At 73.3% G+C, this 114,952-nt stretch carries 100 protein-coding genes, 1 tRNA gene and 3 rRNA genes (2 of these 104 only partly in view); 73 read left to right on the top strand and 31 right to left on the bottom strand.

Going from position 1 to position 114,952, the window contains the following annotated elements; translation table 11 throughout:
• Together EDD28_RS01205 and EDD28_RS01200 are read right to left on the bottom strand one after the other, a co-directional pair.
• On the bottom strand, positions 1-904 hold the 5' portion of the coding sequence (locus tag EDD28_RS01205) for a HAMP domain-containing sensor histidine kinase (protein ID WP_123737971.1). The gene continues 200 nt to the left of window position 1, outside the view; the window shows 904 of its 1,104 coding nt (coding positions 1-904); its start codon is at positions 902-904; its stop codon lies off the left edge, out of view.
• A gap of 16 nt (positions 905-920) precedes the next feature.
• A complete protein-coding gene (locus EDD28_RS01200) occupies positions 921-1,688 on the bottom strand; it encodes a response regulator transcription factor (RefSeq protein WP_123737970.1) in 768 nt (255 codons plus the stop codon).
• 158 nt (positions 1,689-1,846) lie between these two features.
• On the opposite strand from EDD28_RS01200, the gene EDD28_RS01195 reads away from it, so the two are divergent.
• A complete protein-coding gene (locus EDD28_RS01195) occupies positions 1,847-3,523 on the top strand; it encodes a M23 family metallopeptidase (RefSeq protein ID WP_123737969.1) in 1,677 nt (558 codons plus the stop codon).
• Between the two features lie 92 nt (positions 3,524-3,615).
• Here the strand turns inward: EDD28_RS01195 and EDD28_RS01190 are convergent, their stop codons facing one another.
• From EDD28_RS01190 to EDD28_RS01155, 8 genes are all read right to left on the bottom strand, one after another.
• On the bottom strand, positions 3,616-3,855 hold the full coding sequence (locus EDD28_RS01190; RefSeq protein ID WP_123737968.1) for a hypothetical protein: 240 nt from the start codon (positions 3,853-3,855) through the stop codon (positions 3,616-3,618).
• Between the two features lie 3 nt (positions 3,856-3,858).
• A complete protein-coding gene (locus EDD28_RS01185) occupies positions 3,859-4,260 on the bottom strand; it encodes a hypothetical protein (protein ID WP_123737967.1) in 402 nt (133 codons plus the stop codon).
• 249 nt (positions 4,261-4,509) lie between these two features.
• The gene (locus EDD28_RS01180) at positions 4,510-5,313 is read right to left on the bottom strand and encodes a hypothetical protein (protein WP_123737966.1); all 804 of its coding nucleotides are present in this window, start codon (positions 5,311-5,313) and stop codon (positions 4,510-4,512) included.
• Entirely contained in the window at positions 5,304-6,137 is an 834-nt protein-coding gene (locus EDD28_RS01175) for a DUF2690 domain-containing protein (RefSeq protein WP_123737965.1), read from the bottom strand. Before EDD28_RS01175 ends, EDD28_RS01180 begins: the two co-directional genes overlap by 10 nt.
• Positions 6,138-6,205: 68 nt before the next feature.
• Complete coding sequence (locus tag EDD28_RS01170; protein WP_123737964.1) at positions 6,206-7,120, bottom strand: aldose 1-epimerase family protein; 915 nt, start codon at positions 7,118-7,120, stop codon at positions 6,206-6,208.
• A 63-nt stretch (positions 7,121-7,183) separates the two neighbouring features.
• Positions 7,184-7,516 carry a hypothetical protein gene (locus tag EDD28_RS01165; RefSeq protein WP_123737963.1) on the bottom strand — a complete coding sequence of 111 codons (333 nt, stop codon included), beginning with the start codon at positions 7,514-7,516 and terminating at the stop codon, positions 7,184-7,186.
• Positions 7,513-8,877, bottom strand: coding sequence for a peptidoglycan-binding domain-containing protein (locus tag EDD28_RS01160; RefSeq protein WP_123737962.1), 1,365 nt, complete (start codon positions 8,875-8,877; stop codon positions 7,513-7,515). Before EDD28_RS01160 ends, EDD28_RS01165 begins: the two co-directional genes overlap by 4 nt.
• Before the next feature lie 170 nt (positions 8,878-9,047).
• Positions 9,048-9,123 (bottom strand) — tRNA-Arg (locus EDD28_RS01155).
• A gap of 211 nt (positions 9,124-9,334) precedes the next feature.
• Between EDD28_RS01155 and EDD28_RS01150 the strand changes: the two genes are divergently transcribed.
• The 9 genes from EDD28_RS01150 (at position 9,335) to prmC (ending at position 20,376) form a co-directional block, all read left to right on the top strand.
• Positions 9,335-10,576: a hypothetical protein gene (locus EDD28_RS01150; RefSeq protein WP_123737961.1), complete on the top strand. Its 1,242-nt coding sequence runs from the start codon at positions 9,335-9,337 to the stop codon at positions 10,574-10,576.
• A gap of 5 nt (positions 10,577-10,581) precedes the next feature.
• Entirely contained in the window at positions 10,582-12,027 is a 1,446-nt protein-coding gene (gene lysA / locus EDD28_RS01145; protein WP_123737960.1) for a diaminopimelate decarboxylase, read from the top strand.
• A 73-nt stretch (positions 12,028-12,100) separates the two neighbouring features.
• Positions 12,101-13,435 carry a homoserine dehydrogenase gene (locus tag EDD28_RS01140; RefSeq protein ID WP_123737959.1) on the top strand — a complete coding sequence of 445 codons (1,335 nt, stop codon included), beginning with the start codon at positions 12,101-12,103 and terminating at the stop codon, positions 13,433-13,435.
• Positions 13,436-13,520: 85 nt separating this feature from the next.
• Complete coding sequence (thrC, locus tag EDD28_RS01135; protein WP_123737958.1) at positions 13,521-14,582, top strand: threonine synthase; 1,062 nt, start codon at positions 13,521-13,523, stop codon at positions 14,580-14,582.
• A 25-nt stretch (positions 14,583-14,607) separates the two neighbouring features.
• Entirely contained in the window at positions 14,608-15,543 is a 936-nt protein-coding gene (thrB, locus tag EDD28_RS01130; RefSeq protein ID WP_123737957.1) for a homoserine kinase, read from the top strand.
• A gap of 342 nt (positions 15,544-15,885) precedes the next feature.
• Complete coding sequence (gene rho, locus EDD28_RS01125) at positions 15,886-17,865, top strand: transcription termination factor Rho (protein ID WP_245967857.1); 1,980 nt, start codon at positions 15,886-15,888, stop codon at positions 17,863-17,865.
• 118 nt (positions 17,866-17,983) lie between these two features.
• On the top strand, positions 17,984-18,199 hold the full coding sequence (rpmE, locus tag EDD28_RS01120; protein ID WP_123737955.1) for a 50S ribosomal protein L31: 216 nt from the start codon (positions 17,984-17,986) through the stop codon (positions 18,197-18,199).
• A gap of 115 nt (positions 18,200-18,314) precedes the next feature.
• Positions 18,315-19,409 carry a peptide chain release factor 1 gene (gene prfA / locus EDD28_RS01115; protein ID WP_123737954.1) on the top strand — a complete coding sequence of 365 codons (1,095 nt, stop codon included), beginning with the start codon at positions 18,315-18,317 and terminating at the stop codon, positions 19,407-19,409.
• A gap of 121 nt (positions 19,410-19,530) precedes the next feature.
• Entirely contained in the window at positions 19,531-20,376 is an 846-nt protein-coding gene (gene prmC / locus EDD28_RS01110; protein ID WP_170169308.1) for a peptide chain release factor N(5)-glutamine methyltransferase, read from the top strand.
• On the opposite strand, the gene EDD28_RS01105 is transcribed toward prmC, so the two are convergent.
• On the bottom strand, positions 20,333-20,734 hold the full coding sequence (locus tag EDD28_RS01105; RefSeq protein WP_123737953.1) for a VanZ family protein: 402 nt from the start codon (positions 20,732-20,734) through the stop codon (positions 20,333-20,335). The genes prmC and EDD28_RS01105 overlap by 44 nt on opposite strands.
• Positions 20,735-20,790: 56 nt before the next feature.
• Here EDD28_RS01105 and EDD28_RS01100 point away from each other — a divergent pair, with 56 nt between their 5' ends.
• The 12 genes from EDD28_RS01100 to EDD28_RS01045 all read left to right on the top strand — a co-directional run bounded on the left by EDD28_RS01100 (position 20,791) and on the right by EDD28_RS01045 (position 30,791).
• Complete coding sequence (locus tag EDD28_RS01100) at positions 20,791-21,483, top strand: L-threonylcarbamoyladenylate synthase (protein WP_170169465.1); 693 nt, start codon at positions 20,791-20,793, stop codon at positions 21,481-21,483.
• Positions 21,480-22,589 (top strand): MraY family glycosyltransferase, encoded by a 1,110-nt coding sequence (locus tag EDD28_RS01095; protein WP_123737951.1) that lies wholly within the window; start codon positions 21,480-21,482, stop codon positions 22,587-22,589. Before EDD28_RS01100 ends, EDD28_RS01095 begins: the two co-directional genes overlap by 4 nt.
• Before the next feature lie 70 nt (positions 22,590-22,659).
• On the top strand, positions 22,660-23,142 hold the full coding sequence (locus EDD28_RS01090) for a Cg1360 family ATP-synthase-associated protein (RefSeq protein ID WP_123737950.1): 483 nt from the start codon (positions 22,660-22,662) through the stop codon (positions 23,140-23,142).
• 223 nt (positions 23,143-23,365) lie between these two features.
• Positions 23,366-24,172, top strand: coding sequence for a F0F1 ATP synthase subunit A (gene atpB / locus EDD28_RS01085; protein ID WP_123737949.1), 807 nt, complete (start codon positions 23,366-23,368; stop codon positions 24,170-24,172).
• 119 nt (positions 24,173-24,291) lie between these two features.
• On the top strand, positions 24,292-24,513 hold the full coding sequence (gene atpE / locus EDD28_RS01080) for an ATP synthase F0 subunit C (protein ID WP_123737948.1): 222 nt from the start codon (positions 24,292-24,294) through the stop codon (positions 24,511-24,513).
• Positions 24,513-25,097, top strand: coding sequence for a F0F1 ATP synthase subunit B (locus tag EDD28_RS01075; RefSeq protein ID WP_123737947.1), 585 nt, complete (start codon positions 24,513-24,515; stop codon positions 25,095-25,097). Before atpE ends, EDD28_RS01075 begins: the two co-directional genes overlap by 1 nt.
• Positions 25,097-25,909, top strand: a complete 813-nt coding sequence (locus EDD28_RS01070) for a F0F1 ATP synthase subunit delta (RefSeq protein ID WP_123737946.1) — start codon at positions 25,097-25,099, stop codon at positions 25,907-25,909. The genes EDD28_RS01075 and EDD28_RS01070 overlap by 1 nt, the downstream gene beginning before the upstream one ends.
• Before the next feature lie 71 nt (positions 25,910-25,980).
• On the top strand, positions 25,981-27,609 hold the full coding sequence (atpA, locus tag EDD28_RS01065) for a F0F1 ATP synthase subunit alpha (RefSeq protein WP_123737945.1): 1,629 nt from the start codon (positions 25,981-25,983) through the stop codon (positions 27,607-27,609).
• A 2-nt stretch (positions 27,610-27,611) separates the two neighbouring features.
• A complete protein-coding gene (locus EDD28_RS01060) occupies positions 27,612-28,502 on the top strand; it encodes a F0F1 ATP synthase subunit gamma (protein ID WP_123737944.1) in 891 nt (296 codons plus the stop codon).
• Between the two features lie 44 nt (positions 28,503-28,546).
• Positions 28,547-30,019: a F0F1 ATP synthase subunit beta gene (gene atpD, locus EDD28_RS01055; protein WP_123737943.1), complete on the top strand. Its 1,473-nt coding sequence runs from the start codon at positions 28,547-28,549 to the stop codon at positions 30,017-30,019.
• Complete coding sequence (locus EDD28_RS01050; protein ID WP_123737942.1) at positions 30,019-30,270, top strand: F0F1 ATP synthase subunit epsilon; 252 nt, start codon at positions 30,019-30,021, stop codon at positions 30,268-30,270. The genes atpD and EDD28_RS01050 overlap by 1 nt, the downstream gene beginning before the upstream one ends.
• A gap of 74 nt (positions 30,271-30,344) precedes the next feature.
• Positions 30,345-30,791 carry a DUF2550 family protein gene (locus EDD28_RS01045; protein WP_123737941.1) on the top strand — a complete coding sequence of 149 codons (447 nt, stop codon included), beginning with the start codon at positions 30,345-30,347 and terminating at the stop codon, positions 30,789-30,791.
• 37 nt (positions 30,792-30,828) lie between these two features.
• Here the strand turns inward: EDD28_RS01045 and EDD28_RS01040 are convergent, their stop codons facing one another.
• Entirely contained in the window at positions 30,829-31,374 is a 546-nt protein-coding gene (locus tag EDD28_RS01040) for a GNAT family N-acetyltransferase (protein WP_123737940.1), read from the bottom strand.
• A 126-nt stretch (positions 31,375-31,500) separates the two neighbouring features.
• Here EDD28_RS01040 and nucS point away from each other — a divergent pair, with 126 nt between their 5' ends.
• The 4 genes from nucS (at position 31,501) to EDD28_RS01020 (ending at position 35,140) form a co-directional block, all read left to right on the top strand.
• A complete protein-coding gene (gene nucS / locus EDD28_RS01035) occupies positions 31,501-32,265 on the top strand; it encodes an endonuclease NucS (protein ID WP_123737939.1) in 765 nt (254 codons plus the stop codon).
• Positions 32,266-32,315: 50 nt separating this feature from the next.
• Entirely contained in the window at positions 32,316-32,624 is a 309-nt protein-coding gene (locus tag EDD28_RS01030; protein ID WP_123737938.1) for a hypothetical protein, read from the top strand.
• Positions 32,625-32,707: 83 nt separating this feature from the next.
• Entirely contained in the window at positions 32,708-34,384 is a 1,677-nt protein-coding gene (locus EDD28_RS01025; RefSeq protein ID WP_123737937.1) for an ABC-F family ATP-binding cassette domain-containing protein, read from the top strand.
• A gap of 54 nt (positions 34,385-34,438) precedes the next feature.
• Positions 34,439-35,140 (top strand): VOC family protein, encoded by a 702-nt coding sequence (locus tag EDD28_RS01020; protein WP_123737936.1) that lies wholly within the window; start codon positions 34,439-34,441, stop codon positions 35,138-35,140.
• Between the two features lie 4 nt (positions 35,141-35,144).
• On the opposite strand, the gene EDD28_RS01015 is transcribed toward EDD28_RS01020, so the two are convergent.
• Positions 35,145-36,401: an FAD-binding protein gene (locus EDD28_RS01015; protein ID WP_123737935.1), complete on the bottom strand. Its 1,257-nt coding sequence runs from the start codon at positions 36,399-36,401 to the stop codon at positions 35,145-35,147.
• A 46-nt stretch (positions 36,402-36,447) separates the two neighbouring features.
• Here EDD28_RS01015 and EDD28_RS01010 point away from each other — a divergent pair, with 46 nt between their 5' ends.
• The 3 genes from EDD28_RS01010 to EDD28_RS01000 are packed head-to-tail and all read left to right on the top strand — an operon-like array spanning position 36,448 to position 39,127.
• Positions 36,448-37,224, top strand: a complete 777-nt coding sequence (locus EDD28_RS01010) for an alpha/beta hydrolase (protein WP_123737934.1) — start codon at positions 36,448-36,450, stop codon at positions 37,222-37,224.
• A 14-nt stretch (positions 37,225-37,238) separates the two neighbouring features.
• A complete protein-coding gene (locus tag EDD28_RS01005; RefSeq protein ID WP_123737933.1) occupies positions 37,239-38,048 on the top strand; it encodes an alpha/beta fold hydrolase in 810 nt (269 codons plus the stop codon).
• Positions 38,045-39,127, top strand: coding sequence for a hypothetical protein (locus tag EDD28_RS01000; protein ID WP_148059505.1), 1,083 nt, complete (start codon positions 38,045-38,047; stop codon positions 39,125-39,127). The genes EDD28_RS01005 and EDD28_RS01000 overlap by 4 nt, the downstream gene beginning before the upstream one ends.
• Positions 39,128-39,153: 26 nt before the next feature.
• On the opposite strand, the gene EDD28_RS00995 is transcribed toward EDD28_RS01000, so the two are convergent.
• On the bottom strand, positions 39,154-40,218 hold the full coding sequence (locus tag EDD28_RS00995) for a hypothetical protein (RefSeq protein WP_148059504.1): 1,065 nt from the start codon (positions 40,216-40,218) through the stop codon (positions 39,154-39,156).
• 204 nt (positions 40,219-40,422) lie between these two features.
• On the opposite strand from EDD28_RS00995, the gene EDD28_RS00990 reads away from it, so the two are divergent.
• Together EDD28_RS00990 and EDD28_RS00985 are read left to right on the top strand one after the other, a co-directional pair.
• Positions 40,423-41,706: a sensor histidine kinase gene (locus EDD28_RS00990; protein WP_123737930.1), complete on the top strand. Its 1,284-nt coding sequence runs from the start codon at positions 40,423-40,425 to the stop codon at positions 41,704-41,706.
• Positions 41,703-42,419: a response regulator gene (locus EDD28_RS00985; RefSeq protein WP_123737929.1), complete on the top strand. Its 717-nt coding sequence runs from the start codon at positions 41,703-41,705 to the stop codon at positions 42,417-42,419. Before EDD28_RS00990 ends, EDD28_RS00985 begins: the two co-directional genes overlap by 4 nt.
• A gap of 34 nt (positions 42,420-42,453) precedes the next feature.
• Here EDD28_RS00985 and EDD28_RS00980 read toward each other — a convergent pair whose 3' ends face one another.
• Both EDD28_RS00980 and EDD28_RS00975 read right to left on the bottom strand, forming a co-directional pair.
• Positions 42,454-42,879: a hypothetical protein gene (locus tag EDD28_RS00980; RefSeq protein ID WP_123737928.1), complete on the bottom strand. Its 426-nt coding sequence runs from the start codon at positions 42,877-42,879 to the stop codon at positions 42,454-42,456.
• Positions 42,880-42,889: 10 nt separating this feature from the next.
• The gene (locus EDD28_RS00975) at positions 42,890-44,380 is read right to left on the bottom strand and encodes a DivIVA domain-containing protein (protein WP_123737927.1); all 1,491 of its coding nucleotides are present in this window, start codon (positions 44,378-44,380) and stop codon (positions 42,890-42,892) included.
• A 164-nt stretch (positions 44,381-44,544) separates the two neighbouring features.
• Here EDD28_RS00975 and EDD28_RS00970 point away from each other — a divergent pair, with 164 nt between their 5' ends.
• Genes EDD28_RS00970 through EDD28_RS00960 form a run of 3 tightly spaced genes read left to right on the top strand, consistent with a single transcriptional unit; the run spans position 44,545 to position 47,948 of the window.
• Positions 44,545-45,942: a hypothetical protein gene (locus EDD28_RS00970; RefSeq protein WP_123737926.1), complete on the top strand. Its 1,398-nt coding sequence runs from the start codon at positions 44,545-44,547 to the stop codon at positions 45,940-45,942.
• Positions 45,939-46,931, top strand: coding sequence for a DUF8094 domain-containing protein (locus tag EDD28_RS00965; RefSeq protein ID WP_148059503.1), 993 nt, complete (start codon positions 45,939-45,941; stop codon positions 46,929-46,931). Before EDD28_RS00970 ends, EDD28_RS00965 begins: the two co-directional genes overlap by 4 nt.
• A 51-nt stretch (positions 46,932-46,982) precedes the next feature.
• The gene (locus EDD28_RS00960; protein WP_123737924.1) at positions 46,983-47,948 is read left to right on the top strand and encodes a tetratricopeptide repeat protein; all 966 of its coding nucleotides are present in this window, start codon (positions 46,983-46,985) and stop codon (positions 47,946-47,948) included.
• 24 nt (positions 47,949-47,972) lie between these two features.
• Here EDD28_RS00960 and EDD28_RS00955 read toward each other — a convergent pair whose 3' ends face one another.
• From EDD28_RS00955 to EDD28_RS00935, 5 genes are all read right to left on the bottom strand, one after another.
• Positions 47,973-48,323 (bottom strand): type II toxin-antitoxin system PemK/MazF family toxin, encoded by a 351-nt coding sequence (locus EDD28_RS00955; protein WP_123737923.1) that lies wholly within the window; start codon positions 48,321-48,323, stop codon positions 47,973-47,975.
• Complete coding sequence (locus tag EDD28_RS00950; protein WP_211339083.1) at positions 48,299-48,520, bottom strand: hypothetical protein; 222 nt, start codon at positions 48,518-48,520, stop codon at positions 48,299-48,301. The genes EDD28_RS00955 and EDD28_RS00950 overlap by 25 nt, the downstream gene beginning before the upstream one ends.
• Before the next feature lie 101 nt (positions 48,521-48,621).
• On the bottom strand, positions 48,622-50,838 hold the full coding sequence (gene glgB, locus EDD28_RS00945; protein WP_211339082.1) for a 1,4-alpha-glucan branching protein GlgB: 2,217 nt from the start codon (positions 50,836-50,838) through the stop codon (positions 48,622-48,624).
• A 1-nt stretch (position 50,839) separates the two neighbouring features.
• Complete coding sequence (locus EDD28_RS00940; RefSeq protein ID WP_170169307.1) at positions 50,840-52,465, bottom strand: maltokinase N-terminal cap-like domain-containing protein; 1,626 nt, start codon at positions 52,463-52,465, stop codon at positions 50,840-50,842.
• 36 nt (positions 52,466-52,501) lie between these two features.
• On the bottom strand, positions 52,502-54,712 hold the full coding sequence (locus EDD28_RS00935) for a maltotransferase domain-containing protein (RefSeq protein WP_425469958.1): 2,211 nt from the start codon (positions 54,710-54,712) through the stop codon (positions 52,502-52,504).
• Positions 54,713-54,772: 60 nt separating this feature from the next.
• Here EDD28_RS00935 and EDD28_RS00930 point away from each other — a divergent pair, with 60 nt between their 5' ends.
• Positions 54,773-55,516 carry a hypothetical protein gene (locus EDD28_RS00930; RefSeq protein ID WP_123737921.1) on the top strand — a complete coding sequence of 248 codons (744 nt, stop codon included), beginning with the start codon at positions 54,773-54,775 and terminating at the stop codon, positions 55,514-55,516.
• Between the two features lie 5 nt (positions 55,517-55,521).
• On the opposite strand, the gene trpS is transcribed toward EDD28_RS00930, so the two are convergent.
• The 3 genes from trpS to glgX all read right to left on the bottom strand — a co-directional run bounded on the left by trpS (position 55,522) and on the right by glgX (position 60,372).
• Complete coding sequence (gene trpS, locus EDD28_RS00925) at positions 55,522-56,652, bottom strand: tryptophan--tRNA ligase (RefSeq protein ID WP_123737920.1); 1,131 nt, start codon at positions 56,650-56,652, stop codon at positions 55,522-55,524.
• A 173-nt stretch (positions 56,653-56,825) separates the two neighbouring features.
• Positions 56,826-57,998 carry a hypothetical protein gene (locus tag EDD28_RS00920; RefSeq protein ID WP_123737919.1) on the bottom strand — a complete coding sequence of 391 codons (1,173 nt, stop codon included), beginning with the start codon at positions 57,996-57,998 and terminating at the stop codon, positions 56,826-56,828.
• 19 nt (positions 57,999-58,017) lie between these two features.
• Positions 58,018-60,372, bottom strand: a complete 2,355-nt coding sequence (gene glgX / locus EDD28_RS00915; RefSeq protein WP_123737918.1) for a glycogen debranching protein GlgX — start codon at positions 60,370-60,372, stop codon at positions 58,018-58,020.
• 65 nt (positions 60,373-60,437) lie between these two features.
• On the opposite strand from glgX, the gene EDD28_RS00910 reads away from it, so the two are divergent.
• The 5 genes from EDD28_RS00910 (at position 60,438) to EDD28_RS00890 (ending at position 64,766) form a co-directional block, all read left to right on the top strand.
• Positions 60,438-61,265 carry an electron transfer flavoprotein subunit beta/FixA family protein gene (locus tag EDD28_RS00910; RefSeq protein WP_123737917.1) on the top strand — a complete coding sequence of 276 codons (828 nt, stop codon included), beginning with the start codon at positions 60,438-60,440 and terminating at the stop codon, positions 61,263-61,265.
• Positions 61,262-62,161: an electron transfer flavoprotein subunit alpha/FixB family protein gene (locus EDD28_RS00905; RefSeq protein WP_123737916.1), complete on the top strand. Its 900-nt coding sequence runs from the start codon at positions 61,262-61,264 to the stop codon at positions 62,159-62,161. The genes EDD28_RS00910 and EDD28_RS00905 overlap by 4 nt, the downstream gene beginning before the upstream one ends.
• Before the next feature lie 117 nt (positions 62,162-62,278).
• Complete coding sequence (locus tag EDD28_RS00900; protein WP_123737915.1) at positions 62,279-62,833, top strand: cysteine hydrolase family protein; 555 nt, start codon at positions 62,279-62,281, stop codon at positions 62,831-62,833.
• A complete protein-coding gene (locus EDD28_RS00895; RefSeq protein ID WP_123737914.1) occupies positions 62,834-64,009 on the top strand; it encodes a cysteine desulfurase family protein in 1,176 nt (391 codons plus the stop codon).
• 58 nt (positions 64,010-64,067) lie between these two features.
• Positions 64,068-64,766 carry an alpha/beta fold hydrolase gene (locus EDD28_RS00890; protein ID WP_123737913.1) on the top strand — a complete coding sequence of 233 codons (699 nt, stop codon included), beginning with the start codon at positions 64,068-64,070 and terminating at the stop codon, positions 64,764-64,766.
• Here EDD28_RS00890 and EDD28_RS00885 read toward each other — a convergent pair.
• Positions 64,763-65,773 carry an NAD-dependent epimerase/dehydratase family protein gene (locus tag EDD28_RS00885; protein WP_123737912.1) on the bottom strand — a complete coding sequence of 337 codons (1,011 nt, stop codon included), beginning with the start codon at positions 65,771-65,773 and terminating at the stop codon, positions 64,763-64,765. The two genes, EDD28_RS00890 and EDD28_RS00885, sit on opposite strands and share 4 nt — an antisense overlap.
• A gap of 90 nt (positions 65,774-65,863) precedes the next feature.
• Complete coding sequence (locus tag EDD28_RS00880) at positions 65,864-67,195, bottom strand: DUF4921 family protein (protein WP_123737911.1); 1,332 nt, start codon at positions 67,193-67,195, stop codon at positions 65,864-65,866.
• A gap of 136 nt (positions 67,196-67,331) precedes the next feature.
• Between EDD28_RS00880 and EDD28_RS00875 the strand changes: the two genes are divergently transcribed.
• From EDD28_RS00875 to EDD28_RS00845, 7 genes are all read left to right on the top strand, one after another.
• Positions 67,332-68,705, top strand: a complete 1,374-nt coding sequence (locus EDD28_RS00875) for a family 20 glycosylhydrolase (RefSeq protein ID WP_170169306.1) — start codon at positions 67,332-67,334, stop codon at positions 68,703-68,705.
• Positions 68,706-68,714: 9 nt separating this feature from the next.
• Positions 68,715-69,920 (top strand): N-acetylglucosamine-6-phosphate deacetylase, encoded by a 1,206-nt coding sequence (locus EDD28_RS00870; protein ID WP_123737909.1) that lies wholly within the window; start codon positions 68,715-68,717, stop codon positions 69,918-69,920.
• Between the two features lie 90 nt (positions 69,921-70,010).
• On the top strand, positions 70,011-70,802 hold the full coding sequence (locus EDD28_RS00865) for a glucosamine-6-phosphate deaminase (protein ID WP_123737908.1): 792 nt from the start codon (positions 70,011-70,013) through the stop codon (positions 70,800-70,802).
• A 56-nt stretch (positions 70,803-70,858) separates the two neighbouring features.
• A complete protein-coding gene (locus EDD28_RS00860) occupies positions 70,859-71,794 on the top strand; it encodes an ABC transporter ATP-binding protein (protein ID WP_123737907.1) in 936 nt (311 codons plus the stop codon).
• A complete protein-coding gene (locus EDD28_RS00855; protein WP_342769914.1) occupies positions 71,787-72,716 on the top strand; it encodes an ABC transporter permease in 930 nt (309 codons plus the stop codon). The genes EDD28_RS00860 and EDD28_RS00855 overlap by 8 nt, the downstream gene beginning before the upstream one ends.
• A gap of 77 nt (positions 72,717-72,793) precedes the next feature.
• Entirely contained in the window at positions 72,794-73,594 is an 801-nt protein-coding gene (locus EDD28_RS00850; RefSeq protein WP_245968015.1) for an ABC transporter permease, read from the top strand.
• Positions 73,595-73,889: 295 nt separating this feature from the next.
• Positions 73,890-76,925, top strand: a complete 3,036-nt coding sequence (locus tag EDD28_RS00845) for a DUF5979 domain-containing protein (RefSeq protein WP_123737905.1) — start codon at positions 73,890-73,892, stop codon at positions 76,923-76,925.
• A gap of 86 nt (positions 76,926-77,011) precedes the next feature.
• Here the strand turns inward: EDD28_RS00845 and EDD28_RS00840 are convergent, their stop codons facing one another.
• Both EDD28_RS00840 and EDD28_RS00835 read right to left on the bottom strand, forming a co-directional pair.
• Entirely contained in the window at positions 77,012-79,468 is a 2,457-nt protein-coding gene (locus EDD28_RS00840) for a glycoside hydrolase family 94 protein (protein ID WP_123737904.1), read from the bottom strand.
• Between the two features lie 60 nt (positions 79,469-79,528).
• On the bottom strand, positions 79,529-81,712 hold the full coding sequence (locus EDD28_RS00835) for an NTP transferase domain-containing protein (protein ID WP_123737903.1): 2,184 nt from the start codon (positions 81,710-81,712) through the stop codon (positions 79,529-79,531).
• A 198-nt stretch (positions 81,713-81,910) separates the two neighbouring features.
• Here EDD28_RS00835 and mnmA point away from each other — a divergent pair, with 198 nt between their 5' ends.
• The 4 genes from mnmA (at position 81,911) to EDD28_RS00815 (ending at position 85,218) form a co-directional block, all read left to right on the top strand.
• Positions 81,911-83,290 carry a tRNA 2-thiouridine(34) synthase MnmA gene (gene mnmA, locus EDD28_RS00830; protein WP_425469957.1) on the top strand — a complete coding sequence of 460 codons (1,380 nt, stop codon included), beginning with the start codon at positions 81,911-81,913 and terminating at the stop codon, positions 83,288-83,290.
• Positions 83,287-84,363 carry a uroporphyrinogen decarboxylase/cobalamine-independent methonine synthase family protein gene (locus EDD28_RS00825; protein WP_123737902.1) on the top strand — a complete coding sequence of 359 codons (1,077 nt, stop codon included), beginning with the start codon at positions 83,287-83,289 and terminating at the stop codon, positions 84,361-84,363. The genes mnmA and EDD28_RS00825 overlap by 4 nt, the downstream gene beginning before the upstream one ends.
• Positions 84,364-84,604: 241 nt before the next feature.
• Positions 84,605-84,907 (top strand): hypothetical protein, encoded by a 303-nt coding sequence (locus tag EDD28_RS00820; RefSeq protein WP_148059502.1) that lies wholly within the window; start codon positions 84,605-84,607, stop codon positions 84,905-84,907.
• A gap of 101 nt (positions 84,908-85,008) precedes the next feature.
• Entirely contained in the window at positions 85,009-85,218 is a 210-nt protein-coding gene (locus EDD28_RS00815; protein ID WP_123737900.1) for a helix-turn-helix domain-containing protein, read from the top strand.
• Here the strand turns inward: EDD28_RS00815 and EDD28_RS00810 are convergent.
• Complete coding sequence (locus EDD28_RS00810; protein WP_123737899.1) at positions 85,182-85,664, bottom strand: methyltransferase family protein; 483 nt, start codon at positions 85,662-85,664, stop codon at positions 85,182-85,184. The two genes, EDD28_RS00815 and EDD28_RS00810, sit on opposite strands and share 37 nt — an antisense overlap.
• A gap of 194 nt (positions 85,665-85,858) precedes the next feature.
• Here EDD28_RS00810 and ligA point away from each other — a divergent pair, with 194 nt between their 5' ends.
• From ligA to rrf, 16 genes are all read left to right on the top strand, one after another.
• Positions 85,859-88,267 (top strand): NAD-dependent DNA ligase LigA, encoded by a 2,409-nt coding sequence (gene ligA, locus EDD28_RS00805; RefSeq protein WP_123737898.1) that lies wholly within the window; start codon positions 85,859-85,861, stop codon positions 88,265-88,267.
• Between the two features lie 56 nt (positions 88,268-88,323).
• Positions 88,324-89,007, top strand: a complete 684-nt coding sequence (locus EDD28_RS17770; RefSeq protein WP_123737897.1) for a TetR/AcrR family transcriptional regulator — start codon at positions 88,324-88,326, stop codon at positions 89,005-89,007.
• Complete coding sequence (locus tag EDD28_RS00795; protein WP_245967856.1) at positions 89,004-90,731, top strand: MDR family MFS transporter; 1,728 nt, start codon at positions 89,004-89,006, stop codon at positions 90,729-90,731. The genes EDD28_RS17770 and EDD28_RS00795 overlap by 4 nt, the downstream gene beginning before the upstream one ends.
• A gap of 41 nt (positions 90,732-90,772) precedes the next feature.
• A complete protein-coding gene (locus tag EDD28_RS00790; protein ID WP_123737896.1) occupies positions 90,773-91,186 on the top strand; it encodes a pilus assembly protein CpaE in 414 nt (137 codons plus the stop codon).
• Positions 91,183-91,899, top strand: a complete 717-nt coding sequence (locus EDD28_RS00785) for a 5-oxoprolinase subunit PxpA (RefSeq protein WP_123737895.1) — start codon at positions 91,183-91,185, stop codon at positions 91,897-91,899. The genes EDD28_RS00790 and EDD28_RS00785 overlap by 4 nt, the downstream gene beginning before the upstream one ends.
• Complete coding sequence (locus EDD28_RS00780; RefSeq protein ID WP_123737894.1) at positions 91,896-92,615, top strand: 5-oxoprolinase subunit B family protein; 720 nt, start codon at positions 91,896-91,898, stop codon at positions 92,613-92,615. Before EDD28_RS00785 ends, EDD28_RS00780 begins: the two co-directional genes overlap by 4 nt.
• A gap of 4 nt (positions 92,616-92,619) precedes the next feature.
• Positions 92,620-93,504, top strand: coding sequence for a 5-oxoprolinase subunit C family protein (locus EDD28_RS00775; RefSeq protein ID WP_123737893.1), 885 nt, complete (start codon positions 92,620-92,622; stop codon positions 93,502-93,504).
• Between the two features lie 4 nt (positions 93,505-93,508).
• The gene (locus EDD28_RS00770) at positions 93,509-93,772 is read left to right on the top strand and encodes a LapA family protein (protein ID WP_123737892.1); all 264 of its coding nucleotides are present in this window, start codon (positions 93,509-93,511) and stop codon (positions 93,770-93,772) included.
• A gap of 59 nt (positions 93,773-93,831) precedes the next feature.
• A complete protein-coding gene (gene gatC / locus EDD28_RS00765) occupies positions 93,832-94,128 on the top strand; it encodes an Asp-tRNA(Asn)/Glu-tRNA(Gln) amidotransferase subunit GatC (RefSeq protein WP_123737891.1) in 297 nt (98 codons plus the stop codon).
• A gap of 2 nt (positions 94,129-94,130) precedes the next feature.
• Positions 94,131-95,687, top strand: coding sequence for an Asp-tRNA(Asn)/Glu-tRNA(Gln) amidotransferase subunit GatA (gene gatA / locus EDD28_RS00760; RefSeq protein WP_123737890.1), 1,557 nt, complete (start codon positions 94,131-94,133; stop codon positions 95,685-95,687).
• Positions 95,684-97,195, top strand: a complete 1,512-nt coding sequence (gatB, locus tag EDD28_RS00755; RefSeq protein ID WP_123737889.1) for an Asp-tRNA(Asn)/Glu-tRNA(Gln) amidotransferase subunit GatB — start codon at positions 95,684-95,686, stop codon at positions 97,193-97,195. The genes gatA and gatB overlap by 4 nt, the downstream gene beginning before the upstream one ends.
• Positions 97,196-97,236: 41 nt before the next feature.
• Positions 97,237-98,001, top strand: a complete 765-nt coding sequence (locus EDD28_RS18025) for a metal-dependent transcriptional regulator (RefSeq protein ID WP_281272540.1) — start codon at positions 97,237-97,239, stop codon at positions 97,999-98,001.
• A gap of 70 nt (positions 98,002-98,071) precedes the next feature.
• Positions 98,072-99,934 (top strand): dihydroxy-acid dehydratase, encoded by a 1,863-nt coding sequence (gene ilvD / locus EDD28_RS00745; protein ID WP_123737887.1) that lies wholly within the window; start codon positions 98,072-98,074, stop codon positions 99,932-99,934.
• A gap of 1,080 nt (positions 99,935-101,014) precedes the next feature.
• Positions 101,015-102,539 (top strand): 16S ribosomal RNA (locus tag EDD28_RS00740).
• Between the two features lie 283 nt (positions 102,540-102,822).
• A 23S ribosomal RNA gene (locus tag EDD28_RS00735) occupies positions 102,823-105,942 on the top strand.
• 102 nt (positions 105,943-106,044) lie between these two features.
• Positions 106,045-106,162: ribosomal RNA gene (gene rrf / locus EDD28_RS00730) — 5S ribosomal RNA — on the top strand.
• The 16S, 23S and 5S rRNA genes sit together here, the layout of an rRNA operon.
• 394 nt (positions 106,163-106,556) lie before the next feature.
• On the opposite strand, the gene sigJ is transcribed toward rrf, so the two are convergent.
• Positions 106,557-107,414, bottom strand: a complete 858-nt coding sequence (gene sigJ, locus EDD28_RS00725; protein WP_170169305.1) for an RNA polymerase sigma factor SigJ — start codon at positions 107,412-107,414, stop codon at positions 106,557-106,559.
• 10 nt (positions 107,415-107,424) lie between these two features.
• Positions 107,425-108,819: an FAD-dependent oxidoreductase gene (locus EDD28_RS00720; RefSeq protein ID WP_123737885.1), complete on the bottom strand. Its 1,395-nt coding sequence runs from the start codon at positions 108,817-108,819 to the stop codon at positions 107,425-107,427.
• A gap of 358 nt (positions 108,820-109,177) precedes the next feature.
• On the opposite strand from EDD28_RS00720, the gene EDD28_RS00715 reads away from it, so the two are divergent.
• From EDD28_RS00715 to EDD28_RS00690, 6 genes are all read left to right on the top strand, one after another.
• Positions 109,178-111,046, top strand: a complete 1,869-nt coding sequence (locus tag EDD28_RS00715; protein WP_170169304.1) for an acetolactate synthase large subunit — start codon at positions 109,178-109,180, stop codon at positions 111,044-111,046.
• A 2-nt stretch (positions 111,047-111,048) separates the two neighbouring features.
• Positions 111,049-111,573, top strand: coding sequence for an acetolactate synthase small subunit (gene ilvN, locus EDD28_RS00710; protein ID WP_123737883.1), 525 nt, complete (start codon positions 111,049-111,051; stop codon positions 111,571-111,573).
• A gap of 39 nt (positions 111,574-111,612) precedes the next feature.
• The gene (gene ilvC / locus EDD28_RS00705; protein ID WP_123737882.1) at positions 111,613-112,638 is read left to right on the top strand and encodes a ketol-acid reductoisomerase; all 1,026 of its coding nucleotides are present in this window, start codon (positions 111,613-111,615) and stop codon (positions 112,636-112,638) included.
• Positions 112,639-112,736: 98 nt separating this feature from the next.
• Positions 112,737-113,321, top strand: coding sequence for an ASCH domain-containing protein (locus tag EDD28_RS00700; protein WP_123737881.1), 585 nt, complete (start codon positions 112,737-112,739; stop codon positions 113,319-113,321).
• Positions 113,318-113,941, top strand: coding sequence for a hypothetical protein (locus EDD28_RS00695; protein WP_123737880.1), 624 nt, complete (start codon positions 113,318-113,320; stop codon positions 113,939-113,941). The genes EDD28_RS00700 and EDD28_RS00695 overlap by 4 nt, the downstream gene beginning before the upstream one ends.
• Positions 113,942-114,028: 87 nt before the next feature.
• Positions 114,029-114,952, top strand: partial view of a 3-isopropylmalate dehydrogenase gene (locus EDD28_RS00690; RefSeq protein WP_123737879.1) — the 5' portion only. The gene runs 126 nt beyond the window's last position; 924 of the gene's 1,050 nt are visible here — the first part of the coding sequence; the start codon lies at positions 114,029-114,031; the stop codon falls past the right edge of the window.

Genomic DNA, 114,952 nt, shown 5'->3' with positions numbered 1-114,952 from the left:
CGCGCTCGTGCTGCGGGATGCCCGGCCCGTCGTCGACCACGTCGAGCACCACGCCGCCGTGCTGGCCCCCGCGGCCGACGACGCGGACCGTCCCGCCCTCGGGTGAGTGGCGCGAGGCGTTGGAGAGCAGGTTGAGCAGCACCTGGTGGATGCGCTCGGTGTCGAGCGTCGCGTCGAGGTCCTCCGGCACGTCCACCACCCACTCGACCGTCCGTCCGCTCGCCCGCGCCGCGTGCGCGGCCGCCGCGACGACCTCCTCGACGACGTCGCGCAGCCGCACCCGCTGCAGGTGCAGGCCGGCTGCGCCGGCCTCGAGCCGGGACAGGTCCAGGAGGTAGGTGACGAGGCGGGTGAGCCGCTCGGTCTGCGCGAGGGCGGCCTCCAGCGCCTCCTCGTCGGGCTCGGTGACGCCGTCGACCATGTTCTCGAGCTGGGCCCGCAGCGCGGCGATCGGGGTGCGCAGCTCGTGCGACACGTTCGCGACGATGGCCCGCTGCGCCTCGGCGAGCTGCGCGAGGTCGGCGGCCATGGCGTTGAACGCGTGCCCGAGCTGACCGACCTCGTCGCGGCTCGTCGTGCGGACGCGGATCGAGTAGTCGCCGGCCGACATCGCGCGGGCCGCGGCCGTCATCTCGCGCAGCGGCGACGTCATGCCGCGGGCCAGGACCTGGGTCACGAGGAGCGAGAGGAGGATGGCGACCGGGAACGTCATGTACCAGCGGCCGTTGTAGCTGCGCCCGGCCCAGACGAGGATCGAGGAGACCGTCACGGACGCGAGGACGAGGACGCCGAGCTTCGTCCGGATCGTCGTGAGGCGATCGAGCGGGCGGACGTCGACGGCGTAGCGCAGCGTCGCCGACGGCGTCACGCGGGCGTGGCGGGCGGGTTCGCCCCTGCGGCTCATGAGCGCACCTGCCGGCTCACTCCTCGGGCGGCTCGAGCGAGTACCCGACCCCGTGGACCGTGCGGATGAGGTCCGACCCGAGCTTGCGCCGCAGCGCCTTGATGTGGGAGTCGACCGTCCGGGTGCCGCTCGCGTCGATCCAGTCCCAGACCTCCTCGAGCAGGCGCTCGCGGGTGAGCACGGTGCGCGGGGAGCGGGCGAGGCAGACGAGCAGGTCGAACTCGGTCGGCGTCAGGTGCGCCTCGGTGCCGCCGCGGCTCACGCGGCGCTGCGCGCGGTCGATGACGAGGTCGCCCAGCTCGATCGGGGGAGGGCCGGCCGGCGTCGCGACGTCGGCGACCGCCACGCGGGAGGTCCGCTCGTGCCGGCGCAGCAGCGCCTTGACCCGGGCGACGAGCTCGCGCATGGAGAACGGCTTCGTCATGTAGTCGTCCGCGCCGACCCCGAGGCCGACGAGCAGGTCGGTCTCGTCGTCGCGCGCGGTCAGCATGAGGATCGGGATCGCGCGCGGGTCGTCGGCCTGGATCCGTCGGCACACCTCGAGGCCGTCGAACCCGGGCAGCATGACGTCGAGCACGATGACGTGGGGCGCGAAGCTGCGCGCCGCGGCGACACCGCCGGGCCCGTCGGTCGCGACCTCGACCTCCCAGCCCTCGGCCGCGAACCGCCGCGAGACCTGGGTGGCGATCTCGGGGGAGTCCTCGACGACGAGCACACGGGTGACCTGCTCGTCGCCGGTCGCGGGGGCGGGCGACGACGCGGGACGCACGGGGTTTCCTACCATGGCCCAAGGGTGGCACACGAGGTCGGCGAGGCGTGTGAGGTGAACCGCATTCCCGCGACGCGGCGCGGCGGCGGTGTTATGGTTCTGTGATCTAGCGGAGGCCCCCGACCCTGACGGTGGACCCCTGCTGCCCCTGTAGTCGACTCCCCGGAGGACGCGTGAGCGTGCTGTCCACGGACGTCGCTGTGCCCGAACCGGGCACGCGGCGGGCCCGGAGACTCGCCGCGCAGGCGACCCCGGCGGTTACTCACGACGCACCCGCGGCTCCGGTTCCCCCCGTCGAGCCCGTCGCCTCCGACACCGTCCGCGCCGCCCTCACCCGCCGCGAGCTGCGGCTTGCCCGCGAGGCCGAGCTGGCCGCCGCCAGCGCGCGGCCGACCTACGACGTCGTGACGGCCGCCCAGGTCGTCGCCGCCGCCTCGGCGCCGGCCCGCGAGGTCGTCGAGGCCGCCCCGGTCCGCCAGCTCACGCGTCGCGAGCTGCGCGAGGCCCGCCTGGCCGCGACCGCCGAGCAGGCTGTCGTGGCGGAGCCGAGCGTCGTCGAGCAGGCCGGGACCGGTTTCTGCTCCGACGCTCCCGAGCCCGAGGATCTGGCGCACCCCGTCGCGGAGCGCCGGGAGGCGGCCGAGGACCTCGAGCTCGCCTCCGTCGCCCTCACGATCAGCCGGCTGGCCGTCGCCGCCACGGCGTTCTCCGCCGGCGTCGAGCCCGCGCGACCCGTGACGCCGGCGGTCCCCGTCCTTCCCGTGCTCACGATCGAGGAGTACCCGGCCGCCGCCGACATCGTCGAGCAGCGCCGCGCCGCCGCGGTCGCGTCGACGGGTGATGCCGGCTCCGTGCCGTCGGCGCGGGTGCGTCGCCGGGACCTGCGCCCCGCCACGGCGTCGACCGACGACGCGGCCACCGCCGGGATGCCCCCGATCCCCCCGGGCGACGGGGTCGGCGAGACGTTCCCCCAGCCCGAGCCCGCCGCCTCGTCGGCCGGCGCCTCCGCGCGGCACTGGGTCCCGCGCCTCGCGGTGCTCACCGCGCTCGGCGCGGCCACCGTCGTGACCCCCGTGGTCGCGTCGTCCTCCGCCGCCTCGACCGAGGCCGAGGCCGCCGACCCGGTCGCCCTGGCGTCGGAGAGCGCGCTCGAGACGCTCGTCGCGACGACGACGACGGTCGCCGAGGCCTCCGCCCAGGCCGCCGACGGGGCCCAGGCCGCCGAGGGCGGCGTGGGTGACACCGCCTCGCTCCTCGCCTCGGACCAGCTCGCGCAGGTGCGGGACACCGTCGTCGCCAGCCGCTCGACCGAGCGCTCCGAGCTCCCGCAGTGCGGCGCCCCCGACGCCGCCGTGCCGAACGGCGCGCTCGCCGCGCTCGACTCGGCCGAGTACGTCAGCCTCTCGATGCCGATCGAGGAGGGCGTCTACCGTCTCACCTCACAGTTCGGTCCGCGCTGGGGCAGCATCCACGCCGGGACCGACTTCGCGGCTCCCGCGGGGACCCCGATCCACGCGATCGCCGACGGCAAGGTCATCTACGCCGGCACCGGCAAGGCGGGCCGCTCCGGGATGCTCGTCATCATCGAGCACACGATCGACGGCAAGAAGGTCGAGTCCTGGTACATCCACATGTACCCGGACGGCGTGTTCGTCGAGGCCGGGGACACCGTCAAGGTCGGCGACGTCATCGGCGAGGTCGGCTCGTACGGCAACTCGACCGGGCCGCACCTGCACCTCGAGATCCACACGGGCAACCTCGAGGACACGATGGCCTCGGCCATCGACCCGCTGCCGTGGCTGCGCACCAACGGCGCGACGCCGATCACGTCCTCCCAGGTCTGCGCCTGACGATCTGCACCTGACCGACACGAACGCCCGACCGGAGAGTCTCCGGCCGGGCGTCCTGCTGTCCGGGTCGCCCCGGCCGCGTCGCGTCGGTCTCAGGGGGTGTCGTCGCCCCGCTCGCGCTCGGCCCGCAGCCGCGCGGCCAGCTCGTCGGTCGACCGGTTCGCCTCGTTGCGGCGGATGAGCCACGGGATGCCGGCGCCCGCGATCCCGACCAGCATGACGATGATCGGCGGGACGATGACGTCACCGGGGGTGGCGTACCAGAAGACGATGCCGATGATGAACACGACGGCGCCGACGATCTCCACGACGCGCAGCTTTCCCTTGTCCACGGCTCAGCCGTCCTCTCGCTCGATGACGGTGCAGCGCGCCGACGGGTCGGCGGCCTCGACGACCTGCTTGAGCGCGCTCACGTAGCGGCGGTACTCCCCGTAGCCCTCGATCAGCTTGGGGCCGACCGGGATGAAGAACACCGTCGACTGGCTCGTCTGGTAGCTGAGCAGCTCGGTCGTCCCGTGCGTGCGCCCGGAGGCCTCCCGCGCGTGCACGGCGAAGGTCAGCAGCTTCACCCCGAACACGTTCTTGAAGACGAACACGACCGACTCCGCGTCCGCGCCGAGGACCGTCACGCTGCGCTGGGACTCGCCCGTCTGGCGCGCGAGGTCGAGGAGGCGGGCGACGGGGAGTGCGGTGTCGATCTCGATCCGGGAGCGGTGGTACTTGTGTTCCTTGGCCACGAGGCGGCAGCCCTTCTGTCGTGTGGTCGGGGGTGGGCGTCGGCGCACGGTGCGCGCGTCGGGCGGCCAGGCGGCGATCGGTCGTCGCCGGTCGGCCCGTGCCGAGCCGTTGGCAGTCTCGCAGCGCCGCGGGTGCCGGCCCGGCCCGTTCGGCACGGACCAGGAATCTCCGGAAAACCCGGAGGGCGGCCGTCGGTGCCACCGCCGCGGCGGGCGCCACGCCGGGGCGCGGGCGCCACGTCGTCGCCGCTAGCGCGCGGCGTCGGCGGGAACGGGGTGGCAGACGTCGTCGTCGTACGTGCGGGTGGTGAGCGTCCGCCCGCTCGCCACCGCGAACTCCTCGACGCTCTCGACGCAGGCGTCCCGCGCGGCGGCGACGTAGCGGGTGGCCTCCTGCTCGCCGTAGGCGACGTAGCCACCGTCCTTCCACCACACCTGCGTGCCGCGCGCGACGTCGACGCCGATCGTGCGGGTCGTGGCCGGCTCGCCGGGCTGGAGCTCGCCCTCGACGAGGACGGCGACCACGCCGAGGTCCGACACGGCGGCGAGCTCGCTCGTGTGGGCTGGGCCCGCGAACAGCGTCGTCCGGGTGAGCACGCGCGGGCTCGGCTCGGCGCCGATGCCGAGCGCGACGGTGACGAGCGTGGCGTCGCCCTCGGCGTCGTCCGGTCCGATGACCTGGACGATCCCGGCGAGCATCGGCACCTGCTCGTTCAGGGTGACGGCGTACACCTCGGAGACGACCGTCTCGCCCGGGAGGAGGGTCGCAGCGTCCAGCCGCGCCGTCCCCGCGCCGGGGATGCGGACGGTGGCCGGACCGGGCAGGCCGGGCTCGTCGCGCAGCTCGGCCGGCTTCTCGAACGGGCCGAAGGCGACCCACTCCCCGGACCGGCCGGACGGCGTCGATCCGGGGCCGGCGCAGGAGGCGAGGGCGGCGGAGGCCAGGACCGCGACGAGCGCGGCGACGACCCTCCCGTCGCGGCGCGCGGGTCGGGCGCGCCGCCCCGAGGTGCACCGCGGCGAGGTCGTCGGAGACGCGGGCCTCAGCCGCACAGCGCGGGTCCGAGGTCGACGATCTCGCCGTCGATCGTCAGGGTCGCGACCCCGCAGATCCGGGCGTCGACGTCGGGCTCGACGATCATCGGCGTGTAGATCGACTGGAGGTCGCCGGCGCTGCGCTCCTGGCTCCGGGCGCCGTCGGGATCGTCGGCCGGGTAGACCCGCATGGTGAGCGTGTTGCCGGAGCTCGCGCCGTCGTACCGCGTGACCCGCCCCCACATCGCCATGCAGTCGTTGGAGTAGAGGAGCTGCACCTGGACCTGCCGGTCGAACCGCGGCTCGCTCGCGGCGATGATCGCGTCCTCCTTGCACGCCGTGCGCATGGGGTCGACGCCGTTGGCGGCCGCGAGGTAGGGGCCGCTCGCGTTCTCGCCCGGCGGCAGGGACGCCTGCGCGTGCGAGCCGCCGAGGAAGAACGCGCTCGTCCCGACGGCCGCGAGGGCCGCCGATGCCGCCGCGATCGCCAGCGTCTGCCAGAGCGCGAGGCGACGCGAGCGCCACCCGGGACGCGCGCCGTCGTCCGCCGCGTCGGCGGTCTCCTGCGTCGCCGACGACGCGACCGCGCGGGAGCCGAGCGAGCCCCGGCGCGCGATCCACGGGCCGGGGTCGGCCGTGAACGCCTCGACGAGCTTCACGACGGTGCGCTCGGTCGGCAGGCGCCGCCCGGTCAGCGCCTCGGACAGCACGCTCTTCGAGATGCCCGTCCGGGCGCTGAGCGCCGCGAGCGTCGGGTCGCCGGCCGCCCGACGCAGGGCGCGCAGGTCGGCCGCGAACGCCTCGGGGGAGTCGACGGCAGGTGACGGGGCCGCGGTCGTCATGGGGCCATGGATAGCACGAGGTCGACCGGCCGTGGAAGCACCGACCGAGTCCCGGGCGCCCTCACGGCTCAGAGCAGGCTGATCCCCCAGCGCACGCTGGCGGTCTCGCCCGGCGCGAGGGAGACGAGCCGGTCGCCGGAGTTGAACGCGTCGGCGACGCAGCTCATCGGCTCGGCGGCCAGCCCCGCGCGTCGGTAGTCGACCGCGCCGATGTGGTCGCCCGAGCAGACCTGGAACGTGTCCATGGAGTCGTCCATCCAGACGGCGGCCGTGCGGCCGTCGGTGCCCGTGAGGCGGATCCAGGCGAGGCCGTCCTCGTCGCGGACGACGTCGACGAACGCGTCGTCCAGGTCCGTGTCGCCGAGCACGCGCTCGACGCGGAAGTCGAACTTCTCGGGGATCGGCACGACTCCGGTCGGCAGGAGGCGGTCGTCGGTCGTCACCCAGCCGGCGGCGTCGAGCCGGAGGGTGGCGTCGTCGAGCGAGCCGGGGCCGGGGGAGAGCCAGGGGTGGAAGCCGACGCCGTAGGGCGCCGTCGTGTCGGAGACGTTGGTCGCGTCGACCTCGATCGTCAGCGTCGTGCCCTCGAGCGCGTAGGCGGCGACCAGCTCGAGCTGCCACGGGTAGCCGCCGACCGGGATGGTGTCCAGCCCGAGCACGACCTGGTTCGTCGTGGAGTCCAGGAGCGACCAGCGCTGCCACATCGCGAGGCCGTGCAGCGCGGTCCCGCGCGCGACCTCGGTCACCGGGAGCTGGTAGTCCTGGCCCTCGAAGGTGTAGTGGCCGTCGCGGAGACGGTTGGGCCAGGGCGCGAGGATGGCGCCGTGGCCGGCGGGTGCGATCGCATCCTCGGGGAAGGGGACGACGACGTCGCGGCCCGCCACCTCGAAGACGCGGAGCATCGCGCCGACCTCGGTGACGACGGCGGTGGCGTTCGAGGAGCTGTCGTGCAGGACGTACTGGGAACCGGAGGGTGCGGGCATGCGTCCAGCCTAGTGAGCGCGCGGGTGATCACGTGGCGGCGCGGTCGGGGCGCGCCGATGTCGTCAGGGCCAGGGCGAGCCCGGCGGCGACGCCGCGTCCGGCGGGTCCGGGTCGGCCGGGTCCGCGTCGGGTGCGGGCGGCGCGTCCCGCTCGACGCGGTAGCCGGCCTCGATCGCCGCGTCGAGGAAGGACCCGAGGTCGGGAGCCCCCCGCAGCATGGCGCCGAGGGCGCCCTCGGTGGCGGCGGTGCGGAAGGTCGCCGTCGCGAAGGGGTGGGTGACGGGGCCCTGGCCCGGGCGGGGCGGCGGGGCGGACGTGCTCACGAGGATGCCGGGTTCGTCGCGCAGGTCGAGGACGGGCTCGTCGCCGAGGTAGAGGTGGTAGGTCGTCGTCATGGCGTGCCTCCCGATCGGGCGTAGATCTCCTGGAGGAAGTTGTACATCGGCGCGTCGTTGGCGGACAGCCAGTCGGGCGTGTAGATCTCCCGGTCGTGCTCCGAGGTGGAGTACGGGTGAGCGTGGTAGGCCGCGACGGAGTTGGCGAAGTACTCCTCCTTGTTCGCGGCCGAGTACCAGGCGGGACTGAGCCAGCCGGCCGTCGCGGGGCCCTCCGGGGTGCTCGCCGTCGGCTGGCCGTGCGTGGCGAGCCGCGCCGTGTACAGGGCGGTGAGCTGGGTGACCTGGGCGGGCGTGAGACCCGAGAACTGGAGGCCGTGGCCGCCCTCGTGCGCCTCGAGGAAGCCGGGTCCGTAGCTCGCCGCCTTCCCCGGGACCGCGACGAGGTCCTCCTCGGCGACGGCGACGCGGGAGCGACCGTCCACCGTCGAGCGGATGCCGCGGACGTCGTCCCAGATCCGCCCGTCGAACGTGGTCTGACCGGTCAGGTTGGCGTAGGGCGGGAGGTCGGTGAGCTTCTTGTCGTGCGGGATGACGTCGACGGTGACCGGGTCCGCCTCCATCCGGGCCCGGTTGGCGGGCGCGATGCCGCCGTAGAGCTCGACCGCCTGCTCGCGCGCCCGCGCCACGGCGGCGGCCGAGGAGCCGTGGCCCTCGATCGTGCAGATCCCGAGCAGCGGGTCGGTGGCGGGGACGGGCGGCTCGACACCAGGCGGTTCCACACCGGGCGGTTCGACGCCCGGCGGCTCCACGCCCGGCGGTTCGACGCCGGGCGGCTCCACGCCTGGAGGCTCGGTCCCGCCGCCTCCGCCGCCGGGCTCGGCGTCCAGCCGCTCCCGCGTCATCGGGCCGACGACGCCGTCCGCCGCGAGGGGCGGGTGCTCGCGCTGGAAGCTGAGCACGGCGTTCTGGGTCAGCCCGCCGAAGATCCCGTCGGGGTCGAGGGGGACGGGAGCCGCGCCCACCTCGTTGAGCCGGGTCTGGAGCTGGGCGACGTCCGGCCCCTGCGATCCGCGGCGCAGGAGACGCTGCGCCGGGGCGGCCGGCGGCGTGTTCGGGGCGGGCGTCGCCTCCGCGACCTGGGCGGGCGCTGCGGTGGCGCCGGTGGCGCCGGCGTCGAGCACGGGCAGCTGCAGCCCGACACCGGAGCCCGCCTGCTGGCCGCCGGCCGCCGTCGCGGGATCGATGGTCTGCCGGCTCACGACGAGCGCGCTGGTCGCCTCGTTCCCCGCGAGCCGCTGCAACCGGTGCAGCGGGGCGACGCCCGGACCGGTCGAGGACGCGGGAGCGACGGCGCCCCCGCGCTGGACGCGGCGGTCTCGCCGCGCCGCGGTCGGCGTCGACTCGTGCGCGCGATCCATGGCCCACCTCCTGGCGCAGGGCACCAGCGTGCGCGCCGCGCGCCGCGCGGGATCCGTCCGCCCGTGCGCCCGAAGGGGCCGGTCCGGTGACGCGTTCGGGCAGCGGCGCCCGCGAGCTCCGACACGACGAAGGCCCCCACCGGTGCATCCACCGGCGGGGGCCTTCGCTCTGGTACACCCGACTGGATTCGAACCAGCGACCTTCTGCTCCGGAGGCAGACGCTCTATCCACTGAGCTACGGGTGCCCGGGTCGGGGACCGTGGTGACACGCGCCGTCCGACCGACGTACAAGACTACCAGCCCCGCCGCCGCCCTCGTGCGCGGCCGCGGGCGTCGCAGTGGACCCGACGCCCCACGATCGTGCCGAGAAGCCGATCTCACTTAAGGTTGACCCCTAGCGTGGCCGGAAGGCCGCCAGCAGTCCGTGATCTGGAACCGATGTCCCGAGGAGGCACGATGTCCGACCCGCGCGGTTCCGGCTTCGATCCGTACGCCTACCTCCACGACACCGACGAGCACATCGCCTCCTACCTCCCGCCCGAGGCGGCCGAGGCCGCCGAGGAGTCGGCCGGCTCGAAGCCCGCCGCACCCCCGACCCCGGCGCGGCGCCCCGTCGTCGCCCGGCGCGAGCCCGGTGTGCGCCCCGGTGGCGAGGCGGCCGCCGGGCCGACCGTCCCGGCGCCCGCGGCGCCGGAGCCGACCTCGACGGTCGATCTCGACGGGCAGCTTCCAGCGACGATGACCCGACGCCAGCTCCGCGAGGCGCGCGCCCGAGCCTCGGCCCAGCCGGGCGGGGCGCAGCAGTCGGCCGAGCGGTCCGGGTCGACCGTGGCCATCGCGGCGGCCGCGACCGACGCCACCGTCACCCTCGACCGGGTGACCGACGCCACGACCGGCGACGCGACGGCCACCGGCTCCGTGCCGGCGACACCGAGCACGACGGGCCGGGTCACCGCCCGCAGCATCCCGGTCGACGTGTTCGCGCCGGTCCCCTCGGGCGACGACGCCGACGGGGCGACGCCGGCCAGCCCGCGCCGGAGGCTCCTCGTCCTCCTCGGGATCGTCGTGGGGATCGCGGCGCTCGCGGCCCTCGTCGTGCTGGTCGTCCTGCCGCTGTTCCGCGGCGACACCACCGAGGCGCCGACGGCGCCCCCGACGGCCAGCGGCGGGACGAGCGACGGACGCACCAGCGCCCTGCTCGAGCTGCTGCCGACCACCGTGATCGGCGGGGAGTTCGCGGCCCCCACCGACGAGCCGACCGACGCACCGACCGACGAGTCGACGCCCACCGAGGCGACGGACGAGCCGACGGACGGGGCCAGCGACGCCGAGGTCCCCGCGGGCCGGACGTACACGATCCTCCAGGGCGGCTACGTCGCGAACCCGGCACCGCCGGACGGTGCGCTGGAGTCCGTCGTCGGCCAGTTCGGCGGCGGCGTTGAGCCCGTCACGCTCACCGCCTCCCGGTTCGGCACCCCGGACGAGGCGCTCGCGGTCGCCACGGCCAAGGCCAGCGGGCTCGGCACGGCGGTCGAGGAGGGCGTCGTCTTCCCCGACGAGAACCGCGGCTACTACTGGATCTTCAACACCGACGGGCTCGTCACCATCGTCTGGACGGACGGCGACCTCGGTGCCTACTGGGTCGTGTCCGAGGACGCGGCCAGCGCCCTCGACTTCTACACCGGCCTGGAGTTCTGACCCCGATGACCGCCACCTCCGGACACGACGCCGGACCAGCCGACGACTCGCGCGACCTGCCCGGAGGTCTCCCCGACGGCCCGCTCGGGCTCCCGTGGCCGCGCACGGCCGTGCGCCGAGCGGACGGCTCGGTCGCCGTCGGCGACGTCGGGCTGCCCGAGCTCGCCGCGGCGCAGGGCACGCCGCTCTACGTCGTGGACGAGCGCGACATGCGCGAGCGCGCCGCCGCGCTGCGCGACGCGATGACGACGGCGTTCGCCGAGCACGGCGCCGAGGTCGAGCTGTTCTACGCCGGCAAGGCGTTCCTGTGCCGCGCCGTGGCCCGCTGGATGAGCCAGGAGGGGCTCGGCATCGACACGGCCAGTCTCGGCGAGCTGACGACGGCGCTGTCGGCCGGGGTCGACGCGGCCCGCGTCGGCCTGCACGGCAACAACAAGTCCGACGAGGAGCTGGAGCTGGCGCTCACCGCCGGCGACAAGGGGATCGGCCGCGTCGTGCTCGACTCGCTCGTCGAGGTCGACCGCGTGGCCGACGTCGCGGCGGGGCTCGGCGTGCGCGCCCGCGTCATGCTCCGCGTCACCACCGGTGTGCACGCGGGCGGCCACGAGTACATCTCGACGGGGCACGAGGACCAGAAGTTCGGGCTCTCGGTCCACCCGGCCAGGCCGGGGGAGGACTCCCCGGCGCTCACGGCCCTGCTCGCGATCCTGGCCCGGCCCGAGCTGGACCTGCTCGGGCTGCACTCCCACATCGGCAGCCAGATCCTCGACCCGGCCGGGTTCGACGCCGCCGCGCGCGAGGTCCTGCGGGTGCGCGCCGAGCTGGCCGAGCGCACCGGCGTCCTGGTGCCGGAGGTCGACCTCGGCGGCGGGTTCGGCGTCGCCTACCTGCCCGGCGAGGTCGAGCTGGACCCCGAGCGGATCGCGAAGGAGACGGCGGCCGCCGTCGTCGAGGCCGCGGCCGAGACGGGCACCGCCGTCCCGCGCGTCTCCTTCGAGCCGGGACGCTCCATCGCCGGGCCGGCCGGCCTCACGCTCTACACGGTCGGGACGGTCAAGCCGGTCCGGCTGCCGGAGGGGTCGGAGCTGGCCGAGCGGCTCTACGTGAGCATCGACGGCGGGATGGGCGACAACATCCGGCCCGCGCTGTACGGCGCCGCGTACCACGCGGAGCTGGTCGGCCGGACCTCCAGCGCCCCGCCCGTGCGCGCGCGGGTGGTCGGCAAGCACTGCGAGAGCGGGGACATCGTGGTGCACGACGTCGACCTGCCCGCCGACGTCCACGCCGGCGACCTGCTCGCCGTCGCCGTCACGGGCGCCTACGGCCGCTCCATGGCGAGCACCTACAACCTGCTCCCGCGCCCCGGCGTGGTCGCGGTCCGCGACGGCGAGGTGACGCCGCTCGTGCGCCGCGAGAGCGTCGCGGACCTGCTCGCCCTCGACCTCGGCTGAGCCCGAGCACCGCCGGGTCGTCCCGCTGAGACGCCCCGGCGTCGGGCGGCGGGCCTCGTCTAGGGTTGGCCGGGTGACCGCGCAGCCACCACCGTCGCCCCACGAGACCGCGTCAGCGCCCGCCACCGTCAGGGTCGCCCTGCTCGGCTGCGGCACGGTCGGGACGCAGGTCGTGCGCCTCCTGCGCCGGCACTCCGCCGAGATCGCCGCCCGCGTCGGCGCCCCCGTCGAGCTCGTCGGCATCGCCGTGCGCTCGCTCGACGCCGACCGCGGCCCCGACGTGCCGGCCGACCTCCTCACCACCGACGCCGAGGCGCTCGTCCGCCGGGCCGACGTCGTCGTCGAGCTCATCGGCGGGACCACGACGGCGCGGGACCTCGTGCTGGAGGCGATCGCCGGCGGCGCGGGCGTCGTCACGGCGAACAAGGCGCTGCTCGCGACGCACGGTCCCCAGCTCTACGCCGCGGCCGACGCGGCCGGCGTCGACCTCCTCTACGAGGCCGCCGTCGCCGGCGCCGTCCCGGTCGTGCGCGGGGTGCGGGAGTCGCTGGCCGGCGACCGCGTCATGCGCGTGCTCGGCATCGTCAACGGCACGACCAACTTCATCCTCGACGAGATGACGACCGGGGGCCACGACTTCGACGTCGTGCTGGCCCGGGCCCAGGAGCTGGGCTACGCCGAGGCCGACCCGACGGCCGACGTCGAGGGCCACGACGCCGCGGCCAAGGCCGCCATCCTCGCCTCGCTCGCCTTCCACACGCGGGTCTCGCTCGGCGACGTCGACTGCGAGGGCATCACCGGCGTCACGGCCGCGGACATCGAGGCCGCGCGCGAGGCCGGCGGCGTCATCAAGCTGCTCGCGATCGCTGAGCGCGTCGAGGCCGGCTCCCGCGAGTCCGTCGCCGTCCGGGTGAACCCGGTGATCCTCCCCGACGGGCACCCGCTCGCCGGTGTCCGCGGGGCGTACAACGCCGTGGTCGTCGAGGCCGAGGCGGCCGGGCGGCTCATGTTCTACGGCGCGGGCGCCGGCGGCGCCCCGACGGCCAGCGCCGTCCTCGGCGACCTCGTCGCCGCGGCGCGCCACCGCGGGCAGGGCGGGCGGGCCCCGGCCGAGTCCGCCTACGCCGAGCTGCCCATCGCCGGACCGGAGCACGTCACGTCCCGCCGCCAGATCCGGCTCGCCGTCGAGGACCGTCCCGGCGTGCTCGCCCACCTCGCGACCACGTTCGCCGAGCACGGCGTCTCGATCGAGACGGTCCGCCAGCAGGCCGGCGACGACGAGGCGGCTACGCTCGCTGTCGTCACCCACGACGCGCCGGAGTCGGCGCTGCGGGCCACGATCTCCGCCCTGCGCGAGACGCCGGGGGTGCGCGAGCTCCTCTCGGCCTACCGCGTCGAGCGCGCCTGACGGCACCGGCCAGCGGCAGCCGGCCGGAGCGCCGGCTCCACCCGTTCGACCCAGCACCGAGCACCACACGACGAGGAAGGCAGCCATGGCCCACCAGTGGCGAGGCGTCATCAACGAGTACGCGCAGTACCTGCCCATCGAGCCGGGCGACCCCGTCGTCACGCTCGGGGAGGGCGGGACGCCCCTGGTGGAGGCGCCGGCGCTCTCGGAGCGCACGGGCGCGACGGTCTACCTCAAGGTCGAGGGCGCCAACCCCACGGGGTCCTTCAAGGACCGGGGCATGACGATGGCGGTGTCGAAGGTCGCGGCCGGGGGCCGGGCGCTCGTCCTGTGCGCCTCGACCGGCAACACCTCCGCCAGCGCCGCCGCCTACGCCGCCCGGGCCGGGCTGCCGTGCGCGGTCGTGCTGCCCGCCGGGAAGATCGCCGCGGGCAAGCTCGCCCAGGCGATCGTCCACGGCGCCACGCTCGTCTCGCTCGAGGGCAACTTCGACGACGGCCTGCGCGTGGTCCGCGAGCTCGGCCGGCGGGAGGACGTCGCGCTGGTGAACAGCGTCAACCCGTACCGTCTCCAGGGGCAGAAGACCGCGGCGTTCGAGATCGTCGACGCGCTCGGTGACGCCCCGACGATCCACGTGCTGCCGGTCGGCAACGCCGGCAACATCTCGGCCTACTGGATGGGCTACCGCGAGTACCTCGCGGCCGGCCGGTCCTCGCGCACCCCGGTCATGTGGGGCGTCCAGGCCGACGGCTCGGCGCCGTTCGTCAAGGGCGAGCCGGTCGAGAACCCCGAGACCATCGCGACCGCGATCCGGATCGGCAACCCCGCCTCCTGGGACCTCGCCGTCGCCGCGCGGGAGGAGTCGGGCGGTCGGATCGACGCGGTCTCGGACGCCGAGATCCTCGACGCCCAGGCGCTCGTCTCGCGCGAGGTCGGCGTCTTCGTCGAGCCGGCGTCGGCCGCGTCGGTCGCCGGGCTGCTGGCCCGCGCCGCCGCCGGCGACGTCCCGGCCGGCGCGACGATCGTCTGCACCGTCACGGGCAACGGCCTCAAGGACACCGCCACCGCGCTCGGTTCGACCCCCATCGACCCGGTCGTCGTGCCAGCGACGACCGTCGCCGTCGCCGAGGCGCTCGGGCTCGCCTGAGCCGTCGCGCGCGAGGAGGGCAGCGATGCGCATCGTCACCGACGCGGTCACCGTCAGGGTGCCCGCGACCTCGGCCAACCTCGGTCCCGGCTTCGACGCCTTCGGGCTCGCGCTCGGGCTCCACGACGAGGTGCGCGTGCGCGCCACGACGGGCGGCACGACGACGCGGGTCACGGGGGAGGGCGCCGGCAGCGTGCCCGAGGGCGAGCGTCACCTCGTCGTCCAGGCGATCCGCGCCGGCCTCGAGATCGCGCGCGCCCCGCAGGTCGGGCTCGACCTCGAGGCGTTCAACGCCATCCCGCACGGCCGGGGTCTCGGGTCCTCGGCCGCGGCCGTCGTCGCCGGTCTCGTCGCGGCGCGCGGCTTCCTGTCCGAGCCCGAGGCCCTGTCGAACGAGGTGATCCTCGACCTCGCGACCGAGTGGGAGGGGCACCCGGACAACGCCGCCGCCGCGATCTACGGCGGGGCGACGATCGCGTGGCGCACGCCGGTGCCGGGTGCGGCCGCCTCGGCGGAGGACGACGGGGGGCGCTCCGACCAGGTCGATGCGGTGCGCGTCGAGGTGGACCCGACGCTCGTCGTGACGGCCCTCGTGCCGGACACGGAGCTCGCCACCAAGGTCGCGCGCTCGGTGCTGCCGCCGACCGTCCCGCACGCCGACGCCGCGTTCGCCGCCGGGCGGGCCGCGCTGCTCACGCTCGCCCTGCAGGGCCACCCCGAGCTGCGGATGGCCGCGACGGAGGACCGGCTGCACCAGCCCTATCGCGGCCAGGTGCTCGGCGCGTCGATGGCGCTCGTCGGCTGGCTGCGCTCGGCCGGGCAGCCCGCCGTGATCTCCGGGGCCGGGCCGACGGTGCTGGTGCTCGGCGAGGTCCCGGCCGCCATGCGCGAGACGCTGGCGGCGCAGGGCTGGCGCCCGCTCGTCCTGCCCGTCGACCGGGAGGGCGCTCGGCTCGTCTGACCCTCGCGACCCGTCCCGGCGACCCGAGGACGACCCGGTCCCGAGCGCTGCCCGCGGCGCGTCGCGCTGGGCGTGAGGGCCGTCACGAGGCGGGTGGACGGCGCCGTCGCCGCTCACGTGTAGACTGCCGGAGTACGCCAAGGCGCCCCGACCCCAGTGGTGAGGCTGCGCGCGAGCGGGAGCGAACTCCGCAGCGCTGCAGGGACGGCCGACAGACAACGTTTCCACGGTCTTTCCGCCCGGGTCGCCTGCGTGTCGTCGGGACTGGACCGAGACTGTGCCCCCGACGGGATGACACCTCTTGTCAGCGCCACTCTCGGCGCACCACCCAGTGAGGAATCCGTGACAGAAACCACAGACACCACCGCGTCGCGCGGTGGGTCCCTGACCTCCCTCAAGCTCGCCGAGCTCCAGCAGCTCGCGGGCTCGCTCGGCATCACCGGCACCTCGCGCATGCGCAAGGGCGACCTGGTGACCGCGATCCAGGAGGCTCGGGGCGGCGCCCGCGGCTCGCAGCGCGCGAAGGCCGCGGCGCCCTCCACCCAGGAGAAGGCGCCCGTCCAGCAGACGGCCGCCGAGAGCGCGCCCGCCGCGGAGCGGTCGGGCGGCGCCGAGGCGCCCCGCGCCCGTCGCGCCGCCGGTCGCGCCGCCGGCCCGGCCGAGTCCGCCTCGGCTCCGGAGCGCGGCGAGCGCTCCGAGCGCGCGGACCGCGCCCCCGCCGCCGAGGCGGCCTCGTCCGAGGCGGCCTCCGGCCAGGCCGACGGTTCCGGGGAGGAGCGGCAGGGCCGCTCGCGCCGGCAGCGTCAGCGCGAGGGGCAGCGGGACGGCCAGCGCCAGAACCAGGGCGGTCAGCAGAACGACGGCCAGCGCCAGAACCAGGGCGGTCAGCAGGGCCGCCGGCCCGCGCTGGAGGACATCAAGCTCCCCGAGCCGCGCAGCGAGGACGTCGCACCGGCCCGCGGCGCGCAGCAGAACCAGGGCGGCGGCCAGAACCAGGGCCAGGGCCAGGGGCGCGGCTCGCGCCAGAACGACTTCGACGACGACGGGGGCTCCCGGCGCCGTCGCGGCCGGGACCGGTTCCGCGACCGCAAGCGTCGCGGTCGCGGCAACGACCCGCAGATCTCCGACTCCGACTTCGAGGTCACCGAGGACGACGTCCTCGTGCCCGTCGCCGGCGTCCTCGACATCATGGACAACTACGCGTTCGTCCGCACCAGCGGCTACCTGCCGGGGTCGGACGACGTGTACGTGACGCTCGGCCAGGTCAAGAAGCACGGCCTGCGTCGCGGCGACGCGATCAAGGGCGCCGTCCGCGCGCCGCGCGAGGGCGAGAACCAGGGCGGCAGCCAGCGCCAGAAGTTCAACGCGCTCGTCCGGATCGACTCGGTCAACGGCGGCCCGGTCGAGCAGGCCCAGGGACGGCCCGACTTCAGCAAGCTGACGCCGCTCTACCCGCAGCAGCGGCTGCGGCTGGAGACCGAGCCGCGCGCCGTCACGGCCCGCATCATCGACCTGGTCTCCCCGATCGGGAAGGGTCAGCGCGGCCTCATCGTCGCGCCGCCCAAGGCCGGCAAGACGATCGTCATGCAGCAGATCGCGAACGCGATCACGACGAACAACCCCGAGGTCCACCTCATGATCGTCCTCGCGGACGAGCGTCCCGAGGAGGTCACCGACTGGGAGCGCACGGTCAAGGGCGAGGTCATCGCCTCGACGTTCGACCGTCCGCCGAGCGACCACACGATCGTCGCGGAGCTCGCCATCGAGCGGGCCAAGCGGCTCGTCGAGCTGGGCCGGGACGTCGTGGTGCTGCTGGACTCGCTGACGCGCCTGTCCCGCGCCTACAACCTCGCGGCGCCCGCGTCGGGTCGCATCCTCTCCGGTGGTGTCGACGCGGCCGCGCTCTACCCGCCGAAGAAGTTCTTCGGCGCCGCCCGCAACATCGAGAAGGGCGGCTCGCTCACGATCCTCGCCTCGGCGCTCGTCGAGACCGGGTCGAAGATGGACGAGGTCATCTTCGAGGAGTTCAAGGGCACGGGGAACATGGAGCTGCGCCTGTCCCGGCAGCTCGCGGACAAGCGCATCTTCCCGGCGATCGACGTCAACGCCTCGGGCACGCGGCGCGAGGAGATCCTCGTCTCGCCCGACGAGCTCAAGATCCTCTGGAAGCTGCGTCGCCTCATGGGCGGCCTCGAGCAGCAGCCGGCGCTCGAGCTCCTGCTCGGCCGCGTCCGGGAGCTCCCGACCAACGCGGAGTTCCTCATGACCGTCCAGAAGACGACGCCGACCGTTCCCACCCAGGAGAACGAGCTCGTCGGCTGACCCGAGCGGGTCCGAAGATCTGGCAGAATAGAACGCTGGCCCCCGGTTCACGCCTCTGGGCTCCGCACGGAGCCGACACAGTGAGCGACCCGGCGGCTCCCCGAAACAGGAGGACACCATGAAGAGCGGGATCCACCCCGAGTACGTCACCACCGAGGTGACGTGCACCTGCGGCAACACCTTCACGACCCGCAGCACCGCGACCTCGGGCGCCATCAGCGCCGACGTCTGCAGCGCCTGCCACCCGTTCTACACGGGCAAGCAGAAGATCCTCGACACCGGTGGCCGCGTGGCCGCCTTCGAGCGTCGGTTCGGCAAGAAGGCCGCCAAGTAGCGACTCGAGCGAGCGCCGGCATCCCAGCACTGGGACGCCGGCGCTCGCTTCGTCTTTCCACCGGTCCTCACCCCGCGTCGCCCCCGGGCCGACGCCGACCCGACAGGAGACCCTCGTGGCCGAGGACTTCGCCGTCGCCCGCCCGCTGCTCGCCGAGCACGCCGAGCTCGAGCGCGAGCTCGCCGACCCGGACCTGCACGGCGACCCGGCCCGTGCGCGCCGGGTCGGCCGCCGGTACGCGGAGCTGGGCCGCGTCGTGCGTGCCTACCGCGCGTGGGAGACCCTGACCGCGGACGTCGCGGCGGCCGCCGAGCTCGCCGCCGAGGATCCGTCCTTCGCCGCCGAGCACGCCGAGCTGGTCGCCGAGGTCGCCGATGCGGCCGAGACCCTGCGCCGCGTCCTGGTGCCGCGCGACCCGGACGACGGCCGCGACGTCATCCTCGAGATCAAGGCGGGCGAGGGCGGCGAGGAGTCGGCCCTGTTCGCCGGCGACCTGCTGCGGATGTACACGCGCTACGCCGAGCGCAAGGGCTGGGCGACGCAGGTCCTCGAGGCGACCGAGTCCGCGCTGGGCGGCTACAAGGACGTCCAGCTCGCCGTCAAGGCGCGCTCGGTCGACCCCGACGACCCGGTCGGCGGCGTGTGGGCGCACCTGAAGTACGAGGGCGGCGTGCACCGCGTCCAGCGCGTCCCCGTCACCGAGTCCCAGGGCCGCATCCACACCTCGGCGGCCGGCGTGCTCGTGCTGCCGGAGGTGGAGGACGAGGGCGAGATCGAGATCGACGCGAACGACCTGCGGATCGACGTGTTCCGCTCCTCCGGCCCCGGCGGGCAGAGCGTCAACACGACGGACTCGGCCGTGCGGATCACGCACGTGCCGACGGGCATCGTCGTGTCGATGCAGAACGAGAAGTCCCAGCTCCAGAACCGCGAGGCCGGCATGCGCGTGCTCCGGGCGCGACTGCTCGCCGCGCGCCAGGAGGAGGCGGCGGCCGCGGCCAGCGAGGCGCGGCGCTCGCAGGTGCGCACGGTCGACCGGTCCGAGCGCATCCGCACCTACAACTTCCCGGAGAACCGGATCGCCGACCACCGCACCGGGTACAAGTCGTACAACCTCGACGCGGTGCTCGACGGGGACCTGGACGCCGTCATCACCTCGGCGATCGACATGGACGAGGCGGCGAAGCTCGCCGCCGCGGGGGAGCAGTGAGGTCCCGGTCCTGTTCTGGTCGGGGCACACCGCTTCGCTCGTGCGCGGGGGTGCTCCCGTGAGCGGTGAGCCTCGTGGGGGAGGAGCTGGGCGCGGTGGGTCCGGGGCAGGGGGGCCTTCCGTGCGGGAGTACGTGCGGGGGGCCGCGGCCGTGCTGGCCGAGGCCGGGGTGCCCTCGCCCGAGGTGGATGCGCGGGCGCTGGCCGAGCACGTGCTGGGGGTGTCGTCGCTGGTGATGGCGCCGAGCGTGGCGCCGGACGGTTTCGCCGCGCGGTACGCGGAGCTGGTGGAGCGCCGACGGCTCCGCGAGCCGCTGCAGCACCTGACCGGTCGTGCCGCCTTCCGCTACCTCGACCTCGAGGTGCGTCCCGGGGTGTTCGTGCCCCGGCCGGAGACCGAGGTCGTGGCGCAGCACGCCGTCGACGCGGCACGCGCGGCCGGCCGGGAACCCCTCGTCGTCGACCTGTGCTGCGGCGCCGGGGGCATCGCGCTGGCCGTCGCGACCGAGGTGCCGGACGGCCGGGTCGTGGCGGTCGACGCCGCGCCGGAGGCCGTGGTGCTGACCCGGGACAACGCCGAGCGGGTCGGGGCGCCGGCGGTCGAGGTGTCGCTCGGCGACGTGCGGGACGCCGGTCTCCTGGCCGAGCTGACCGGGCTCGTCGACGTCGTCGTGAGCAACCCGCCCTACATCCCGCCCGACGCCGTGCCGATCGACCCCGAGGTGCGCGACCACGACCCGGACCTCGCGCTCTACGGCGGTGGCGGCGACGGGCTGGCGGTCCCGCGGGACGTGGTCGTGGCGGCGTGGCGGCTGCTGCGTCCGGGCGGCTGGTTCGTGATGGAGCACGCCGAGGTCCAGGCCGGGGCCGTGCGCGCGATCGTGGGCTCCGCCGGGTTCGAGGACGTGGCGACCTTTCCCGACCTCACCGGTCGCGATCGGGGCGTCCGCGCGCGGCGTCCCGCCTGAGCCCGCGCCGGCGGACGAGCCGCCAGGCGAGCCAGCCGAGCGCAAGCCCGACGAGGTCCGCCGCGACGTCCGTCACGTCGCCGGTCCGCCGGGGCAGGAACCAGTGCTGCACGGCCTCGCTGACGACGGCGTTGGCCGCCACCAGCCCGAGCACGAGGCGCGGGGGCACCCGCGCCATGAGGGCCGTGAACGTCAGGACCGCGAACGTGAGGGCGTGACCGACCCAGTCCAGCCGCACGCCCGGCACGGACGGCCCGTCCACCCGCGGCGCGTAGAGCGCGTAGAGGTTGACGGCGAGCGCGACCACCGCGGCGAGCTGCCACGCGCGGTCGCGGGAGGTCGGTCGGGGTGCGGACATCGCTCGATCGTGCCAGAGGCCCGTCGTCGGCGTGCGCCGCGGGTCGGCGTGGGAAGATCGGGGACGTGACCGTCCTGCCCTGCGACCCCGACCAGCTCGACGCCAGCCTCGAGGTGGCCGCCGCGACGGTCCGCGGCGGCGGCCTCGTGGTCCTGCCGACCGACACCGTCTACGGGATCGGGGCCGACGCCTTCGACGCCTCGGCCGTCGCCGCGCTCCTCGCGGCCAAGGGACGCGGCCGGCAGATGCCGCCGCCCGTCCTGGTCGGCGGGCCGGAGATGCTCGACGTGCTCGGGCTGGACGTCCCGCAGCCCGCCCGCGCGCTCGCCGAGCGGTTCTGGCCCGGCGCGCTCACGCTCATCGTCCGCTGCCAGCCGACGCTCGACTGGGACCTCGGCGACACCGGCGGGACCGTCGCGCTGCGGATGCCCGACGACGAGGTGGCGCTCGCGCTCCTGCGCCGCACGGGCCCCCTCGCCGTCTCCTCGGCCAACCGGACGGGACAGCCGGCGGCGACCAGCGCGACGGACGCGCGCGACCAGCTCGGCGCCCGCGTCGCGGTCTACCTCGACGCCGGTGACTCGGCCGGCGGCGTGCCCTCCACGATCGTCGACGCCCGGACCTCCCGGCTCGCGATCGTCCGGTCCGGCGCCATCGACGCGGCCACGCTCGCGACCGTCGTGCCGCACCTCGCGGCGGAGGTCGACGACGCCGGGCCGTCCGCCGAGACGGAGGCCGAGCCCGCGTGAGGGTCTACCTCCTGGTGATGGCCCTCGCCGCCGTCATCACCTACCTGCTCATCCCCTCGGTGCGCGCCGTCGCCCGACGCACGAACGCGCTCACCCCGCTGCGCGACCGGGACGTCCACACCGAGCCGACGCCGCGGCTCGGCGGCATCGCGATGTTCCTCGGCTTCGCCGCCGCGCTCCTCATCGCCTCGCGGACCACGTTCCTCGGCGAGGTCTTCGAGATCTCCAACCAGGCCTGGGGGATCCTCGCGGCGGCCGGCTTCATCGTCGCGCTGGGCGTGGTGGACGACATCTGGGACCTGGACTGGATCACCAAGTTCGTCGGCCAGGTCCTCGCCGCCGGGATCCTCGTCTGGCAGGGCGTGCAGCTCGTGACGCTGCCGGTGTTCGGGCTGACGATCATCTCCTCGCGGATGTCGCTGCTCATCACGCTCTTCGTCGTGCTGGTCGCCATCAACGCCGTCAACTTCGTCGACGGGCTCGACGGGCTCGCCTCGGGGATGGTGGCGATCGGCGGCTCGGCGTTCTTCGTCTACAGCTACCTGCTCACCCGGTCGACGGAGACGGACTACTCCGACCTCTCGACCATGGTGGTCGCGGCCCTCGTCGGCTCCTGCCTCGGCTTCCTGCCGCACAACTTCAGCCCGGCCTCGATCTTCATGGGCGACTCCGGGGCCATGTTCCTCGGGCTCACGGTGTCGGCGGCCGGCATCGTCGTGACGGGCAACATCGACCCCGGCTCGAGCGTCGAGGGCCTGTCGACGCTCACCCTCCCGGCCTACCTGCCGATCCTGCTGCCGGTCGCGGTCATGCTGCTCCCGCTGCTCGACCTCGCGTTCGCCGTCGTCCGGCGGGTCAGCGCCGGGAAGTCGCCGTTCACCGCCGACGGCGGGCACATCCACCACCGGCTGCTGGCGCTCGGGCACTCCCGGCGGCACGCCGTCGTCGTCATGTACCTGTGGACGGCGCTGTTCGCCTTCGGAACGGTCGGCTTCGCGTTCCTGCCGGTCGAGATGATGGTGCCGCTGCTGGCCGTCGCCGTCGTCGTCGCGCTCGTCTCGACCCTGCTGCCGCGGCTCGTCGGGCGACGCCGCCACGCGCGCTGACGCGGGTCCACGCACCCGCCCGGGACCGGCGGCGGCCGACGGCGGGGGAGCGCGTGGGAGAGTAGGGCCCGTGAGCGACACCACCCCCACGACCTCCGAGGCCCCCGCGCCGCCGGCCGCCCCCGTGACGCTGCGCGAGCTCTTCGCCCAGATCCTGCGCCGGATGCTCGTGGCGACCGTCGCGATCACGCTGGTCGGCGCCGTCGTCGGCCGGTTCCTCAGCGACCCGGGCAGCTCCGGCGTGTGGGGTGCGCTCATCGGCGGCGGCATCGGGCTGCTGTTCTGCGGCGCGACCGTCGTCTCGATGGCCCTGGGGGAGGGGCGGAGCCCGCAGTTCCTCGCCGTCGTCGTGCTGGGCGGCTGGCTCGCGAAGATGGTCGTCATCATCGTCGTGCTCGTGATCCTGCGGGACCTCACGTTCTACGACAAGTACGTGCTCGCCGGGACGCTCGGCGCGATCGTGGTCGCCTCGCTGGCGATCGAGGTCCTGGCCATCCGCTCGGCGCGGATCCCGATCGTCGACGTGCCCGAGGGCGGCGCGCCGAGGGACTGACGACGGCCGCCGACCGGTCGCGTCAGGCCGCCGGAGCCGCCTCGACCGAGGGTCGACTCGCCGCCGGCCGCGGGAGGAGACGTGTCCGGGATGTGACGAAGCCGTGTGCCGTGCACTCCGGTCCATCCGGTAGGCTTCCCGCTAGACCCATGCCGAGCCAGCACACTACGACGTGCGCGTCGTTGCTGGGCCTTGCGCGACCACCACAAGACCCGGGGAGAGCATGAACGCGGCTGGACTTCTCATGGCCGAGAGCGAGCACGGCGGTGGCTTCCACATCCCGTCGATCGGCGAGTTCTTCCCGCCCGCGATCTGGTTCGAGGGGACGCCCTTCGAGATCAACCGGATCATGCTGGTGCGCATCGTCATCACGATCGCGCTGATCCTGTGGCTGTGGCTGTCGACCCGGCACGCGAAGCTGGTCCCCGGTCGCGCGCAGAGCGTCGTCGAGCTGGCGCTGGACTTCGTCCGCGTGCAGATCGTCGAGTCGGTGCTGGGCAAGGAGGTCGGCCGCAGGTACCTGCCGATGCTGACCTCGCTGTTCTTCATCATCATGGCGATGAACGTCGCCGGGGTGATCCCGTTCCTCAACATCGCCGGGACGTCGGTCGTCGGCCTTCCGGTCGTCCTCGCCGTGTGGGTGTACGTCGTCTACCTGTACTCCGGCTTCAAGAAGCAGGGGATCGGCTACCTCAAGAACTCGCTGTTCCCCAGCGGCGTGCCCCCGTTCATGTACGTGCTCATCACGCCGATCGAGATCCTGCAGGTGTTCGTGCTGCGGCCGTTCACGCTGGCGCTGCGACTGCTCGCCAACATGATGGCCGGCCACCTCATGCTCGTGCTGTGCTTCGCCGCGACGCACTTCCTGCTGTTCGAGGGCGGCGGTCTCATCAAGACGACGGGCGTGCTCACGTTCGTCGGCGGTCTCGGCATCACGCTGTTCGAGCTGTTCGTCGCGTTCCTCCAGGCCTTCATCTTCACGCTCCTCGCCTCCGTGTACATCCAGATGTCGCTGGAGGAGGAGCACTGACCGTCGGGGCAGCCCGGCGCCGCCGGCGCTGACGGCCCCCTCGTCACTTACTCGTCACCCCCACCACCGGACCACCCACGACGACGGGCAAGGAGCTCGTCGCCTCAGGAAGGAAAACAATGAACGAGATCGTCGGCGTCACCGGCAACATCGCCACCATCGGCTACGGCCTGGCGACCCTCGGCCCCGGTATCGGCCTCGGCATCCTCATCGGCAAGGCGCTGGAGGGCATGGCCCGTCAGCCCGAGGTCGCCAACACGCTGCGCACCAACATGTTCATCGGTGTCGCCTTCGTCGAGGTGCTGGCCCTCCTCGGCCTGATCGCGGGCTTCCTGTTCTGATGGAGGGACAGATCCTCGCGGCGGACCCGCCCAGCGGGATCGAAGTCTTCATCCCCGCCGACTACGACATCATCTGGTCGCTCGTCGTCTCGGGCGTCATCGCGTTCTTCTTCATCAAGTACCTGATGCCGAAGATGACCGCGATCCTCGACGAGCGCACGGCGAAGATCGAGGGCGGTCTCGAGCACGCGGCGAAGGTCCAGGCCGAGGCGGACGCCGCCAAGGCGACGCAGGAGGCGGAGCTCGTGGCCGCGCGCCAGGAGGCGGCTCGCATCCGCGAGGGCGCCAACGGCGACGGGGCCCAGATCGTCGCCGAGGCGCGGTCCAAGGCCCAGGCCGAGGCACAGCGCATCCTCGAGGCGGCGCAGCGGCAGATCGACGCCGAGCGCACCGCCGCGGTCGTCTCGCTGCGCACGGACATCGGCTCGCTCGCCACCGAGCTCGCCGGCCGGATCGTCGGCGAGTCCCTGAGCGACGACGCCCGTCAGTCGCGGATCATCGACCGCTTCCTCGACGAGCTCGACGCGTCGTCCGGCGAGGCCGTCGCGACCGTCTCGTCGGCGACCGACACCCTGGAGAAGTGATGCGAGCGACCAGCGAGGCATCGATGAGGGCGGCGGCCGACCGGTTCTCCCCGGTCGTCACGGCCGCGGGGACGGACGCGGGCCGGCTCGGCGAGGAGATCTTCGCCGTCGTCGACGCCCTCGACGGCTCCGCCGGCCTGCGCCGCGCCCTCACCGACCCGACCCGGGCAGCCCAGGACAAGGCCGCGCTGGCCGAGCGCGCGCTCGGTTCCGCGGTCTCGCCCGAGGTGGTCGCGCTGGTCGCCGGCATGGCGCGGGACCGCTGGTCGGCCGACCGGGACCTCGCCGACGCCCTCGAGCAGGTCGGGACGGACACGTACCTCAGCGCGGCGCAGGCCGGTGGCACGCTGCTCGACGTCGAGGACGAGATCTTCCGGCTCGGCCGCACGCTGGCCGAGCAGCGGGAGCTGCGCGTCGCCCTCGGCAACGCGGACCTGCCGGCCGAGAACCGGGTCGGTCTCATCGGGGCGCTGCTCCCGACGGCGTCGCCGATCACCCGCGCGCTCGTCTCGCGGACGGTGGGGGCGCTGCGCCGCCGCTCCGTCACGGGGCAGCTCGCCGCCATCGGCGAGCTGGCGGCCGCGCGTCGTCGTCGGCTCGTCGCGACCGTCCTCGCGGCGCGTCCGCTCACGCAGGCTCAGCGCACCCGGCTCGGGGAGATCCTCTCCCGCGTCTACGACCAGCCGGTGCACCTCAACGTCGGCGTCGACCCCACGGTCGTGGGGGGCCTGCGGATCCAGGTCGGGTCCGAGGTCCTCGACGCCACCATCCTGTCCAAGCTCGAGGAAGCTCGGCGTCGCATCGCCGGCTGACCCACACCCGACCCACACCACGCCCGCGCACCGGCACCAGCCCGGGGACGCGAGAACGAGAGAAGGAACCGATGGCTGAGCTCACGATCCGGCCCGAGGACATCAGGGCTGCGCTCGACACGTTCGTCAGCTCCTACACCCCCTCCGCAGACGTCCGCGAGGAGGTGGGCCGCGTCACCCTGGCCGCCGACGGCATCGCCGAGGTCGAGGGACTGCCGGGCGCCATGGCGAACGAGCTGCTGACCTTCGAGGACGGCACGCTCGGGCTCGCGCTCAACCTCGACGTGCGCCACATCGGTGTCGTGGTCCTCGGTGAGTTCGCCGGCATCCAGGAGGGCCAGGAGGTCCGCCGCACGGGCGAGGTGCTCTCCGTGCCGGTCGGCGACGGGTACCTGGGTCGCGTCGTCGACCCGCTCGGCAACCCGATCGACGGCCTCGGCGAGATCGAGACCACGGGCCGCCGCGCCCTCGAGCTCCAGGCCCCCGGCGTCATGGCCCGCAAGTCGGTGCACGAGCCGCTGCAGACCGGCATCAAGGCGATCGACTCGATGATCCCGATCGGCCGCGGCCAGCGCCAGCTCATCATCGGCGACCGCAAGACCGGCAAGACGGCCATCGCGATCGACACGATCCTCAACCAGAAGGCGAACTGGGACTCCGGCGACCCGGAGAAGCAGGTCCGCTGCATCTACGTCGCCATCGGCCAGAAGGGCTCGACGATCGCGTCGGTCCGCGGGGCGCTGGAGGAGGCCGGGGCGCTGGAGTACACGACGATCGTCGCGGCGCCCGCCTCGGACCCGGCCGGGTTCAAGTACCTCGCCCCGTACACCGGCTCGGCCATCGGTCAGCACTGGATGTACGACGGCAAGCACGTCCTCATCGTGTTCGACGACCTGTCCAAGCAGGCCGAGGCCTACCGCGCCGTGTCGCTCCTGCTGCGCCGCCCGCCGGGCCGCGAGGCGTACCCCGGTGACGTCTTCTACCTGCACAGCCGTCTCCTCGAGCGCTGCGCCAAGCTCTCGGACGAGCTCGGCGCCGGCTCGATGACGGGCCTGCCGGTCATCGAGACGAAGGCGAACGACGTCTCGGCGTACATCCCGACGAACGTCATCTCCATCACCGACGGCCAGATCTTCCTCCAGTCGGACCTGTTCAACGCCAACCAGCGCCCCGCCGTCGACGTCGGCATCTCGGTGTCCCGCGTCGGTGGTGCCGCGCAGGTCAAGGCCATGAAGCAGGTCTCGGGCACGCTCAAGCTGACGCTCGCGCAGTACCGCTCCCTCGCGGCCTTCGCGATGTTCGCCTCCGACCTCGACCCGGCAACGCGTCAGCAGCTCGCCCGCGGCGAGCGCCTGACGGAGCTGCTCAAGCAGCCGCAGTACTCCCCGTACCCGGTCTCGGAGCAGGTCATCTCGATCTGGGCCGGCACGAGCGGGCACCTCGACAACGTCCCGGTCCCCGACGTCCTGCGGTTCGAGGCCGAGCTCATCGACCACGTCCGTCGCACCACCGACGTGCTGTCGGCGATCGAGTCGACGGGCAAGCTCGACGACACGACCGTCGCGGCGCTCGAGGCCGCGACGGAGGAGTTCCTCACCGGCTTCACCACGAGCGACGGCTCGCTCCTGGTCGAGGCCGAGGACGACGGCGAGGAGCTGCACGTCGAGCAGGAGCAGATCGTCCGCCAGAAGCGAGGCTGAGCGTGGGAGGTCAGCAGCGCGTCTACAAGCAGCGGATCCGATCGACCCAGACCCTCAAGAAGGTGTTCCGGGCGATGGAGCTCATCGCCGCCTCGCGGATCGGCAGGGCCCGCCGGCTCGCGGAGCAGGCGGCGCCCTACACGCGTGCGCTCACCCGGTCCGTCTCGGCCGTCGCGACCCACGCGACGATCGAGCACCCGCTCACGTCCGAGCGCACGGACACGAACCGGGCGGCGATCCTCGTCATCACCGCCGACCGCGGGATGGCCGGCTCGTACAACGCGTCCGTGCTCCGCGAGGCCGAGAGGCTCCAGGCGCGGCTCACGGAGGAGGGCAAGGACCCCCAGCTCTACGTGAGCGGACGTCGCGGGATCGGCTTCTACCAGTTCCGCGGCCGCCCGATGGTGCGGACCTGGTCCGGCACCTCGGACGCCCCGGAGTTCACCACGGCCGACGAGATGGCCACGGCGCTCCTCGAGGCGTTCCAGGCCGACGTCGAGGACGGCGGGGTGAGCGAGATCCACGTGGTCTACACCCGCTTCCTCTCGATGGTCCGGCAGGAGCCGCGCGTCGTGCGGATCCTTCCGCTCGAGGTGGTCGACGGCGTGACCCCCGTGGGGGAGGACCCGCTGCCGCTCTACGACTTCGAGCCCTCGCCGGAGAAGGTCCTCGACGGCCTGCTCCCGCGCTACATCGAGGCCCGGATCTACACGGCGCTCCTGCAGGCCGCTGCGTCCGAGCTCGCCTCGCGCCAGCGCGCGATGCACACGGCGACGGACAACGCCGAAGACCTCATCCGTACCTACACCCGCCTGGCCAACACGGCCCGGCAGGCCGAGATCACCCAGGAGATCAGTGAGATCGTCTCGGGTGCCGACGCCCTCGCCAGCTGACAGCTCGCAGACGACCGCCTGCCGATCGAAGAGAAGGACCAACAATGACTGAGGAAGCCGTCGAGCTTGCCACCCCGGCCGGCGTGGGTGCCGGGCGGATCGCCCGGGTGATCGGGCCCGTCGTCGACATCGAGTTCGCCTCGGGCGTGCTCCCCGACATCTACAACGCGCTCGAGACGACCCTCCGCCTCGAGGGGCAGGGCGAGGGCGAGCCGAGCGAGCAGACCCTCACGCTCGAGGTCGAGCAGCACCTCGGTGACAACCTCGTGCGTGCCATCGCCCTCAAGCCGACGGACGGCCTCGTCCGCGGCCAGGAGGTGCGCGACACCGGCGGCCCGATCATGGTGCCGGTCGGCGACGTCACCAAGGGCAAGGTGTTCAACGTCATCGGCGAGGTGCTCAACGTCCCCGCCGACTCCTTCGAGGTCACCGAGCGCTGGTCCATCCACCGCAAGGCCCCGGCCTTCGACCAGCTCGAGTCCAAGACCCAGATGTTCGAGACGGGCATCAAGGTCATCGACCTGCTGACCCCGTACGTCCAGGGCGGGAAGATCGGCCTGTTCGGCGGTGCCGGCGTCGGCAAGACGGTGCTCATCCAGGAGATGATCCAGCGCGTCGCGCAGGACCACGGCGGCGTGTCCGTGTTCGCCGGGGTCGGCGAGCGCACGCGTGAGGGCAACGACCTCATCGTCGAGATGGAGGAGGCCGGCGTCTTCGACAAGACCGCCCTGGTCTTCGGCCAGATGGACGAGCCGCCGGGCACGCGTCTGCGCGTCGCCCTCTCGGCGCTCACGATGGCCGAGTACTTCCGCGACGTCCAGAAGCAGGACGTGCTCCTGTTCATCGACAACATCTTCCGGTTCACGCAGGCCGGCTCCGAGGTGTCGACGCTGCTGGGCCGCATGCCCTCCGCGGTCGGATACCAGCCGAACCTCGCCGACGAGATGGGCCAGCTCCAGGAGCGGATCACCTCGACGCGCGGTCACTCGATCACGTCGCTCCAGGCCATCTACGTCCCGGCCGACGACTACACCGACCCGGCCCCGGCCACGACGTTCGCGCACCTCGACGCGACGACGGAGCTCTCCCGCGAGATCGCCTCGCGTGGTCTCTACCCGGCCGTCGACCCGCTCGCGTCCTCCAGCCGCATCCTCGACCCGCAGTTCGTCGGCGAGGACCACTACCGCGTGGCGACGCTGGTCAAGGCGATCCTGCAGAAGAACAAGGAGCTGCAGGACATCATCGCCATCCTCGGTGTCGACGAGCTCTCCGAGGAGGACAAGGTCACGGTCGCCCGCGCGCGCCGGATCGAGCAGTTCCTCTCGCAGAACACGTACATGGCCGAGAAGTTCACCGGTGTCGCCGGCTCGACCGTGCCGCTGACGGAGACGATCGAGGCGTTCGACAAGATCGCGAGCGGCGAGTTCGACCACCTGCCCGAGTCCGCGTTCTTCAACATCGGTGGCCTCGAGGACCTCGAGAAGAACTGGGCGCGCATCCAGGCGGAGCTGCGCTGATGGCCGCCGGCGGAAAGCTGACCGTCGAGGTCGTCGCCCCGGACCGCGTGCTGTGGTCCGGGGAGGCGAGCGGCGTCAGCGTGCCGGCCGCCGAGGGCGAGATGGGCCTCCTGCCGGGTCACGAGTCGGTCCTGGCGCTCCTGCGCCCCGGGACGGTGCGCGTGCACGCGAACGGCGAGTCGTCCAGGTTCGACGTCCCCGGCGGGTTCGTGTCCTTCGACAGCGACCGGGTCACGGTCGTCGTCGACTGAGGTCGACCTCGTCAGCGCGGGCACCGTCGGGGGTAGGGTCCAGGAATGAGCGCACGTGACGTGAAGGGCCGCCCGTGGTCGTCGCGGTGATCGTCGCGCTCCTCGTCCTCGTCGCGGCTGCCGGCTGGTTCTGGTTTCGGCTGCGCACCCTCGGCCGACGCGTCGGCTCGTTCCCGTGCGCGATCCGCGACGAGACCGGCTGGGCCTCTGGCATCGCCTGCTACACGGCGCTCGAGCTGCGCTGGTACCGGGTGATCTCGCTCTCCCCGCGTCCCCGGCACGTCTGGGCGCGGGGGAGGTTCGCGATCCTCGGCCCGGCCCGGCCGATCGACGCGGGCGACGGACCCTCGCGCGGCCCGCTGCGCAGCGGCTCCCTCGTCGAGGTTGAGTGCCGCGTCCGCGACGCCGCCGGGGCCGAGTCGACCATGTCGCTCGGCATCTCCCGCGGCGCCTACGCCGGCCTCGCCTCCTGGCTGGAGTCGGCTCCGCCCGGGGCCGGGCTGCGCCGCGCCATCCTCTAGGCCGTCCTCCCACGGGCGGCACCGGGCTCCAGCCGCGTCAGAGGTCGCGGGCCATCTCGATCTCGGCCCCGACGCCGCCGGTGAGCGTGACGCCCGTCGGCCGGAACCCCGCCGTGGCGTACGCCCTCTGCGCGCGGACGTTGTCGGCGTGGACGTACAGCCGCGCGCGGTCGAGGCCGCGCTCGCGCACCCAGTCGACCGCCGCGTCGAGCAGACGCTGGACGAGACCCTGCCCCCGGTGGGCCGGCTCGACGTAGACGCCGACGATCCCGCCGCCGGACCGAGGGATCGCCACGCCCTCGACGTCGGGCTCGCCGGCGCGCTCGAGCCAGACCGTGACGGAGCCAACCCACCGTCCGTCGGGTGTGACGGCGACGACCTGCCGGACGCCCGCGTCGGGGCCGGCCTCCGGCGATGCCAGGGCCGCGCGCTCGACCCAGAACTGCTCCGGCCGAGCCGACGCCACCGCGAGGGTCTCGCCGAACGCCATCCCCGCGACCTCGTCGCTCAGCGCCCGCAGCCGCAGCTCGCGGACCTCGCGCCACTCGTGGGCGCGGACCGGTCGCACGACGATTCCGTCCATCGGTCCATCATCCCGGTCCGCGGCATCGCCTCCCGCCCACCGCCCGCCGCCCACCGCTCGCCGCCCACCGCTCGTCGCTCGCTGTCGGCCGCCCGGTGGCCACGGCCGGCTGGGTAGGATCACCGGGTGCGTCTCGTCATCGCCCGCTGCTCGGTCGACTACTCCGGGCGTCTCGACGCCCACCTGCCCGCCGCGACCCGCGTCCTCATGGTCAAGGCCGACGGCAGCGTCCTCGTCCACTCCGACGGTGGCTCGTACAAGCCGCTCAACTGGATGAGCCCGCCCTGCTCCCTCCGGGTGGCGCAGCCCTCGGCCGAGCAGGCCGCCGACGGCGTGAGCGAGGTCTGGACGGTCTCCGCCGCCAAGTCGGACGACCAGCTCGTCGTCACGCTCTACGACGTGGCGCACGACCTGTCCGAGGACCTCGGCGTCGACCCCGGGCTGGTCAAGGACGGCGTGGAGGCCCACCTGCAGAAGCTCCTGGCCGAGCAGGTCACGCTGCTCGGCGACGGCCACGTCCTCGTGCGCCGGGAGTTCCCGACCGCGATCGGCCCGGTCGACCTCATGGTCCGGGCGCCCGGCGCCCCCGCGCTCGTCGTCGAGATCGGCGACGGCGCGGACGACCCGGCCGAGGCGCCACCGGGCGGGTCGCACCGCCACGTCGCCGTCGAGATCAAGCGACGCGCGACGATCGACGCCGTCGAGCAGCTCACCCGCTACCTGGAGCTGCTCAACCGCGACCCGCTGCTCGCGCCGGTGCGCGGTGTGCTGGCGGCGCAGTCGATCGCGCCGCAGGCGCGCACCCTCGCCACCGACCGCGGGATCGACTGCCTCCTGCTCGACTACGACGCCATGCGCGGCATCGACGACCCGGACTCCCGCCTCTTCTGACGCCGGGGCGCCCCGCCCGCTCGCCGAGGACTCGCGTCTACCCTGGTCGGGTGGCCCGACGATCCTCCAAGCGCAACTACGCGGCCGACCACGTCCCGCTGGACGTCGACCGGCTGACGCAGGGATGGGAGCGCGGCGAGACGTCGGTCGACGGGCGCGAGTGGCGGGTGCGGTCCGTCGGCGGCAGCGACAGGGACTACCGCTGCCCGGGCTGCGACCAGCTCGTCCTCGCGGGGACGCCGCACGTCGTGGCGTGGCCGGCCGACCACCTGCTCGGCGCCGAGGCCGGCCTCGCTGACCGGCGGCACTGGCACACGTCCTGCTGGCGCTCGGGGCGGCGACCCACTCGGCGGCGCTGAGCCGGTCCTCGTCGGCACCGCGCCCGGTCGTCCTCGGCGAAATGGACTGGCCGGGGCCGGACCGCTTGCGGCAGGGTGAGGGCATGGGCCACCTCGACCTCGCCGGCATCACGTACTCCCTGCCGGACGGTCGTCCGCTCCTCGGCGGCGTCGACCTCCGGGTCGGCGAGGGGCACCGGATGGCGCTCGTCGGACCGAACGGGACCGGCAAGACCACGCTCCTGCGGATCGTCGCCGGCGACCTGCCGGCCGACGCCGGCGCGGTCACCCGCAGCGGCGGCCTCGGCGTCATGCGCCAGTTCATCGGCTCCGTCCGCGACGACACGACGGTGCGCGACCTGCTCCTGTCCGTCGCGCCCGACCCGGTCCGCCGCGCCGGCCGGGCCGTCGACGCGACGGAGGAGGCGATGCTCGTCGCCGACGACGAGCGGACCCAGCTCGCGTACGCGCAGGCCCTCGCGGACTGGGCCGACGTCGGCGGGTACGAGATCGAGACGACGTGGGACCGCTGCACGACGTCCGCGATGGCGCTGCCGTTCGAGCGCGCCGCCTACCGCCGGGTCTCGACGCTCAGCGGCGGGGAGCAGAAGCGGATCGTGCTGGAGGCGCTCCTGCGCGGCACCGACGAGGTGCTCCTGCTCGACGAGCCGGACAACTACCTCGACGTGCCCGGCAAGCGCTGGCTGGAGGACGCCCTGGTCGCCAGCGGCAAGACGATCCTCCTCGTCTCGCACGACCGCGAGCTGCTGGGCCGTGTCGCGACCCGCGTCGCGACGCTGGAGCCGGGGGCCGCCGGCGCCACCGCGTGGGTGCACCCGGGCCCGTTCGCGACCTACGGCCAGGCGCGCCTGGACCGCAACTCCCGGCTCGAGGAGCTGCGCCGGCGGTGGGACGAGGAGCACGCCAAGCTCAAGGCGCTCGTCCTCATGTACAAGACGAAGTCCGCGTACAACGACGGGCTCGCGGCCCGCTACCACGCGGCGCAGACCCGCCTGGCGAAGTTCGAGGCGGCCGGACCGCCCGAGGCCGTCCCGCAGGACCAGCGGGTGTCGATGCGCCTGCGCGGCGGACGGACCGCGAAGCGCGCCGTCGTCGTCGAGGGTCTCGCGCTCGACGACCTGACCGAGCCGTTCGACGCCGAGATCTGGTTCGGCGAGCGGATCGGGGTGCTCGGCGCGAACGGGACGGGCAAGTCGCACTTCCTCCGGCTGCTCGCGGCCGGCGGCACGGACCCCGAGGTCGAGCACGAGCCCGTCGGCGACGTCCGGCCCGATCCCGTGCGCGCGACCGGCCGGGCGCGGCTCGGGTCGCGCGTCCGGCCCGGCTGGTTCGCGCAGACCCACGACCACCCGACGCTGGCCGGGCGCACGCTGCTGGAGATCCTCCACCGCGGCGACGCGCACCGGCCCGGTCGGACGCGGGACGAGGCGGCGCGCGTGCTCGACCGGTACGGTCTCGCACGGAGCGCCGAGCAGACCTTCGAGACGCTGTCGGGCGGCCAGCAGGCGCGGTTCCAGATACTCCTGCTCGAGCTGTCCGGCGCGACGCTGCTCCTGCTCGACGAGCCGACCGACAACCTGGACCTCGACTCGGTCGAGGCGCTGGAGGCCGGCCTCGAGGCGTTCGAGGGCACCGTGGTCGCCGTGACGCACGACCGCTGGTTCGCGAGGTCGCTCGACCGGTTCGTCGTGTTCGACGGCGACGGGCGGGTGACGCTGAACGACGAGCCGGTCTGGGACGTCGTGCGCAGCGGGCGCTGACCCGCCGTCCCGGTGCCCCGCCCTCCCGCCGGCCCGCCGTCCTACGCTGGGGCGATGCTGGAGAACATCGTCCTGCAGGCGCGCGACCCGGTGACGACCGGGGCGTTCTGGTCGGCGGCGCTCGGTCTGGCCGACCTCACGCTGGAGGCGGACCTGTACGAGGGCCGGCTGACCGTCGGCGAGATGTGGCTCGACCTGTGCATCGAGCGGGTCGACGAGGCACCGCCGCCGGGCTGGCGGCTGCACCTCGACCTGGCGGGCGGGCAGCGGCAGGAGGAGGTCGTCGAGCGGCTGGTCGGGCTGGGCGCCCGGCGCCTCGACATCGGTCAGGGCGACGTGCCGTGGGTGGTGCTCGCCGACCCGGACGGCAACGCCTTCTGCGTCATGGAGGAGCGGCCGGCCTACCGGGACACCGGGCCGATCGCCGCGCTGCCCCTCGACAGCTCCGACCCCGAGCGGGACGCCGCGCTGTACCAGGCAGTCACCGGCTGGGTGCGCGCCGAGGGCGTCGGGCCGGTGACGCTGCGCCACCCGAGCCTGCGCGGTCCCCTGCTCGAGCTGTGCCCGGAGCCGGGGCCCAAGCTGCGCCAGAACCGCATGCACCTGGACGTCCGCCCGGAGCCCGGTGGGCAGGCGGAGCTCGTCGAGCTGGCCCTCGCGAACGGAGCCGTGCGGGCGGCCGAGCCGTGGGCGCTCGGGCACCCCTGGGTGGTGCTGCGCGACACGTCGGGCAACGAGCTCTGCGTGCTGCCCTGACCGGTCAGCGCAGGCCGACCCGCTCGAGGAACGGTCCCGAGAACACCCCGCGCGGGTCGTAGGAGGCGATGAGCTCCCGCGCGTCGTCCCAGCGCGGGTAGAGCGACCCGACGTCCCGCCGGACGAAGAGCTTGCCCCAGTGCGGCCGTGCGTCGTAGGGGGCGAGCACCTCCTCGAGGCGGGCGAGCACCGCCGTGACCGCTGGCACGTCCTGCCGCCAGGTCGTGTGCAGGCCGATCGTGTCGCGTCCCTGCTCCCCGGACAGCCACAGGTCGTCGGCCGCCACCGAGCGGATCTCGCTCACCAGGACGAGGTCGCGCACGTCGGCGAGCACCGGCGCGGCCGCGGCGATCGCCTCGGCCGCGACCTCGCGCGGGAGCAGGTACTCGCTCTGCAGCTCGGCCCCGGCCGACGGGGTGAACTCCAGCCGGAAGTGCGGCAGCCGGTCGAACCACGGCCCGGGGACGCCGCCCTGCTCGGTGCAGGCCGCGGCGTCGACGCCGGCGATCGGGTGGCGCGGGCCGTCGGCGGGCCGACCGCCGAGCCCCGACAGGTCCCGGACCGGGCCCGCGTCGACGCGGTGCTTGCGCCACAGCGCGCACGCGCCGTCCCACCGGGTGAAGGCGCTCACCGACGTCGCGCTCGACCAGACGGCGTCGAGATCGGCCAGCACGCCGCCCAGCGGCACGTCGTCGACGACCGTCTGCGCGACGTCGTAGGTCGGGCGAACGGCGAGATCGAGGTCGACGACGACGCCGAGCGCGCCGAGGGCGACGACGGCCCCCGGGAAGTCGGCGTCGCCGCGGCGCAGCGTCGCCAGGTTCCCGTCGGCCGTCATGAGCCGGACGCCCGTGACGCAGCTCGCGAGCGAGCCGATGGCGTCGCCCGAGCCGTGCGTCCCGGTCGCGACGGCGCCGGCGACGCTGATGTGCGGGAGCGAGGCAAGGGCGTCGAGCCCGGCGCCGCGCTCGTGCAGCCACGGGCCGAGCGTGCCGTACCGCGTCGCGCCGCTCACCGTGACGGTCGCGCCGTCCGGCGCGAGGACGGGCTCGGACGCGAGCGCCTCGAGCGAGACGAGCAGCCCGGGGGAGTCGGCGAGGTCGTTGAAGGAGTGGCGCGACCCGAGCGCGCGCACGGGGGCGCCGCTCGTCACGACGGCGCGCAGCTCCTCCAGGGTGCGGGGGATCACGAGCCCGCGGCCGCCGTAGGAGCGGTGACCGGCCCAGGTGCGCGGGGAGGGGAGGACGTCGGCGTCGTTCATGACCCAACCCTGCCACCCCCGACCGGGCGCGGCTACGCTGGAACGGATGCCTACCGAGATCGGCGCCCTGACCGTCCTGCCGGCCCGGCGCGAGAACATCGAGCTGCACACGGCCGACGGCCTCACCCTCGTCGGCGAGGTCGCGCTGCCCCTCGACCGCGACCCCGTGGCGACGCTCCTCACGCTCCACCCCCTGCCGACGCACGGCGGCTACATGGACTCGCACGTCTTCCGCAAGGCCGCCTGGCGCCTCCCGGCGCTCGCCGACCTCGCGGTCGTCCGGTTCAACACGCGCGGCACGACGTCGCCGCGCGGGACGAGCGACGGGGCGTTCGACGGCGGCCGGGCCGAGCGGCACGACGTCCACGCGCTGCTGGAGTACGGGGAGTTCGAGGAGCTGCCGCGCCGCTGGCTCCTCGGCTGGTCCTTCGGCACCGAGCTCACGCTCATGCACGGCGACGACCCGAGCATCGAGGGCGCGATCCTCCTCTCGCCGCCGCTGCACCGGGCGACGGACGACGACCTCGACCGCTGGGCCGCGTTCGGCAAGCCGGTGCGGATCCTCGTCCCGGAGCACGACGACTTCCTCCAGCCGGCGCAGGCGCGCGAGCGGTTCGCGCGGATCCCGCAGGCCGAGCTGATCGACGGCCCCGGGATGAAGCACCTGTGGGTCGGGGAGAACGCCGTCCGCTGGGTGCTCACGAAGATCGTCGAGGTGGTCAACCCGGCGGCGCTGCCGCTGCCGACGCAGTGGGACGGCCCGGTCGGCGAGGCGGCCCCCGAGCCGGCGGCCACCACCAGCGCGTCCGAGCCCGAGTCCTGAGGAGAGGAGCCGCCATGTCCGATGTCACGCACGAGGGAGCCGAGGCGGCCGACGCCGTGGGCGCCGGTCCGCTCGTCCTGCTCCACGGCTTCCCGTTCGACGCCTCGATGTGGGACGACGTGGTCGAGCTGCTCGGCGAGCGCGACGTCCCGACGCTCGCGGCCGACGCCCCCGGGTTCGGCGCCTCCGACGTCCCGGACGGGGAGCCGTCGCTCGACGTCGCGGCCGACGCCCTGCTCGCGGTGCTGGACGACCTCGGCCTCGAGCGCGTCGTGCTCGCCGGCCTGTCGATGGGCGGCTACATCGCGATGGCGTTCGCGGCGCGTCACGGCAGTCGTCTCGCCGGTCTCGCGCTGCTCGACACCAAGGCGGGGACCGACACCGAGGCGGCGCTCGCGAACCGGTACCGCGTCGCCGAGGCCGCCGAGCGCGGCGAGGGGGCCGAAGCCGTCGCGGGCATGATCGACGTCCTGCTGGGCGAGACCACGAGGGCGAACGAGCCCGACGTCGTCGAGCGGCACCGGAGCTGGCTCGCCGAGGCGCCCGACGCCGGGATCGCCTGGGGCCAGCTGGCGATGGCGGCGCGGCCGTCCCGGTTCGAGGTGCTCGAGGACCTCGAGGTCCCGGCGCTCGTGGTCCGCGGGAGCGAGGACGCGCTGTCGACCCAGGCGGACGCCGAGGCGATGGTGCACGCGCTCCTGGCGCACGACGGCGACGCCGAGCTGGTCGTGATACCCGGCGCCGGCCACATGACGGCGACCGAGGACCCGGAGGCCGTGGCCGACGCACTCGAGACCTTCTGGCGCCGGTGCACCGGGACATGACGGTCCTGGGGACGGATCCCGTCCCGCGGCTGCCGGCCCTCGCCCGGCGCGCGGTCGAGGCGGCCGGTCGGGCCCGGCTCGCCGAGGCGCTGGAGTGCGCGACGCGGTGGCTCGACCTCGTCGGCCGGCTGTGCGCCGATCGGCTCGAGGCCGTCCGGCCCGACGACGCGCTGCGCGTCCTCGGCGTTCTCGTCCAGGTCGACCGGCACCGGGAGGCTCGGACGCTGTCGGAGCTGGCGAGGCGCGCGCCGGGCGCACCCGACGCGGTCCGCGCGAGCCTCGACCTGTTCGAGGACGCGACGGACGTCTTCAACGGCGTCCGGCCGTGGCAGCAGGTGCCGTCGACCCGGCTGGCCCTCGACCCGCCCGTGACCACGGGGACCGAGCTCGACGTGGTGCACGCCGCCGTCCGCTCGGCGTGGACGAGCCTCGACGACGATGATCCGGAGCGCGCCCTCGCGCACACGACGGCGGCGGCCGAGGTCGTGCCCCGGCCGGCGTCGTGGCCGATCCTGGTCCTCCCGCACGTCGTCGCACTGGTGACGTGCGGGGAGCTGGCCGAGCTGGCCCGGCTGCGCGCGACGCTCCTTGACGGCGAGCACTGGACCTCGCGGGTGCGCACCCACCCGGCGTTCCTGTCGGCGCGGGTCGCCGTGGCCGAGATGACGATGCGGACCTGGCTCGAGGAGGAGCCGTCGGTCCGGACGAAGGGGGCGCCGCCGGAGGCGCGCGACCGCGTCCGCGCCGTGCGCGTGGCGACGACCGGCGGGGCGCGCTCCCGCCGTCCGCTCGACCTCGACCGGATGCCGGCCCAGTCGCGCCGGGCGCGGCACGGCACGCTGCTCGCGGAGGCGATGCGGCGCGCGCGCGAGGGCGACGACGCGGGGGCGCTGGAGACGCTCCGGGCGGCGTGCGGCGAGGAGGGGTGCGCGTCGCTGTTCCCGGTCGCGCTCGCCGTGGCGCCCTGGCGCAACGTCGAGCGGCTGCTCGCCCTGGCCGAGACCCTGCCGCCGGACGACCCGGGCCGTCGCGTCCTGGCCGTCACCGGTTACCCGCTGCACCGCCGACACGCGGGCTGAGCGCCGAGCCCGGGGTGGCCGACCGGTCACTCCGTCGCGAACAGCTCGGTGAGGTAGGCGATGTCGTCCTCGCGATCCGCGACGAACGCGGACTCGTGCTCGTCCCGGACGGTTCGGTGCGCCGCGACGTAGTCGAGGTCGGCCTGGCAGGTCGCGTCCGCGACGGCGAGCGAGACCTCCCAGTCGACCAGCTCCTGGAGCTCGGCCGCCCCCGCCGCCGGGGCCGACCCGTGCGCGCGCCGCCACTCCTCCCAGCGCTCGGAGACCAGGTTGATCGTCTCGTAGGGCTGGGCGAGCCCGGGGAAGCCGGCGTCCGCGACGCAGCCCGCCCACGCGCGGTCGAGCGCGACCACCCGCGGGTCCTGCCAGATCGCGACCTCGACCCGCGCCGTGTCCTCCTGGAGCTCGACGTAGACCGGGTCCTGGAACCGGGCGACCTCCTCGGGCGTCGATTCGCCCCGGCTGCACCCGGCTGCGGCCTCGCCGTACATCCGGCGGCCCTCGTCGCTCAGCGCCTCGCGGATCTCGAGGTTGGGGTCGACCCCGATGTCGACCGGGTCCTCCAGGTCCGCCCGCCGGTCCATGATGAACCCGTAGCCGATCTGCCGCGCCCGCTCGACGGGGTCGAGCCCCGCGTACTCGGGCAGCGTCGCGATCCCCGGGCCACCGCTGATCGGCCCCTCGGGCAGCCACGGGACGTACTCGAACCCCTCGGCGGCCATGCACGCCGCCATCGCGTCCTGGGCGGCGATCGCCAGTGCCCGCCCCTCGGCGACCTCGTCCTCGAGCGTGAGGCCGGCGCGTCCCTCGATCCGAGCCCAGGCCGCCTCCAGCGGGGACGGGGCGGTGGGGTCGACGACGCCGGCGTCCGCGCCGGCCGACGCGTCGGGGCCCATGGTGGCGGCGGACTCCTCGGCGCTCGCCGCGCTCCCGGACGCGGCGGGGTCGGCGGGACCGGAGCCGCCGCCCGAGCAGGCCGCCAGCGTCGTGGCGAGCGCTGCCGTCGCGAGCACGACGCCGCGGGTCGCGCGGCACCTCCGGACGCGGGGGAGCTGGGGCGTGGGCCGGGCCGTTCGTCGTGGCAGGGACATGCCCCCAGCCAACCGCCGGGCGCGGTGAGCGGCATCGGCCCGACGGTCAGCCCGTCCGTCCGCCCGGCGGAACCCCGGTCCGGGGATGCTCAGCCCCAGGGCTGAGCCGGGACGGTCGCGACCGCGCGGACGGCACCGGGACGGCGGCGCATTCCCGCCGTAGGGCTGAGGTGCGCCGCGTTGCGCTCGGTTAGCGTGAGAGCCATGTCGACCACCGGGTCCTCCTGGCGCCCACGCCTCGGCGTCGGGACGGTGGACGCCCTCGTCGGCCTCGGTGTCCTCCTGCTCTGGGCGCTCGCCATCGTGGTGCTCCACGAGGCCGGCTGGCGTCCCTTCCGCTCCTCCATCTACTGGTGGAGCGGCGGCCTGCTCGCCCTGGCGATCGCGCTGCGCCGCGCGCGCCCGGTGCTCGGGTTCTGGCTCGTCGCCGTCGCGACGGTCGTCGTGTTCCGCACCGGCCTGCTCACCATCCTCCAGCTCGGGCCGCTCGCCCTCGCCACGTTCTCCGTCATCCGGAGCGGCCGGATGACGTGGCTGACGGCCGGTCTGCCCGCGGTCCTGGCGGCCGCGAGCCACCAGTACATCGGGACGATGACGGGCGAGGTCGGGACCTGGGTCTGGCGGATGGTCGAGGCGGACGGCAGCCCGACCGGCTGGTACTGGCACCTGCTCAACGTGTGGCCGGGGCTGGACGGAACCCTCGTCCTCCTCTCCGACCCGTCCCGGCTGGTCCAGGCCGAGGCCATCGTGCTGGTCGCCGTCGCCCTCGGCCACGTGGTCCGCCGCCTCGACCAGACCCGCGCCGAGCTGGAGGACCGCAACGCCGCGCTGGTCGCGCTCCAGCGGGCGGAGTCCGAGCGGGCCGTCACGGCCGAGCGGAACCGGATCGCGCGGGACCTGCACGACGTCGTCGCCCACCACGTGACGGCGATCGTCGTGCGCTCGCAGGCCGCCGTCCACGTCGACGAGCCGGGCCTCGCCCGCGAGACGCTCGGCTGGATCGCCGGCGAGGGCAAGGAGGCGCTCGCGGCCACCCGCTCGCTCGTCCAGGTCCTGCGGGAGGACTCCGGCGCCATGTCGACGACGACGGCCTCGCTGGACGCGGTCCTCGAGCGCACGGCCGACCGCGTGACGAGCTCCGAGCTCGCGGTCCGGCTGGAGCTGCCGCCCGAGCTGGACCCGCTCGGGCAGGAGCTGGAGACCGCGATCGCCCTCATCGCCCAGGAGGCGCTGACCAACGTCGCCCTCCACTCGCGCGCGGACGAGGCCGTCGTCGCCCTCACGGTCGAGCGGGCCGACCGCGCGCGACTCGTCGTGAGCGACGCGGGGCCGGCGGCCGGTTCGGGCGTGCGGCGCGCGGGCGGGAACGGCCTGCGCCACATGACCGAGCGGGCCGAGGCGCTGGGCGGCTCGCTCACCGCGGGCCCCGCGGGAGCGGGCTGGCGGGTCGTCGCGGACCTGCCCGTGACGACGAGGCGCGCCCCGTGAGCGCGCCCGGAGCCGACCCGACGCGACCCGGCGGCGCGGCGGAGGAGGGGACGCGACCCGTCCGCGTCGTCGTCGTCGACGACCAGGCGACCATCCGGCTGGGGCTGCGGCTCATCCTCGACCACGACCCCGGCATCGACGTGGTGGGGGAGGCCGGCGACGGCCGGGCGGCCGTCGATGTGGTGCGGCGCGAGCGGCCCGACGTCGTGCTGATGGACGTGCGGATGCCGCGGATGAGCGGCATCGAGGCGATCGAGGTGCTCACGGCCGACGCCGAGCTGGCGCGCGTCCGGGCGCTCGTGCTCACGACGTTCGACGACGAGGACTACCTCGCGGGGGCGCTGGCCGCGGGTGCGAGCGGGTTCCTGCTCAAGGACGCCGAGCCGGCCGAGCTGCTCACGGCGGTGCGGCGGGTGGCCGCCGGCGACAGCGTGCTCGACCCGGCCGTCACGCACCGGGTCGTCACGGGGTACGTCGCGGCACGACGGGCGTGCCCGGCGGTGGACCCGCGGCTCGCGCTGCTCTCGCCGCGCGAGCTGGAGGTGCTGGACGCCGTGACGCGGGGCCTGTCCAACCTCGAGATCGGGCGGGAGTTGTTCTGCTCCGAGGCGACGGTGAAGAGCCACGTCCGCTCGCTGCTCACCAAGCTGGACCTGGTCAACCGCGTCCAGCTCGTCGTGTTCGCCTACTCCTCGGGTCTCGTGACGCCGTGACGCCGCGGCACCGGGCGCGCCCGGCGGCCATCCGTCAGGACTTGAGGTGGCGGGCCAGGGCGGCGTCCATGTCGATCGTCTCGCCGTCGCCGCCGCCCTCGCCGACGATGAGCGGCGGGTCCGTCGGCGGCGGCGTGTAGCCGCGCATCCGCTCCAGGAACGAGAGGTCCTGGATGAGGACGTAGAAGCCGCCCTGGGTCGAGACGGCGACCGAGCCGTCCGTCTTGAGGTACCAGCCGGTCAGCGACGTCCGGGCCTGACCGCCGCGCCGGCCGCGCACCACGAGCGGGACCGGGGGTACGGCGTCGGTCGCGGCGCGGGCGAGGAAGGCGTCGATGATCGCCTGCGCCCTGGCCGACTCGACCCGCTTGCGCTCCTGCAGGCGGCGCTCCTGCTCGGCGGCCGCCTCGCGGCGCCGCGCCGTCCAGTCCTCGCCGGTCTCCGCGCCAGCGCCCGACACGTCGCCGACCTCAGCCGCGCGAGCGGGTGTCGGCGGCGACCGGGGCGTCGACGGCGTCGATGACCGCGGTGTCGTCGGGCTCGCCGGCGTCCGTCGCCTCGGTGTCGGTCGGCTCGTCGTCCGGGCCGTCGTCCGCGGCCGACGACGCCTCCGTCGTCGCCTTCCGCAGCGTCTTCTCGGCGTCGGCTGCCTTGGCCAGGAGCTGGCTGCTCGCGACGCCGGTCCCGCCGAGCAGGCCGCGCAGCTCGTCGAGGTAGGCCGTGATGGCGTCGCGCTGCCGCTCGAGGTCGGCCAGGTCGCCGGAGATCGCGTCGAGCCGGCGCTGCGCCTCGACCGCGGCGCGGCCGACCGTCGCCTCGGCGTGCTCGTTCGCCTCGACGACGATCCGGTCGGCGCGCTCGCGCGCGGTGGCGAGCGTGCGGGCCGCGTTCTCCTCGGAGGAGGTCGCGATGGACTCGGCCCGCGCGATGGCGTCGACGACGCGCTGCTCGGCCTGCGTCACCTGCGCGTCGGCGTCGGCGAGGAGCTGCTCGACGTTGGCCTTGGCCGCGTCGTACAGCTCGGCCTGCTCCTTCTCCGCGGCCTCGCGGCGTCGTGCGATCTCCAGGTCGCCCTCGTCCTTGGCGCGCGCGGACTCCTCCAGCAGGGCCGCGGCGCTCGCCTCGGCCTCGGCCGTGAGCGTCGCCGCGGCGGCGCGCGCCTCCCGCAGCACCTTCTCCGCCTCGGCGGCCGTGGTCTCGCGCAGCGACGTCGCGTACTCCTCCGCCGACCGGCGCGCGGCCTCGGCGTCCGCGTCGGCCAGCCGCCGGACCTCGGCCGCGTACGCGTCGGCCTCGCCCCGCGTGGCCGACGCCTGCGCCGTCGCCGTGGCGATCAGCTCGCGCGCCTGCGTCTCCGTCGCGACGCGCAGCTCGGTCGTCTCGCGCTCGACCTCGGCCCGGCGCGTCCCGATCTCGCGCTCCAGACCGGCCCGCTTCTCCGTCACCTCGGTCGTCAGGGCGGCGCGGATGCCGCGCGCCTCGCGCTCGGCCGAGTCGACGAGCTCACTGGCGGTGAGCGTCGCGGCGGAGCGGACGCTGTCGGACTCGGCGTGGGCCGCTGTCGTCGCCTCCTCGGCCTCGCGGCGGGCGGCGGCGAGCCGGTCGGCCGCCTCGCGCTCGGCGCGGGCGAGCACGCGCTCGGCCTCGCCCTCGGCGCTCGACCGGATGCTGGTGGCGCGCTCGGTCGCCTGCGTGACGACGTCGGTGCTCTGCTCCTCGGCGGAGCGCAGGAGCTGCTCGATCCGGGAGCCGAGGCCGGCGTAGGTCGGCGTCTCGGTCTCGCTCAGCGCGCGCTGCGCCTCGGTGAGCTGGCCGGTGAGGCGCATGGCCTCGGCGTCCGACGCCTCGAGCTGGCGGCGGGTCTCGGCGAGCACACGCTGGAGGTCGGCGATGTGCTGGTCCACCTGGGCGCGGTCGTACCCGCGCAGGGCCGTGGGGAATGCGGTCTGCTCGTCAGCCATGGGGTCGATGCCTTCCGTCGCGCGGGGATCGACCCGGCATGGGTGGGTTGAGGGCGATCCCGACCTGACCAGCCTAGACCGGGAAGGGTACCCTGGTGCGCGGTCAGGGAACCGGTCATCGCGCCACGCCCTCGACGCTCACAGTCCGTACTGGAGGAGGTCACGTGGTCCGTCGCGTGCTCGGAGTCCTGCTTGTCGTCCTCGGCGCAGCGTCGATCGTGCTCGGTGTCCTCTCCGCCACGTCCTGGCGCACGTCCGACACCGTGACCGTGACCACACCGTCCGCCGACGTCCCGGTGGTCGTGGTCGAGCCCGGGGTCGCCGGGATCGTCGACCGGGTGGTCGACCTCACCGTCACGGCCGCCGACCCGACGCAGACGGTCACGATCGTGACCGCGCGCGACGTCGACGCCGACGGCTGGATCGGCGACGCGGGCGTCCAGCGGGTCGAGGACCTGGCCGACTGGACGGAGCTCGTCACGACGACGACCGAGGGCGAGCAGGAGGTCCCGGACCCGGCCGTGAGCGACATGTGGCTCAAGGTGCAGCAGGCCGAGGGCTCGATCGAGCTCGAGGACTTCCGCGCCCCCGAGGACCGCACCGTCCTCATGGTGGTGCGCGACGGGACGGACGGCCCCGCGCCGACCGTCTCCTTCACCTGGCACCGCGACGTGGCCACGCCGTACCTCATGCCGCTGGTCGGCGCGGGCATCGCCGCCGTCGTGCTCGGGATCGGGCTCGTGGTCTCCTCCTTCGTCGGCCGGCCCTCGCGGGCCGCGCGTGCCGCGGAGAAGGAGCGCCGCCGTCAGGGCGCCGCCGGCGTGGCCGTCGACGAGGACCGCGACACCGTCATCCTGTCCCGGGTCACGGACGGCGACGCCGACGCGCCCGTCCGGACGAGCATCGCCGAGGGAGCAGCGGCCGCCGAGGCCGCCGGCGAGCCCGGCGACCCGACCCCCTCGACCCTCACCCGGCGCGAGCTGCGCGCGCTGCGGGCCCAGAGCCAGGCGGCCGACCTGGAGGTCATCGCCGCCGGGATCGGCCCGGCCTCCGACGACCTCGCGTCGCCCGACGCGCCCGAGGCCTACGCCGACTGGCTGCGCTCCGAGGAGGGCGGTGAGGCCGGGGCAGCGGCGGCTGGGGCCGCCGGAGCCGCGTCCGACGTCTCGCGCGGCGAGGCCTGGCGGCGCCGCTGGGGCGTCGGCCCGGCCGAGGAGACCGACGGCGACGCCGGTGCCGACGATGGCGACGATGCCGCCGGGGACGACACCGACGTCGAGGAGCGCGCGGCGGTCGAGGCGAGCGAGGCGAGCGAGGCCTTCGACGACGCCGAGGCCGAGGTCGAGGCGGACGAGGTCGAGGCGGACGACGCCGGGACGGACGACGCCGAGGCCGAGGTCTCGGAGACCGAGGACGCGCCGGAGCCGCCCGATGGCGACTCCCAGGAGGCGTCCAGCGACGTCGACGAGGCTGGCGACGCCGAGCGCGACGGCGACGAGCACGAGCAGCACGGCGACGAGCACGGCGACGAAGCGCACCACGAGGGAGGGGAGGAACGATGAGGCGGACACGGATGGCCGCCGTCGGCGCGATGCTGGCGGCCGCGCTGCTCGCGGGCTGCTCGGAGGAGCCGGCCCCCACGCTGACGCCGCCCCCCGTCCCCGAGTACGCCCCGCCGGCGGTCACGGAGGAGCACGCGCAGGAGATCCTCGACGACGTCGAGCTGACGATCCTCGAGGCGGACGCGGCCGGCGACGCCGAGCTGCTCGCGCCGCGCGTCACGGGGGCGGCGCAGGAGTTCCGCCGGGCCGAGTACAACCTCGCCAGCGTCTCCGGGGGCGAGAGCGGTCCGAAGAAGCTGTGGACCGACTCGGCGCTCACGGTCGTGACCGCGACCGACGGCTGGCCGCGCAGCATCCTCGCGGTGTCGCAGCCGACGGCCGGCGACACCCGCCGCCTGCTCCTCGGGCTGGTCCAGGACGGTCCGCGGGACCCGTACCGACTCGTCGCGTGGTCGAGCATGCTGCCGAGCGCCACCACCCCGACGTTCCCCGCCGCGAGCGTCGGGACCGCCCCCGTGACGGCCGACCAGGCCGGTCTCAGCGCGACGCCGACCGAGGCCCTCACGTGGCTCGCCGCGTCGGCGACGGACATCGAGAGCGAGGGCAGCGCCCACTTCGCGGACGACCCCTACCGCGAGCGCGTGCGGCAGGAGCTCGCCGACCTCAAGCAGGCGGCCGAGGCCGCCGGCGAGGTGAGCTGGGAGTGGACGCCGGGCGAGATCGTCTTCGGCGTCGGGACGGCCGACGGCGGGGCGCTCGTCATGGGCACGCTCGACACGGTCATGACGATGCGCAAGACGATCGACGGCGCCAAGCTCAACCTCGGCGGCGAGTGGGCGTGGTTCGTCGGGGGAGACCCCGTCGACGCCGCCGTCACCGGGACCTACAAGACGATGGTCACGCTCTACATCCCGCCGGCCGGCAGCGAGGACCTCATTCAGCTCGTCGGCGCCGAGCGCGTCATGACGGGGGCCGAGCGGGTCGAGTAGACCCGGGCCACCGTCGCCGGCTCGTCACCAGTTCGTTCGTTTGGAGTCACCATGAACCAGCCCAACCCGTCCGGTCTCGACATCCGCGGGGCGGTCGACCTCTCGATGCTCCAGAAGCCGACCCCGGCGCAGGAGCGGGCGGCGGCGGCCTCGGCCGCCGCGGCGTCCCAGGCGGCGCCCGGCGTCATCGTCGACCTCACGCCGGAGAACTTCCAGGAGGTCATCGAGTCCTCGGCGCAGGTCCCGGTCATCGTGGCGATCGGGGCGTCCCGATCGGCGACCGGCGAGCAGATGACGCCCGTCCTCGAACGGGCAGCGATCGCCTACCAGGGCCGGTTCCGGCTCGCCCGCGTCGACGCCGACGCCCAGCCGCAGATCGCCCAGGCGTTCGGCATCCAGGCGGTGCCGTGCGCGGTGGCCGTCATCCAGGGGCAGCCGCTCCCGCTGTTCCAGGGCTCGCCGTCGCCCGAGCAGGTGGCGCAGGTGCTCGAGCAGCTCCTCGCGGCCGCCGCCGAGGCCGGGGTGACCGGCAACGCCGCGACGGGCGAGGCCCCCGCCGCCCCGGCGCCGGGGGAGGACGAGGAGGATCTTCCCGAGCTGCCCCCGCTGCACCAGGCGGCGTACGAGGCCATCGAGGCCGGTGACTGGGACGCCGCGACGGCCGCCTACCAGAAGGCTCTCAACGAGAACCCGGCCGATCTCGACGCCAAGGCCGGCATCGCCCAGGTCGCGCTCATGAGCCGGATCGACGGGGTCGAGGACGCCCTCGCCGTGCTGACCGCCGCCGACGCGGCCGGGCCGGGCGACGTCCCGGCCAACCTGCTGGCCGCCGACGTCGAGCTGGCCGCCCGCCGCCCCGGTGCCGCCTTCGCCCGGCTCATCGCCGTCATCAGGGCGACCTCGGGGGAGGACCGCGAGACCGCGCGCAAGCGCCTGGTCGAGCTGTTCGAGCTCGAGGACCCCGCGTCGGAGGACGTGAAGCGCGCCCGCCGCGAGCTGGCGCTCGCCCTGTTCTGACCCGCCGCCGGTCTCCTCGCTCGCTCAGTCGAGAAGGTAGTCGACGATCCACCCGCGGACGGCGGACAGGTCAGCTGGACCGATGACGCCGATCCGCGTGAGCAGTCGGCCGCGGCTGATCGTGCGAACCTGCTCCGTCATCGCGAAGGTCGGGTGGTGGAGCGCGTCGAGACCGTCGAGCCGCACGTGATTCGGCCACTGTCGATCGGTCGAGGTGAGCGGGACGGCCAGTGCCAGCGTCGTCACGGTGTCGAGGTAGAGCCCCCCGGAGACGATGAGGACCGGACGTCGCCCTGCCTGTTCCCGGCCGACGGCGGGATCCGGGCGTGCCCACCACACCTCGCCGGGACTCAGCTCCACGCGTCGTTCAGCCACGAGCGCGTCTCGGCCTCGTACGCCGCGTCGGCGGGATGCGCGAGCATCGCTCGCCTGACCGACGCGAAGCGGTCCCGACGCTCCTCGTCCTCGGCGAGCGTGACGAGATGCTCACCCAGCGTCCGGCCGTGCCGCTGGGCCTGAGCCTTGAGCCGGTCGCGGAGCTGGACGTCCACCTTGATCGTCGTCACAGTCATACCAAGAGTATGACTCTCGTCGGTCCTGACGGCAAGCATCGGTACCTCACCCGTGCTCGACGCCCGGCGCGGGTGCCCCACCCACGCTCGACGGAGGCGGCCTACCGCTCGGGCGTCAGCCAGATCGCGCCGAGGGCGGGGACCCGGATGACCGCCGAGTGCGAGCGCCCGTGGTACGGCTCGTCCCGTGCCTCGACCATCCCGAGGTTGCCGACGTCGTAGCCGCCGTACTCGGACGCGTCCGTGTTCAGCACCTCGCGCCACCGGCCGCCGAACGGCAGCGCGACGCGGTAGTCCTCGTGCGTCATGCCCGAGAAGCTCTGGACGCACACCACGACGTCCGCCTCGGACAGCGGCACCCCGGCCACGGCCGCGTCCGTGCGGAAGTAGGCGAGCACGTTGCGGTCGCCGTCGTTCGCGTCGAGCCACTGGAACCCGCCCGGCGTGAAGTCGTCGGCCCACAGCGCCGGGTGCTCCCGGTACAGCGTGTTGAGCCGGCGCAGCAGCTCGGCGACGCCGCGGTGCCCCGGGTCGTCGAGGTGCCACCAGTCGAGGCCGCGCTCCTCGTTCCACTCGGCGCCCTGGGCGAACTCCTGACCCATGAACAGCAGCTTCTTGCCCGGGTGCGACCACTGGTACGCGAGCAGCCCGCGCACGCCGGCGAGCTTCGTCCGGTGGTCGCCCGGCATCTTCGCCAGCAGCGAGCCCTTCCCGTGCACGACCTCGTCGTGCGAGAGCGGCAGGAGGAACTGCTCGGAGAACGCGTAGACGAGCGAGAACGTCAGCTCGCCGTGGTGGTAGCGCCGGTTGACCGGGTCCTCCCCGAGGTAGCGGAGGGTGTCGTTCATCCAGCCCATGTTCCACTTGAGGCCGAACCCGAGGCCGCCGGCGTCGGTCGGCGTCGTGACGCCGGGGAAGGAGGTCGACTCCTCGGCGATCATGACGGCACCCGGCGCCACGCGGTAGGCGACGGCGTTCGCCTCCTGCAGGAGCGCGATCGCCTCGAGGTTCTCCCGGCCGCCGTACTGGTTCGGCTCCCACTCGCCGGGGTTGCGCGAGTAGTCGAGGTAGAGCATCGAGGCGACGGCGTCGACGCGCAGGCCGTCGACGTGGAACTCCTCGAGCCAGTACGCGGCGTTCGCGACGAGGAAGTTGCGCACCTCGGTCCGGCCGAAGTTGAAGACGTACGTCCCCCAGTCCTTCTGCTCCCCGCGCCGCGGGTCCGGGTGCTCGTACAGGTGCGTCCCGTCGAACTCGGCGAGCGCGAACGAGTCCTTCGGGAAGTGCGCCGGCACCCAGTCGAGGATGACGCCGATCCCGGCCTGGTGGAGCCGGTCGATCAGGTAGCGCAGGTCGTCCGGCACGCCGAACCGCGCGGACGGCGCGTAGTAGGAGGTGACCTGGTAGCCCCACGACCCGCCGAACGGGTGCTCGGCGAGCGGCATGAGCTCCACGTGGGTGAACCCGAGCCAGGTGACGTACTCGACGAGCTGCTCGGCCGCCTCGCGGTAGGACAGCCCCTTCTTCCACGACCCGAGGTGCACCTCGTAGATCGACATCGACGAGGTGTGCGGGTCGGTCGCCGCGCGCCGGTCGAGCCACGCCTCGTCGTGCCACTCGTAGTGCGTGTCGGTCACGACGGAGGCCGTCAGCGGCGGAACCTCGCTGGCCCGCGCCATCGGGTCGGCCTTCTCGATCCAGCGCCCGTCGCGCGTGTTGATCTCGTACTTGTAGCGGGCGCCGATCTCGACGCCGGGGACGAACAGCTCCCACACGCCGCTGGACCCGAGGGAGCGCATGGCGTACCCGCGCCCGTCCCAGTCGTTGAAGTCGCCCTTGACGCGCACGGACACCGCGTTCGGCGCCCACACGGCGAAGGAGGCGCCGTGCACCTCGCCGAGCACGGACGGGTAGGTGCGCAGGTGCGACCCGAGCACGTCCCAGAGCCGCTCGTGCCGACCCTCGCCGATGAGGTGGAGGTCGACCTCGCCGAGCGTCGGCAGGAACCGGTAGGGGTCGTCGACCGTGATCGTCTCGGGGCCGTACCGGGCCTCGACGCGGTAGTCGGGCGCGCCCCCGGCGGTCGCGGGGATGGCGGCGACCCAGATGCCGTCCACCTCGTGCTCCGCCGGGACCCGGGTCGGCTCGGCGTCCTGGCCCGCGACGACGAAGGTCACGGCGTCGGCGAGCGGCCGTCGCGTGCGGATGGTCACCGTGTCACCGGAGACGTGGGCGCCGAGCACGTCGTGGGGGAGCGCGTACTCGCCGCGGGCGACGGGGCCGAGGATCGAGTGGTCGATGGGGGCCGGGGTTGCCATGTCAGCTCCGCTCGTCGGTGGTGGGGACGTCGTCGTCCGTGTCCCCATTGTGGTGGGTCTCGCCCCCGCGGTCGGGCCCGTCCAGCAGGTGGTCGATCGCCGTCAGCGGGATGGACAGCCAGTCGGGTCGGTTGCGTGACTCGTACACCGCCTCGTACAGCGCCTTGTCCAGCAGGAGGGCGCGCAGCAGCTCGCCGCCGTCGTCGGCATCGTGATCGGCGACGTCACCCGCGCCCGCGCCGGGGTCGGTCCGCAGGCCCTCGGCGTACCCGGCGAGGAAGGCCTCCTGCGCCTCGGCGACCCACGTGCGCACCGCCTCGGGATCGGCGCCGTCGACCCGGGCCGAGCCGCCCGCGTAGTCGAACGAGCGCAGCATCCCGGCCACGTCCCGCAGCGGGAGGTCGGGCAGCACGCGCTCGCTCAGCGGCCGCAGCGGCTCGCCCTCGAAGTCGATGACGGCCCACGTGCCGGAGGCGGAGCGGAGCACCTGGCCCAGGTGGTAGTCGCCGTGGATGCGCTGCAGGTCGGGCCAGCGCTCGGCCGGCAGGGCAGCGACCGCGTCGAGCGTCGAGGACACCTCGGCCGCGACGTCCTCCCGGTCGCCGAGCCCCGGCACCTCCGCCAGGGCGGTGGCGGCGCGGGAGCGAAGCTCGGCGACGATCCGGAACCGGTCGTCGGCCGACGGCGGCCGGGTGCCCGTGGTCGCCGCGAGCGTGCGGTGGATCCCCGCCGTCGCGAGGCCGAGCTCGCCGGCCTCCTCGGCGAAGGAGACGCCAGCGGCCGCGAGCCGGACGGCCACCCGGCGTGCGTCCTCGGCCGGCGTGAGCAGCTCCTGGGCGAACGCGAGGTGGTAGACGGGCTCGTCCGTCGCGCCTCCGCCGGCGGGCCCCGCGTCGTCGCCGGTCCCGTCGTCGACCGGCTCGGCGGCCTCCTCGATCACCCCCGGCAGCCCCGTCGATGCGACGTAGCCGAACACGAGCGGCACGTTCGGGCTGCCCGCGGCGGACAGCGCCGCCGGCAGCACGACGTCGGGGTTCTCCCCCGGCGAGAGGACGCGGAAGACCTTGACCATGATCGGAGCCAGCTCGGTGCCGTCGGAGTCGACGAGGCGGCACAGCAGCGAGGTGTTCGACTGCTCGCCCGTCAGCACCTCGTGCGACGCGAGGTGGATGTGCCGCGCCGGGCCGAGGGCCGTCGCCGTGACGTGCGGCTCCTCGGTGTCGCTCAGCCGACGGTGCTGCGCCCGCGCGCGACCGACGAGCAGGTCGACGAACGCACCGGCGAACGCCGGGTCGGCGGTGCCGTCGTAGACCCAGCGCGTGCCGAGCACGCCGTGCTGGGTCGTCCCGACCAGGTCGGCCGCCTCGCCCTCGAGGGCCGAGCCCCGATAGGTGAGCGGCACCTGGTAGAGCACCGGCGCCGGTCCCGAGGAGTCCTCGACGAGCAGCACCTCGATGCCGACCTCGCCGGACGGGTCGTCGAGCCGGTACCCGCCGACGTGGCGCAGCTCGGGGGTGACGGGCTCACCCGACCCGCTCTTGCCGGCGTACCACCGGCGGGTCGGCAGCCAGCCGGTGAGCAGCTCGAGCTTGGTCGGCTCGAGGGTGGTGCGGTGGATCTCGGCCATCGACGTCTCCTGATCGCCTCGTGCGTCGGGTCCGGCTCAGTCGCGCTCGACGACGAGCACGTGCGCGACGGCGTGCCGCGGGTCCAGCCGCACGTAGTTCTCCCGGCCCCACACGAACGACTCGCCGGAGAGCTCGTCCCGCACGCGGAACGTGCCGGACGCCTCGTCCCGGCCGGTGAGGCCGAGCGCGGCGAGGTCGAGGTGCACCGTGCCCTCGCGGGTCGCCCACGGGTCGAGCGTGAGGACGACGAGGACGGTGTCCGGCCGGCCGTCGGGCGTGTACCGGCCGTCGAGGTGGCGGGAGAAGCAGATCGTCTGGTCGTCGCTCGTCCCGTGGACCGTGAGGTTGCGCAGCTGCTGGAGCGCCGGGTGGCGGTGACGGACGTCGTTGAGGATCCCGAGGAGCCGGGCGATCCCCAGGCTGTCTCCCCGGCGCCAGTCGCGCGCGACGTACTGGTACTTCTCGTTGTCGATCTGCTCCTCGACGCCCGGTCGCGGCACGTTCTCGACCAGCTCGTAGCCGGAGTAGATGCCGTACGTCGGGGCGCCGAGCGCGGCGAGGACGGCGCGGATCGCGAAGATCGCGACGCCCCCCTGCTGCATGTTCGGCGTGAGGATGTCGTGGGTCGTCGGCCAGAAGCTCGGGCGCATGTAGCTCGCGGAGTCTCCCGCCACCTCGCGGAGGTAGTCGAGGACGTCGTGCTTGGCGATGCGCCAGGTGAAGTAGGTGTAGGACTGGTGGAACCCGACCGCGCCCAGCATGCGCATCATCGCCGGCTTGGTGAAGGCCTCCGACAGGAAGATGACCTCGGGGTGGGACGCGCGGATCTCCGTGAGCAGCCGCTCCCAGAAGCTCAGCGGCTTCGTGTGCGGGTTGTCGACGCGGAAGGCCGTGACGCCGTGGTCGATCCACTTCTGGAGCATGTCCCGGATCGCGACGTAGATCCCCTCGGGGTCGTTGTCGAAGTTGAGCGGGTAGATGTCCTGGTACTTCTTCGGCGGGTTCTCGGCGTAGGCGATCGTCCCGTCGGCCCGCGTCGTGAACCACTCGGGGTGCTCGGTGACCCAGGGGTGGTCGGGGGAGGCCTGGAGCGCGATGTCGATCGCCACCTCGAGGTCGAGCTCGCGGGCCCGCGCGACGAACGCGTCGAAGTCGTCGAAGTCGCCGAGGTCGGGGTGGATCGCGTCGTGACCGCCGTCGGGGGAGCCGATGCCGTAGGGCGAGCCGGGGTCGTGCGGGCCGGCCGTGAGGGAGTTGTTCGGCCCCTTGCGGTTGGTCGTGCCGATCGGGTGGATCGGGGTGAGGTAGACGACGTCGAAGCCCATCGAGGCGATCCGGTCGAGCTCCTGGGTCGCCGTCCGGAGCGTGCCCGAGCGCCACCGGCCGGACGTGGGGTCCTGCCACGCCCCGGCGCTGCGCGGGAAGAACTCGTACCAGGCGCCGGCGAGCGCGAGCGTGCGGTCCACGCGCAGCGGGTAGGCGGCCGAGGGGGACACGGCGTCGCGCAGCGGGTCCCGCGCGAGCAGCCGGGTCACCTGCGGGGCGAGGGCGGCACCGAGTCGCGTGAGCGGGGGCCGCTCGGTGTCGCGCAGCGTCGCGGCGGTCGCGGTGAAGACGTCCACGGCCTCGGCGCGGTCGGCGGCGCCCGCCTCGGCCGCGGCGCGGTCGAGCAGGAGGGCGCCCTCGAGCAGCATGAGCTCGGCGTCGATGCCGGCGGACACCTTGATCTCGGCGTCGTGCCGCCAGGTGCCCCAGGGGTCGGACCAGCCCTCGACGTGGAACGTCCACTCGCCCTCGGCATCCGGCACGAGCTCGCCGACCCACGCGTTGAGGCCGGGGTTGACGCAGGTCATCGTGGTCCGGGAGGCGGTCGTCCCGTCGGGCCGGGTGAGGACGAGCGAGGCATTGACCGCGTCGTGGCCCTCCCGGAAGACGGTCGCCCGGATCGGCACGACCTCGCCGACCACGGCCTTCGTCGCCCACCGGCCGTTCTCGATCGTCGGTGCGACGTCGACGACGGGGATCCGGCCGATCGGGACGGGCGGCGTCGGCAGCGGGACCGGCTGCGCGGCGCTCGCCGGAACCGCATCGCTCGGCGCGGGAGCCGCCGGCGGTGCGCCGGCCGTGACGGCCGCGCTCGGCACGGCGGCCGGCACGGCGGCCGGGGCTGCCGGCTCGGCGGTGGCCGGCGGTGCGCCGGCCGGGCGAGGGGTGGCGGGACGCGGGGGGGCGGGCTTCTTCGTCACGGGACGAACCTAGCCGCAGGTGAGGCCCAGGTCACACTTCGTCCGGGTAGCGTCCTGGTCATGACCACGATCCGATGGGACACCCCCGCCGAGACCGATGCCGCCTGGGGCTGGCTCGAGCCGCTGCTCGGCGAGTTCGGGACGGTCGGCTGTCTCGTGCCGGCGGGGTTCGAGGCCCACGTCAGCGTCCCGAACTCGCGCGACCCGGAGAACAACGGCTGCTCGCTCGTCCAGACGCACGACGACGCCCGCCCCGACGGCCGCGACCAGCTCGACCGGCTGCTGGCCGTGCTCGGGCTCACGGGTCCGGGCACCGACCGCGTGCTGCACTGCGCGATCTGGGAGGGGTTCGGCGGGATGTTCCGCGAGCCGGACGGGACGGTGGGCGGCGCCAGCCTCGGCATCTCCTTCGGCGCCGGGGACGAGCTCACGCCGCAGCAGCTGGAGGCCGAGCGGCGCCGGATCGAGGCGGAGTGGGCGGCGAGCAGGCCGCCGCGCCCACCGGCGACGACGCTGCACCTGCCGCACCGCGACCACTACACCTGGACGACGACGGCGGGCCGCCTGCGCGCCGATGTCGGGACGCTCGACGGCTTCAGCCCGACGATCGTGTTCCCCGCCGACCCTGCTGGTGGGTCCGGGCCGGCCGCCGGGGGCTGGCTGTGGCACAGCGAGATCGACGGTCGGCGCACGGAGATCGGCGGTCCCGCAGCCCTCCTCGCCCCGCTCCTGACGCCGGAGTGGGGTGGGATCGCCGTCGAGCGAGCTGACCTGCTGGGAGAGATTCCCGGCTGGCCCGCCTGAGGCCGTCAGTACGTCATCCCGAGCGCCCGGTGGACCCGGGCGAGCGTGGCGGCGGCGACCGCGCGGGCCCGATCCGTCCCGGCTCGCAGCGCCGCCAGCACGGCGCCCGGGTCGCGCGTCAGCTCGGCACGCCGCGCGCGCAGCCCGGCCAGCTCGGCGTTGACCGCGTCCGTGACGTAGGCCTTGAGCGCGCCGGCGCCGCCGTCGCCGATCTCCTCCGCCAGGTCCGCCGGCGTCCGACCCGAGCACATCGCGCCGACGAGCAGGAGGTTCGCGACCTCGGGTCGGCGCTCGGGCTCGTAGGTGATCCGCCGCTCGGAGTCCGTGACGGCGCGGCGCAGGACGCGAGCGGTCTCGTCGGCCGTCATCGCGAGATCGATCGTGTTCCCGCGTGACTTGCTCATCTTCTGCCCGTCGGTGCCGAGGACCGTCACGGCGTCGGTGAGCAGGGCGTCCGGCGGCACCAGGCCGGCGTCGCCGTAGCGCTCGGTGAAGCGCCGCACGATGAGCCGGGCGACCTCCAGGTGCGGGAGCTGGTCCTTGCCGACGGGCACGACGTTGGCCCCGCAGAACACGATGTCCGCCGCCTGGTGGACCGGGTAGGTGAGCAGCAGCCCCGAGAGCTGGCGGCCACCGGAGGCCGCGTGCTCCGCCTTGACGGTCGGGTTGCGGCGCAGCTCGGCGTCGGTGACGAGGGAGAGGAACGGCACGACGAGCTCGTTGAGCTCTGGCACCTGGGAGTGGGCGAAGAAGGTCGTCCGCTCGGGGTCGAGGCCGAGCGCGAGCTGGTCGGTCACGACGTCGAGCACGCGCTCGCGCAGCGGACCCGGCGCGTCACGGTCGGTGATGACCTGGTAGTCGGCGACGACGACGAACGTCTCGACGCCGGCCTCCTGCAGCGCGAGGCGGCCGCGCAGCGTCGCGAGGTGGTGGCCGAGGTGGAGGCGTCCCGTCGGGCGGTCGCCGGTGAGCATGCGCAGCCGGTGCGGGGCCGTGCGGACGAGATCGGCCAGCTCGGCGGAGCGCTCGCGGGCGCGGTCGAGCGAGCGCGCATCGTCGGGCGTCTCGCCGGGAACGCCGCCCGGAACGTCGCCCGAGGCGGGGGTGGTCGTGCTGGTCGCGGTGGTGCTGGTCATGCCGGGCTCCTTCGTGCGGCCGCGCTCGCGGTCGGACGTCGCCGGGAAATGACGAGGGCCGCCACGAGGGCGGCCCGGGTGATGGGTGTGGGGTGGCCGCCGTCAGGGCAGCCACCAGCCGCGGGACTGGAACGTCGCGCTGGTCACGGTGGGAGCATACGCCGATCGCCGGATCAGGCGCGCGGCTCGGGCGCGGGCTCGGGCGAGGGCAGCGCGAGGTAGCGCGCCCGGACCTCGAGCACGCGCCGCAGCCGGTCGCTGAGGTCCTCGACCAGCTCGGTCCGGTAGACGGCGTCGACCTGGACGTTCATCGCGTAGTAGAGCCCGCTGAACGTCGCGAGCGCGACGGAGACCCGCAGGAGCGTCTGGTCGATCACGAGGTCGGCGCCGAGGAACGCGAGCGGCTCCCAGAGGTTCCCGCCGCCCACCTGCCAGACCTCGCGCACCTCGGGCGTGATCGCGAGCGTCCCGACGACGACGAAGAACGCGCCCGTGAGGACGCTGACGAGCAGCACCTGGAGGAGCTGGGACATCGCGACGGTCGCGACGACGTTGCGCAGCTGTCGCGGGCTGAACGTCGTGGCCTCCTCGGGCAGGCCGCGACCCGCCTCCGCGAGGATGACCCGGGTCTCGCGCCGCGCCCCGGCCGTCGTGAGCACGGTGATGACGAGGAGGAAGAAAGCGCCGAGCGCGTAGTTCGCCTGCGGCGCCACGGCGTCGAACACCTGCCACACGTCGGCGTTGAAGAACAGCACGATCGAGAAGATGACGACGAGCGGGAGCAGCCGGACGAGCCGGCGCAGCGAGTCGCCGAGCTCGGCGCCGACCCGCGCGGTTCCCCACCACAGCGTCGTCGCGATGCCGAGGCCGACGACGACGCGCACGATCCCGAGGAGCAGCAGGTTGACCACGACGACGCCGATCGACTCCCGCCACGCCACGCCCATGACGATCGGCACGAGCGCCGGCGCGAGCACGAAGAAGGCGAGCTCCGGCACGCCGACCCGCTGCGGCAGCGTGCTCCACGGTCGACCGCGCAGGCGGTTGAGCCCGACCCAGGCCGCCCCGACGATCGCGAACGGCGCCACGAGCGCGAGCAGGTTCTGCCACCACGCCCACTCGGTGTCGAACCAGGTGAGCAGCTCGAGGATGAGGACGCCGAGCAGGAACGGCGAGGAGCGTCCCCACACGTCGCGGCCGACGGAGTGCTCCTCGACGAGCGACGGCAGCCCCTGCCGCCGCAGGTAGCGCTCGCAGTCGCGGCGCTCGCGGGCCACGTCCCGGGCGAGGTCGCGCGCGGTGCCCGCGGTGGTGCCCCGGACGGCGGCCGCCTCGTCGTCGCCCATCGGTCCCTCGTCCCCGACCTCAGCTCGACAGGTACAGCCGCAGGCTGAGCGGCTCCACCGTCGCGATGTCGCCCGGCTCGGCGCGCGCGCCGCCGTTGATCTGCTCGCGCTCGTCCGGGGACTCCCACACCGAGTCCCAGACCAGCTCCCAGCGCGGCGTGCGGCCGGGGGCGAGCGTGACGTCGACCTCGTTGAGCGCACCGTTGACGACGACGAGCAGGTCGCGCGCGTCGGCCGCCTCGTGGCGCATCATCGACCGCGGGTGCGCCGACGCGCCGCCGGCCCGCCGCATCTGCAGGACGCGCCGGTAGGGGTTGTGCCAGGCGCCGCCCTCCATCGGCTCGCCGTCGTCCGAGAACCAGGCGAGGTCGACGAACGGGTCGTTCGAGCGCGGCCGGCCGTAGGCGAACCGGCCCGGTCGCATCGCCGGGTTCTCCCGGCGCAGCCGCAGCAGGTAGCTGCTCGTGGCGAGCAGGTCGAGCTGCGCCGGCTCCAGGTCCCAGTCGACCCAGGAGATCGGGGAGTCCTGGCAGTAGGCGTTGTTGTTGCCCCGCTGCGTCCGGCCGAACTCGTCCCCGGCCGTGAGGAGCGGCGTGCCGGAGGAGACGAGCAGCGTCCCGAGCACGTTGCGCATCGAGCGGCGCCGGATCGGGCGGATGTCCGCCGCGGGCGAGCCCGCCTCGATCTCGCCCTCGACGCCGTGGTTCCACGAGAGGTTGTTGTCGGAGCCGTCGCGGCTGTCCTCGAGGTTGGCCTCGTTGTGCTTGTGGTCGTAGCGCGTGAGGTCGGCGAGCGTGAACCCGTCGTGCGCCGTGACGTAGTTGACGCTCGCGGTCGGGCCGCGGTCGAACCGCTGGAACATGTCGGCCGATCCGGACAGCCGGGTCGCCAGGTCGCGGCAGTCGTGCGGGGCGCCGTGCTCGCCGGCGGCCTGCGCGCGCGCGTCGGCGAGCCAGAACCGGCGTACCGCGTCGCGGAAGCGGTCGTTCCACTCGTGGACGGGCGGCGCGAACTGGCCGGTCCGCCACCCGGAGGGGCCGACGTCCCACGGCTCGACCGCGAGCTTGACGTCGGCGAGCACGGGGTCGGAGGCGAGCGCCACGAGGAACGGGTGGTCGGGCTCGAACTCGCCGGCGCGGCGGCCGAGCGTCACGGCCAGGTCGAACCGGAACCCGTCGACGCCGATCTCGCCCGCCCAGTGCCGCAGCGAGTCCAGCGTGAGCTGCACGACGCGCTGGCGCCGGAAGTCGAGCGAGTTGCCGGTGCCGGTGACGTCGGCGTAGCGCGCCTGGTGGCCGCCGTCGTGCAGGTAGTAACCGGTGTTGTCGAGTCCCCGCAGCGACAGCAGTGGCCCGTCCATCCCGCCCTCGCACGTGTGGTTGTAGACGACGTCGAGGACGACCTCGATGCCCGCCTCGTGCAGCGCGTCGACCATGGCCTTGACCTCGGCCTCGACGGCGGCCGGACCGGCCTCGCGGGACGCGCGCGTCGCGTACCGGGGCTCGGGGGCGAAGAAACCGAGCGTCGAGTAGCCCCAGTAGTTCGGCAGGCCGCGGGCGGCGATCGCGTGCTCCGTCGCCGCCACGTGGATCGGCAGCAGCTCGACGGCCGTGACGCCGAGCCCGCGCAGGTGCTCGATGACGTTCGGGTGCGCGAGGCCGGCGTAGGTCCCGCGCAGCTCCTCCGGGAGGTCCTCGCGCAGGAGGGTGAAGCCGCGCACGTGCAGCTCGTAGAGGACGGTGTGGATCCACGGCGTGCGCGGACGCAGCTCGAGGCGTCGCGCGGTCGTCGCGGGGTCGGCGGGCGGCAGCACCGTGCCCCAGGCGACGAACGGCGAGGAGTCGCGCGGGTCGGCCGTCTCGAGGCCGTGGTGCGTCGAGCGGATGTCGGTCACGTGGTGACCGAACGTCTCCGGGGCGAGCTCGACGGCGCCGTCGACGCCCCGCGCGTAGGGGTCGAGCAGGAGCTTGGCCGGGTTGTGGAACAGGCCGTCGGACGGCTGCCAGGCGCCGTGGACGCGGAACCCGTAGCGCTGGCCCGCCCCGACGCCGGGCACGTGCGCGTGCCATAGCCCGTGTCGCGCCTTCTGCAGGCCGATCCGGCGCTCCGCCGGGTGCTCCCGCGTGCCGTCGATCAGGCACAGGTCGACCGCGACCGCCTGGGCCGCGGCCACGACGACGTCGATGCCGTCGCCGAGGACGTGCACGCCGAGGCGACCGAGCGAGCGCGCGGGCAGGTCGGCGAGCTGGGCCGGCGTCACCGCGGCCACCGAGCCGTCGGGAGCACCGGCGTCGTGCGGGGTCGTCGGGTCGTCGTGGTCGGCGTCCTCGACGACGCCGACCGGGGAGCTCGTGGGATGGGCTGAGACAGTCATGGCAGCGTCATTGTTCCACCACGCGGCGCCCAAGCGTTGAACGTTCCACGTGGCAGGCTAGGGGGATGCGTGTCATCGTCCTTCTGAAGCAGGTGCCGGACATCGTCTCGGACCGTCGGCTGCGGCCCGACGGCCTCCTCGAACGCGTGCCGGCCGCCGCCGTGCTGAGCGAGATCGACGAGGCGGCGCTCGAGGTCGCCCTGCGCGCGGCCGACGCGCTCGGTGGGAGCGTCACGGCCGTGACGATGGGGCCGGCGAGCGCCGAGGCCGTGGTGCGCAAGGCGCTCCAGGTCGGCGCGGCGCAGGCCGTCCACCTGCACGACGACGCCCTGGCCGGCTCCGACGTGCGCGGCACGGCCCGCGCCCTGGCCGCGGCCGTCCGGCTGCTCGACGCGGAGGGCGCGGAGTCCGGCGACGGCGTCGGTCTGGTCGTCGCCGGCATGACGGCGCTCGACGGGCTCGGGGCGGTCGTCCCCACGCTGGTCGCCGCCGAGCTCGGCTGGCCGGCGCTCGCGTTCGCCGAGTCGGTCGAGGTGACCCCGGGGGAGGAGGCGTCGGCCGCCCGTGTCGTCGTCGTCCGCGAGACCGAGGTCGGACACGAGACGATCGCCGCCGACCTGCCGGCGGTCGTGTCCGTCGAGGACACGGTCGCGAGCCTGCGCGTGCCGAGCTTCCAGACGATGCTCGCGGCGCGCAAGGCGCAGGTGCGGGTCCTGGCCGCCGCCGACCTGGGGCTGGCCCCCGGCGAGGTGGGCCTCGCGGGGGCCCGCGCCGTCGTCGTCACCGCCGCACCGCGGCCCGAGCGGCCGGCGCCGGTCGTCGTCACCAGCGACGGGGCGCGCGCCATCGTCGACTTCCTTGCCGATCGTGGACTCCTGGAGGTGGGCTCGTGAGCTCTCCCGTTCTGCTCGTCGCCTCCCGCGGGGGCAGCGACGACCTCGTGCACCTGGCCGCCGATGCCGCCGGGGGGGCCGAGCTGCGCGGTGTCGCGGCCTTCGGCGGCACCCCGCGCGCCCTGGCGCGGCTCCTGGTCGCCTGCGCGCGGCGCGTCGGCGCCACCCGCATCGTGCTCGAGTCCTCGCGCCGGGCCGCGGAGGTCGCCGCCTACGTCGCCCACGACCTCGACGCCGGCATCCTCGCCGACGTCCTGCGCGTCCGCCGGGACGGGGACGTCCTCGTCGGCGAGAAGCGCGAGCTCGGCGGCACGTGGGACGTCACGTGCTCCGTCGCCGGGCCGGTCGTCGTCCTCGCGCGTCCCGCGGCGTGGGACGGCCCCGTGCCCGACGTCGGGTGGCTCACGGTCGAGGAGTTCGAGGCGGCGGAGGCCGACGTGCGCGCCGCGGCCGGCGAGGGTGCGGCGATCGGCCGGGACGTCGAGCCGGTCTCGATCGACGCCCACGACGTCGAGGGCGTCGCGCTGGCCAGCGCGGCCGTCGTCGTGGCGGGCGGACGCGGGCTGGAGGGCGACCTGACGCCCGTGCGCGCGCTCGCCGACGCGCTCGGCGGAGCGGTGGGGGCGACCCGCGACATCGTCGAGGAGGAGTGGATCGGACCCGAGGCCATGGTGGGCCAGACCGGGACGATGATCGCCCCGCGGCTCTACGTCGGGGCCGGCCTCTCCGGCGCGCCGCACCACATGCTGGGGATGCGCGCGGCCGAGACGATCGTCGCGGTCAACCTCGACCCGGAGGCGCCGATCATGGAGGTCGCGGATCTCGCGGTGGTCGGTGACGCCGCCGCGATCCTGACGGAGGCAGCCGAGCTGGTCCGCGAGCGCCGCGGGCGCTGACCCGGGCGCGCCGGCTCGATCGCACGTCGGCTCGCGCCGCCGCGCGTGGATGTCGGTGCTCGTTCGTACGCTCGTGGAACGAGTCGGACACCCCGGCTCCCGGCGAGAGGACACCCCATGAGCACCTTCGAGAACCGGGACGGGACGGCGCTGCTCGTCGTCGACGTCCAGAACGACGTGGTCGGTGGCGCCCACCGGCGCGACGAGGTCGTGGCGCGGATCGGCGACCTGGTGGACCGGGCGCGCGCCGCGGGGACGCCCGTCGTCTGGGTGCAGCACTCCGACGAGGGGATGGCCGAGGGCAGCGAGGAGTGGCGGATCGTTCCCGAGCTCGTTCCCGGCGAGGGCGAGCCCGTCGTGCAGAAGCACTACGGCGACTCCTTCGAGGCCACGGACCTGGAGGACGTGCTCGCGGCCGCCGGCGTCGACCACCTCGTCGTGACCGGCGCGGAGACCGACGCCTGCATCCGGTCGACCATCCACGGCGCGTTCACGCGCGGGTACGACGTGACGCTGGTCGGCGACGCGCACACGGCGGGGGACAAGTCGGCCTGGGGCGCCCCGCCCGTCGCCGACGTCATCGCGCACACCAACCTGTACTGGCAGTTCCAGGGCGCGCCCGGTCGCCGGGCCGCGGTGGTGGAGGCCGGCGAGGTCGTGTTCGATGGCTGAGTGACCTACCTCGACCACGCGGCGACGACCGCCCCGCTGCCGGAGGCGGTCGAGGCGTTCGCGCGCGAGGCGGGCCGCCTCGGCAACCCGAGCTCGCTGCACGCGGCCGGCCGCGCGGCGCGGGCCAGCCTCGAGACGTCGCGCGAGCGGATCGCGGCCGCGCTCGGGGCCGAGCCGACGGAGGTCGTCCTCACCTCGGGCGGCTGCGAGGCGGACACGCTCGCCGTCGTGGGCGGGTTCCTCGCGGCGCGCGAGGCGGACCCGGCGCGCGACGTCGTTGCCCTGTCCGCGATCGAGCACCCGGCGGTGCGCGACGCGGCGGACGGGCTGGCCTCCCGGCACGGCGCCCGCCGACGCGTCCTGCCCGTCACCGGCGACGGCGTGCTCGACCTCGACGCGCTCGCGGGCCTGCTGGCCGCCGAGGCGGACGGGCTCGCGGTCGTCAGCGTCATGGCGGCCAACAACGAGACGGGGGTGGTGCAACCGGTCGAGGACGTCGTCCGGCTCGTCCGCGAGGCGGCGGGCACGCGGGTGCTCGTCCACTCCGACGCGGTCCAGGCGCTCGCCAGCGCCCCGGTCGACTTCGCCGCGAGCGACCTCGACGCGCTCTCGCTGTCCGGCCACAAGCTCGGCGCCCCGGTCGGGATCGGAGCCCTGCTCGCGCAGCGAACCACGCCGCTCGCCCGGGTGCAGCACGGCGGGGGACAGGAGCGCGGCGTGCGGTCGGGCACCGTCCCCGTCGCGCTCGCGGCGGCGCTCGCGGTCGCCGTCGAGCACGCCGTCGCGTCCCGGGTGGCCGAGGGAGCGCGCCTGGCGGCGCTGCGCGAGGAGCTGGAGGCCGAGGTGCGCGCGCGGATCCCCGACGTTCGGGTGAGCGGCGCCGCCGTTCCCCGGCTGCCCGGGTTCACCCACCTCGTGCTGCCCGGTGCCGACGTCGACGCCCTGCTGTTCCTCCTCGACGCCGCCGGCGTCCAGGCCTCGGCGGGATCCGCGTGCGAGGCCGGCGTCACGCAGCCGAGCGAGGTCATGCTCGCGATGGGGGAGGACGAGCGCACGGCCCGGTCGGTGCTGCGGCTCACCCTCGGCCGCACGACGACGCGCGACGACGTCGCGGAGCTGCTCGCGGTGCTCCCCGAGGCGGTCGAGCGCGCCCGCGTGGTCGGCCGCGGTCGCTGAGACCCGAGGCGGGCGTTCGGCGGGCCGTCGTCGTCCGCCCGATGAGAGGATCGAGCGCATGAGCGCCGCCGAGACCGTCGTCTTCCTCCACGGCCTCGGCGACCGGCCGGACGACTGGTCCCACCAGATCACCGCGCTGCCGGGAGGCCTCGTCGGCGTGCCGCTCGGCATCCCGGGCCTCACGGCCGATGACGAGTCCGCCGGCGGCGGGGAGGCCGGTGCCCCCGCCGCGTTCGACCTCGCCCGCGCGGCCGACCTGGTCGCGGACGACCTCGACCGCCGCGGCCTCGACCGGGTCCACCTGTGCGGCCTGTCGCTCGGCGCGATGATCGCCCTGCGGCTCGCGGCCTCCGCCCCGGGGCGGGTCCGTTCCCTCACGCTGGTGGCCGGACAGGTGCGGCCGCCCCGCCGCCTCATGGCCGCCCAGCTCGCCGTCGTGCGGGTGCTGCCCGAGCGGCTGGTGACCTCGGGCGGTGCGAGCAAGGCGCGGATGCTCGCGGTCCTGCGCGGCGTGCGGGACGTCGACCTCACCCCCGAGCTGCGCGCGATCGCGGCGCCGACCCTGGTGGTGTGCGGATCGAGGGACCGGGCCAACCTCGCCGCCGCGCGGCTGATCGCGGAGTCGATCCCGTCGGCGACGCTCGGCATCGTCGCGGGCGCCGGTCATCGGGTGCACGTCGAGCGGCCGGCCGCGCTGTCGGCGGTGCTCAACCCGTTCCTCTCCCGACACCTCGCGCGCGAGGACGGGCCGCGCTAGCGGGACAGCGGCGGCGTCCAGCCCTCGCGGCGCTGGGCCACGCCCCGGGCCGCGGCCCGCAGCACGTCGGCACCGTCCCAGACGGGGACGACGCCGAGCAGGTCGCGGGCTCGCGAGCAGTCGAGCACCGGCTGCGCGAGCAGGGTCCCGAGCCACTCCGGGCGAGCGCGGACGGCGTGCGCCCACCACGCGGCCGTGTGCACGCCACCGGCGACGTTCCGCGGGACCTCGACGAGCCGCGTCGCCCCGAGCGCCTCGGCGACCGCCGCGCCGTCCAGCACCTGCGGGCTCGCGACGTTGTACGGGCCGGGTGCCCGGCGCTCGATCACGGCGAGCAGGGCGGCGGCCACGTCGTCCGCGTGCGCGACCTGCAGCCGCAGACCCTCGGGCCACAGCAGGAGCGGGTAGGACCGTCCCAGCCCGACGCGCGGCAGCAGCGGCCCGACGTACCGGCGCACGAGCTCGGCCCCGGCCGACTCCTGGAGCGTGATCGTCGGGCGGACGACGCTGGCGACGACGTCGGGGTGTGCCGCGGCGAACCGCTCGACCATCGACTCGAGGCCGACGCGGTCGGCGGAGACCGAGGAGTCGGGCACGCCCGTGGTCGGCCAGTCCTCGGCGCGCGGTGCGAGGCCGTAGGAGGGGGCGTAGACGCTCGCGCACGAGACCACCACGAGCTGCGCCGCCCCGACCGCGCCGTGCAGCACGGCCGAGGAGAGCAGGGCGTTGGCCTCGGTCTCCCGTGCCGCCGAGCGCTCGTGCGCCCACGCGAGGTGCACGACGGCGTCGGCCCCGGCGGCGAGGGCGGCGAACGCCTGCCGGTCCGACGACCCCTCGGGCGTCGCGAGGTCGAGCTGGTGCTGCCGCACGGGGACGCCCTCGACGATCAGCCGCCCGGCGCCCCGGCGCGAGACCGCGTCGACGCTCGTGACGGTGTGACGTGCGGTGACCGCGCGCAGCAGCGCGGTCCCGATGTTCCCGGTGGCTCCCACCACGACGATGCGCATGGCTCAAGCCTCGCAGACGTCGGTCGCTCTCGGTGCGCGGACGGTCGTCCTCGTCGCGGGACGACGGGCCCGGTCCCCGCGACGGCGGGCTCAGCCGTCGGTCACGACCGGCAGCCGCACGTCCCGGCCGCGGACCTCCTCGGCGATCCGCAGCGGAGCGATCGTCCCCGCCTCCCGCAGCTCGTGCAGCGCCGCGACCACGCGCTCGCGGACGGTCCACGGGTCGATGGTGTTGACGTAGATCTTGGTCCCGCCCTCGAACCCGGCCGGCACGTGGAGGCGCCACTTGAGCACGATCCGCCAGGGCATCGGCGCCTGGACGTCCGGCGGGCGGTGGTGCCACTCCTCGTTCGTCGGCACCGCGGTGCCCGTCGCGGCGTGCATGGCGTGGAGCAGGTCGGACATGCCGCGCACCTCCTCCGGCGTCTGGGCCCACGGCCGGTGCCGCGGCGACGTCGAGTACAGCTCGATGCTCGGGTAGCGGTGCCCGATGCCCGCGATCGCGACGGCGTGGTCGTTCGCCGCGACGATCAGCCCCTCCCGGCGCGCGAGGTCGAGCACGGCGTGCTGGTACAGCTCGGGATCGGCCAGGGCGAGCGAGGCCTCGCGCTGCACCTGCGGGCCGTAGGAGTCGATCGCGACGAGCTGCTTGTGCAGGTGCTCGACGCTGGCCCCGGCCGGCGCCAGCCAGTTCTGGAACACGGCGACGTACCGTGCCGCCGGCTGGCTGCGGTACAGGTCGGCGAGCGCGTCGATCGTGCACCGGATGAAGTCCGCGTGCTCGTCCGGCGTCATCGATCCCGACGACGCGAGCTGGTCCGAGGTGGTGGCCCCCGCCACGACGTGGCGTCGCGGGACGACGACGTCGTGCGACCCGGCGAGCAGGTCGACGGTCGCCTCCAGCAGCGCGCGCTCGTCGCCCGCGACGGGCGCGACCGGTCCGCCGGACGCCTCCCGGTAGGCCAGCAGCCCGATCACGTGCCCGCGCCCGACCGGGTCGGCGAGGTAGTCGGCGGCCCAGGCGACGACGTCGGCCGGCGGGATGAACCCGTGGTTGACCCGCCACGAGGCCGTGGAGACGATCTCGAAGAGGTTGCCGAAGCGGCGCACGGCCGCCTCGTCGTCGTGCAGGGACGAGGCGAGCCGGTGACGCTCGATCCGGGCGCCGGCCGAGGGGGCGGCGCCGTCGGGACGGTGGTCGTCGACGACGAGCCGGGTCTTCTCGGGCGTGGTCTCCAGGTAGCGGTCGGGGCAGAACTGGCAGAGCCGGTTCTCCTCGCCGGGCTCCAGCTCGCGCCCGGCCCGCACCTCGCGGGGCAGGGGGCGGTGGGAGCGGCCGGGGATGGTCCAGACCTGGGTTCCGGTGAGGGGGCCAACCTGGAGAACGGTGCCGTCGGAGAGGCGGACGAGTGGTTGGGCCATGGTTTCCATCGTCTCAGCGACCGCGGGATGCCTCCGGCCACGAGGGGGTGCCACGGGGGTCACAACCTCGCAACGATTTGCTAGGCTGCATTTTAGTAAGGTTTCTTTCTAGAGAACTCGATCCCTCGGAGTGCCAGTGCTGCCGCTCGTCCCAGCCCCCCGTCATCTCACGCGCGTCGCGGACGCCCCGGGTGCCCCCGTCGCCGGCGACGTCGTCGTCGAGCTCGACCCCGCCATCGGGGCCGAGTGCTACGAGCTCACCACCGCGGCGGACGCCGTCCTCGTCCGCGCGGGCGACGACGCGGGCATGCTCCGAGCCCGCGCCACGCTCGCGCAGCTCGCGCTCGCCGCGGACGACGGGCGCTACCCCGCCGTCCGGATCGTCGACGGACCCCGGTTCGCCTATCGCGGGTTCATGCTCGACGTCGCGCGGCACTTCCACCCGCCCCGGACGATCTGCGAGATCCTCGACCTCATGGCGGAGCTCAAGCTCAACCACCTCCACCTCCACCTCAGCGACGACCAGGGCTGGCGCCTGGCCATCGACGGTCGGCCGGAGCTCACGGGCATCGGCGCGTCGACGCAGTGCCAGGGCGGCGCCGGCCCGGACGGCGGCGGCTACCTCACGCGCGAGGACTACCGGCGGATCCAGGACCACGCGGCCTCGCTCGCGATCACGGTCGTTCCGGAGATCGACGTCCCCGGTCACACGAACGCCGTGCTCGTCTCCTACCCCGAGCTGGCCGTCGACGGGGTGACCCCGGTCCCGTACGAGGGCGCCGAGGTCGGGTTCTCCCAGCTCGACGCCGCCAACGAGGAGACCTACCGGTTCTGGACCGAGGTGGTGTCCCAGCTCGCGGCCGACACCGACGGGCCCTACCTCCACCTCGGCGGCGACGAGGCGCTCGAGATGACCGAGCGGGACTTCCTCACGTTCCTCGAGCGCGCGTTCGCGATCGTCGCGGCGACGGGCAAGACACCCGTCGCCTGGCACGAGGCGGGCCGCAGCGATGCCATCCCGGCCGGGGCCGTCGGCCAGTACTGGAACTTCGTCCGGCCGCGCACGGCGAGCGAGGACCGGTTCGGGATCGACCACGCCGACTGCGCCGGCGGGTTCCCGCGCCAGGGCGGCCGGCTCATCCTCTCGCCGTCCGACGCCGTGTACCTCGACCACCGCGAGGCCGAGGGGCTGCCGGGCGTGGCCTGGGCCGCCGGTCCGACGCCGCTGCGCGCGTCCTACGAGTGGGAGCCGTCCGCCGTCCTGCCCGACGTGCCCGACGACGCGATCCTCGGCGTCGAGGCCGCACTGTGGACGGAGTACCTCGGGACGCGGGAGGAGCTGCTCGAGCTCATGCTGCCCCGGCTGGCCGCCGTCGCCGAGCTGGCCTGGTCGCCGGCGCCGCACACGCCCCGCCGGATCGAGGACATCGCCCCGCGGCTGGCGGAGCTCGGGCGCGACTGGCAACGCCGCGGCCTGCCGTTCACGCGTTCGACCGAGGTCGACTGGTAGTCCTAGACCATGGCGACGAGCAGGGCGACCGGCACGGCAGGCGCGACCACCACCTTCACCGACGCGCGCCTGGTCGACGCGACGGGCGAGCGGCGCGGCTGGCTGCGCCTGCGGGGCGATCGGATCGAGGCCGTCGGACAGGGCGCCGCCCCCGCCCCGACCCCGCGGGCCGGTGACGGCGGCGGGTCCGACGCGGCGGGCGCCGACGTCGTCGTCGACTGCGGTGGCGCCTACCTGACGCCGGGCTTCATCGACATCCACAGCCACGGCGGCGGCGGGGTGAGCGCCGAGGACGGCGCGGACGCCCTCGCCGCGGCGCTCGCGGTCCACCGCGCGCACGGCACGACGCGGATGGTGCTCTCGGCGGTCTCCGCCCCGATCCCGGAGCTGGCCCGGACGCTCGCGGGCCTCGCCGACCTCACCGAGCGGGACCAGCTCGTGCTGGGCTCGCACGCCGAGGGTCCCTTCCTCGCGCACGGGCGCAAGGGCGCGCACGACCCGGCGGCCCTGCGCGCGCCGACCCCCGCCGACGTCGACGCCCTCGTCGAGGCGGCCCGCGGCACGATGCGCCAGGTGACGCTCGCCCCCGAGCTGCCCGGCGGCCTCGACGCGGTGCGCCGGTTCGTCGCGGCCGGCGTCCGGGTCGCCGTCGGGCACACCGAGGTCGACTACGCCGGCGCGCGGGCCGCCTTCGACGCCGGCGCCACCCTGCTCACCCACGCGTTCAACGCGATGAGCCCGCTGCTGCACCGAGCTCCCGGCCCGGTCGCCGCCGCGCTGGAGGATCCGCGCGTCACGCTCGAGCTCGTGCTCGACGGCGTCCACGTCCACCCCGCCGCCGCCCTCGTCCTCCTGCGCGCGGCGCCGGGCCGCGTCGCGCTCATCACGGACGCGATGGCCGCCACCGGGATGGGCGACGGCTCCTACCGGCTCGGCGCGCTCGACGTCGAGGTGCGCGACGGCGTCGCGCTCGTCGCCGGGACGGAGACGATCGCGGGGTCGACGCTCACGCTCGACGTCGCGCTGCGCGGCGCGGTGGCCGACGGACTCTCCCTCGTCGAGGCCGTGACCGCCCTCACCAGCGCGCCGGCCGACGCTCTGGGGGAGGGGTCGTGGCTCGGCCGGCTCGCCCCCGGACACGCCGGCGACCTCGTGCTCCTCGACGACGCGCTCACCGTCACCCAGGTCTGGGCGGCGGGGCGGCGCCTCGACTAGCCGGCCGACGCCCCGGGCGCCGCCGGCCGTCCACGACCTCCGTTCACCGCCTCCCACCCAGCTCGCCAGCCCCACTCGGAAGGAAGCCCCATGGCCGAGATCGCCATCGTCCCCGACGCCGTCGCCGGCGGTGCCGTCGCCGCCCGCGACATCGCCGCCATCGTCACCCGCAACCCCGAGGCGGTGCTGGGACTCGCGACCGGGTCGACGCCGCTGACGACCTGGGACGCGCTCGCCGCCATGCGCGAGGAGGGCCTCGACCTCTCCCGCACGACGGGCTTCGCGCTGGACGAGTACGTCGGCATCGCCCCCGGGCACCCCGAGTCCTACCGCTGCGTCATCGACCGGGAGGTCGTCGACCGCCTGGGCATGGACCGCGCCCGCGTCCACGTGCCGCTCGAGGCGGGGCAGGACCCGACGACGGCCGGCGCCGCGTACGAGCGGGCGATCCTCGCCGCCGGCGGCGTCGACGTCCAGGTGCTCGGGATCGGTCGCAACGGCCACGTCGGGTTCAACGAGCCGGGCTCGTCGCTCGCCTCGCTCACCCGGATCAAGACGCTCCACCCGCACACCCGCGAGGACAACGCGCGGTTCTTCGGCGGCTCGATCGACGACGTCCCCGTCCACTGCGTGACGCAGGGCCTCGGCACGATCCTGCGCGCGCGCCGCCTCGTGCTGCTCGCCTGGGGCGAGGCCAAGGCCGAGGCGCTCGCCGGCGCCGTCGAGGGCCCGGTCTCGGCGGTGCTGCCGGGCTCGATCATCCAGCTCCACCCGAGCGTGCTCGTCGTCGCCGACGAGGCGGCGGCCAGCCGGCTGACGGGCTCCGAGTACTACCGGTTCGCCTGGGACCACCGAGACGACCTCGCCGCGTCGTCCAGGTAGCCGCCGGCGATAAGCGCTGGACGTCTGCCGTGTCCCGGAGGGTAGCCTCGGTCAACGTGCCGACCCCCGTGATCACCGCCAGCTCCCTGACGAAGCGCTACGGCGACTTCACGGCCGTCGATGGCATCGACTTCGAGGTCACCGCTGGCGAGGCCTTCGGCCTGCTCGGCCCCAACGGCGCGGGCAAGTCGACGACCATGCGGATGATCAGCGCGGTCTCCCGGCGCACGAGCGGTGAGCTCAGCGTCCTCGGGCTCGACCCCGAGGACTACGGACCCGAGATCCGCTCGCAGCTCGGCGTCGTGCCGCAGGAGGACAACCTCGACACCGAGCTGACCGCGCGCGACAACCTCGTCATCTACGGCCGCTTCTTCGGGCTGCCCCGGGCCGTGTGTCGCCAGCGGGCCGACGAGCTGCTCGCGTTCGCGCAGCTCGAGGAGAAGGCCGGCGCCAAGGCCGACGACCTGTCCGGCGGCATGAAGCGCCGCCTCACGATCGCCCGCGGTCTCATGAACACCCCGCAGATCTTCATGCTCGACGAGCCGACGACGGGCCTCGACCCGCAGGCGCGGCACGTGCTGTGGGACCGCCTGTTCCGGCTCAAGGAGCAGGGGACGACGCTCGTCATCACGACGCACTACATGGACGAGGCCGAGCAGCTCTGCGACCGCCTCATCGTCGTCGACCACGGCACGATCATGGCCGAGGGGTCGCCCGCCGAGCTGATCCGCCGCTACTCCTCGCGCGAGGTGCTCGAGGTCCGGTTCGGCTCCGACCGCAACGCCGCCGTCGCCGACGACGTGGCGGCGATCGGGGCGCTCGCCGAGCGCGTCGAGGTGCTGCCCGACCGCCTGCTCGTCTACACGGCCGACGGCGAGAGCGCGCTGGAGCGCGTCATCGAGCGCGGGCTGCGTCCGACGACGTCGCTCGTGCGCCGCTCCAGCCTCGAGGACGTGTTCCTGCGCCTGACGGGGAGGTCCCTCGTTGAGTGAGTCGGCCCCCGCCGACGGCGTCGCCACCGTCAACACCTCCCGCTACGCCGACGCGGCGGCGATCCGCGTCAACGCCATCCCGGTCGGCGCCAGCCTCGACGAGCGCCGCGAGGCGGCGCTCGCTGGCGCCCGCAAGCCCCGCCGGCTCGGCGGCTGGTACAACGCCGAGGCCTTCCTGCTCTCGATGAAGGCGTACGGCTGGACGATCATCGTCGGCGGCGTCGGCTCACCCCTGCTCTACCTGCTCGGGCTCGGGCTCGGGCTGGCGGCGGTCATCCCCGTCTCCGTCGCCGACGGCGCGGCCGGTCCCGTGAGCTACGTGACGTTCGTCGCGCCGGCGCTCCTCGTCACGGCGACGATCGGGGTGGCGTCCGAGGAGTTCACCTACCCCGTCATGGGCGGGTTCAAGTGGCGCAAGACGTTCTTCGGCATCGCCGCGACGCCGGTGTCCCCGCCGCAGATCGTGAGCGGCCTCGTCATCGCCGTGGTCGGCCGGATGCTGTTCGTCTCGGTGGCCTACTACGCGCTCATGGTCGTCTTCGGCGCGGTCCCGCAGCCCGGGCTCGGCATGCTCTCGATCCTCGCCGGGCTGCTCGCCGGTCTCGCCTTCGGGCTGCCGCTGCTCGCGTACGCGTCGAGCATCCGCGAGGACAAGGGCCAGTTCGCGCTCGTCCAGCGGTTCATCTTCACGCCGCTGTTCCTGTTCTCCGGCACGTTCTACCCCCTCGACACGCTGCCCGTCTGGCTGCACCCGATCGGCTGGCTCTCGCCGGTGTGGCACGGGGCGCAGCTCGGTCGGTGGGCGACGTACGGGGCCCCGACGCCGGGCTGGCTGCTCGCGGTGCACGCGCTCGCGCTGGTGGCCATCGCCGCCGTCGCCGGCTACGTCGCCGGGCGTGTGTTCACGAGGCGGCTGCGATGAGCGACCCGACGACGCGGACGACGGCGCCGACCGTCGTGACCGCCCCGGTCGCGCCCGCCGGCGCCACGCCGCCGCCGATGCGCGGCGGCCCGCGCTGGCTCCGCGCGATCTACTCCGGCAACGCCCGGATCGTCCTGCTGCGCGGGCTGCTCGCCACCAAGACGTCGAACTGGGCCGTCGTGGTCTCGGGCTTCTTCGAGCCGGTGTTCTACCTGCTCGCGATGGGGCTCGGGCTCGGCACGTTCATCGGCGACGTCACGCTCCCCAACGGCCAGTCCGTCCCGTACGCCGCGTTCATCGCGCCGGCGCTCCTGGCGGTCTCGGCGATGAACGGCGCGGTCTACGACTCGACCTGGAACGTGTTCTTCAAGCTCCGGTTCGCGAAGCTCTACCAGACGATGCTGACGACGCGGCTCGGTCCGCTCGACGTCGCGCTGGGCGAGATCTCCTACGCGCTGCTGCGCGGCGTCGCGTACGCGGGCGGCTTCCTCATCGTCATGCAGGTGATGGGTCTCAACGGGTCGTGGACCGCCGTGCTGGCGCTGCCGGCGGTCGTGCTCATCGCGTTCGGCTTCGCCAGCGTCGGCATGGCGATCACGAGCTACATGAAGACGTTCCAGCAGATGGACTGGATCACGTTCGTCATGCTGCCGATGTTCCTGTTCTCGGCGACGTTCTACCCGATCACGGTGTACCCCGAGGCGATCCAGTGGCTCATCAAGGTGCTGCCGCTGTGGCACGCCGTCGAGCTGGTCAGGGGGCTGACGCTCGGCGTGCCCGACTCGATGACGCTCGTCCACGTCGGCTACTACGTCGTGATGATCGCGGTCGGGCTGCTCTTCACCACCAAGCGGCTGCGCGCGCTCTTCCAGGACTGACCGGGCTCCGCCCGGCGCGGGGGTCCCGTCACTCGTCCGCGTCCGCGTCCGCCTCCGTCGGCGGCCGCCCGTCCGCCTGCGGCCACCAGCCTCCGTCCGCCTGCCCGCGGGTCGGGCACGCCCGGGCGGCCGACGGAAACCACCCAGGTCGCCCCAGACCGAACTTGACCCGGATCAAGCCTCTCCTTCGGGCCCAATGCGTCTCATGGGTACCGTCGAAGCGTCTGGGGGACGTCTGTGTGCTGTGCCGTGAGGGCACCCGCCCCCGGGCTTCTCACGCCGCAGGAGGCACCCCATGTCCCACTCGTCCCTGGCCGCCGACCCGGCCGATCCGGGAGCCGTCGCTCCCCGCCGCCGCGCCGTCGTCGCGGTGCTGCTGACCCTCGCCCTCGCCCTGGCCATGATGGTCGTCGGCCCCCTCGCGCCGGTCGCGCAGGCCGCCCCCGACGGCTGTGTCGGCGGCGTCATCTCGGCCGACGACGTCGAGGTCACCTACACCACGTCGAGCGGCGGCAGCACGGTCACCGCGTGGGAGACCTTCCAGTTCGACGTCGCGCTCACCGACCTCGACGGCATGGCGGAGGGCTGCCAGGCCGTCGTCGCGCTCGACCCGACGAGGTTCGACGGGCTGCAGGACGTCACCCGCTACCTCAACGCCGACGGCAGCGCGTCGGAGACCCGCCGGGCGGACACGGTCGCCGTCATGGTCGTCGACAGGGACGCCAGGACGCTGACGTTCACGCTCACCGACTACGCCGAGACGCACGCGGACGTCACGGCGAACGGCTGGGTCCGGGCGCAGATCAACTCCTCGTTCGACCGCGGTGAGCAGGTGCCGATCCGCGTGACCGTCAACGGCACGACGGTGCCGCAGCCCCCGGTGACGGGCCAGGAGTGCCCCGACGTGTGCGGGCAGCCGGACACCGGGGCGAGCAAGTGGGGCGGCGACTACGGCGACGGGACGGGGAGCGTCACCATCGGGACGCCGGTCCTCGAGGTCGAGCGGTACGCGGATCTCGTCATCGAGGACGTGCTCATCAGCCCGAACCAGTCGATCGTCGGCGTCGCCGACGTCTTCGCCTACAACTGCGTCAACACGTGGGGCGAGCCGGGCACCCTGCCGGCCGGCGGCGGCGAGTGCCAGACCGGTCAGCACATCCCCGCGACGGCAACCCCCGTCGACGGCGCCGAGCACGCGTGGCGCGTCACCACCCAGGGCGACCCCGCGGAGATCGGCAGCGTCTTCTTCCTGCTCCGGCTCGACATGACCTTCACCGGCGAGGGCCCGTGGGAGGACCGCGCGACGATCACGTCCTCCTTCCCCGAGGAGTCATGGGAGACCGGGGTCGAGGTCACGAAGTTCGCGGTCGGCGGCGGCGCCTCCGGCTCCGAGCGGGGCACCTTCTCCGTGACCAAGGCGATCGACTGGAACGGCGCCGACGCGTACCCGGTCGGTGACTTCTCCGGCACCTGGTCCGCGACCCTGCCCGACAACTCCACGCGCAGCGGCGCCTGGACGGTCGCGGCCGGCCAGACCTGGACGAGCGAGGCGCTGCCGACCGGCAGCGTCGTGACGCTCGCCGAGGAGGCGAACACGAACCTGTGGACGCCGACCTGGGATCGCTCCACCCTCACGATCGAGGGCGGCGGGAACGTCGCCGCCACGGTGACGAACACGCTCAGGGTCGGCTGGTTCGAGGTGAAGAAGGTCGTCGACTGGAGCGGTGTCACGCCGTGGGACATCACGTTCACCGGGACCTGGGTCGCCGAGCTCGACGGGACGTCGATCGCGAGCGGGACCTGGTCGGTCGATGCGGAGAACGGCTGGCGCTGGGTGAGCCCGACGAAGCTCCCGGCGGGGGCCAGGGTGACGCTGAGCGAGGACGCGACGCCCGGCTGGACGTCGTCCTGGAACGACGAGCAGGTGATCTACGTCCCGCAGGGCCGCCGCACCTGCCCCGAGGTGACGAACACGCTCCAGCTCGGGCGGTTCTCCATCGCCAAGCAGGTCGAGTGGAACGGGCTGGACCCGGCCGAGACCGGAGCGTTCACCGGCACGTGGCGGGCGACGGTCGGTGAGGACGTCGTCGGCTCCGGGGACTGGTCGGCCGAGGCCGGCTCGACCTGGACGAGCCCGGACCTCCCGGTCGGTTCCGTCGTGACCTACACCGAGGACCAGGCCACCGGCTGGACGGCCGCCTGGTCCGCGGACAGCGTGACCGTCGCGCCGGGGGAGGCCGTCGTCGCCACCGTGACCAACTCCCGCGACGCCGGTCGGTTCTCGGTCACGAAGAAGATCGACTGGAAGGGGCAGCAGCAGCTCCGGGCCAGCACCTACGCCGGGACCTGGGTCGCCACGCTGGGCGGCGAGCGGATCGCGTCCGGCCAGTGGTCCGCCGAGGCGGACGGGACCTGGACGAGCCCGATGCTGCCCGCCGGCGCCGAGGTGGTGCTCACGGAGAACGAGAGCCGCACCTGGACGCCGGTCTGGACGAGCGACCGGGTGACGATCGTCAACGGCCGGACGGCCGCGTCGACCGTGACGAACGACCTCAACCTCGGCCAGTTCTCGATCACCAAGGCGGTGGAGTGGAACGACGTCGCGACGTACGACGTCGGCCCGTTCACCGGGACCTGGACGGCCGTGCTGCCGGACGACTCCACACAGGAGGGCACCTGGCAGGCGGCCGACGGCGAGACGTGGTCGAGCCCGGTCCTGCCCGCCGGCTCGACGGTGACGTACACGGAGGACGCGCCGGCCGACCAGCCGGCGGTGGGCTGGACGAACGCGTGGTCGAGCGAGGACGTGACGATCGCGACGGGCGAGGTCGTCCCGGTCACGGTGACCAACTCGGCGGAGCTCCTCACGGCGCCGTTCTCGGCGTCGAAGGTGATCGAGGGCTCGGGCAGGGCGCTCGTCCCGGCGACGGCGACCTTCACGCTCGCCTACCGCTACCCGGCCGGTGTCGGCTACGCGGCGGGCGAGGGCACCCTGGTGCTCCCGGGTGACGGCACGGTCGTCGTGAGCGGTCAGCTCCCCGTCGGGGCCCGGCTCACGCTGGAGGAGCTCGCTCCCGTGGCCGTGAGCGGTGGCACCTGGCAGACCCCGGAGCTGTCGGCCGAGACCGTGACGATCGCTGGCGGTGGGGAGCCGGTCGGCGTCACCGTGACCAACACGATCACGGAGACCCCGGCGTCGACGACGCCGGCGTCCGCGACGCCGCGGCACCCCGACACGGGCGCCGGTCCGGTCCTGCCCGTCGGGATCGTCGCGGTCGTGCTCCTGACGGCGGGCGGGATCGCCCTGGTGGCGCGCCGACGGTCGGCCTGACCCGAGCGGGGCGACGGGGTGGGGATGCCCGCATCCCCACCCCGTCGCCGAGCTCGCGCCGCGATCGCCGACGCCGGCCGCGGGGGTCAGCCGACGGTGACCTCGACCCGCACGGCCGACCCGGCCGGTGCCGCGGGGATCGGCTCGTCCGCCGGGTGCTCGACGCCGTCGAGCAGCACCGAGCGCACCCCGTGCCCGGAGCCGACGTTGGTCACCGCGATGTCGTAGACGGCGCCCCGCCACTCCCGGCGCATCGAGAAGCCGGGCCACGCCGCGGGGATGGCCGGGTCGACGGTCAGCCCGTCGAGCCCCGGGCGCACGCCGAGGACGTACTTCGTGACGGCCGTGTACATCCATCCGGCCGTCCCGGTCAGCCAGGGGTTCTGCCCCCGCCCGTGGAGCGCGTGGTCTCGTCCGTAGACGAACTGCGTGTAGGCGTACGGCTCGACGTACCGGGTCTCGATCCGGTCGTTCTGCCGGTAGGGGAGGATCGCGTCGTAGAGCTCGACGGCGCGGTCCCCGCGCCCGAGCAGCGCCTCGGCGACGATCGGCCAGGCGTTCGGGTGGGAGAAGATCGCCGCGTTCTCCTTGACGCCGGGGTAGACCCGGGTGATGAAGCCGACCGTGTCGTCGACGGTCCGGAACGCCGGCCAGCTCAGGTGCGAGCCCCACTCCGAGCCGAGCAGCTCGGCCACGGCGTCCATCGCCTCCTCGCCCCGCTCGCGCGAGGCGATCCCGGCGATGATCGGCCACGCCTGGTGCTCGAGGAAGATCTTCCCCTCCGCGTTCGCGGCCGAGCCGATGGTGACGCCGTCGCGGGTGAACCCGCGCAGCCACCAGCGTCCGTCCCACAGCTCCTCGGTGACGCGTGCGATCCGGTCGCGCTCGGCCGACCAGCGGGCCACGTCGTCCTCCCGCCCGAGGAACCGGGCCACTTCGAGGAACGCGCCGATCGCCCACGCGTGCAGGAACGTGACGAGCGAGCTCTCCCCGCCCCCGAGGTTGAGGCAGTCGTTCCAGTCGGCCCGCAGCCCGAGCGCCACCCCGTTCGCCCCCACGTGCTCCGCGGAGAACTCCAGTGCGCGACGCAGGTGCTCGTACACCGTCGCTGGTGTCCCCTCGGCGAACGGCACCTCGAGCCCGAGGAGGTCGACGTCACCCGTCTCCGCCACGTAGGCGACGACGGACGGGACGAGCCACAGGTGGTCGTCCGAGCACGTGTCCTCGAGCCCGTGGATGAGCGAGGCCGGGTCGGGGCGCGGAACGATCGTCGGCGACGGCACGTCCGGCAGCGGCACGTGGTCGGGGTCGAAGACGGCCGGCTCGAACAGGTGCAGCCCGTAGCCCGCCTCGGTCTGGGCGCGCAGCAGCTCGAGGATCCGCGAGCGGGTCTTCACCGGGTTGGAGTGGGGGACGCTCATGACGTCCTGCGCCGTGTCCCGGTAGCCGAGCCCGACCCGCCCGCCGACCTCGACGAACGAGGCGAACCGCGACCACTGGACGCACGTCTCGGCCTGGAGCAGCGTCCAGGTGTTGATCATCGTGTCCATGCCCTCGTGCGGCGTCGTGATCCGCAGCCGGGACTGCTTGTCCGCCCAGTGGGCACGCAGCGCGGCGAGCTCGGCGTCGACCGTTGCCGGGTCCGCGTACTTCGCGCGCATCGCGCGACCGGCTCCGTCGCGCGAGCCGTAGCCGAGCACGAACGCGAGGCGCACGCTCTCGCCGGGGGCCAGCACGAGCTCGTGGAACAGCGAGCCGCAGGAGTTCTGCGTCGTCCCGGAGGAGCCCGAGCCGTGCCCGCGCTCGATCGCGAGGGGGTTGCGCTCGGTGCGGTAGGGGCCGATGAAGGCGTCGCGGGAGCAGTCGTAGCTCGACGGCTCGCGCGAGGACGTGAAGAAGTGGAACGTCCACGGCTCGTAGTGGAAGTCGTACTCGATGATGCCGTCGGCGTAGTCCGACCCCGACGCGTACAGCGACATCTGGAGGTTCTGGTTGTCGATCGTGATCGTGTGGAAGGAGAACTCGAGGTAGGTGCCGAGCGTGAGGCGGCGCTCGACGTCGCTCGTGTTCCGGACGTGGACGTCCCACACCTCGACGTCGTCCTCCAGCGGGACGAACACGGTCTGCGACGCCTCGATGCCGCGGTAGTCGCAGGAGAACCGCGTGTAGCCGAGGCCGTGCGCCGCGGTGTAGCGCGCTCGTGCATCCGTCGGGTCGGTCGCGCCCGTCGGGTCGGAGGGGCCGTCCTCGTCGTCGACGACGAACGGCTTGCCGACCGGCTGCCAGGACACCGACCAGAAGTCGCCGTCGGCGTCGTCGCGCAGGTAGACGTAGTGGCCCGGTCCGTCCATCGGGACGCCGTTGGGCCGGAACCGCGTGATCCGGCCCGTCTGCGGCGAGCGGTAGTAGGAGTACGCGCCGCCGTGGTGGGCGATGACGGTCGCGAAGTCCTTCGTGCCCAGGTAGTTCGTCCACGACGCGGGGACGTCGGGGCGGGTGACGACGTACTCGTCGGCGGCCGTGTCGAAGTAGCCGTACTTCATGCGGGTCTCCTGCGGTGGGGACGGGTCGAGCGAGAGCGGGGGAAGCGGGGGAGAGCGGGGTCAGGCGGTGACGAAGCCGCGCAGCCAGTCGAGCAGCTCGGCGGCCTTCTCGGGCGAGTCGGCCTCGACGAACAGGCGCAGCAGCGGCTCGGTGCCGGAGAAGCGCAGGAGCGCCCAGTTGTCGTGCTCCAGCAGGATCTTGACGCCGTCCGTCCGGTCGACCCCGAGCACCCGGTACCCGCCGACGCGCGTCAGCGGGTCGGCCGCGAGGCGCCGCGGGACGGCCACGCGCATGTCGGGCGTCGCGGGGACGCTGGCCTCGAGCGTGTGGAGCCGGCCGGTGATCGCGTGGACGTCGGCGAGCAGCTCGGCGAACCCCTTGCCGGTCCGGGCGAGCATCTCCGCCACGAGCGCGCACGCGAAGATGCCGTCCTTGCCCTTGAGCCAGCCGCGCACCGTGAGGCCGCCCGAGGACTCGCCGCCGAGCACGGCGTCGATCTCCTCCATCGCGGCGGTCACGTACTTGAAGCCGACCCGGCACTCGCGCGACCGCTCGCCGAAGTGGGCCGCCAGCCGGTCGAGCAGGTGCGTCGTCGCGATGTTGCGCACGACCCCGCCCCGCTCGCCGCGGACCTCGTGGAGGTACCAGTACAGGACGAGCAGGAGGTCGTTGGTCTCGACGTAGCGCCCGCTCGCGTCGACGATCCCGATCCGGTCGGAGTCGCCGTCCGTCGCCATCCCGAGGTCGTACCCGCCGGACGCCACCATCGACTTGAGCGTCGCGAGCCGCTCCTCGTCCGGCGCGGGCGCGACGCCGCCGAACAGCGGGTTGTGCGCCGCGTGGATGAACTCGGCGCGCACCCGCATGTCGCCGAGGATCGTGCCGAGCGTGAGCTGCGACGTGCCGAACATCGGGTCGACGACGACGCGCAGCCCCGAGCCGCGCACCGCGTCGACGTCGATGATCTCCTCGATCGCGTCGACGTACGGGTCGGTGAGCGACCGGTCGACGACGAGCCCCGTCGCGCGCGCCTTGGCGAGGGGGAGGGTGACGACGTCACCCGGGGCGAGCGCGTTCGCCTCGTCCTGGAACCGGTCGGTCTCCGGGTCCAGCGGCAGCGACCCGTCGGCGCGGAACACCTTCATCCCGTTCCAGTCCGGCGGGTTGTGCGAGGAGGTGATGACGATCGAGTAGGCGGCGCCCGTGTGCGGGGCGGCGAACGTGACGAGCGGCGTCGGGACGTCGTCGGGCAGCAGGACGACGGGGATGCCGTTGCCGGCGAACACCTCGGCCGCGGCCTCCGCCGACTCCCGGGACAGGAAGCGCCGGTCGCCGCCGATGACGACGCCGCGGGCGTCGATGCCGGTGCGGATCGCCTCGTTCGCGATCGCCTGGCACAGCCGGCGGACGTTGCCGAGCGTGAAGCCCTCGCCGATGACGGCCCGCCAGCCGCCCGTGCCGAAGACGACGTGGGTGTCGGTGTTGCGGCGCGGCTCGAACAGGCGGCGCAGCACGATGTCGCCGGCGAGCGCGAGCTCGGCCGCCGTGTTGATGCCCTGGACCTCGTCGGTGTCGTAGATCCGGTAGGTGGCCACGCTCGCGCCCGAGTCGATGAACCGTCGCACGACGGGGGTGAGCCGGTGCTCGCCCTCGGCCGCCAGCTCGTCGATCCGGGCGAGCAGCGCGCGGGGGTCGGCGACGCAGGTGCCGACGTTGATCTCCAGGCGGCCGTCGTCGTCCGGTGCGGTGGCGCCCGCGACGTCGGTCGCCTCGGTGATGGCACGCAGGACGCCGTCGGCATCGCGCTCGATGCGGCCGTAGGGGAGCTGCTCGTCGACGACGGCGGTGAGCAGCCCGAGGTCGGCGCCCGTGAGCGCGTAGCGGTTGAGCAGTCCGCGCAGCGAGTCGGGGCGCAGGAGGGGGGTGTCGCCGTACGCGACGAGGACGACGTCGGCGTGGGCGATCCGCTCGCGCGCCGCCGACACGGCGTGGCCGGTGCCGAGCAGCTCCGCCTGCTCGACGTACGCGAGGTGCTCGCCGAGCGCCTCCCGCACCGTCGTGTCACCGGGGGCGACCACGACGGTGATGTCCTCGTCCGCGACGACCGTCCGGACCGTGGCGAGCGCCGCCTCGACGACGGTGGTGTCCCCGAGCCGGCTCGTCAGGAGGGCGCGGGAGGACTCGTCCGCCCCGGCGGCGAGAAGGACGGCGGAGGTGGTCGGGCGCGTCGTTGCTGCGTTCATGCGTGTGCTCCAGGGTCGGGGCCGCCATGGCCCCCAGGCGCCGGACCGAGCGTCCGACCTTGTTAGTTAAGAACCTTACCAGTGACGGCGACGCCGCGCCCGCGGGATGTCGAGCTCGTGTCCGGGGGCCGGGACCGGGCCCCGGCGGGGGCTTCGTAGACTGGTCCAGCCCCGATCCCCGACGCCAGGAGCGAACCAGTGCGCGTGCTCGCGGCCCTCTCGGGCGGTGTCGACTCCGCCGTCGCCGCCGCGCGCGCCGTCGACGCCGGTCACGACGTCGTCGGCGTCCACATGGCCCTGTCGCGCAGCCGCGCGCAGCACCGCACGGGGTCGCGCGGGTGCTGCTCGATCGAGGACGCCTCCGACGCGCGGCGGGCGGCCGACGTGCTCGGCATCCCGTACTACGTGTGGGACCTGTCGGAGGAGTTCACCGAGACGGTCGTGGCGGACTTCGTCGCCGAGTACGCGGCCGGCCGCACGCCCAACCCGTGCGTGCGGTGCAACGAGCACATCAAGTTCGCCGCGCTGCTCGACCGGGCGCTCGCGCTCGGGTTCGACGCGGTCGCCACGGGGCACTACGCGCGGATCACCACCGGGCCCGGCGGCGGGCTCGAGCTGCGCCGCGCCCGGGACGCCGCGAAGGACCAGTCGTACGTGCTCGCGGTCATGGGGCCCGAGCGGCTCGCGCGCTCGCTGTTCCCGCTCGGCGATGCCGCCTCCAAGGACGCCGTGCGCGCCGAGGCGGCCGCGCGCGGGCTCGCGGTGAGCGAGAAGCCGGACTCCTACGACATCTGCTTCGTCGCCGACGGCGACACCCAGGGCTTCCTCCGCTCCCACCTCGGCTCGCGGCCGGGCGAGGTGGTCGACGTCGCGGGCACCGTGGTCGGGGAGCACGACGGGGCGTACGCGTTCACGGTCGGCCAGCGCAAGGGGCTCGGGCTCGGGCGGCCGGCGGCCGACGGCCGCCCCCGCTACGTGCTCGAGGTGGACACGGCGGCGAACCGCGTCGTCGTGGGGCCGAGCGAGCTGCTCTCGGTGCGCGACGTGGTCGCGACGGATCCGGTGTGGCTCGCCGGGGACCGGTGGCCGGGGGAGTGGACCGACGTGCTCGTCCAGGTCCGGGCGCACGGCGAGCCCGTGCCGGCGCTGGCGCGGCTCGGGGAGCGACGGGGCGGCCACGACGCGGGTGTCGACGGGGGCGGCGGTGCGGCCGGGCCCGACGCGGGGGAGCAGGGCCGCGGGTCGGGTCCGGGTGCCGGCTCGGGTGCGGACTCCTGGCTGGGCTCGGGGCCGCGCTCCGGGGCCGGCGCGGGGTCGGGCTCGGGCGAGATCCAGGTCCTGCTGGGTGAGTCGCTGCGGGGGCTCGCCGCCGGACAGTCGCTCGTCGTCTACGGCGCCGGGCCGGTCGGTGCGCGCGACGGGCGTGACCGGGTGCTCGGGCAGGGGACGATCGCGGTGGCGGGTCGCGCGGCCCGCGAGCTGATCGACGCCGACGCGCTGGACGGCGGCCGCGACCTCGCGGGTGCCGGAGCCGGTGTCCGAGCCGGCGACATGACGGGCCCGGCGGGGGCGTCGTGAGCGCGCGGATCGAGATCCTCGCGCCGTCGATCTGGCCCGGCGCCGACCCGGTGGCGGCGAACCGCGCCGTCCTCGACGTCGTGGCCGACCCGCCCTCCGGGGTCAGCGGCACGCCGGGCCTCCTCGTTCTCCCGCACCGCGGACCGGCGGCGGCCCCGATCGGACGCACGCTGGCGATCGCCGAGTCGATGCCGGCCTCGCTCGAACCGCACGGCTGGCGGCTGGCGGGCCGCCCGAGCACGGAGCAGCGCCGCGCCCACCGGCTCGTCGAGTCCGACGTCGAGCAGCTCGCGCTCGGCCTCGCGGGGTACGACGGGGTCGTCCAGCTCCCGGTGCTCGGGCCGTTCTCGCTCGCCGCGGCCACGTGGCTCCCGGTCGGGGAGCGGGTGATCGTCGACGGCGTCGCTCGGCGCGACCTCGTCGACTCGCTCGCGCTGGGCGTCGGGCGACACCTGGAGGCGGTGGCCGCGGCGCGGGAGCTCCCCGTCCTCCTCGGCGAGCCCGCGTCCGACCCGGCCGGACCTCGCGAGGCGGCGCCCCGGGCGCAGGTGCTCCTCCAGGAGCCGTGGCTCCCGCAGATCCTCGCCGGGTCGCTGCCGACGTTCTCCGGACGACGCACGCTGCCGGCGCTTCCCGCCGAGGTGCTGGCGCAGGGGCTGCGCGACCTCGTCGCGGCGTGGCACCCGCACGAGGTGATCCTGCAGCTCCCCGGGGGCGTCGACGCCGAGGTGCTCGACGTCGTCCGCCTGGCGCGGCCGGGTGCCGTCCAGCTGGACGCGACGACGCTGGGGCGCCCGGCCTGGGAGGCGCTGGCGGAGATCATCGAGGCGGGCGTCGGACTGCGCTGGCGCAGCGTGCCCGTGGTGGGCCCGGGCCGCGAGCGCGTGGAGCCGCGCGAGGTCGCGCTCAGCATCCTGCGGCCGCTGCGCGACGTCGGCCTGCGCCCGGTCGACCTGCCGCTCGCGATCACGTCGGGCCTCGCCGAGGTGAGTCCCGTCGCCGCGCAGGCGACGCTGGCGCTCCTCACCCGCAGCGCGCTGGCGCTCGGGGACCTGACCAGCGAGCGCGACTGACGCGTCCCGCGCCCGGCGGGTGGCCGTCGGCCGTCGGTCGTCGGAGCCGTGCTACCAACACGTAGCATTCCTTGAGGCTTGCCCGACGGTTCCGGCTCGATCGAGGTGCGCCTGACGTGGAACTCGACGACATCGGCACGACGCCGACGGTGGCCGGCCGCTCGACGCTGTGGACAACCGGACGTCGATGTCGGTGCCGTCGTCGAGAGTTGGCGCAAGACCTCGAGCAGGGGAGGGTGACATGGGACGAGTGGACGCGGGGGCCGAGCGGCATCCGGCCTGGTGCGTGGTCGACCACGCCCGGCCGGGCGCGCCGTCCGAGCATCAGGCCGACGGGGTGGCCGTCCCGGTCGTGGCGCTCGCGGCGATCCGCGGTCAGCCCTCGACCGCGGAGGCGCGCGAGCTCGTCGTCGTGCTCCACGGGGACGAGGAGCACCGCTGGCTGTACGTGGGAGACGGTGAGGACCAGCTCCTCGACCTCGACCCCGAGGGGTGGCGCCGCGTCGTGGCGGCGGTGGAGGTGGTGCTGGCGCGTGCGGAGTGAGGCGCGCCGGACGGCGTGAGCACGGGTAGCCGGCGCGCGTCGGCCCGATGCTACTGATGAGTCTGTAGATTCATCAGTAGCGGACCGGCAACGTGGTCCGTGTGGAAGGTGAGCTGCAGCGACGGGTCGGAGAGAACCTGCGCCTGATCAGGATGAAGCGCGGGTTGAGCCAGGAGCAGTTCGCCGACGTGCTCGGCGTCCATCGGACCTACATGGGCGGTGTCGAGCGCGGCGAGCGGAACCTGACGCTGAAGTCGCTCGAGCGGATCGCCGGTCATCTGGGCGTCGATCCGCGCTCGCTCCTGCGCTGATCGCGGGGACGGCCGAGCAGCCACGGCGTCGTTCGGCGGTAGTCCTCGTACGCGCCCCCGAAGCGCTCGACCAGCCGGACCTCCTCGCGCGCGGTCTTGAGTCGCAGCACCGCGGCGAGCCCGACCAGGGCTGCCAGCGGCACGGCGCGTCGCTGGAGCACCGCGACCCCCGCGCAGGCCAGCACCAGTCCCGCGTACAGCGGGTGGCGGCTGATCCGGTACGGGCCCTCGCGCAGGAGCGTCGCCCCGGCCGGCGGTCGGACGCGGGGCGTGAGCAGTCGGCCGTGGCTGCTGGCCGCCGTCCCGGCGAGCGCGCCGCCGGCGACCACGGCGCCGCACGCGGCGAGCGTGACCGTCGCCGGCAGGCGCCAGCGCGGCCGTCCCGGCGCGAGGACGCCGACCAGTCCCGCGGCCTGTCCCAGGACCAGGAGGTCGTCGCGATCCATGGACCAACGGTGCCCGCCGCCCGCCCGGTCGTCCAGCGGCGGCCCGATCGTCGAGCGGTTCCGTCCGGCGCGGCGGGGGTGTGGCGCGATCGTCCAGCGGCGTGCGGTGCCCGCGAGTGCGTCGTCCGTGCCGTCGCCCGCCGCGGTCGCTCGCCCCGTCGTCGATGTCGGACCTACCCCTCACAATGGAGCCCATGACCACCGAGCCGTCCGACGCGTCCGACGCAGCGACCGCGGCCACGCCGCACGCGACCGCCGCCACGCCCGTGCCGCCCGAGGCGCGCCGGCGCTGGGACGAGCTGGTCGACCTCGTCCGGCAGGCGCGCGCCGCGTACTACGAGCGGGACGCTCCGACCATGAGCGACGCGGAGTTCGACGTCCTCATGCGCGAGCTGGAGACGCTGGAGGCGCGCCACCCGGAGCTGCAGACGCAGGACTCGCCCACCCGCGTCGTCGGCGGTGCCCCGTCCTCGACGTTCTCCCCGGTCCGGCACCTGGAGCCGATGTACTCGCTGGAGAACGCGTTCTCCCTCGAGGAGGTCACGGCCTGGTACGAGCGCGTGCTCAGGACGCTCGGTGAGCCCCCCGCGATGATCACCGAGCTCAAGATCGACGGGCTCGCGATCGCGCTCACCTACGAGGCCGGTCGGCTCGTCCGGGCCGCCACGCGGGGCGACGGCGTGACGGGCGAGGACGTCACGGCCAACGTCCGCACGATCGCCGCCATCCCGCACGTCCTCGGCGGCGACCGGCTGACCCACCCGGACGTGGTCGAGGTCCGGGGCGAGGTGTTCTTCCCCGTCGCCGGGTTCGCCGAGGTGAACGAGGCGCAGGTCGCGGCGGGCAAGGCGCCGTTCGCCAACCCGCGCAACGCCGCCGCCGGCTCGCTGCGGCAGAAGGACCCGGGCGTCACGGCGTCGCGCCCGCTCGCGATGTACGTCCACGGCCTCGGCGCGGTCCACTGGGGGGCGGCCGGGCTCGCCGGCACGGCCCCGGAGTCGCTGTCGGCGATGTACGACCTCCTCGCCTCCTGGGGTCTGCCGGTCTCCCCGTACACCGAGCCGGCGCTCGACCTCGACGACGTCCGCCGCCGCATCGAGTCCGTCGGCGAGGACCGCCACGCGTTCCAGCACGAGATCGACGGCCTGGTCGTCAAGGTCGACGCCTTCGAGGCCCAGCGGCGCCTCGGGTTCACCTCGCGGACCCCGCGCTGGGCCGTCGCGTTCAAGTACCCGCCGGAGGAGGTCTACACCCGGCTCCTCGGGATCCAGGTCGCGATCGGCCGGACCGGCCGCGCGACGCCGTACGCCGTGATGGAGCCGGTGCTCGTGTCGGGCTCGACGGTCCGCCAGGCGACGCTGCACAACCAGGACGTCGTGCGGCTCAAGGGCGTGCGTCCCGGGGACATGGTGGTGCTGCGCAAGGCCGGCGACGTGATCCCCGAGGTCCTCGGCCCCGCGCCGGTCGCGGCCGACGACGACTACCCGCGCTCCGACTGGACGATGCCGACGACCTGTCCCGTGTGCGGGACGCCGCTGCGCGCCATGAAGGAGGGCGACGTCGACCTGCGCTGCCCCAACGCCGAGACCTGCCCGGCCCAGGTGCGTGGCCGGCTGGAGCACATCGGCTCCCGCGGCGGCCTGGACGTCGAGGCCCTCGGCGAGGTCACGGCCGCCGCGCTGACCCAGCCCGAGTCGCCGGCCGAGCCGCCGCTGCGCAACGAGGCCGACCTGTTCTCCCTGGTCGGGTACCCGCTCGACGCGACGCCGCAGGAGAGGGAGCGCGTCCGTCGGCGCAGCTACGAGCTGCTCATGCCGGTCACGGTCGTCGTGCGCGACCCCGAGACGGGTCTCCCGCGCCAGGAGGAGGACGGGACGCTCCGCCGCCGGACCCCGTTCCGCAAGAAGCTGACCTACACCAAGGCCCAGCGCGTCGAGGCCGAGCGGGACGGCATCGACCTGCCGGCCGCCGAGCCGTCGGCCGCCGTGCAGACCCTGCTGGACGAGCTCGACCTCGCCAAGACCAAGGACCTGTGGCGGATCATCGTCTCGCTCAGCATCCGGCACGTCGGCCCCGTCGCGGCCCGCGCGCTCGCCGCCCACTTCGGCTCGCTCGCGGCGATCCGGGAGGCGAGCGAGGCCGATCTCGCGGCGGTCGACGGCGTCGGGCCGATCATCGCGGCCTCGCTGACCGAGTGGTTCGCGGTCGAGTGGCACCAGGCGATCGTCGACGCCTGGGAGCGCGACGGCGTGCGGACCTTCATCCCCGACCACCCCGGGCCGGGTGCGGCGGACGACGCGCCGGCCGGCCCGTTCGACGGTCGGACCATCGTCGTGACCGGCGCCATCGACGGCTTCTCCCGTGACGAGGCGAAGGAGGCGATCCTCGAGCGCGGCGGCAAGGCCGCCGGGAGCGTGTCGAAGCGGACCGACCTCGTCGTCCTCGGCCCCGGCGCCGGCTCGAAGGAGGCCAAGGCGCGGGAGCTCGGGCTGAGGATCCTCGACCAGTCCAGGTTCCCCGACCTGCTGGCGCTGGCGAGCTGGGACGGGGTCGAGGACCTGCTGGGGGAGGGCCCCGCGCCCGTGCCCGCGTCCGAGGCGTGACGTTTCCCACACTTCTGCATTGACTGCAACATTGCAGGGCGTGTAAGAATCTCCGGGTGTCATTCACCACGAGTCCCCGGGCCCCCGGCCTGCGCGAGCGGAAGAAGGCGGCGCGGCACGCCGCCTTCGTCGACGCGGCACGCGAGCTCGTCAGGTCCCACGGCCTCGACGGCGTCACGATCGAGGACATCTGCCAGCGTGTCGGCGTCTCGCCCCGGACCTTCTTCAACTACTTCGCCTCGAAGGAGGACGTCGTCCTGGGGATCGGCGTCGAGGACGGCGCCCGCAGCCCGATCCCGGTCGAGCTCGTCGAGGCCTTCGCGGCCGGTGGGCCGAGCGGTGTCCTCGTCGACGACCTGGCCGCTCTCGTCGCGTCGATCCTCGACGACCCGGTCACCGGTCCCCAGCGCGTCGAGTGCGTCATGGGGATCATCGAGGCGGAGCCCCGCCTCATCGGCCGCGAGCTCCGCATGATGGAGGAGCGGCGGATCGCGCTCCAGTCGCTCCTCGAGCGGCGCGAGCTGACGGCGCCGACCGGCATCGCGCCCGCGGTGACGGCCTCGCTCCTCATGGCCTTCGTCCGCGCGGCGGTCGAGCTCTGGAACGAGTCCGGTCAGGCCGGCCGGGCAGCCGACTACCTCCCCACGACCAGGGACCAGCTCCGGCGGCTGGTCCTTCTCGGCGAGGCGACGCCCGCGTCGTCCCCGTCACCGAACGAACCAAAGGAAGAACCGCAGTGACTCACACCCTCGAGGCGAGTGCGGCGAACGAGAAGGCCCCCGTGGTCCTCACGAAGCGCACCGTCTGGCTCATCTTCGGCGCCCTCATGGCGTCGATGTTCCTGTCCTCGCTCGACCAGTCGATCGTCGGGACGGCGATGCCGACGATCGTCGGCGAGCTCCACGGCGTCGAGCACCAGGGCTGGGTCATCACGGCCTACATCCTGGCGATCGCCATCGTCATGCCGCTGTACGGGAAGGTCGGCGACGTCGTCGGGCGGCGCTGGCCGTTCATCGTCGCGATCGCGCTGTTCACGATCGGGTCAGCGGGTGCCGGCTTCGCCGGCTCGTTCGTCGACCTGGTCGCGTGGCGCGCCGTCCAGGGCCTCGGCGGCGGTGGCCTCATGATCCTGTCGCAGGCGATCATCGCCGACATCGTCCCGGCCCGCGAGCGCGGGAAGTACATGGGCCCGATGGGTGCGCTGTTCGGCATCGCGGCCGTGATCGGCCCGCTGCTCGGTGGCTGGTTCACCGAGGGTCCGGGCTGGCGCTGGGCGTTCTGGATCAACGTGCCCGTCGGCATCCTCGCGATCGTCGTCGCGTGGTTCGCGCTCCGGCTGCCCTCGCACAAGGACCCGAACCCGTTCGACGTCCTCGGCGCCCTGTTCATCGTGCTCGGCACGTCGGGCATCGTCCTGCTGACGAGCTGGGAGTCGCTCAGCGGCACCCGCGGCTACGACTGGAGCAACGGCCGGCTGGTCGCGCTCGCCGTCGGCACGCTCGCCGCGATCGCGGCGTTCATCGTCGTCGAGCTGCGCGCCAAGGACCCGATCATCCCGCTGCGCCTGTTCCGCAACTCGACCTTCACGATCGCGACGCTCATCGGCCTCGTGCTCGGCATGGGCATGTTCTCGGCGCTCGGCTTCCTGCCGACGTTCCTGCAGATGTCGACGGGCGCCGGCGTGACCGAGTCCGGCTGGCTCATGCTGCCGATGATGGTCGGCGTCATGCTGACGGCGATCTCCTCCGGGTTCGCGATCACGAAGACGGGCAAGTACAAGATCTACCCGGTCCTCGGTCTCCTCATCACCGCGGGGGGCATGGTCTGGCTCACGACCATCACCGGCGACATGTCGATGGTGACGTTCGGTGCCATGATCTTCACGCTCGGCGTCGGCATGGGCCTCGTCATGCAGACGATCGTCCTCGCGGTGCAGAACTCGGTCGACCCGCACGAGATCGGCGTCGCGACCAGCTCGAACAACTTCTTCCGGGAGATCGGCGCGGCCGTCGGCATCGCGCTCTTCTCGACGATCTTCACGACGCGGCTCACCGACAACCTCGAGCCGATCTTCGCGGCCGCCGGTGGCGGCGCCGAGGGCGGCGGCCCGGAGTCGCTCACCCCGTCCGCGGTTGCCGCGCTCCCGGAGCCGCTGCACACCCAGGTCATCGACGCCTACACCAACTCGCTGGCGCCGTCGTTCTGGTACTTCATCCCGCTCGTGCTCGTCGGCTTCGTCCTCGCGCTGTTCCTCAAGGAGGTCAAGCTCTCCACGACCGCCGGCATGGTGGCGCGGGGCGAGGCCATCGCCGAGGGCGACGTGATGATCGAGGACGCCGCTCCCGTCGGCGTCACCGGCGTCACCGACGCGGCGGACGACGCTGCCGCGGCGTACGAGGCGGCGGTGGCCGGCGAGGTCGCGATCGGCGCGGACAACGACGGGAACGGTCGCCCCGGGGACTGACCGGCGGCGGTACGACGAGGTCCGGGCGCGATACTAGATCGATGATCGCCCCGGACCTCGCCCGTCTCCTCGCCGCCGCCGGGCTCGTCTGGACGCCCCGGTCCGGCGACGTCTTCACGATCCCCGGTGCCACGCCCGATGCCTCGCCCGACCCGGACGCGGAGCACTACGTCGTCTCAGAGCTGACGATCGAGCCGCGCACCTACCCGACCGGCACGATCCTCGCCTTCAACGGCACCACCGAGTGGGCGCTGGACTCGGTCGCGGCCGAGGACGCGCTCTGGCTGCCGCGCGAGGACCAGCTCCGCGAGGCGCTGGGACCCGGGTTCGTCGCGCTGCGGCGGACCGCGACCGGCTACGCCGTGGAGGACGACGCGGGGGAGAGCCACCTCGGTTCCAGCGCCGCCGACGCCCTCGGCGAGGCGCTCCTCGCCCGCCTGCGGGGATCGTCGTGACCGCTCGCCCGATCGGCCTCAACGCCGACCTCGGCGAGGGGGCCGGCAGCGACGACGACCTGCTCGCGCTCGTCACGGCGGCGTCGATCGCCTGCGGCGGCCACGCGGGCGACCCGGCCTCGATGCGGACGGCCGTGCGGGCCGCGGCCGACCGCGGCGTGGCGGTCGGTGCGCACCCCTCCTACCTCGACCGCGACGGCTTCGGACGGCGCGACCTCGCCGTTCCGCTCGTCGAGCTGCGCCGTCAGGTGCTCGCGCAGGTCCGCGACCTCGGCCGGGTCGCCGACGACGCCGGCGTCGCCGTCACGCACCTCAAGGCGCACGGCGCTCTCTACAACGCCGCGATGGTGCGCGCCGACCTCGCCCTCCTGCTGACCGAGGTCGCCGCGACGGCCCTCGCCACGCCGCTGCCGGTCTACGCGCTCCCGGGCTCGGCGCTCGCGACGACCGCGGACGAGGCGGGCCTTCCCGTCGTCCGCGAGGGGTTCGCCGACCGGGCCGTGCGCCCGGACGGCACGTTGGTGCCCCGCTCCGAGCCCGGCGCCGTCCTGCGCGACGCCGCCGAGGTGCGCGGACGCATGGCGATCCTCGCCCCGCTCGTCGACACGGTCTGCGTCCACGGCGACACCCCGGGCGCGCTGCTCATCGCGCGCGCCGCCCGGGACGGGCTGGTGGACGCCGGTTACGGCCTCGTCGGGGCCGGACCTCGATGAGCGCGGGTCGGCCCGAGGACGCCCAGGCGGTCGCGCTCCGCCCGTACGGCGAGGATGCCCTCCTCGTCGACGTCCCCGACGCCGAGCGGGCCCGCGCCCTCGGGCGCCGGCTCGTCGCCGAGCTGCCGGGTCTCGTGGTGGACGCCGTGCCCTCGGCCGTCTCCGTCCTCGTCCGGCTGGCGCCGGGCTGGCCGACGGAGCACGCCCGGGACGTGGTCGCGGGGCTCGTCGCCGGTCCGGCCGCCGACGTCGCCGGTCCGGCCGCCGACCCGGCCGGCGCCGTCGTCGAGATCCCCGTCGCCTACGACGGGGCCGACCTGGCCGAGGTCGCCGCCCGGTGCGGGCTGACGCCGGCCGAGGTGGTCCAGCGGCACACGGCCCGCACCTACACCGCGGCCTTCGCCGGTTTCGCGCCCGGCTTCGTCTACCTCGAGGGGCTCGACCCCCTCCTGGTGCTCCCGCGTCGTGACGACCCGCGCACGCGGGTCCCGGCCGGGTCGGTCGCGATCGCCGCGGACCACACCGCCGTCTACCCGCGCGAGAGCCCGGGTGGCTGGCACCTGCTCGGGCGCACCGACGTCGCCATGTTCGACGCGGCCGCGGACCCGCCCGCCCGCGTCCGGCCGGGCGACCGGGTGAGGTTCGTCGCCGTGAACCTCGACGTCGACGCGGCGGTGGACGCAGCCGTGGACGCTGGCGCGGGAGCCGGGCGATGAGCCGATGACCCGGGGCCGGCTGCGCGTCGTCGATCCCGGTCCGCTCACCCTGACGGTCGATGCCGGACGCCGGGGCATGGCTCGCTGGGGCGTGGCGCCCGGCGGACCCTTCGACCGCGCCGCGAGCGACCGGGCGAACGCGCTGGTCGGGAACGACCCGGCGGCCGCGACGCTCGAGGTGCTGCTCGGCCCGCTCGTGCTCGAGGCGACCAGGGCCGCCGTCGTCGCCGTGACCGGGCCGGCCGCCGTGCGGGTCGGCGACCTCCCCGTCGAGGTCGAGCGTCCCTTCGCGGTGCCGGCCGGCGCGCGGCTCACCGTGCGCGCGGTCGGCGGCGCGCGGGTCTGGCTGGCCGTGGCCGGGGGTGTCGACGTGCCACCCGTCCTCGGCTCGCGCTCGCGGGACACGCTCGCCGGCCTCGGACCGTCCCCGCTGGCGGCCGGCGACGTCCTGCCGGTGGGCGACGCGATCTCGCCCGACCGGTACGCCGCGGCCGGGCAGCCGTCCGCCGTCGCCGTCCAGCACCGCGTGGGAGCCTCCGGTTCGCTGGCCGTCGAGCTCCCGGTCCTGCCGCCGCCGCGCCCCGAGACGCTCGCCCCGACGGCGTGGGACGACCTGCTGCGCTGCGCCTGGACGGTGGCGGCCGAGTGCGACCGCGTGGCGATCCGGCTGCGCGGCGAGCCGGCGCTCGCGGCACCCGAGGCGAGCGCCGCGTCCGAGGGCCTCGTCGCGGGGGCCGTCCAGCTCCCGCCGAGCGGCCTGCCGCTCGTCTTCGGCCCCGACCACCCGCTCACCGGTGGCTACCCGGTGATCGGCGTCGTGACGGCCTCCGGGCTCGGCGAGCTGGCGCAGCTTCGTCCTGGTGACGGGGTGCGGTTCGTGCCACGATGAGCGCATGAGCACATCGACGAGCTCCACCCGCGCCGCCGGCGACGATGCCACCGTCGGCACCTACGTGAAGAAGTACTGGTTCCCGGCGCTCCTGACGGTCCTCGCGATCGTCTTCATCGTCGTGAACAGCGACGACATCCGGGTCAACCTGATCGCGGTCCAGGTGACGGCCCCGGCCTGGCTCGTCTACGCGATCCTCGTCGTCGTCGGCTGGATCATCGGCTGGTTCGGCCACCAGCGCAGCGTCAAGCGTCGCGCCCGTCGGTAGCTGCCGCGCGGATCGTCCGGACGCGGGCGTCGCGGGCGAGCCGCACTAGACTCGCCACCATGCCCACGTTCTCCACCGACGAGGTCGCGCGCCTGGCCGCCCTCGCCCGGATCGACCTCACCGACGCCGAGCTGACCAGGCTCGCCGCCGAGCTCGAGGTGATCGCGCACGCCGTCGAGAAGGTCAGCGAGATCGCCTCGGCCGACGTCCCCGCCACGAGCCACCCCATCCCGCTCGTGAACGTCTGGCGCGAGGACGTCCCCGTCGCGACGCTCGACCGGGACGAGGTCCTCGCGCAGGCCCCGGCCGCCGAGGACGGCCGCTTCGCCGTCCCGCAGATCCTCGGCGAGGAGTGAGCATGAGCGCCACCGAGCTGACCAGCTCCCTCACCCGTCGCACCGCCGCCGACCTCGCCGCGCTGCTGCGTGCCGGCGACGTCAGCGCCGTCGAGGTCGCGACCGCCCACCTGGACCGGATCGAGGCCGTCGAGCCCGCCGTCCACGCCTTCCTCCACGTCGACCGCGAGGACACGCTCGCGCAGGCGCGCGCCGTCGACGCCGAGCGTGCCGCTGGCGGGGAGCTCCACGAGCTGGCGGGGGTGCCCGTCGCCGTCAAGGACGTCGTCGTCACCCGCGGCACCCCGACGACCGCCGGCTCCCGCATCCTCGAGGGCTGGGTGCCGCCGTACGACGCCACGCTCGTGACGCGGCTGCGCGCGGCCGGGATGCCGATGCTCGGCAAGACCAACATGGACGAGTTCGCGATGGGCTCCTCCACCGAGCACTCCGGGTACGGCCCCACCCACAACCCGTGGGACCTCGACCGCATCCCCGGCGGCTCCGGCGGCGGCAGCGCCGCGGCGCTCGCGGCCTTCGAGGCGCCCCTCGCGATCGGGACGGACACGGGCGGCTCGATCCGCCAGCCCGCGTCGGTCACGGGAACGGTGGGCGTCAAGCCGACCTACGGGTCGGTCTCGCGCTACGGGCTCGTCGCGCTGGCCTCCAGCCTCGACCAGGCCGGCCCGTGCGCCCGCACCGTGCTGGACGCCGCGCTGCTGCACGAGGTGATCGGCGGCCACGACCCGCTCGACGCCACGAGCCTCACCGGTCCGGCCGCGGGGTACGCGGACGCGGCCCGCCAGGGCGCGAGCGGCGACCTGCGCGGCGTCCGGGTCGGCGTCGTGCGCGAGCTCGGTGGCAGCGGCCACGAGGCGGGCTTCCAGCGCGAGGTCTCGGCGGCGTTCCGGCGCACGGTCGAGCTCCTCGAGGGCGCCGGCGCCGAGGTGGTCGAGGTGTCCTGCCCGTCCTTCACGGCCGCGCTCGCCGCGTACTACCTCATCCTTCCCGCCGAGGCGTCCAGCAACCTCGCCAAGTTCGACGGCATGCGCTTCGGCCTGCGCGTCGAGCCGGTCGAGGGGCCCGTGACCGCCGAGCGCGTCATGGCCGCCACGCGCGGCGCCGGCTTCGGCAGCGAGGTGAAGCGCCGGATCATCCTCGGTACCTACGCCCTCTCGGCGGGGTACTACGACGCGTACTACGGCAGCGCGCAGAAGGTCCGCACGCTCATCCAGCGCGACTTCGCCGCGGCGTTCGACGCCGTCGACGTGCTCGTCTCCCCGACGGCGCCGACCACGGCGTTCAAGCTCGGCGAGAAGCTGGACGACCCGCTGGCGATGTACCTCAACGACGTCGCGACGATCCCCGCCAACCTCGCGGGCGTCCCGGGCATCTCGGTGCCCAACGGCCTCGACGACGCCGGCCTCCCGATCGGGCTGCAGATCCTCGCGCCGGCCCGCGCCGACGCGCGCCTGTACCGGGTGGGTGCCGCCGTGGAGCACCTCGTGACGGCGGATCGACCGGGCTCCGCCCCGATCATCGACTCGATCCCCGCGATCCCCACGGAGGTGGCCCCGTGACCACGACCCCCACGCCGTCCCTGGTCGAGTACGAGGACGCCGTCGCGCGCTTCGACCCCGTGCTCGGGATCGAGGTGCACGTCGAGCTCGGCACCGCGACGAAGATGTTCGACGGTGCGCCCGTCACCTTCGGCGCCGAGCCGAACACGCAGGTGACGCCCGTCTCGCTCGGCCTGCCGGGCGCGCTGCCGAGCCTCAACCGCGCCGCGGTCGAGTCGGCGATCCGGATCGGGCTCGCGCTCAACTGCGAGATCGCGGCGTCGTGCCGGTTCGCGCGGAAGAACTACTTCTACCCGGACATCCCGAAGAACTTCCAGACGTCGCAGTACGACGAGCCGATCGCCCACGACGGGTGGATCGACGTCGAGCTCGAGGACGGCACGGTCGTCCGCGTCGAGATCGAGCGGGCGCACATGGAGGAGGACGCGGGCAAGAACACCCACGTCGGGGGCCACGACGGCCGCCTCCAGGGCGCCGAGTACTCCCTCGTCGACTACAACCGCGCCGGCATCCCGCTCGTCGAGATCGTGACGCGGCCCATCCTCGGCACCGGCGAGCGCGCACCCGAGGTCGCCGCGGCCTACGTCCGCACGCTGCGCGACATCTTCCGCACGCTCGGCGTGTCCGAGGCCCGGATGGAGCGCGGCAATGTCCGCGCCGACGTCAACGTTTCCCTTCGCCCCTCGCCCGAGTCCCCGCTCGGGACGCGCACCGAGACGAAGAACGTCAACTCCTTCCGCTCCGTCGACCGCGCGGTCCGGTTCGAGATCTCGCGGCAGGCCGCCGTGCTCGACGCGGGCCTGTCCGTGATCCAGGAGACGCGTCACTTCCACGAGACCGACGGCACGACGTCGCCCGGCCGGGTCAAGTCCGACGCCGAGGACTACCGCTACTTCCCGGAGCCCGACCTCGTCCCGATCGAGCCCGACCGGGCGTGGGTCGAGGAGCTGCGCTCGGGACTGCCCGAGCTCCCGGCGGCCCGTCGCCGGCGGCTGCACACCGAGTGGGGCTTCGCCGACGCCGAGATGCGCGACGTGGTCAACGCCGGTGCGCTCGACCTCATCGAGGCCAGCGTCGCCGCCGGCACGACGCCCGCCGCCGCGCGCAAGTGGTGGATGGGTGAGCTGGCGCGCATCGCGTCCTCGAGCGAGACCGCGCTCGAGGACCTCCCGATCACGCCGGCCCAGGTCGCGCAGCTCCAGCAGCTCGTCGACGCCGGCCGGATCAACGACAAGCTGGCCCGCCAGGTGCTCGCGGGCGTGCTCGCCGGCGAGGGGTCGCCCGAGGACGTCGTGGCCGCGCGCGGGCTCGAGGTCGTCTCGGACGACGGGCAGCTGCTCGAGGCGATCGACGCGGCGCTGGCCGCGCAGCCCGACATCGCGGAGAAGATCCGCGGCGGCAACCTCGGCCCGATCGGCGCCGTCATCGGTGCCGTGATGAAGGCGACGCGCGGTCAGGCCGACGCCGGCCGCGTGCGCGAGCTGGTCCTGGAGAGGGTGCAGGCCTGAGCGCGACACCCGGCCCCGACGTCCTGCCCCCCCTCTCCTCGGTGGCTCAGGACTACCTCAAGGCGGTCTGGAACGCCGGGGAGTGGTCGAGCCAGGCGCTCACGGTCAAGCAGCTCGCGCGGCGGCTCGGGGTGACCCAGGGCACCGCGTCCGAGGGTGTGCGGCGCCTCGCGGAGTCGGGCTACATCGCGCACGAGCGCTACGGGCGCGTCGAGCTCACCGAGGCCGGCCGGCTCGCCGCGCTGGCCGTCGTCCGTCGCCACCGGCTGGTGGAGACGCTGCTCGTCGACACCTTCGGCTACGCCTGGGACGAGGTGCACGAGGAGGCCGAGATCCTCGAGCACGCCATCTCCGACGAGCTGCTGCGCCGGATCGACGCCCACCTCGGTCACCCGACGCACGACCCGCACGGCGACCCGATCCCGAGCGCCGACGGCGTCATCACGATCCCGGAGGCCCGCACGCTCGGCGAGCTCGAGGCGGGGGAGTGCGGCGTCGTCAGCCGGGTGTCCGACGCCGATCCCGAGCTGCTCCAGCGCCTCGCCGTCGGCGGGGTGGTGCCCGGCCGGCACGTCGTCGTCGTCGATCGCGACGAGGCGTCGGCGCTGGCGATGCTCGCCGCGTCCCCGCACGTCGACCGCGTCGACGGGACGGACGACGCTGGTGCGGACGGCGACGCTGATGCGGACGGCACACGCGCAACCGGCGCTCAGGGCGCCGCGGGCACCTCGGTCGTCCCCGCGGGGACGAAGCTGCAGCCCTACGGCCTACCGGCGCTCCGCGCGGTCTGGGTGACCCCGGGCTGAGACGCCCCTGAGACGATGGTCCCGGGTGGTGGACAATGGACCCGACGTCGTCGAAGTGAAGGAGAACGCCATGAGCCGGCCGCTGCGCTCACGGACCTCGACCCACGGTCGCAACATGGCGGGCGCGCGCTCGCTGTGGCGGGCCACGGGCATGACCACCGAGGACTTCGGCAAGCCGATCATCGCGATTGCCAACAGCTACACCCAGTTCGTGCCCGGGCACGTCCACCTCAAGGACATGGGCGACCTCGTCGCCTCCGCGATCCGCGAGGCGGGCGGCGTCGCCAAGGAGTTCAACACGATCGCCGTGGACGACGGCATCGCCATGGGCCACGGCGGCATGCTCTACTCGCTGCCCTCGCGCGACCTCATCGCCGACTCGGTCGAGTACATGGTGAACGCGCACTGCGCGGACGCGCTCGTGTGCATCTCGAACTGCGACAAGATCACGCCCGGCATGCTCAACGCGTCGCTGCGGCTAAACATCCCGACGATCTTCGTCTCGGGCGGCCCGATGGAGGCCGGCAAGGCGGTCGTCGCCGACGGCATCGCCTCGACGCACCTCAACCTCATCAACGCCATCAACTACTCGGCGGACGACGCGGTGAGCGACGAGGCGCTGAGCCAGGTCGAGGCGAGCGCGTGCCCCACGTGCGGGTCGTGCTCCGGGATGTTCACGGCGAACTCCATGAACTGCCTCACCGAGGCCCTCGGGCTGTCCCTGCCCGGCAACGGTTCGACGCTGGCGACCCAGGTGGCGCGGCGCGAGCTGTTCCTCGAGGCGGGGCGCACCATCGTCGACCTGGCCCGTCGGTACTACGACGACGAGGACGACTCGGCCACCCCGCGCGGCATCGCCACGCGGGCTGCGTTCAGCAACGCGATGACGCTCGACGTCGCGATGGGCGGCTCCTCCAACACGGTGCTGCACATCCTCGCGGCGGCGCAGGAGGCGGAGGTCGACTTCACGCTCCACGACATCGAGGACATCTCGAAGCGGGTGCCGACGCTCTCCAAGGTGGCGCCGAACCACCCGAACTACCACATGGAGGACGTCCACCGGGCGGGCGGCATCCCCGCGCTGCTCGGCGAGCTCGACCGCGGTGGCCTGCTCGACCACGACGTGACGTCGGTCCACACGCCGACGCTGCGCGCGTGGCTCGACGACTGGGACATCCGCGGCGGGAAGGCGACGGAGGCCGCGATCGACCTGTTCCACGCGGCGCCCGGCGGGGTCCGCACGACGCAGGCGTTCTCGACGAGCGCGCGGTGGGAGTCGCTCGACACCGACGGCGCCGGGGGCTGCATCCGCGACGTCGAGCACGCCTACACGGTCGAGGGTGGCCTCGCCGTGCTGCGCGGCAACCTCGCCGAGGACGGCGCCGTCCTCAAGACGGCCGGCATCGACCCCGACGTGTTCCACTTCGTCGGCACCGCGATCGTGTGCGAGTCGCAGGAGGAGGCGGTCGACAAGATCCTGCGCAAGGAGGTCAAGCCGGGACACGTCGTGGTCGTGCGCTACGAGGGCCCGGCCGGCGGCCCAGGCATGCAGGAGATGCTGTACCCGACGTCGTTCATCAAGGGACGCGGGCTCGGCAAGGTCTGCGCGCTCATCACGGACGGCCGGTTCTCCGGCGGGTCCTCGGGCATCTCGGTCGGCCACATCTCGCCCGAGGCGGCCGCCGGCGGCACGATCGCCCTGGTGGAGGACGGCGACGAGATCGAGATCGACGTCGAGACCCGGCTCATCCGGCTCAACGTCCCCGACGCCGTCATCGCCGAGCGACGCGCCAAGATGGAGGCGTCCGAGCGGCCGTGGCAGCCCGCCTCCCGCGAGCGCGTGGTGTCGAAGGCGCTGCAGGCGTACGCGGCGATGGCGACGTCCGCCGACCGCGGTGCCGTGCGCGACCTGTCGCTCATCCGTCGGGCCTGAGCTCTCGGCGTCGGCCGTGCCCGCGCCGGCGCCGCCCGCGGCGGTCGATCCTGCTGGTCGGCGGGCGGGGGCTCAGGGGTGGTGCCGGTCTCGGCGGTCGGCTCCGCCGCACCCGCGACGGCGGGGGTCGTCGACGCGCTGGGGGTGCGGCGGGAGCTGCGGCGCGCGAGACCCGACGTGGCGCGAGCGCTGAGAGGCCCGTACCGATCCCGGCCGTCGGTGCCGACGACGGCATGGTCGTCGATGTGGTGGGGCCGAGGAGGTGGGACGCGCTGCGGCCCGACGTGGCGCGAGCGCCCGAACCCCGTGAGAGGGGTTCGGGCGCTCGCCGCATGACGGACGGGTCCGCGGGCACGAGGCCCGGGATCGGCCGTCCGAGGGGAGCCGGGACGGTCGACACCGGCGGTATCCCCGGGATGGTGAGCCCAGCCGGACGGCGGCCATGCGGCCGATCGGAGCCGTTTGTCTCGGTCTGTCCGGGTAGGCGCGCGTGACACGCCCGAGATCCCGCGGATTTGCGCCCCGGCGGCGGCCGACGTAACGTTCTTCTCACGCCACGGAGCACCGGACAGCAGCGCTGACGGGAGGCCGGGCGAGGGATGGAACTGACCGGCTCTCGAGCCGGGCGGGATCCCCACCTATCGACACTCACCGAGATCGAGCCGATTTGACTGGCTCCGAGCGAGATGAGTAAGGTAGAGAAGTTGCGCCGAACGGACTGGCTGAGCCAGGACGGAGCGCGAGACTTCGATCCGGAACGGGCGGCGAGAGCCGAACGGAGGATCACCCCCCTCTCTGAGACACGGATCACAGCGAGACGGTTTGACCGGCTGGCTAAGAGTGTGTAGGGTGGAGAGGTTGCCCCGGGTGGGTCTGGCTGGCTTTGGTTGGTTGGGTTTGTCTGTGTGGGGTGTGTTGTTTGAGAACTCAACAGTGTGTTTGTGACGAATGATGCCATTTGATCATGCTCATGTTTTGTCGTGGGTGTGGTTGTTTGTTGTTTTGCTTGTCTGCCTGGTTCCTCGTTTCTGGGTGGATGGGTTTGGAGCTTGTTTTCTTGCTCTCTTTTGTTGAATGTTTTTGACGGAGAGTTTGATCCTGGCTCAGGACGAACGCTGGCGGCGTGCTTTACACATGCAAGTCGAACGGACTGGCTCAGCTTGCTGGGTTGGTTAGTGGCGAACGGGTGAGTAACACGTGAGTAACCTGCCCCAGACTCTGGGATAACTACCGGAAACGGTGGCTAATACTGGATATGACACATTATCGCATGGTGGTGTGTGGAAAGGCTTGTCTGGTTTGGGATGGACTCGCGGCCTATCAGCTTGTTGGTGGGGTAGTGGCCTACCAAGGCTTTGACGGGTAGCCGGCCTGAGAGGGTGACCGGCCACACTGGGACTGAGACACGGCCCAGACTCCTACGGGAGGCAGCAGTGGGGAATATTGCACAATGGGCGAAAGCCTGATGCAGCGACGCCGCGTGAGGGATGACGGCCTTCGGGTTGTAAACCTCTTTCAGTAGGGAAGAAGCCTTTGGGTGACGGTACCTGCAGAAGAAGCGCCGGCTAACTACGTGCCAGCAGCCGCGGTAATACGTAGGGCGCGAGCGTTGTCCGGAATTATTGGGCGTAAAGAGCTCGTAGGCGGTTTGTCGCGTCTGCTGTGAAATCCTCAGGCTCAACTTGAGGCGTGCAGTGGGTACGGGCAGACTAGAGTGCGGTAGGGGAGACTGGAATTCCTGGTGTAGCGGTGGAATGCGCAGATATCAGGAGGAACACCGATGGCGAAGGCAGGTCTCTGGGCCGTTACTGACGCTGAGGAGCGAAAGCATGGGGAGCGAACAGGATTAGATACCCTGGTAGTCCATGCCGTAAACGTTGGGCACTAGGTGTGGGGTCCATTCCACGGGTTCCGCGCCGTAGCTAACGCATTAAGTGCCCCGCCTGGGGAGTACGGCCGCAAGGCTAAAACTCAAAGGAATTGACGGGGGCCCGCACAAGCGGCGGAGCATGCGGATTAATTCGATGCAACGCGAAGAACCTTACCAAGCTTTGACATGCACGGGAAGCCACCAGAGATGGTGGTCTCTTTGGACACTCGTGCACAGGTGGTGCATGGTTGTCGTCAGCTCGTGTCGTGAGATGTTGGGTTAAGTCCCGCAACGAGCGCAACCCTCGTCCCATGTTGCCAGCACGTAGTGGTGGGGACTCATGGGAGACTGCCGGGGTCAACTCGGAGGAAGGTGGGGATGACGTCAAATCATCATGCCCCTTATGGCTTGGGCTTCACGCATGCTACAATGGCCGGTACAAAGGGCTGCGATACCGTAAGGTGGAGCGAATCCCATAAAGCCGGTCTCAGTTCGGATTGGGGTCTGCAACTCGACCCCATGAAGTCGGAGTCGCTAGTAATCGCAGATCAGCAATGCTGCGGTGAATACGTTCTCGGGCCTTGTACACACCGCCCGTCAAGTCATGAAAGTCGGTAACACCCGAAGCCAGTGGCCCAACCCTTGTGGGGGGAGCTGTCGAAGGTGGGATTGGCGATTAGGACTAAGTCGTAACAAGGTAGCCGTACCGGAAGGTGCGGCTGGATCACCTCCTTTCTAAGGAGCCATCATGTCGCATCCATGCGTTCTGGGTCCTGCTGTTGCGGGGGTCGGGGTGGTGGGTGTGTCGACCGAAGCATGACGCGTTGTGTGTTGTGTGGGGTGTCGTGGCTTTCCTCTTTGGGTGGAACATGGTTCGTCATGAGCATGCTGTTGGGTCCTGAGGCAACACGCCTCTGGGTGTGCCCCGGCCGCTTCCAGGCTGTTGTGTCTGGTGGTGTGTTGGTGGGGTGGTTGTTTGAGAACTGCACAGTGGACGCGAGCATCTTTGATCTTTTGTGGTCAAGTGTTTAAGAGCAGTCGGTGGATGCCTTGGCATCAGGAGCCGAAGAAGGACGTGGTAGCCTGCGATAAGCCTCGGGGAGTTGGCAAACAAGCTGTGATCCGAGGGTGTCCGAATGGGGAAACCCCGCACAAGTCATGTTGTGTGACCCGCACCTGAATATATAGGGTGTGTGGAGGGAACGCCGGGAAGTGAAACATCTCAGTACCGGCAGGAAGAGATATTCCGTGAGTAGTGGCGAGCGAAAGCGGATGAGGCTAAACCGTGCGCATGTTCAAGCCGGCAGGCGTTGTGTGTGCGGTGTTGTGGGACCTTCTGACAGTCGCTGCCGTGACTGTAGGGAGTGAGAAAATCGTGTCGTAGTCGAACGGTCTTGAATGGCCGACCGTAGAGGGTGGTAGTCCTGTAGACGAAACGGCATGGTCTCCTTGGAGTGTTCCCGAGTAGCACGGGGCCCGTGAAATCCCGTGTGAATCTGGCAAGACCACTTGCTAAGCCTAAATACTACCTGATGACCGATAGCGGACAAGTACCGTGAGGGAAAGGTGAAAAGTACCCCGGGAGGGGAGTGAAATAGTACCTGAAACCGGCTGCTTACAATCCGTCGGAGCCTCCTTAGCAGGGGTGACGGCGTGCCTTTTGAAGAATGAGCCTGCGAGTTAGTGGTACGTGGCGAGGTTAACCCGTGTGGGGAAGCCGTAGCGAAAGCGAGTCCGAATAGGGCGTTTCAGTCGCGTGCTCTAGACCCGAAGCGGAGTGATCTACCCATGGGCAGGTTGAAGCACTGGTAAGACAGTGTGGAGGACCGAACCCACCAGGGTTGAAAACCTGGGGGATGACCTGTGGGTAGGGGTGAAAGGCCAATCAAACTCCGTGATAGCTGGTTCTCCCCGAAATGCATATAGGTGCAGCGTTGCGTGTTCCTTGCCGGAGGTAGAGCTACTGGATGGCCGATGGGCCCTACCAGGTTACTGACGTCAGCCAAACTCCGAATGCCGGTAAGCCAAGCGCAGCAGTGAGACTGTGGGGGATAAGCTTCATAGTCGAGAGGGAAACAGCCCAGAACACCAGCTAAGGCCCCTAAGCGTGTGCTAAGTGGGAAAGGATGTGGAGTTGCCCAGACAACCAGGAGGTTGGCTTAGAAGCAGCCACCCTTGAAAGAGTGCGTAATAGCTCACTGGTCAAGTGATTCCGCGCCGATAATGTAGCGGGGCTCAAGCACACCGCCGAAGCTGTGTCATGCGAACTTTGCTAAGCCTTCGTGGTTCAGGCGTTCGCATGGGTAGGGGAGCGTCGTGTGGGCAGTGAAGCCGCGGAGTGATCCAGTGGTGGAGCCTACACGAGTGAGAATGCAGGCATGAGTAGCGAAAGACGGGTGAGAAACCCGTCCGCCGAATGACCAAGGGTTCCAGGGCCAGGTTAATCCGCCCTGGGTAAGTCGGGACCTAAGGCGAGGCCGACAGGCGTAGTCGATGGACAACGGGTTGATATTCCCGTACCGGCGAAGGACCGCCCATACCGAGCTCAGGTGTACTAACCACCCAAACCGTGCCCATAGGGTTCCTTCGGGAGCCCACCGGGCACGGGGCGCGTGGGACCTCGCCTGGTAGTAGGTAAGCGTATTAACAGGGGTGACGCATGAAGGTAGCCAGTTGGAGCGATGGTTGTCTCCTTCCAAGCCCGTAGGAGGTTTCCCAGGCAAATCCGGGAAACATGTACTCCGAGAGGTGATGGTGACCACGTATGTGGGAATATGGTGATCCTATGGTGCCAAGAAAAACCTCGACGCGAGGGACTAGCCGCCCGTACCCTAAACCGACTCAGGTGGTCAGGTAGAGAATACTAAGGCGATCGAGTGAATCGTGGTTAAGGAACTCGGCAAAATGCCCCCGTAACTTCGGGAGAAGGGGGGCCCGGACCGTGACACCCACTTGCTGGGTAGAGCGGGCAAGGGCCGCAGAGACCAGGGAGAAGCGACTGTTTACTAAAAACACAGGTCCGTGCGAAGTCGCAAGACGATGTATACGGACTGACGCCTGCCCGGTGCTGGAAGGTTAAGAGGACCGGTTAGAGCCTTCGGGTTCGAAGCTGAGAATTTAAGCCCCAGTAAACGGCGGTGGTAACTATAACCATCCTAAGGTAGCGAAATTCCTTGTCGGGTAAGTTCCGACCTGCACGAATGGCGTAACGACTTCTCCGCTGTCTCAACCGCGAACTCGGCGAAATTGCACTACGAGTAAAGATGCTCGTTACGCGCAGCAGGACGGAAAGACCCCGGGACCTTTACTATAGCTTGGTATTGGTGTTCGGAGCGGCTTGTGTAGGATAGGTGGGAGACTGTGAAGCAGCCACGCCAGTGGTTGTGGAGTCGTCCTTGAAATACCACTCTGGTCGCTTTGGACATCTAACTTCGGACCGTAATCCGGTTCAGGGACAGTGCCTGGTGGGTAGTTTAACTGGGGCGGTTGCCTCCCAAAATGTAACGGAGGCGCCCAAAGGTTCCCTCAGCCTGGTTGGCAATCAGGTGTTGAGTGTAAGTGCACAAGGGAGCTTGACTGTGAGACCGACAGGTCGAACAGGGACGAAAGTCGGGACTAGTGATCCGGCGGTGGCTTGTGGAAGCGCCGTCGCTCATCGGATAAAAGGTACCCCGGGGATAACAGGCTGATCTTGCCCAAGAGTCCATATCGACGGCATGGTTTGGCACCTCGATGTCGGCTCGTCGCATCCTGGGGCTGGAGTCGGTCCCAAGGGTTGGGCTGTTCGCCCATTAAAGCGGCACGCGAGCTGGGTTTAGAACGTCGTGAGACAGTTCGGTCCCTATCCGCTGCGCGCGCAGGAAACTTGAGAAGTGCTGTCCTTAGTACGAGAGGACCGGGACGGACTAACCTCTGGTGTGCCAGTTGTTCCGCCAGGAGCACTGCTGGTTAGCTACGTTGGGAAGGGATAACCGCTGAAAGCATCTAAGCGGGAAGCCTACTTCAAGATGAGGTTTCCATCACCCCTTTGAGGGTGGAGAGGCCCCCAGTAGACCACTGGGTTGATAGGCCGGAAGTGGAAGCAGGGACTAAAGACCTGTGGAGCTGACCGGTACTAATAGGCCGACCACTTACCCACAACCAAAGATCAAGAGTTGTGCTACGCGTCCACTGTGCGGTTCCCGAACCACCAACCCACCCCCACATCGGGGTGCACGGGTTGAGAAGTTCATACAGTCGTGGCGGCGGCCACAGCGAGGCGGGAAACGCCCGGTCCCATTCCGAACCCGGAAGCTAAGCCCCTCAGCGCCGATGGTACTGCACCCGCCAGGGTGTGGGAGAGTAGGACACCGCCGCCACCCCAACCACGAAGAGCCCCGGAGAGGGATGACCAACGGTCATTCTCCTCCGGGGCTCTTCGCTATTCCCAGGCGGGTCGGGAGCCTGGGGCTGACCCCGCACGACGTGCTCTGCGAACGGCGATGAGGCCTGGACATGACGGCGGACGCGACGCCGGGAGAGCTGACCGTAGAGGGGTCGCCGGGGCGGTGCTTCTCGTCAGTGACGGCCCGGAGGTCGTCGGCACGCATCTCGTCAGCGGGCATGTCGTCAGCGAGGCAGGTCGCCGGCAGGCATCCGGAGGGCCGGGCTCGTCCGCGAGACCGGCCGGCCTCTCCGACCCGGCCCGCCGTCCGTCGGCTCGTGGTCCCTCGGCCCGAGCGTGCGGCGGTCGGGCGCACAGCGACTCGGCCGTCAGGACGCGTCGATCGAGGCGAGCTTCTCCGGGTTGCGGACGAAGTACAGCGCGTGAACGCCCTCGTCGGTGGTGTGCAGCGTGATCGTCGTCGTGAGAGTCCCGAGCTCCTGCACCAGGACGCCGGCGCCGCCGTTGACGAGCGCCGGCGTGATGCGCAGTCCTGCGTTCCGGGCCAGCCCGAGCAGCGTTCGGGCGATCTTCTCGGCGCCCAGGATGGGGCGCAGCGCGGCGGTCCTGCGTCCGCCGCCGTCGGAGTAGAGCGTCGCGTCGGGGGAGAGGAGGGCGACGATCGCCTCGACGTCGCCCTCCGCGACCGCGGCCCCCAGCCGCTCGAGCGCTCGGGCGTCCCGCTCGAGCTGGCCACCCCCGAGCGCGCCCAGGTCGGCGGCGATCGCGCGCTGGGCGCGCGAGACGAGCTGGCGCGCCGCCGCCGGCGAGGTCTCGAGCACCCCGGCGATCTCGTCGTACGCCACGTCGAGCACCTTGCGCAGGACGTAGGCGGTCGCCTGCTCCGGCGTGAGCGTGGTGAGGACGAAGTCCAGCGCCTGGCCGAGCCCGTCGCTGTGCAGCACGGCCCACTCGGGCGACCCGTCCTCGACCACGGGCTCCGGCAGCCACGGCCCCGGATAGCTCTCCCGCCGTCGCCGCTGCGTGCGGACGGCGTTGAGCGCCAGCCGCGATGCCATGACGCCGAGGAACGCCCCGGGTTCCCGCACCGATGCGCCGTCGACGCGGGCCCACGCGAGCCACGCGTCCTGGACGACGTCCTCGGCGTCGTGCCGCGACCCCGTGATGTGGAAGGCGGCGGCCAGCATCCGCGGCCTGTGCTCGGCGAAGACGGCGGCGTGGTCCATCGCGGTCATCCTAGGCCGCGCCCGACCGGCTCCGCGGGGGCGCCGCCCACCGGTAGGACCCCGGTCGCCGCCCCTCCTGGGTCAGCCAGCGCAGCGTCATCCGGCACACGGCCTCCTTGACCATCCCACCGGCCCGACCCGTGACGGCGAGCTGGCGCTCCGTGTCGTCGGAGTGCACGAGCTGGATGTGGCCCCGTCCGTCGCCGAGGTCGACGCACTGGAGCACGTAGCCCAGGCCGAAGACGGGCACGGGCCGACCCTGCGCCCGGGCGAGGATCACGTCGGCCGCGTGCGCGCCCATCGGCAGGGCGGTGGCGCACGCCGGGCGGAGGTGCCCGTACCCCGGGGCGTCGATGCGGACCGCATCGCCCGCCCCGAGGATCCGCGGCCGGCCCGGCACGGTGAGCGAGGCGTCGACGAGCAGCCGGCCGAGCGCGTCCGTCGGCAGCCCGGAGTCGGCCGCCAGCGTCGGGTAGGCGAAGCCGGTGGCGTCGACGACGATGGCGTCCGGGTCGGCGGGTTCCACCCGATCCTCGCCCGAGCGGGCGGTGCGAGCCGTCGGGGCCGGGGCGTCTCCGCGGTCCGTCGGGGGAGTCGCCGCGCCGACGCGGTCGACGACAGGCCCCGGCCGCGCGCCGCCCCGGGACCGTTCCGCGTGGTCCGTCGACGCCGACTCCCCGCCGGCCGACCATCGCCGCACCTCGACGTCGACGCCGGCGCGCACGAGCGAGGCGAGCTGCGCCCGGGGTCCCCGTCGCACCGGCTCGCTCGCCGTGACGAGCCGGACGCGCCGGCCGGAGGCGCGCAGCGTGCCCGCCAGCTCCACGCCCGTGAGGCCGGCACCGACCACGGTGACCGGCGCCTCCGGGCGGTGCGCCAACGACGCGCGCAGCGCCAGCGCGCTCGCCTCGTCGCTCACCGAGTGAACGGTCGTCCCGGTGCCGGGCCTCCCGGCGTCGGCCGCGGCCCCGCTCGTCCCGGCACCGGGCCCACCGGTCGTGTCCCGTTCGGCCTCGTCCCCACCGGTCCCGTCCGGCGCGTCCGGTCCGACCCCGTGTTCTCCGGTCGCGTCCCAGTCGTCGTCACCCCCTGTCGCCGCACCCCGCCGTCCGCCGGAACCGACGGCGTAGATCGCCGTGTCGTAGGTCAGCGTGGCGCCGGAGGCGAGCTCGAGCACGTCCCCGATCCGCGCGACGGTGTCCGTGACGAGGGTGACGTCCGGGTGCAGGAGCTCGCTCAGCGCCACCCGCGCGGTCGGCCGGGTCCCGCCCGCCACGGCGTGCAGCCGGATCCGCTCGACGAACCAGGGCGCCGGGGTCACCACCGTCACGCCCTCCCCGCTCGCGGCGAGCCGGTTCGCCGCCATCACCCCGGCGTAGCCGGCACCGATCACCGTCGTCGTCATGCGTCCTCCATCCGTTCGTTGGCCCGTCCGCCCCGGTGCTCACCGCTCCGGGGCCGGGCCGCGGCGCGACGGCCCTCGTGGCTGGACCGTCACCAGAAGGACACCGCTCGCACCGTCGCTGTGACGCCCGTCCATCATTTGAGACCGTGATTCCACGGAATGGTACGTACGGGATGTCGTGCGCTACAGTCGACCCATGTTCACCGCGCTTCTCGTCGTCGTACCCCCCGTGGGCGACTGACGCGTACGCTGCGACTGCCTCGCCCCTGGAGCTGCCGATCGGCTCGAGGGGCTTTTGTGTGTCAGCACGCCGCATCGAGCGGCTGCCGATCCGATGAGTTCGAGAAGGAGTGAGGAGATGTCGACCACTGTGAACCGGTCGAGCACGGCCGCCGTCCGCGGCCCTGCCGCGCCGACCAGGTCGCCCATCCCGGCGCGTCCGCGTGCCCAGGCCTCGTCCGCCGTCGAGGGCGAGGGCGAGCGCATGACGGGAGCGAGCGCGATCGTACGGTCGCTCGAGGCCGCGGGCACGGACGTCGTCTTCGGCCTTCCCGGCGGTGCGATCCTCCCGACCTACGACCCGCTGCTCGACTCGACCAAGCTGCGGCACATCCTCGTCCGGCACGAGCAGGGCGCCGGCCACGCCGCGTCCGGCTACGCGCACGCGACGGGCCGCGTCGGCGTCTGCATCGCCACGTCGGGCCCGGGGGCGACCAACCTCGTGACGCCGCTCGCGGACGCGAACATGGACTCGGTCCCGATGGTCGCGATCACGGGTCAGGTCGGCGCGAGCCTCATCGGGACGGACGCCTTCCAGGAGGCCGACATCGTCGGGGTCACCATGCCGGTGACGAAGCACTCGTTCCTCGTGACGGACGCCGCCGAGATCCCGGCGCGCATCGCGGAGGCGTTCCACATCGCCGCCACGGGACGTCCGGGGCCCGTCCTCGTCGACATCGCGAAGTCGGCGCAGACGTCCGAGATGACGTTCCACTGGCCCGACGAGCTCGAGCTGCCCGGCTACCACCCGACCGTGAAGCCGCACCTCAAGCAGGTGCGCGAGGCCGCCCGGCTGCTGGCGACGGCGAAGCGCCCGGTGCTGTACGTCGGCGGTGGCGTCATCCGCGGCAACGCGAGCGAGGCCCTGCGCGCCCTCACGGACCTGTCCGGGGCCCCCGTCGTCACGACGCTCATGGCACGCGGTGCCCTGCCGGACACCCACCCGCAGCACCTCGGCATGCCCGGGATGCACGGGACGGTGCCCGCCGTCGCCGCGCTCCAGCGGGCCGACCTCATCGTCGCGCTCGGCACCCGGTTCGACGACCGCGTGACGGGTCTCCTGTCGAGCTTCGCGCCGCTCGCGACGGTGGTCCACGCGGACATCGACCCCGCCGAGATCTCGAAGAACCGGCGCGCCGACGTGCCGATCGTGGGGGAGATCAACGACGTCATCACCGAGATGACGCGCGAGCTGGTCAAGGAGCACGAGCAGCACGGCCTGCCCGACCTCGAGGGCTGGTGGGCGCAGCTCGGCAAGCTGCGCGAGACCTACCCGCGCGGCTGGCACGCGACGGAGGACGGGCTGCTCGCCCCGCAGCACGTGATCGAGCGGCTCGGGAAGATCACCGGCCCGGAGGCGGTCTACGTCGCCGGCGTCGGCCAGCACCAGATGTGGGCCGCGCAGTTCATCGACTACGAGCGCCCCCGCTCGTGGCTCAACTCCGGCGGCCTCGGCACGATGGGCTACGCCGTCCCCGCCGCGATGGGCGCGAAGGTCGGCCAGCCCGACCGGACCGTGTGGGCGATCGACGGCGACGGCTGCTTCCAGATGACGAACCAGGAGCTGGCCACCTGCGCCATCGAGGGCATCCCGATCAAGGTCGCCCTCATCAACAACTCCTCGCTCGGCATGGTCCGGCAGTGGCAGACGCTGTTCTACGACGGCCGCTACTCCCACACGGAGCTCTCCACCGGGCACGGCAGCCGGCGGATCCCCGACTTCGTCAAGCTCGCCGAGGCCTACGGCTGCGTCGGGCTGCGGTGCGAGTCGGAGAAGGACGTCGACGCGACCATCAAGCGGGCGAACGAGATCGACGACGTGCCCGTGGTCGTCGACTTCACCGTGAGCCGCGACGCCATGGTGTGGCCGATGGTGGCCTCCGGCGTCTCCAACGACGCCATCCAGTACGCCCGGGGGATCACCCCGGACTTCGAGCGGGAGGACTGACCATGAGCCGTCACACCCTGTCGGTACTCGTCGAGAACAAGCCCGGTGTCCTCACCCGGGTCGCGGCGCTGTTCGCGCGCCGCGCGTTCAACATCCACTCCCTGGCGGTCGGCCCGACGGAGCACGACGACGTGTCGCGCATCACCGTCGTCGTCGACGTCGAGGAGCTGCCGCTCGAGCAGGTGACGAAGCAGCTGAACAAGCTCGTCAACGTCATCAAGATCGTCGAGCTCGAGGACCGCGCGTCGGTCCAGCGCGAGCTCCTGCTCGTCAAGGTCAAGGCCGACGACGCCTCGCGGACCGCGGTCCTCCAGGTCGTCGAGCTGTTCCGGGCGCACGTCGTCGACGTCGCCCCGGAGGCCGTGACGATCGAGGCGACGGGCGGCCCGGACAAGCTGGGCGCGCTGCTCACCGCCCTCGAGCCCTACGGGGTCCGGGAGATGGTGAAGTCCGGTACCGTCGCCATCGGCCGCGGTGCCCGCTCCATGAGCGACCGCGCCCTCGAGCGCCTGTCGCGCTCCGCCTGAACTCTGCTTCCATCCCACCACTACAAGGAGATACTCATCGTGGCTGAGCTGTTCTACGACGACGACGCCGACCTGTCCGTCATCCAGGGGAAGAAGGTCGCGATCGTCGGCTACGGCTCCCAGGGGCACGCGCACGCGCAGAACCTGCGGGACTCCGGCGTCGAGGTCGTCATCGCCCTCAAGGAGGGCTCGAAGTCCAAGGCGAAGGCCGAGGAGGAGGGCTTCACCGTGATGTCGGTCGCCGACGCCACGGCGTGGGCCGACCTCATCATGATCCTGGCGCCCGACCAGCACCAGCGCTCGATCTACAGCGAGCAGATCAAGCCGAACCTCGCCGCGGGCAAGACCCTCGCGTTCGCGCACGGCTTCAACATCCGGTTCGGCTACATCGAGGCGCCCGACGGCGTCGACGTCATCCTCGTCGCGCCCAAGGCCCCGGGCCACACGGTGCGTCGCGAGTACGTCGCCGGCCGCGGCATCCCGGACATCATCGCGGTCGAGGTCGACGCCTCGGGCACGGCGTGGGAGACGGCCCTGTCCTACGCGAAGGCGATCGGCGGCACGCGCGCCGGCGTCATCCGGACGACGTTCACGGAGGAGACCGAGACCGACCTGTTCGGTGAGCAGGCCGTCCTCTGCGGCGGCGTGTCGCACCTCGTCCAGTACGGGTTCGAGACGCTGGTCGAGGCCGGCTACCAGCCGGAGATCGCCTACTTCGAGGTGCTGCACGAGCTCAAGCTCATCGTCGACCTCATGTGGGAGGGCGGCATCGCCAAGCAGCGCTGGTCCATCTCGGACACGGCGGAGTACGGCGACTACGTCTCCGGCCCGCGCGTCATCGACCCGAGCGTCAAGGCCAACATGGCCGCGGTCCTCGCCGACATCCAGTCGGGCGCGTTCGCCTCGCGGTTCATCGCCGACCAGGACGCCGGCGCGCCGGAGTTCCTCGAGCTGCGCGCCAAGGAGGCCCAGCACCCGATCGAGACGACGGGCAAGCAGCTGCGGTCGCTGTTCGCGTGGAAGCAGCAGGACGCCGACTACACCGAGGGCAGCGCCGCGCGCTGACCCGTCACCGAACGCGGGGTCGCGGCACCTGACCGGGTGCCGGGCCCCGCGTTCGTCGTCTGCGGCTGCGTGTCGGTCGGGCCTGGTTCAATGGGCGAATGACGAACGACGAGGAGAACCGCGCGCCGGAGGCCTTCGACCTCGCCGCGCGTGACGCGGACGACGCACTCGTGCGCTACTGGGAGTCGGTGCGCGCCAAGGTCAAGGTGAGTCGGGCCCACGTCGTGACGGGTCCGGGCGTCCAGGGGACCGTCCCGCCGCCCGCCTTCTCCTTCGGCGACTCCCCGGAGCTCGCGGACGAGCTCCTCGGGCTGGTGCTCACGGGCCGCAAGACGGCGACGTCGACGGCGATGGCCGAGCTCTCGGACGACGAGCCGGCGCCGCGCGTCGGCGACCTGTGGATCGTGCTCGACGGGCGGGAGCGCCCGCGGGCGCTCATCCGCACGACGAGCGTCACCCAGGTCGCGTTCCGCGACGTGACGCCGGCCTTCGCGGCGGCCGAGGGCGAGGGCGACGGATCGCTCGAGCACTGGCGCCGCGAGCACGAGCGCTCCTGGCGCCGCGTCCTCGGCGACGACGCGTTCGGCCCGGACATGCTCGTGCTGTGCGAGACGTTCGAGCTCGTCGACCCCTCGCCCGCCCCGACCGCGACCCCGACGCCCGCGCCGGGGGACGGGGCGTGACGACCCCCGCCGACGCCACCTGGTGGACCGACCAGGCGCAGGATCCGAGCGCCCCCGAGGTCGTCGCCCGCACCACCCAGCTCGAGACCGTCGTCGCCCGGATCGGCCGCGTCCTGCGCTGGCTCGTCCTGCCGGCGTGGGCCCTCGCCATCGCGACAGCTCTCCCGGCCCTCGTCCTGATCGGGCTCGGGCTCACCGTCCCGGGCTGGTGGAAGCTCGTCCCGGTCGTCGTCGGCGCCGTCGGCGTCTGGGTCGCCGTCGCCTTCCTGCGCGCGGCCGTCGCGACGACGCGCGCGGCGAGCGACCCCAAGGCCGTCGGGCGCGACGCCCTCGCCTTCTCCCGGCACGTCGTCGGGACGGTCGGCATCCTCGGCGAGCTCGACGCCGTGGTGCGGGGGAGCAGGATCGGGCTGCTGCGGCGGCTGGTCGCGCTGTGGAAGGTCGTGAAGCTCCCGCACGAGGTGCTCGAGTTCCTCGACGACCTGCCGGCGCTGTCCTGGCTGGTCCCGCCGAAGGTCACCGAGACCTGGACGCGCCTCCTGACCTGTCTGTGGTGGGCCGTCGGCGGCTGGTTCGGTCTCGTCGTGCTCATCGGCCTCAAGATCTCGCCCGTCGCCTGAACCGTCGGACGGCTGTCCCCGACTCGCCCCTGACCACACTCCGAGACGGCGAGTCCGCAACGTGGGACGCGGAGTAGCATCCCGGCCATGACGCGCACGCTTGATCTCGCAGTGATCGCCGGGGACGGAATCGGCCCCGAGGTGGTGGCGGAGGGCCTCAAGGTCCTCGACGCCGTGCTGGAGGGCTCCGGCATCGGGGTCCACACCACCGAGTACGCCCTCGGTGCCGAGCGCTGGCACGCCACCGGCGAGACGCTCACCGACGCCGACCTCGAGGGCCTCGCCCAGCACGAGGCGATCCTGCTCGGTGCCATCGGGGACCCGCGCGTGCCGAGCGGCGTGCTCGAGCGCGGTCTCCTGCTCAAGCTCCGCTTCGCCTTCGACCACTACGTGAACCTGCGTCCCTCGCGCCTCTACCCGGGCGTCCCGACGCCGCTGGGCAACCCGGGCGAGGTCGACTTCGTCGTCGTGCGCGAGGGGACCGAGGGTCCCTACGTCGGCAACGGCGGCGCGATCCGCGTCGGCACGCCGCACGAGGTCGCGAACGAGGTCAGCGTCAACACCGCCTATGGCGTGGAGCGCGTGGTGCGCGACGCCTTCGAGCGCGCCCAGGCGCGCCCGCGCAAGAAGCTCACCCTCGTCCACAAGCACAACGTGCTCGTCCACGCCGGCCACCTGTGGCGCCGCACGGTCGAGCAGGTCGCGGCGGAGTTCCCCGACGTCACCGTCGACTACGCCCACGTCGACGCCGCGACGATCTACCTCGTGACCGACCCGGCCCGGTTCGACGTCATCGTGACGGACAACCTGTTCGGTGACATCCTCACCGACCTCGCCGCGGCCATCACGGGCGGCATCGGCCTGGCCGCGTCCGGCAACATCAACCCGACGGGCGAGTTCCCGTCGATGTTCGAGCCCGTCCACGGCTCGGCCCCCGACATCGCGGGCCAGGGCAAGGCGGACCCGACGGCGACGATCCTCTCCGTCGCGCTGCTCCTGCGCCACCTCGGC

The organism is Salana multivorans (assembly GCF_003751805.1).
GTDB classification, from domain to species: domain Bacteria; phylum Actinomycetota; class Actinomycetes; order Actinomycetales; family Beutenbergiaceae; genus Salana; species Salana multivorans.
Note: the sequence above shows the minus strand (reverse complement) of the source record. Positions and strands in the feature narration are given on the sequence as shown.

Excerpts from the sequence above, each read along its gene's own strand:
- glgB (WP_211339082.1), bottom strand. The coding sequence starts at position 50,838 with ATGGCAACCCCGGCCCCCATCGACCACTCGATCCTCGGCCCCGTCGCC.
- EDD28_RS00900 (WP_123737915.1), top strand. The coding sequence starts at position 62,279 with ATGAGCACCTTCGAGAACCGGGACGGGACGGCGCTGCTCGTCGTCGAC.
- EDD28_RS01175 (WP_123737965.1), bottom strand. The coding sequence starts at position 6,137 with ATGACGACCGCGGCCCCGTCACCTGCCGTCGACTCCCCCGAGGCGTTC.
- trpS (WP_123737920.1), bottom strand. The coding sequence starts at position 56,652 with ATGACCAGCACCACCGCGACCAGCACGACCACCCCCGCCTCGGGCGAC.
- EDD28_RS00990 (WP_123737930.1), top strand. The coding sequence starts at position 40,423 with ATGTCGACCACCGGGTCCTCCTGGCGCCCACGCCTCGGCGTCGGGACG.
- EDD28_RS00770 (WP_123737892.1), top strand. The coding sequence starts at position 93,509 with ATGAGCACATCGACGAGCTCCACCCGCGCCGCCGGCGACGATGCCACC.
- EDD28_RS00865 (WP_123737908.1), top strand. The coding sequence starts at position 70,011 with ATGGCCGAGATCGCCATCGTCCCCGACGCCGTCGCCGGCGGTGCCGTC.
- EDD28_RS01050 (WP_123737942.1), top strand. The coding sequence starts at position 30,019 with ATGGCCGCCGGCGGAAAGCTGACCGTCGAGGTCGTCGCCCCGGACCGC.
- rpmE (WP_123737955.1), top strand. The coding sequence starts at position 17,984 with ATGAAGAGCGGGATCCACCCCGAGTACGTCACCACCGAGGTGACGTGC.
- EDD28_RS00790 (WP_123737896.1), top strand. The coding sequence starts at position 90,773 with ATGATCGCCCCGGACCTCGCCCGTCTCCTCGCCGCCGCCGGGCTCGTC.
- EDD28_RS01075 (WP_123737947.1), top strand. The coding sequence starts at position 24,513 with ATGGAGGGACAGATCCTCGCGGCGGACCCGCCCAGCGGGATCGAAGTC.
- EDD28_RS01105 (WP_123737953.1), bottom strand. The coding sequence starts at position 20,734 with ATGTCCGCACCCCGACCGACCTCCCGCGACCGCGCGTGGCAGCTCGCC.
- EDD28_RS01200 (WP_123737970.1), bottom strand. The coding sequence starts at position 1,688 with ATGGTAGGAAACCCCGTGCGTCCCGCGTCGTCGCCCGCCCCCGCGACC.
- atpD (WP_123737943.1), top strand. The coding sequence starts at position 28,547 with ATGACTGAGGAAGCCGTCGAGCTTGCCACCCCGGCCGGCGTGGGTGCC.
- EDD28_RS00775 (WP_123737893.1), top strand. The coding sequence starts at position 92,620 with ATGACCCGGGGCCGGCTGCGCGTCGTCGATCCCGGTCCGCTCACCCTG.
- EDD28_RS00885 (WP_123737912.1), bottom strand. The coding sequence starts at position 65,773 with ATGCGCATCGTCGTGGTGGGAGCCACCGGGAACATCGGGACCGCGCTG.
- EDD28_RS01170 (WP_123737964.1), bottom strand. The coding sequence starts at position 7,120 with ATGCCCGCACCCTCCGGTTCCCAGTACGTCCTGCACGACAGCTCCTCG.
- EDD28_RS00840 (WP_123737904.1), bottom strand. The coding sequence starts at position 79,468 with ATGAAGTACGGCTACTTCGACACGGCCGCCGACGAGTACGTCGTCACC.
- EDD28_RS00920 (WP_123737919.1), bottom strand. The coding sequence starts at position 57,998 with ATGGGCGACGACGAGGCGGCCGCCGTCCGGGGCACCACCGCGGGCACC.
- EDD28_RS00950 (WP_211339083.1), bottom strand. The coding sequence starts at position 48,520 with ATGACTGTGACGACGATCAAGGTGGACGTCCAGCTCCGCGACCGGCTC.
- thrC (WP_123737958.1), top strand. The coding sequence starts at position 13,521 with ATGGCCCACCAGTGGCGAGGCGTCATCAACGAGTACGCGCAGTACCTG.
- EDD28_RS01005 (WP_123737933.1), top strand. The coding sequence starts at position 37,239 with ATGTCCGATGTCACGCACGAGGGAGCCGAGGCGGCCGACGCCGTGGGC.
- ilvD (WP_123737887.1), top strand. The coding sequence starts at position 98,072 with ATGAGCCGGCCGCTGCGCTCACGGACCTCGACCCACGGTCGCAACATG.
- atpB (WP_123737949.1), top strand. The coding sequence starts at position 23,366 with ATGAACGCGGCTGGACTTCTCATGGCCGAGAGCGAGCACGGCGGTGGC.
- EDD28_RS01020 (WP_123737936.1), top strand. The coding sequence starts at position 34,439 with ATGCTGGAGAACATCGTCCTGCAGGCGCGCGACCCGGTGACGACCGGG.
- EDD28_RS00870 (WP_123737909.1), top strand. The coding sequence starts at position 68,715 with ATGGCGACGAGCAGGGCGACCGGCACGGCAGGCGCGACCACCACCTTC.
- EDD28_RS00715 (WP_170169304.1), top strand. The coding sequence starts at position 109,178 with ATGTCGACCACTGTGAACCGGTCGAGCACGGCCGCCGTCCGCGGCCCT.
- EDD28_RS00720 (WP_123737885.1), bottom strand. The coding sequence starts at position 108,819 with ATGACGACGACGGTGATCGGTGCCGGCTACGCCGGGGTGATGGCGGCG.
- EDD28_RS01150 (WP_123737961.1), top strand. The coding sequence starts at position 9,335 with ATGTCCGACCCGCGCGGTTCCGGCTTCGATCCGTACGCCTACCTCCAC.
- EDD28_RS00845 (WP_123737905.1), top strand. The coding sequence starts at position 73,890 with ATGTCCCACTCGTCCCTGGCCGCCGACCCGGCCGATCCGGGAGCCGTC.
- EDD28_RS01165 (WP_123737963.1), bottom strand. The coding sequence starts at position 7,516 with ATGACGACGACCTACCACCTCTACCTCGGCGACGAGCCCGTCCTCGAC.
- EDD28_RS01025 (WP_123737937.1), top strand. The coding sequence starts at position 32,708 with ATGGGCCACCTCGACCTCGCCGGCATCACGTACTCCCTGCCGGACGGT.
- EDD28_RS00930 (WP_123737921.1), top strand. The coding sequence starts at position 54,773 with ATGACCACGATCCGATGGGACACCCCCGCCGAGACCGATGCCGCCTGG.
- ligA (WP_123737898.1), top strand. The coding sequence starts at position 85,859 with ATGACCACCGAGCCGTCCGACGCGTCCGACGCAGCGACCGCGGCCACG.
- EDD28_RS01010 (WP_123737934.1), top strand. The coding sequence starts at position 36,448 with ATGCCTACCGAGATCGGCGCCCTGACCGTCCTGCCGGCCCGGCGCGAG.
- EDD28_RS00820 (WP_148059502.1), top strand. The coding sequence starts at position 84,605 with ATGGGACGAGTGGACGCGGGGGCCGAGCGGCATCCGGCCTGGTGCGTG.
- gatA (WP_123737890.1), top strand. The coding sequence starts at position 94,131 with ATGAGCGCCACCGAGCTGACCAGCTCCCTCACCCGTCGCACCGCCGCC.
- EDD28_RS00810 (WP_123737899.1), bottom strand. The coding sequence starts at position 85,664 with ATGGATCGCGACGACCTCCTGGTCCTGGGACAGGCCGCGGGACTGGTC.
- EDD28_RS01070 (WP_123737946.1), top strand. The coding sequence starts at position 25,097 with ATGCGAGCGACCAGCGAGGCATCGATGAGGGCGGCGGCCGACCGGTTC.
- atpE (WP_123737948.1), top strand. The coding sequence starts at position 24,292 with ATGAACGAGATCGTCGGCGTCACCGGCAACATCGCCACCATCGGCTAC.
- EDD28_RS00835 (WP_123737903.1), bottom strand. The coding sequence starts at position 81,712 with ATGAACGCAGCAACGACGCGCCCGACCACCTCCGCCGTCCTTCTCGCC.
- EDD28_RS00910 (WP_123737917.1), top strand. The coding sequence starts at position 60,438 with ATGCGTGTCATCGTCCTTCTGAAGCAGGTGCCGGACATCGTCTCGGAC.
- EDD28_RS01015 (WP_123737935.1), bottom strand. The coding sequence starts at position 36,401 with ATGAACGACGCCGACGTCCTCCCCTCCCCGCGCACCTGGGCCGGTCAC.
- EDD28_RS00965 (WP_148059503.1), top strand. The coding sequence starts at position 45,939 with ATGAGGCGGACACGGATGGCCGCCGTCGGCGCGATGCTGGCGGCCGCG.
- sigJ (WP_170169305.1), bottom strand. The coding sequence starts at position 107,414 with ATGGACCACGCCGCCGTCTTCGCCGAGCACAGGCCGCGGATGCTGGCC.
- EDD28_RS00780 (WP_123737894.1), top strand. The coding sequence starts at position 91,896 with ATGAGCGCGGGTCGGCCCGAGGACGCCCAGGCGGTCGCGCTCCGCCCG.
- gatC (WP_123737891.1), top strand. The coding sequence starts at position 93,832 with ATGCCCACGTTCTCCACCGACGAGGTCGCGCGCCTGGCCGCCCTCGCC.
- EDD28_RS00960 (WP_123737924.1), top strand. The coding sequence starts at position 46,983 with ATGAACCAGCCCAACCCGTCCGGTCTCGACATCCGCGGGGCGGTCGAC.
- EDD28_RS00890 (WP_123737913.1), top strand. The coding sequence starts at position 64,068 with ATGAGCGCCGCCGAGACCGTCGTCTTCCTCCACGGCCTCGGCGACCGG.
- EDD28_RS00880 (WP_123737911.1), bottom strand. The coding sequence starts at position 67,195 with ATGGCCCAACCACTCGTCCGCCTCTCCGACGGCACCGTTCTCCAGGTT.
- EDD28_RS00975 (WP_123737927.1), bottom strand. The coding sequence starts at position 44,380 with ATGGCTGACGAGCAGACCGCATTCCCCACGGCCCTGCGCGGGTACGAC.
- atpA (WP_123737945.1), top strand. The coding sequence starts at position 25,981 with ATGGCTGAGCTCACGATCCGGCCCGAGGACATCAGGGCTGCGCTCGAC.
- EDD28_RS01000 (WP_148059505.1), top strand. The coding sequence starts at position 38,045 with ATGACGGTCCTGGGGACGGATCCCGTCCCGCGGCTGCCGGCCCTCGCC.
- glgX (WP_123737918.1), bottom strand. The coding sequence starts at position 60,372 with ATGACTGTCTCAGCCCATCCCACGAGCTCCCCGGTCGGCGTCGTCGAG.
- EDD28_RS01160 (WP_123737962.1), bottom strand. The coding sequence starts at position 8,877 with ATGGATCGCGCGCACGAGTCGACGCCGACCGCGGCGCGGCGAGACCGC.
- EDD28_RS00995 (WP_148059504.1), bottom strand. The coding sequence starts at position 40,218 with ATGTCCCTGCCACGACGAACGGCCCGGCCCACGCCCCAGCTCCCCCGC.
- ilvN (WP_123737883.1), top strand. The coding sequence starts at position 111,049 with ATGAGCCGTCACACCCTGTCGGTACTCGTCGAGAACAAGCCCGGTGTC.
- EDD28_RS00940 (WP_170169307.1), bottom strand. The coding sequence starts at position 52,465 with ATGGCCGAGATCCACCGCACCACCCTCGAGCCGACCAAGCTCGAGCTG.
- EDD28_RS01040 (WP_123737940.1), bottom strand. The coding sequence starts at position 31,374 with ATGGACGGAATCGTCGTGCGACCGGTCCGCGCCCACGAGTGGCGCGAG.
- EDD28_RS00700 (WP_123737881.1), top strand. The coding sequence starts at position 112,737 with ATGACGAACGACGAGGAGAACCGCGCGCCGGAGGCCTTCGACCTCGCC.
- lysA (WP_123737960.1), top strand. The coding sequence starts at position 10,582 with ATGACCGCCACCTCCGGACACGACGCCGGACCAGCCGACGACTCGCGC.
- thrB (WP_123737957.1), top strand. The coding sequence starts at position 14,608 with ATGCGCATCGTCACCGACGCGGTCACCGTCAGGGTGCCCGCGACCTCG.
- EDD28_RS00850 (WP_245968015.1), top strand. The coding sequence starts at position 72,794 with ATGCGCGGCGGCCCGCGCTGGCTCCGCGCGATCTACTCCGGCAACGCC.